The sequence below is a fragment of the Streptomyces sp. XH2 genome (assembly GCF_049725035.1).
Classification (GTDB): Bacteria; Actinomycetota; Actinomycetes; order Streptomycetales; family Streptomycetaceae; genus Streptomyces; species Streptomyces roseoverticillatus.
This window is the reverse complement of record NZ_JBMMMZ010000004.1, coordinates 179,567-294,909: the sequence shown is the minus strand read 5'-3', so window position 1 is coordinate 294,909 and position 115,343 is coordinate 179,567. Positions and strand designations below refer to the sequence as shown.

Here is a 115,343-nt window from a genome sequence, read left to right as displayed (position 1 = left end):
GGCGCCGACGGCCGCCTCGGGGTGGGCTGGCCCGCCGAGTACGGCGGCAGCGGCCGGACCCCGATGGAGCAGTTCATCTTCTTCGACGAGGCCGCCCAGGCCGGCGTGCCGCTGCCCCTGATGGCGCTCAACACCGTCGGCCCCACCCTCATGCAGTTCGGCACCGCCGAGCAGAAGGCGTACTTCCTGCCGCGGATCCTCTCCGGCGAGCTGGACTTCGCCATCGGCTACAGCGAGCCCGACGCCGGCACCGACCTCGCCTCCCTCAGGACGCGCGCCGTGCGCGACGGCGACGACTACGTCGTCAACGGGCAGAAGATCTGGACCACCAACGGCGACAGCGCCGACTGGATCTGGCTCGCCGTCCGCACCACCCCCATCACGGACGACACTCCACCGCACAAGGGCATCACGCTCCTCCTCGTACCGACCAGCTCCCCCGGCTACTCCTGCACCATCATCAACACCCTCGCCTCCCACAGCACCACCGCCGGCTACTACGAGGACGTGCGCGTCCCCGTCCGCAACCGCGTCGGCGAGGAGAACCAGGGCTGGCGGATGATCACCACCCAGCTCAACCACGAGCGCGTCACCCTCGCCGCCCACGGCGCGACCGCGATCCGCGCCCTGCGCGACGTCCGGCGCTGGGCCGCCGCCACCGAGCTCGCCGACGGCCGCCGCGTCATCGACCTCGGCTGGGTCCGCACCCGGCTCGCCCGCACCCACCTGCGCCTGGAGGCCATGAAGCTCCTCAACTGGCAGATGGTCGACGCCCTGCAGCGCTCCGCCCTCACCCCCCAGGACGCCTCCGCCGCCAAGGTCTACGGCTCCGAGACCCGCCGCGACGCCTGCGCCTGGCTCATGGAGGTCCTCGCCGCCGCGGGCCCCCTCAAGGAGGGCTCCGCCGGCGCCGCCCTCCACGGAGAACTGGAACGCGCCTACCGCGCCGCCGTCGTCTTCACCTTCGGCGGCGGCAACAACGAGATCCAGCGGGAGATCATCTCCTGGATCGGCCTGGGGATGCCGCGCGTGCGCCGCTAACCTGACGACGACGGGAGGTGCCCCATGCCGCAAGCCGACCCCGGGCTCTTCGGGCCCGCCTCGGTCACCTGGCAGCTGCACGGCGACCCCATGATGTGGATCGCCGGGGTGCGCGCCCTGTGGCTGCAGGCGCTGCACCCCCGCGCGGTCCGCGGCGTGATGCAGAACTCGGACTTCCGCGAGGACGCCTGGGGCCGCCTGCTGCGCACCGCGAACTTCGTGGGCACCACCACGTACGGCACCACCGAGGCCGCCGAGCGCGCGGGCGCCGCCGTCCGCGGCATCCACCGCCGGCTGTCCGCCACCGACCCCGGCACCGGCGAGCGCTACCCCGTGGACGACCCCGGCCTGCTGCTGTGGGTGCACTGCGCCGAAATCGACTCCTACCTCCACGTCGTCCGCCGCTCCGGCATCCGCCTCAGCGACGCCCAGGCCGACGCCTACTGCGCCGAACACCGGCAGTCCGCCCGCCTCGTGGGCCTCGATCCCGCCGGCGTGCCCGGCACGAGCGGACAGCTGGCCGCCTACTTCGAGAAGGTGCGCCCCCACCTCGCCCTCACCCCGGAGGCCCGCGGGGTCGACGCCTTCCTGCGGCGCCCGCCCGTGCCGCTCCCGGCGGTCCCGGCCCGCGCCCTGGTCTGGGGCCGGGCGGCCTCCCTCGCCTACGCCGCGCTGCCCCCCTGGGCCCACCAGCTGTACGGCCGGCCGGCCCCGCCCCCGGCCGTCGTCACCCGCCGGCTGCGCGCCGCGGGCGCAGCGCTGCGCCTGATCCCCGCCGGCGTCCGCTGGCAGCTGCCGCCCAAGCACATCCTCCGCGCGGTCGCCAGACTCGGGCCCGGTACCCGTCCTTCCGTCTACAACCTGCACAGACGGGCCGCCATACTGGACGGACCGGGGGAGGCGCGGGGCATCGACGGGGGCGGCGGCGGGGGATGGCGGACACCAGGCTGATCCAAGGGCGGTACCGCCTGCTCGAACGCATCGGGCGGGGCGGCATGGGCGAGGTGTGGCGGGCGCTCGACGAGTCGCTCGGCCGGCAGGTCGCCGTCAAGTGCCTCAAGCCCATGGGGCCGCGGCACGAGCCGTCCTACCTCCGGGTGCTGCGCGAGCGCTTCCGGCGCGAGGCGCGCGTCGCGGCCGCCCTGCAGCACCGCGGCATCACCGTCATCCACGACTTCGGCGAGTCCGACGGCGTGCTCTACCTGGTCATGGAGCTCCTCGACGGCCGCAACCTCAGCGAGCTCCTGGAGGACACCGGCGGGCACCCGCTGGCCGTGCCCGACATCCTGGAGATCGCCGAGCAGGTCGCCGCCGCCCTCGCCTACACCCACGGCCAGGGCGTCGTCCACCGGGACCTCAAGCCCGCCAACGTCATGCGGCTGACCGACGGCAGCGTGAAGATCTGCGACTTCGGCATCGCCCGGCTCGGCGACTCCATCGGCTACTCCTCGGTCTCCTCCCGCCTCACCGGCACCGGCATCGCCATGGGCACGCCCCACTACATGTCGCCCGAGCAGATCGGCGGCGGCCCCGTCGACCACCGCAGCGACCTGTACTCCCTGGGCTGCGTGCTGTACGAGCTCGCCACCGGTGCCCCGCCGTTCGACATGGACGACGCCTGGGCCGTGCTCGTCGGCCACCGGGACACCGCGCCCGTGCCGCCGCGCACCCACCGGCCGGAGCTGCCGGAGGCCTTCGAACGCATCGTCCTCGACCTGCTCGCCAAGGATCCCGACGACCGCCCTCCCGACGCCGCGGAGCTGCACGGCCGTCTGTTCGTGCTGGAACCCCACGGCAGGCTCACCCGCCCGGCGACCGTCCACCGGACGCCGCCCGAGCGCCGCCCGTACCCCGTGCGGTCCGCCGTCCGGCTGCCCGAGCCGCGCCTGCCCGGCTGGGCCAGGAACATGACCACCGGCTCCAAGGCGACCGGCCCCGGACCGCGGACGGCGCTCCCGCCGGACCCCGCGGCGGCGCTCACGGGCGCCTGGACCGCGGGGCCGGCGGGACCGGCGGGGCTCGCCGTGCCCGCACCGCGCACCGCGTCCGTCCCGGCCGTGCCCGCCGGCCTGCCCGCCGTCCGCGAGCCGTCCGTCCCGCCCGCGCCGGAAGCCGTCGCCGCGCTCGTGGCCCGCCACCAGGAGGGCCTGCGCCTGGGCCGGCTGGGCCGCTGGGAGGAGGCCGGCCGGGCGCACGCCGCCGTCGCCGCCGACCGCGAGCGGCTCCTCGGCCCCGACCACCCGGACACGCTCACCAGCCGCTACGAGGCCGCCTTCGCCCTCAGCGTGCTGGGCCGCCCGGGCGAGGCGCTGCGCGAGTACGCCCGCGCCGCGGCCGGGCGCGAGCGCGCCCTCGGGCCGGACCACCCCGCCACGCTCGCCGCGCGCCAGGAGACGGCGTACGTCCTCGGGCAGCTTGGCCGGCACTTCGAGGCGCACGACGTGTACGCCGCCGTGCTCGCCGCGCGCGAGCGGACCGCGGGCCCCGACCACCCGGACACCCTGCGCTGCCGCCACAACCTGGCCTTCAACCTCGGCCGCCTGGGCCGGCTGGAGGAGTCGTACCGCATGGCCTGCGAGGTGGCGGTCACCCGCTCCCGGGTCCTGGGCCCGGCCCACCCGGACACCCTCGTCAGCCGCTACGAGGTGGGTTACGCCCTCGGGCAGCTGGGCCGCTGGACCGAGGCGCTGCAGACCTACCGCGAGGTGGCCGTCGCGCGGCAGCGGGTGCTCGGCGCCGGCCACCCCGACACGCTCGCCGCCCGCTACGAGACCGGCATCTGCCTCGGCCGCCTCCAGCGCAGCGCGGAGGCCCTGCGGCTGTTCCGCGAGCTCGCGGACGAGCGCACCCGCGCCCAGGGGCCCGAGGACCCGGACACCCTGCGCGCCCGGCACTGCCTCGGCGTCAACCTCGGCCGCCTCGGGCGCTGGGAGGAGGCCCTGGCGGAGGCGCGCGAGGTGTGCGCGCTGCGCGAGCGGGTGCTGGGTGCCGACCATCCCGAGACGCTGGTCAGCCGGCGCGAGATCGCGGTCGCCTTCGGCTGGCTCGGCCGCTGGACCGAGGCCCTCGCCGTCTACCGCGAGGTCGCGCAGGCCCGGCAGCGGGTGCTGGGCGCCGACCACCCGGACGCCCTCACCAGCCGCAACGACGAGGCGCACTGCCTCGAACAGCTGGGCCGCTCCACGGAGGCCGTGGAGCTCTACCGGCAGGTCGAGGCGGTCCGCCGGGTCGGGGCCGCGCGGGGGCGGCCGCTGCACCGCTGAGCGTCCGGCCGGCCAACTTGGCTGACGTTGCGTCAGAAAAGCTCTTCCCTCGCCCGGCCCCCTGCGGCATCCTGCCGCCCATGCAGACCGAGTTGAGCCGGCGGCTGGGCATCGAGCACGCCGTCTTCGGCTTCACGCCCTTCCCCGCGGTCGCCGCGGCGATCTCCCGCGCCGGAGGGCTCGGCGTCCTCGGCGCCGTCCGCTACACCGACCCCGGCGACCTCGCCCGGGACCTCGACTGGATGGACGCCCGCACCGGCGGCGGACCGTACGGGCTCGACGTCGTCATGCCCGCCAAGAAGGTGGAGGGCGTCACCGAGGCGGACGTCGAGGCGATGATCCCCGAAGGACACCGCCGGTTCGTCCGCGAGACCCTCGCCCGGCACGGCGTTCCCGAACTCGCCGCCGGGGACCGGCAGGGCTGGCGCATCACCGGCTGGATGGAGGACGTCGCCCGCGCCCAGCTCGACACCGCCTTCGACCACCCGCTCGCCCTCCTCGCCAACGCCCTCGGCCCGCCGCCCGCCGACGTCGTCCGGCGCGCCCACGCCCACGGCGTCCTCGTCGCCGCGCTCGCCGGCAGCGCCCGGCACGCCGCCCGGCACGCCGACGCCGGCATCGACGTCGTCGTCGCCCAGGGCTACGAGGCCGGTGGCCACACCGGCGAGATCGCCACCATGGTCCTCACCCCCGAGATCGTCCGCGCCGTCGGACCGCTGCCCGTCCTCGCGGCCGGCGGCATCGGCTCCGGCGAGCAGATCGCCGCCGCGCTCGCCCTCGGCGCCCAGGGCGTCTGGCTCGGCTCCCTCTGGCTCACCACCGAGGAGGCCGACCTGGGCTCGCCCGCCCTGACGGCCAAACTCCTCGCCGCGGGCTCCGGCGACACCGTGCGCTCGCGCGCCCTCACCGGCAAGCCCGCCCGCCAGCTGCGCACGGCCTGGACCGAGGCCTGGGACGACCCCGCCGGCCCCGGCACCCTCCCCATGCCCCTGCAGGGCCTCCTCGTCGCCGAGGCGCTGACCCGCATCCAGAAGTACGAGGCCGAGCCGCTGCTGGGCACGCCGGTCGGCCAGATCGTCGGCAGCATGACCACCCGCCGCGGCGTCCAGGCCGTCTTCGACGACCTGACGAGAGGCTTCGAACGGGCCGTCGCACGCCTGGACCGCATCGCGTCGGGGGCGGAAGCCCCTGCGGGGCGGGCAGGACCGGCCGCGGACGCGCCGGACGCGCAGCGAGCGCCTGCGGTCCGTGGTCATGGGGCTCTCCCGGCGACCGGCACCGCGGGCGGCAGCGGCCGGCCCGGTGCAGGCCCCGATACACCGTCCGGCCGTCCGGCCCGCCGCGGCGCCGCGGACCCGCTCGGTCCGGCACCGGACTGACTGCCCGGACGGCGTACGCGGTCCCCGCCCGTAGCGCCCGTCCCGGCCGCGTACGCCGCACGCCGTGCACCCCGCCCGCGCCGTCCACCTCCTCTCCCGAAGGAGGCCCCATGCCACCCCAACCGCCCAACGGCTTCTGGGCACAGGCCGCCGCCGACCCCGGCCGCGTCGTCCTCGTCGACCCGGCCGGCGGCACCTGGACCGCCGGGCGCCTGCACGGCGCCGCCAACCGGCTCGTCCACGGGCTGCGCGCCGCGGGGCTGCGGGCCGGGGACGCGTTCGCCGTCGTGCTCCCCAACAGCGCCGAACTGCTCACCGCCCACCTCGCCGCGACGCAGGCGGGCCTGTACCTGGTTCCGGTCAACCACCACCTCGTGGGGTTGGAGATCGCCTGGATCGTCGCCGACTGCGAGGCCAAGGCGCTCATCGCCCACGAGCGGTTCGCCGCCGCGGCGACGGCCGCCGCGGACGAGGCCGCCCTGCCCGCCGCCGCGCGCTACGCGGTCGGGGACATCGAGGGCTTCCGCCCGTACGCCGCGCTCCTCGACGGCCGCCCGGACACCCCGCCCGCCGACCGCACCGCCGGCTGGGTCATGAACTACACCTCCGGCACCACCGGCCGGCCCCGCGGCATCCGCCGCCCGCTCACCGGCAGGCCGCCCGAGGAAGGCCACCTGGGCGGATTCCTCGGCATCTTCGGCATCCGGCCGTTCGACGGCAACACCCACCTGGTGTGCTCCCCGCTCTACCACACGGCCGTGCTGCAGTTCGCGGCCGCGTCCCTGCACATCGGCCACCCGCTGGTGGTCATGGACAAGTGGGCGCCCGAGGAGATGCTGCGCCTGATCGAGACCCACCGGTGCACGCACACGCACATGGTCCCCACCCAGTTCCAGCGGCTGCTGGCCCTGCCGGAGCACGTCCGGGCCCGCTACGACGTGTCGTCCATGCGCCACGCCGTGCACGGCGCCGCGCCCTGCCCCGACCACGTGAAGCGGGCGATGATCGACTGGTGGGGCGGCTGCATCGAGGAGTACTACGCGGCCAGTGAGGGCGGCGGCGCCTTCGCCACCGCCGAGGACTGGCTGAAGAAGCCCGGCACGGTCGGCAAGGCGTGGCCCATCAGCGAGCTCGCCGTCTTCGACGACGACGGCAACCGCCTCCCGGCGGGCCGGCTCGGCACCGTCTACATGAAGATGACCACCGGCGGCTTCGCGTACCACAAGGACGCCGGCAAGACCCGGGCCGGCCGCATCGGCGACTTCTTCACCGTCGGCGACCTCGGCCACCTCGACGAGGACGGCTACCTCTTCCTCCGCGACCGCAAGATCGACCTGATCATCTCCGGGGGCGTCAACATCTACCCCGCGGAGATCGAGGCCGTGCTGCTCGGGCACCCGGCCGTCGCCGACGCCGCCGTCTTCGGCGTGCCGCACGACGACTGGGGCGAGGAGGTCCGCGCGGTCGTCGAGCCGGCCGAGGGCCACGCGCCGGGCGCCCCGCTGGCCGCGGACATCCTCGCGCACTGCGCCGGGGCCCTGGCCGGCTACAAGCGGCCCCGGGCCGTCGAGTTCATCGCCGCCATGCCCCGCGACCCCAACGGCAAGCTCTACAAGCGCCGTCTGCGCGAGCCCTACTGGAAGGGCCGGGCCCGCCCGGTGTGAGCGGCGCCCGGCCCCGGTGCGCAGGAGCTGCTCAGCGTTCGCTCACGCGCACCACCCGCAACTGCGGCGAGGACATGATGTCCTTCTCGCAGAACCTGCCCCGGACCATGCGCCCGTCCGAGAACAGCCGGGTCTGGTCCGCGGAGTGCGGCGACGCGGGGTCCGAGGACTGCCCGTACGTCAGGAGCGTGCGGGCCACCGGGCAGGAGCCGCCGTCGAAGCCGACGGCCTGGATGTAGCTGGAGCCGTGCCGCACCTCCGACCAGCCGCCGCGGGCGGAGTCCCACGGCGCAGACTCGATCATGTTCCAGATGCCCAGCGCGTCGGCGCCGCCGGAGACGGGGATCCGCCGGCCGTCCCGCACGACGAACTGGTGCTCGCCCAGGGGCGCGTCCAGGGCGATGCCCGCCGACCGCAGCTCGGCGACCGTGTCGGCGAGGGCGCGGCCGAACGCCGGCGAGGCCGTGTCGAGGGTGTTCGGCGTGGTCACGGGAGCGGCGGCGGAGAACGGGACGCGCCACAGCTTCGCCTGCGGGACGGAGCGGACGAGCCTGTCCCAGAAGCGGGCGAAGAGGACCGCTCCCTTGCTGCCGGTGCGCACCGTACGGTCCCAGCGGCCCAGCACCCCGCAGGCCTCCGTGACCTCGACGGCCTTGCCGTCACTGCCCGTCGCCTCCCCGCCCGGCAGCGCGGCACACGCCTTCGCCGCGTCCGCCGCGGCCAGGTCGCCCGCGGGGGCACGGTTCGCGAACTGCTGCCGCTCCAGGTCCGCCACGGTCAGCCCGCCGCGCCGCGCCATGGCGGAGACGTCCTCGATCGCGCCGCGGGTGCGCACCGAGCGGGGCGTGGCGACGTCGCCGAAGATCCGCGGGTAGCCGGTGAGCGGCCGGTCCGCATTGGCCAGCCAGGGGCTGTTGTTGGAGTTCTCCGCGTACGGGGCGTCGACCAGTGACGGCATCGCGGACGGCCCGAAGACGCCGGGCTGGACGGCATCGGCGTCCCGCCCGAGCGCGCAGTCACGGCGCGAGCCGTCCAGGACCGCGAGGCCGGCGGCCGGGAAGGTCTGCTTCCCGAGCGCGGTGGAGCAGCGGCCGGCCAGCTCGTCGGTGACGCGCGGCAGGACCTGGGACTGGGTGTAGAGGCTGTGACCGCCGGAGTCGGCGGCGATCGTGTTCACCCACGGCAGGCCCTGGGTGCGGCGCAGGGCGTCCTGGATCCCGCGCACGCTGCGGGACTTGCCCAGCGCGAGGGAGCTGTCGGTGAAGCGCAGGCTCTCCGCATTGGGGTCCACCAGGGCGTACGCCTTGCCGTCCGCCCAGGGCAGCGGGAGCTCGTCGAGCGAGGTCACCACCGGCCCGTACCGCGTCCACCACTGGCTGCGGGTGACCTCGGACGCCCGGCCGTCCTCGCCCCGCACGGGCACGGTGACCTTGCGTTCGGTCATCTTCTCCCGTCTGCCGTCCACGAGGTAGGCGTGCGGATCGCCGGGCGCGGTCCTCAGCTCGTACAGGCTCGTCGGCACGCCGGTCGCGACCGTGTGGCTCCAGGCGACGTGCTCGTTGTGGCCGATCTCCACGACGGGGACGCCGAGCAGCGAGCCGCCGGAGACGTTCAGCTCGCCGGGGATGGTCTGCTGCGACTGCCAGAAGCGGCGGCCGCCCTGCCACGGGTAGTGGGGGTTGCCGAGGAGCAGGCCGCGGCCGTTCGCGGTGGTGGAGCCCGCGAAGGCGACCGCGTTCGAGCCCAGGCCGGCGGCCCTGCGCTGCTGGTCGAAGACCTTGCGGGCCGTATCGGCCGGGTCCGCCGCAGCCTTGGCCGTACGGGCCGCCGCGCCGGGCTGCGCGGCACCGGCGATTCCGTCGGCGGCCATGCCCTCGCCGCCGAGGACGGTGATGGCGTAGCCGCGCCGCGCCACGTCGAGCGTGGTGACCGGGGTGACCCAGCCGGCGCCGCGGCAGGCCGGGTCACTGATGCGGTGCTGTGCCAGCCAGGCGTTGTAGCCGGCGGCCCAGCCGCGCATCAGCTCCTTGGCCTGCCGGCTGGGACCGGCCGGCGCGGGTCGTTCGAGGAGCTTGTCGACGGTCTTCGCGTCGTTGAGCCCGCGGAAGAAGAGGTCGCTGGAGAGGTTGGTGGAGGCGGACGAGAGGGACCCGTCCGGCCGTGCGCCGGGGCCGAAGCGGGCCGAGCGCTCGCCGCGCAGGGTGACGAACCCGTCGGCGAGGGTGCACACCTGGTCGGCGGCCTGGGCCCAGCCGGTGCCGAAGCCGAGGTTCGCGTAGTCCTCGGCGACGATGTGCGGGACGCCGTACTCGGTGTAGCGGATGACGGCGGACAGGCCGCCGCCCGAGGCGCGTTCGGAGGCGGTCGCGGCGGCGGTCGCGGCCTCGCCGGGCAACGTGGCGGCGCAGGTCAGCACGGCCAGGCCGAGGCCCACCAGGGCGCGGATGCGATGTCTTGAGGGCAACGTGGCTCCCATGGGTACAGAGGGACGAGGAGTCGCCTGCGAGGAGGAGGACGCCCGCGCGGCGCGGGGAGTTGACCGTGGGCGCGATGCGGCCGCCCCTTGACCTTCCGCGCACGACGGCCCCAGGATCCGGGGCATGACGGGAGCCCACGACAGCACGGTGGACGGCGTCCTGCGGCGCACGGCCCGGCGCGTGCCGGACCGGACGGCCCTGCGATACGAGGAGCGCGTCTGGACCTACCGCGAGCTGGACGAGGCCGTGACGGGCGCCGCCCTGGCCCTGCTCGGCAGCGGGCTGCGCGGCGGCGAACGCGTCGCCGCCTACGGCCACAACTCCGACGCCTATCTGATCGGCTTCCTGGCCTGCGCCCGCGCCGGCCTGGTGCACGTGCCCGTCAACCACCAGCTCACGGGCGGCGAACTGGGCTACATCCTGGAGCAGTCGGGCAGCGCGCTGGTGCTCGCCGACCCGGCCCTGGCCCACCGGCTGCCCGGCTCCGTGCGCACCCTGCCGCTGCGCGACGCCACGGGCTCCCTGCTGGAGCGGTCGGTGCAGCGGCGCGCGGGCAGCCCGACCCTCTTCGCCGGCGGCCCGGACCAGGGCGACCTCGCGCAGCTGCTCTACACCTCCGGCACCACCGCGCAGCCCAAGGGCGCGATGATGACGCACGGCGCGCTCGTACACGCCTACATGAGCGCGGTCACCGCCCTGGACCTCCGGGAGACGGACCGGCCGCTGCACGCCCTGCCGCTGTACCACTCGGCGCAGATGCACGTGTTCCTGCTGCCCTTCCTGGCGGTGGGAGCGGAGAACACGCTCATCGACGCGCCGGACCCGGACCGCGTCCTCGAACTGGTGGAGGCGGGGCGGGCCGACAGCTTCTTCGCCCCGCCGACCGTGTGGATCGCGCTGGCCGGCCACCCCGGCTTCGCCGCCCGTGACCTGTCGGCGCTGCGCAAGGCGTACTACGGGGCGTCCGTCATGCCCGTGCCGGTCCTGGAGCGGCTCCGGGCCCGTCTGCCCCGCCTCGCGTTCTACAACTGCTTCGGGCAGAGCGAGATCGGGCCGCTGGCCACCGTGCTGCGGCCCGAGGAGCACGAGGGGCGGATGGACTCGTGCGGCCGCCCGGTGATGTTCGTCGAGGCGCGCGTGGTGGACGACAAGGGCGCGGAGGTGCCCGACGGCACCCCGGGCGAGGTCGTCTACCGCTCCCCGCAGCTGTGCCGGGGCTACTGGGGCAAGCCCGAGGAGACCGAGGAGGCCTTCCGGGACGGCTGGTTCCACTCCGGCGACCTGGCGGTCCGGGACGCCGAGGGCTACTTCACGGTCGTGGACCGGCTCAAGGACGTCATCAACTCCGGTGGCGTGCTGGTCGCCTCCCGCGAGGTCGAGGACGTGCTCTACGGTCATCCGGCGGTCGCGGAGGCGGCGGTCGTCGGTCTCCCCGACGCACGCTGGATCGAGGCGGTCACGGCCGTGGTCGTCGCGCGCGGCACCGTGACCGAGGAGGAGCTGGTGGCGTACGCGCGGGAGCGGCTGGCCCCCTTCAAGGTGCCCAAGCGCGTGCTGTTCGCGGACGCCCTCCCACGGAACGCCTCCGGCAAGGTGCTGAAGAGAGAGCTGAGGTTTGCCCTCTCGGGCGGGCGGACGACGACCGCATTCAGGCTGCGGTGATCTCGGAGTCCGCCGGACCAGCGCCGCGGTGGTGTCTCGCCGTTGCGGCGGGCATTTTTGTCGGCGCCGTCGGGCACCCCGGTGGGGCCGGATCGCCGCGGCGGCGGTTTTTGGGTCGGCCCGCAGCCGGGAATGTGCAGGAGGGCCGGGGGCGCAGGGGCAGGGTCCCTGGACGCTGACGTGTATGTGTGGCGCCAAGTGCGGGGCAAGGACACGCAGAGGGGAAGGGCGCCGTAAATATACGGTCCAGGGACCCTGCCCCGGAGCCCCCGGCCCGGCCCCGCAACGCACCGGCCCCGTCACCCCTTCCCCCGCTCGTCGACGATCCGCTTCAGCTTGCCCACCGACCGCTCCAGCGTCCCGCCGTCGACCACCTCGACGGCCACCGTCACACCGACCCCGTCCTTCACCCCCCGCGCCACCTCCCCGGCGGCAGCCACCCGCCGCTCCGGCGTCGCCTCCGCCCGCGCCTCCACCCGTACGGTGAGGTGGTCCATGCGGCCCTCGCGGGTGAGCCGGAGCTGGAAGTGCGGGGCCAGGCCGGGCGTCCGCAGCACGATCTCCTCGATCTGGCCGGGGAAGAGATTGACCCCCCGCAGGATGATCAGGTCGTCGCTGCGCCCGGTGATCCGTTCCATCCGCCGGAAGGCGGGGCGGGCGGTGCCGGGCAGGAGCCGGGTCAGGTCGCGGGTGCGGAAGCGGACGACCGGCATGGCCTCCTTGGTGAGGGAGGTGAGGACCAGCTCGCCGTGGCTGCCGTCGGGCAGCACCTCTCCCGTGACCGGGTCGACCATCTCCGGGTAGAAGTGGTCCTCCCAGACGTGCAGGCCGTCCTTCGTCTCGGCGCACTCCTGGGCGACGCCGGGCCCGATGACCTCCGAGAGGCCGTATATGTCGACGGCGTCGATCGCGAAGCGCTCCTCGATCTCGCGGCGCATCTCCTCCGTCCAGGGCTCGGCCCCGAAGATGCCGGTGGTCAGGGAGGTGCTTCGGGGATCGATGCCCTGGCGCTCGAACTCGTCGAGCAGGGTGAGCATGTAGGTGGGCGTCACCATGATGATGCGGGGCCGCAGGTCCTGGATCAGCCGGACCTGGCGCGCGGTCATGCCGCCGGAGGCGGGGATCACCGTGCAGCCGAGGCGCTCGGCGCCGTAGTGCGCGCCCAGGCCGCCGGTGAACAGGCCGTAGCCGTAGGCCACGTGGATCCTGTCGCCGGGCCGCCCGCCGGCGGCGCGGATCGAGCGGGCGACGACCTCGGCCCAGACGTCCAGGTCCCGGTCGGTGTAGCCGACGACGGTGGGGGTGCCCGTGGTGCCGCTGGAGGCGTGGATGCGCCGGATCTCGCTGCCGGGAACGGCGAACATGCCGAAGGGGTAGTGCTCCCGGAGATCCGCCTTGGTGGTGAACGGGAGGCGGGCGAGGTCGGCGAGGCCGCGGCAGTCCTCGGGACGTATGCCGGCCTCCGCGAAGGCCTGCCGGTAGAAGGGCACGTGCTCGTACGCGCGCCGGAGCGTGGTCCGCAGCCGCTCCAGCTGGAGCGCGGCCAGTTCGTCGCGGGACATCCGCTCGGCCGGGTCCTGCGGGGCGGCGGGAACGGCCCCGGGAACCAACCGATCGTTCGGTCGTTGCATAGGATCAAGTATCCAGGGGCGGCGGCGGGCGTCAAGAGGGCGCTAACTCCCCGTTCGCGCGCCCTCCTCCGCGACCGCACGCGCCCACCGGTAGTCCGCCTTCCCGCTCGGCGACCGCCGCACCCGCTCTGTGAAGACCACGCAGCGCGGCACCTTGTAGCCCGCCAGCCGCGCACGGCAGTGCGCCTGCAGCACGCCGGGAGGCAGCGGACCCGCCCCCTCGCGCAACTGGACGACGGCGGCCACCCGCTGGCCCCACCGCTCGTCCGGAACCCCCGCGACCAGCACGTCGTACACGTCCGGATGTGCCTTGAGCGCCTGCTCGACCTCCTCCGGATACACCTTCTCGCCGCCGGTGTTGATGCACTGCGAGCCCCGCCCGAGCAGCGTGATCTCGCCGTCCGCCCCGGCCCGCGCCATGTCGCCGAGCAACACCCACCGCTCGCCGCCCGCCAGGAAGAACGTCGCCGCGGTCCGCTCCGGGTCGTTGTAGTAGCCGAGCGGCACGTGGCCGCGCTGCGCGACGCGCCCTTCCCCGCCGGGCGCCACGCGCTCGTGCGTGACCGGGTCGACGACGGCCGTGCGGTCGTTGACCCGCAGCCGGAGACCGCCGCCCTCCTGCGCCCCCGTCCCGTCCTCGGCGGTGCCGTTGAAGCCCGACTCCGAGGAGCCGAAGTTGTTCAGCAGCGCCACGTGCGGCAGCAGTGCCGCGAACTGCTCCCGTACGGTGCGCGACAGGATCGCCCCCGAGCTGCTCACGCTGAACAGCGACGAGCAGTCGGTGCCCCGCAGCGGCCCGGCCAGCGCGTCCACCAGGGGCCGCAGCATCGCGTCGCCGACCAGGGAGACGCAGGTGACCTTCTCGCGCGCGACCGTGCGCAGCACCTCCTCGGGGGCGAACCTGCTGTGCAGCACGACCTTCTGGCCGTAGTCGAAGGCGATGAGCGCGGTGAGCGTGGACGTGCCGTGCATCAGCGGCGCGGTGGGGAAGAAGACCAGCCCCTCGCCGCCTTCGGCGACGCGCTCGGCCAGCTCCCGCGGGTGCTTGACCGGCTCGCCCGTGGGCGCGCCGCCGCCGAGCCCGGAGAAGAACAGGTCCTCCTGGCGCCACATCACGCCCTTGGGCAGGCCGGTCGTGCCGCCGGTGTAGATGACGACCTGGTCGTCCGCCGAGCGCGGGCCGAAGCCCCGCAGAGGCGAGCCCGACGCCTCGGCCTCGGCGAAGGACACGGGCGCGAGGGCGGGCTCGGGAGCCCCCTCCGGAGGCGTCCCGGCGCGCACGAGGTGGCGCAGCACGTCCGTACGGGGGAGCGCCGCGGCCACGCGGGCGGTGAACGCGGCGTCGAAGACCAGCGCCACGAGGTCGGCGTCCCGGTAGAGGTAGGCCAGTTCGTCCTCGACGTAGCGGTAGTTGACGTTGACGGGCACCGCCCGGATCTTCAGGCAGGCCCAGAAGGACTGCAGGTACTCGACGCCGTTGTACAGGTGCAGCCCGACGTGGTCGCCGGGCCGGATCCCCTGGTCGTGCAGGTGGTGCGCGAGCCGGTTGGCGGCCGCGTCGAGCTGCGCGTACGTCAGCCGGCGCTCGGCGCCGCCGCCCGGGAGGTCCGCGTGGACCAGGGCCTCCCGGGCGGGCACGGCGTCCACGACCGACTCGAAGAGGTCCGCGAGGTTGTAGTCCACGTCTCCTCCTGCCCGGGGGAACGGCGGCCGGCGCCCATTAGAGCGCCGCGGGCCGCAGGGAGGAAGGGCCGGGGGCCGGGAAGGCCAAGAAATCTGACGGAAAGTCAGAAAACTCTTGAACCCCGGCCACGCCTCCTGCACCCTGTTCCCGTCGCCGGGACGGGAGGCAAGCCATGAGCGGGACCGAACACCTCACGGTCGAACGCGTCGGCGCCACACTGGTGCTCACCCTCAACCGGCCGGAAGCGAAGAACGCCCTGTCGCTGCCGATGCTGGCCGGGCTCCACGACGGCTGGCTGGAGGCCGACGAGGACGACGCGATCCGCTCCGTCGTGCTCACCGGCGCCGGCGGGGCCTTCTGCTCCGGCATGGACCTCAAGGCGCTGCACGGGCCCGGCCCGGCGGCGGACGACGCCTGCCGCGCACGCTTCAAGGCCGACCCCGACCTGCACTGGAAGGCCATGCTCCGCCACCACCGGCCGCGCAAACCGGTCATCGCCGCCGTCGAGGGCCCCTGCGTCGCCGGCGGCACCGAGATCCTCCAGGGCACCGACATCCGCATCGCCGGCGAGAGCGCCGTCTTCGGCCTCTTCGAAGTGCGCCGGGGCCTCTTCCCCGTCGGCGGCTCCACCGTCCGCCTCGCCCGCCAGATCCCGCGCACCCACGCGCTGGAGATGCTGCTCACCGGCCGCCCCTACACCGCCGCCGAAGCCGCGCGCATCGGCCTGATCGGCCACGTCGTCCCCGACGGCACCGCCCTGGAACGCGCCTTGGAGACCGCCGGGCTCGTCAACGCCAACGGGCCGCTGGCCGTCGAGGCCGTCAAGGCATGCGTCCACGACACCGCCGGCCTGGACGAGGCCGCGGGCCTCGCCCTCGAACTCGAACGGGGCCTGCCCGTCCTCGGCAGCGCCGACGCGAAGGAGGGCACCCGGGCCTTCGCCGAGAAGCGCCCCGCCGTCTACCGGCGCGCCTGAAGGGAGCCCCGCCGTGCCGGAGATCCTCACCGCACCCCTGACCGTCTCCTTCCCCTTCACCCGCTCCCTCGGCCCCGTCCAGAGCGCGTTCCTCACCGGCCTCCGGGAGCGCACCGTCCTCGGCGTGCGCACCACCGGCGGCCGGATCCTCGTACCGCCCGTCGAGTACGACCCCGTCACCGCCGAGGAGCTCCGCGACCTCGCCGAGGTCGCCCCCACCGGGACCGTCACCACCTGGGCCTGGAACCCCGCGCCCCGGGACAACCAGCCCCTGCGCACCCCCTTCGCCTGGGTCCTCGTCCGCCTCGACGGCGCCGACACCGCCCTGCTGCACGCCCTCGACGCCCCCGGCCCGCACGCCGTACGGACCGGCATGCGCGTCCGCATCCGCTGGGCCCCCGAACGCACCGGCGCCATCACCGACATCGGCTGCTTCGAACCGTACGAGGGGGAGGAGCGCGGGGGCCCGGCCGTACCGCACGACGGCGCCTTCGACGACCCCGTCACCGGCATCGTCGCCCCCGCCCGCCTCGACTACACCTACACCCCCGGCCGCGCCCTGAGCCGCCACCTCGCCGCCCTCGCCGAGCACAGGATCACCGGCGAACGCTGCCCCTCCTGCCGCAAGGTCCACGTCCCGCCCCGTGGCGTCTGCCCCACCTGCGGCGTCCCCACGACCGAGCAGACGGAGGTCGGGCCGCACGGCACCGTCACCACCTTCTGCATCGTCAACATCAAGGCCAGGGGCGCCGACATCGACGTCCCGTACGTCTACGCCCACATCGCCCTGGACGGGGCCGACCTCGCCCTCCACGCGCGCATCGGCGGCATCCCCTACGACGAGGTGCGCATGGGCATGCGCGTCGCACCCGTATGGACCGGCGACGCCCGCCACCCGGACCACTACCGTCCCACCGGCGAGCCCGACGCCGACTACGACGCCTACAAGGAGCTGCTGTGACGCCCCGCGACGTGGCCGTCGTCGCCTTCGCCCGCAGCGAGCACCACGGAGGGTCCGACGGCGCGTTCGACGGTGCGTCCGAGCCCGAACTGCTGCTGCCCGTCCTGCACGACGCGCTGAGCCGGGCAGGACTGGCCCCCGGCGAGGCCGACTTCACCTGCTCCGGGTCGAGCGACTACCTCGCCGGCCGCCCCTTCTCCTTCACGCTCACCCTCGACAGCGTGGGCGCCTGGCCGCCCATCGCGGAGTCCCACGTGGAGGCGGACGGGGCCTGGGCCCTCTACGAGGCCTGGGTGAAGATCCTCACCGGCCGCGCCGACACGGCCCTCGTCTACGCCCACGGCAAACCCACCGCCGGGGACCTGACGGACGTCCTCACCCGCCAGCTCGACCCCTATTACCTCGCCCCCCTGTGGCCCGACCCGCGCGCCCTGGCCGCCCTCCAGGCCCGCGCCCTCATCGACGCCGGCCACCTCGACGAGCCGCCCGCCGCGGAGGCCCACGCCGTGGTGCCCCTGCGCACCACCGACTTCCCGGCCCCCACCGACGGCGCGGCCGCCGTCGTCCTCGCCGCCGGCGACGCCGCCCGCCGCATGTGCGAGCGGCCCGCCTGGATCCGCGGCATCGACCACCGCATCGAACCCCAGGCCCCGGGCCTGCGCGACCTCACCGACTCGCCCTCCACCCGTCTGGCCGCCGAACGCGCCGGAGCCTTCCGCGCCGCCGTCGACACGGCCGAACTCCACGCCCCCTGCACCGCACAGGAGGTCGTCCTGCGGCGGGCACTGCGCCTCGACGGAACCGTCACCGTCAACCCCTCCGGCGGAGCGCTCGCCGCCGACCCCGTCATGACCACCGGCCTCGTCCGGCTCGGCGAAGCGGCCGCCCGCATCCAGCGGGGCGACTCCGACCGGGCCCTGGCCCACGCCACCTCCGGCCCCTGCCTGCAGCACAACCTCGTCGCCGTGCTGGAAGGGGAGAACCGGTGAGCGGACGGACCAGCAGGGAACCCGTCGCCGTCGTCGGCATCGGCCAGACCAAGCACGCCGCGGCCCGCCGCGACGTCTCCCTCGCCGGGCTCGTCCGCGAAGCCGCCCGGCGGGCCCTGGACGACGCGCAGCTGTCCTGGGCGGACCTGGACGCCGTCGTCCTCGGCAAGGCCCCCGACTTCTTCGAGGGCGTCATGATGCCCGAGCTGTACCTCGCCGACGCCCTCGGCGCCGCCGGCAAACCCGTCCTGCGGGTGCACACGGCCGGATCCGTCGGCGGCTCCACGGCCCTCGTCGCCACCGACCTCGTCGCGGCACGCGTCCAGCGCACCGTCCTCGCCGTCGCCTTCGAGAAGCAGTCCGAGTCCAACGCCATGTGGGGCCTGTCCCTGCCCGTGCCCTTCCAGCAGCCCCTGCTGGCCGGCGCCGGAGGGTTCTTCGCCCCGCACGTACGGGCCTACATCCGCCGCAGCGGCGCGCCCGGCGACGTGGGCGTGCTCGTCGCCTGCAAGGACCGCCGCAACGCCCTGCGGAACCCCTGGGCCCACCTGCACGAGCACGGCGTCACCCTGGAGCGGGTGCGCTCCTCGCCCATGCTGTGGGACCCGGTCCGCTACTCCGAGACCTGCCCCTCCTCCGACGGCGCCTGCGCCGTCGTCCTCACCGACCGCGCCGGAGCCGCCCGCGCCCCGCACCCGCCCGCCTGGGTGCACGGCGGCGCCATGCGCAGCGAACCCACCCTCTTCGCCGGCAAGGACTTCGTCTCGCCGCGCGCGGGCCGCGACTGCGCCGCCGAGGTCTACCGGCAGGCCGGCATCACCGACCCGCGCCGCGAGCTCGACGTCGCCGAACTCTACGTGCCCTTCAGCTGGTACGAACCGATGTGGCTGGAGAACCTCGGCTTCGCCGCCGAGGGCGAGGGCTGGAAGCTCACCGCCTCCGGCGCCACCGAACTCGGCGGCGACCTGCCCGTCAACCCCTCGGGCGGCGTCCTGTCCACCAACCCCATCGGCGCCTCCGGCCTCATCCGCTTCGCCGAAGCGGCCCTCCAGGTGCGGGGGAGGGCGGGGGAGCACCAGGTCGACGGCGCCCGCAAGGCGCTCGGCCACGCCTACGGAGGGGGCGCACAGTTCTTCTCCATGTGGGTGGTGGGCGACAGGCCTCCCACCACCTGAAGGAGCGCACGGCGGAGCGTTCGCCGCCGTGCGGCCTGTGCGGCGCACGCCGCGCTCGCTAGGGTGGGCGCGGGACGACGACCGGGAGGAGTTTCAGCAGTGGCAGAGAGCACGACTGAACGACCGGCGGGCGCCATCGTGCCCGAGCTCGACCTCGGCAACGCCGCCTGGCTGCCGGGCAGTCAGGGGACCGGCGACGTCGAGATCGCCTTCGTGGAAGGCTTTATCGCCATGCGCAACGGACGTGATCCGGGTCCCGCAGTGGTCTTCTCGCCCGCGGAGTGGCGCGCTTTCGTGCGCGGCGCCCGCGAGGGCGAGTTCGACCTCACCTGACGGACTGTCAGCCCACGGGCGTGCCCTCGGTCACCAGGTCCGCGTGGTGGCGGCGGGCCACCTGGGGGTGCGCGCGCAGCCAGCCCTTGATCTCGTTGCGGCCGTACTCCGCGAACAGCGGGTTGCCGGCGTCCTGCGTGACGCCCGGCGCCCGGTCCGCGTACGCGAACGGCACGGGCTCGATGCGCGCGTCCAGGCGCGGGTTGTAGAAGAACGGGACCGAGAACCGCTCACGGGTGCCGGCCGGGCTGACCACGCGGTGGTTGGTGGCCTTCAGGTAGCCGTTCGTGGCCACCTCCAGCAGCTCGCCCAGGTTGATCACGAACGCTCCCGGCACCGGCGGCACGTCGATGAAGGACCCGTCCGCCGCCTCCACCTGCAGACCGCCCACCTCGTCCTGCAGGAGCAGGGTCAGGAAGCCGTAGTCCTTGTGCGCGCCCACGCCCTGGCCCGCGCCGTCGGGGGCGCTGCCGGGGTAGCGGACCAGCTTCAGGTGCAGGTGGGGGCGGTCGGCGAAGGCCTCGTCGTAGAAGTCCTCGGGGGCACCGATCGAGGCCAGCAGCTCGTGCAGCAGCCGCTCGGCGACCGCGCTCAGCCGGTCGATCCAGCGCAGGGCGGCGGTCCGCAGCTCGGGGAGGGCCGCCGGCCACTGGTTCGGGCCCTCCAGCCACCAGTAGCCGGGCTCGTCCGCACCCGGCGCGCGCGCCTCCCGCTCGGCGCCTATGTCGAGCTGGTCGCGCCAGTCCCGGCTGCCGCCGGTCCGCTCGTCGCCTATGCGGGTGTAGCCGCGGAAGTGGGGCGAGTTGAGGTTGCTGACCGCCAGCCGGTCCGCCTCGGGGAGCGCGAAGAACGCCCGCATGGTGCGCCACAGCTCGGCGGTCTCGGCCTCGGTGACGCCGTGGCCGGTCAGGTGGAAGAAGCCCACGTCGCGCGCGGCCGAGTGCAGCTCCTCGCGGAAGCGGGCACGGGCCTCGGGGCCGGCGGAGGCGGCGGAGAGGTCGAGAACGGGAAGCTTGTTGCTCATGAGGGTTGTCCACACGTGAGGGCCCGGAATCGCGTACGGCGGTGCGCCGGACGCCCGCGGCGCCGCCGCGGGGTGCGCGGGCAGGGCGGAGCGGGACCGGGGAACGGCAGGAAAAGGAGATAAAGAAAGAAAAGCGGCCACGGCCTGGGAAAAGGGGCCGGGCAGGAAGAAGATCAGCCGTAACGGCGACAGGACATGCTCGTGACGCGGAGGAGGTCCACGTGGCGGCGTTTGACGAGCATAGTCACGGGCCCATCGTATACGACCCGCCGGGAAACCGGCGCCGAGGGCTCTGACCTGCGGTTTCCGGGCAAGGGAATCCCCCTGCCCCGGGGCCCGTGCACCCGAGACAGGGGGAGATCCGGCCGGCCGTGGGGCCGGTCGCGGCGTCGGTCAGTGGCCGTGGTTGAAGCCGGGACCGCCGAAGCCGGGGTGGCCGCCGCCCTTGTTGCCCGAGCCGTTGCCCGAGATGATCGGGATCTCGTCGAGGATGTGCGACAGCGGGTCGTCGCCGTCGCTGATCGTCGAGTTGTCGGTGCACTGCTGCTGCTGCTGGGAAGTGAGGATCGGCACGTCCTGGACGCCGATGTTGAGCAGTGCGAGCAGCGACTGGACACCGATCTTGCCGATACCGAGGCACGGCTTGTTGAGGGTGCCCTGGATGAGACTCATCTGCGGGCTTTCCTTGCCGCCGGTCTTCGTGTTGCCGTAACCGGTGTGCGAAGCGTTGCCGTTGGCGACGTCCTGGTCGTTGCCGATCGCCATCGCCGGGCCGGCGATGGTGCCGACAGTGGTAACCGTCACGGCGGCCGTCGTGAGTACCTTCTTGAGCACGGTCTGTGCCTTTCGATCGATTAGCTGCCTCTCACAGACAGGGAAGCGACCTGAGTAACTCGGGCCCATAACGGAAGTTTCGGGAATTCACTCATTTGCTCCAGGGAGGTGGTTTCCGTAGGGAGAAGTCCCGCTTTTGCCTGGTAACGTGCCGCCCGCGGCGGTGTTCTTCGGCCGTCGGTCCGCCCGGACAGCGCCCCCACAAGTTGCGTCCGGGCGGACCCTGACCCGGCCGCGGGCCCCCGGACGAGCCGCCGCCCGAAGCTCTCCCCGGCGCCACGCCAGGGGCCCGGGCACGTACGATGTGGGCATGTCCTTCCTCCGCCGCCGCAGCGCCACGCCCACCGGGCCGGACTTCGACGTCCTGGCCATGGACCCGGGGGACTGGCCGGGCGATCTCGGGGCCGGGCTGCTGCCCGCGCCCGACGGCAGCTGCCAGGGTGTCTTCCTCCGCTACGACCTCTTCGGCGGGCGCGGCCCGGCGATGATCATCGGCAATCTGCCCGAGGGCTCCCCGGCGCGCGAGCTCGAAGAGGGCCAGGTGCCCTTCGAGGTCACTCAGCTCCTGGCCGCCCTCGGCAACGAGGAGCCGGTGCAGGTGCTGGAGACCGAGGACATCCCGGTCATGCACGAGGACAACCTCCTGATCGTCCGGCGCATCAAGTGCTCCGAGGGCCGCATCTCCTGCACCCAGTTCGACCGCAGCGACGGCGTCCTCGTCACCATCGCCAGCTGGGACCGGCCCATCACCGACGAGCTCTACCAGCTCCTCAAGCCGCTGCCCGCCGAGATGTTCCAGACGGCCTGACGAAGGCCCCCGCACACGACGCACCGGAGCCCGGTACGGCCGACGCCGCACCGGGCTCCTCGCGTCCTCCCGGGCGCTACCGGTTCGAGGGCCGCACGGTCACGTCAGCGGCCTTCACGAAGGCCACCCGGTGGCCGAACTGGATCTCGTAGTACGCGTCCTTGCCCCGGATCACCTTGTGGCCCGCGGGATCGAAGGTCTTCGCCCACAGGTACTCGCTCCGCAGCCGCTGCCCCATGACGTACGCCTGCCCGGCGGGCAGCTTGTACGGCAGCGGGGCCAGCGCCTGCACCGGCACCCCCGCGGGATACGCCTCCTTCTCCGGATACGCGCGCCCGAACACCGGGACCTCCGCCAGCCCCTCCTTCGGCGTGACCACCGAGCCGTAGGCGTTGACCGCGGTCGGCTGCGACAACGGGTTCTTGAACCACGCCACCTGCCCCAGGTACCAGATCGCCGTCCACGAGCCCTTGTGCCCCGCCACCGCGAACTGCTGGCCCGTCGAGGCACGCGCCCCCGTGTCGTTGACGTCGATCGTGGACGCGCTGCCGTCCGGCCGCAGCCCGGCGTCCTTCACCAGCGGCGCCTTCTCGCTCGGCTGCGTGTACAGCCGCACCGCGCCCGAACCGTGCGGGGCGCAGGGCTTGGCCGGCCCCGTGCAGCCGGTGTAGGCGGGCTTGTGGGCGTCGTAGTCGGGCAGGACGGTGACCATGCCCGCGTACGCGCCACCCGTCGGACGGAACGGCTTGCCCATCAGATCGAAGTAGTGCGCCCAGTCCCAGTAGGGACCGGGATCGGTGTGCATGCCCTTGATCGTCGCCGGGGTCGTGCCCGGGACGTTGTCGTGGCCCAGGACGTGCTGCCGGTCCAACGGGATCCTCAGCTGCTGCGCCAGATACCGCACCAGGCGGGCCGAGGTGCGGTACATCTCCTCCGTGTACCAGGCGTCGGGCTGGGCGAGGAAGCCCTCGTGCTCGATGCCGACCGACTTGGCGTTCACGTACCAGTTGCCCGCGTGCCAGGCCACGTCCTTCGTCGGCACGTGCTGGGCGATGTGGCCGTCCGCGGAGCGCACCGTGTAGTTCCACGAGACGTACGCGGGGTCCTTGATCAGCTTGATCGTCGTCTCCCAGGACCCCTCTGTGTCGTGGATGACGATGAACTCCGTCTTCTGCGAGTCCGGCCGGTCCGCCAGGTCGTGGTTGCCGTAGTTGTCGCCCTGCAGCTTCTCGTACGGGGCGGGAATCGCCTCGCAGGCCACCGCCGCGGGGCACTCGGTCTCCTCCTCGTCCGGAGGATCCGACAGGCCCAGCCGCCCCACCAGCTCCGGACGGTCGGGCAGGCGCGGGGCGGCCGGCAGGGCGACCCGCTGGCCGACGTCGGTCGTGCGCCGCTGACCCGAACGGAGCACGTCGAAGACGTCACGGGCGAAGGCCGCGGCCGTCGCCGTGTCGGAGGCGCCCGGATAGCCCGCCACGGCGCCGAACCAGTCCGCCGGATCCTCGCTCAGGGGCAGCCCCAGCCGCTTCTGGGCGGCGGCGAGCAGAGCCGCGCCACCCCGCACGTTCGCGGCGGGATCCCTGCGGAGGGCCTCCCGCGACAGGCCGGACACCCGGGCGGCCTGCTCCAGGGTGCGCAACCGCGCCGGGAGCTCCCCGGCCGGCAGCAGGGACGGCCGGACTGCCCGGGGACCGGCGGCCGGGCGGGAGCCGTCGCCGCGCGGATCCTCGCGGCCGTCGCTGTGGTGCGGAACGGCGGCCACGGCGTGCGCCGCATCGGTCAGGTGCATGGGGCCGTAGCCGCCGGTGACGCTCGGGGCGCCGCTGTGGGTGTCCCACCGCGACTCCAGATAGGAGACACCGAGCAGCACACTCTGCGGAACGCGGTACTCCTGGGACGCCGCGGCGAACGCGCGCTGCAGCGCGCCGGAGGGCGCCCGGCGGTCCGTGGCCGTGGCCGACGCCGCACCGGGCGCCAGGGGCAGCAACAGGGCGGCCGAAGCCAGGACTCCGGCCGCCCGGAACGCCCCCCTGCTTCTTCGGAGGGCTCTCAGGGGAGCGGTCCACGATTCGGGAACGGATCCTCGCAATGCAGCCTCCTCGGGGCGTGCCGTGCCACGCGCGGGAAATGGTCGGGGCGCGAGCGGGCGTGCGGGACCGGACGTAACCAGAGGTAGTCCCTGGCAGACGATCCGTCAATCATGCTGCTGCGAAGCATGTTGCCCGTACGGACACTGCGCCTCCGACGCCGAGGCTGCACCCTTTCCGGCCCCGCACACGGCGACACGCCGCGCACAGGGCGCGGCGTGTCGCGGAGGGGCCGGTGACAGTGCCGTCGGCCGGGCGGTCAGCGGGTGCCCACCGCCGCCCGGACGGCGCGCCGGGCCAGCGCGCAGTCGTCGTGCAGGCGGCGCAGCAGCAGCCGCTGCTCCTCGCCCGAGTCGGCCGCGCCGGGCGCCGCCGGGGCGGGGTCCTGCATGGCGCGCTGCACGGCCGTCTCGCACATGCGGAGCTCGCGGGTCAGCACGAGCATGAGATTCACCAGAAAGGCGTCACGCTGCACCGTGCCGGCCTGCCGGGCCACCTGGCTGATGTGCCGGCGCGCCACCGGGGCGTCGCCGAGGGCCATCCAGAGCGTGGCGAGGTCGTACCCCGGGAGGTACCAGCCCGCCTGATCCCAGTCGACCAGCACCGGGCCGGTGGGGGCCAGGAGGATGTTGGAGAGCTGGGCGTCGCCGTGGCAGAACTGGCCCTGGACATGGGCCAGCCCGTACAGCAGCTTCTGCAGGTCGCCCATGTCGCGGTCGGTCAGCAGGCCCAGCTCGTGATAGCGCGCGATGCGCTTGCCGTAGTCCAGCGGCATGTCGAACATGCCGGCCGGGGGGCGCCACAGGTTGACCCTGCAGATCGCACCGAGCGCGGCCCGGACGTCCGCCCGCGGCGGGGTGTCCGTGGGGTGGCGCTGTGCGGCCGCGGGCCGCCCGGGCATGCGCTCGATCACCAGCGTGCAGTTGTCGGGGTCCGCGGCGATGAGCCGCGGCACCCGCACCGGCGGACGGTGGCGGACGAACGCACGGTATGTCGCTATTTCCTGCCGGAACCGCTCGGTCCAGGCTGGCGACGGGTCCAGTAAACACTTGGCCACCGCTGTGGTGCGGCCGGTGGAGCCGACCAGCAGGACCGAGTGCCCGCTCTGGCGCAGGACCTGGACGGCGTTGAACTCCGGGCAGATGCGCTGCACCGCGGCGATCACCGTACGCAACTGTGCCCCCTGGGGGCCGGACAGGTCGATTCTCCCGTTGAGCGGCTGGCCTCCCAGCCCCGGGGACCGCCGGGCCCGTCCGCCCCCGAAGGCAGCCCCCGCGGCGTGGGAGGGGTCGAGGTACGGCCCGCCGCCGGCGTGCTGGGGACGGAGCCGGGGCGGGGCGGACACGGAGGACGAGGCTGCATACATGAGCGGAACGGATCCCTTCGTGTGCCGACGAGTTGCCGCGCTGCCCCGGTACCCGGGCCGGCCGTGCACCCTGGGGAATGCACGGGGGTCAGCCCCTTGACGGATCTCCGGCGGACTTCCGGCGGATCTCCGGCGGACCCTCCCCGCTTACGCGGAGAACAGCGGATCCGGACCGGCTGCCGGGTGACCGGGGTGGCGCGTTCCTACATCACACCCGCCCGCGGGTGGCACACCATGTGGCGGACCCTGGCGAACCCTGGCGAATACTCGCCTGGTCCATGACGGGCCGCTACCTTCAAGTCAGCCGAGAACCTGGGGGCTTGACGTGACAAGGGAACCCAACACCCGCCTCGCGGATCTGTTCGGCCTGGCCGGATGGTCCAAGGGCGAACTGGCGAGGCTCGTGAACCGGCAGGCGGCCGTCATGGGCCACCCGCAGCTGGCGACCGACACCTCGCGAGTGCGGCGTTGGATCGACATGGGGGAGTCCCCGCGCGATCCCGTGCCCAAGGTGCTGGCAGCCCTCTTCACCGAGCGACTCGGCCGTGTCGTGACCATCGAGGACCTCGGGTTCGGCCGTCGAGGGCGCGCGGGTAGGGGGCAGTCCGCGGACGGCCTCCCCTGGCCGCCCGAGCGGACCGCCGCGGTCCTCACCGAATTCACGGGAATGGACCTCATGCTCAACCGACGCGGCTTGGTGGGCGCGGGCGCCGCGCTCGCCGCAGGCTCAGCACTCAGCAGCGCCATGCACGACTGGCTGCACTCCGATCCGGTCCTCGCCTCCGACTCCCCCCGCTTCGACGATCCGCTGCGCAGGGACGGCATGCACGCCGAAACCGCCGGGCTCGACCGCTACGAGGCCGCGCCGGTGGGCTCCACCGAGATCGACGCCCTGGAGCGCTCGGTCGAGGTGTTCCGCGCGTGGGACGCGGCCCGCGGCGGCGGGCTGCAGCGCAAGGCCGTGGTGGGCCAGCTCAACGAGGTGGGCGGGATGCTCTCCTACCACCACCCCGAGCACCTCCAGCGCAGGCTGTGGGGCGTCGCGGCGAACCTCGCGGTGCTCGCCGGCTGGATGTCCCACGACGTGGGCCTCGAACCGACCGCCCAGAAGTACTTCGTCATCGCCGCGCACGCGGCCCGCGAGGGCGGCGACCGCCCCCGCGCCGGCGAGGCGCTCTCCCGGGCGGCCCGCCAGATGGTGCACCTCGGCCGGCCCGACGACGCCCTCGACCTGATGAAGCTCGCCAAGTCCGGATCCGGCGGCGAGACCCTGCCCCGCACCCGCGCCATGCTCTACACCATCGAGGCCTGGGCACAGGCGTCGATGGGCCGGGGCCAGGCCATGCGGCGCACGCTCGGCGAGGCGGAGGAGCTCTTCGTCTCCGACAAGCGGGACGTGCCGCCCCCCAGCTGGATGCAGCACTTCGACGAGGCCGACCTCCACGGCATGCAGGCCCTGGCCTACCGCACCCTCGCCGAGCACGACGCGGGGGCCGCGGCCATCGCCCAGCAGCACGCCAGGGAGGCGCTGGCCCTGCGCAAGAGCGGCCACCAGCGTTCGATGATCTTCGACTACATCTCCATGGCCTCCGCCTGCTTCATCAGCAACGACCCCGAACAGGCGGACACCTACGCCAGACTGGCACTGGTGTCCATCGGCGAGACCTCCTCGCACCGCACCTGGGACCGGCTCCGCGAGATGTACCGCCTCACGGGGAAGTACGCCGGTTACGCCCGGATCGAGGACCTCCGGCAGGAGATCAAACGGGCCCTGCCGAAGGCCCCCAAGGCACAGCCCAAGAAGGGCGGAGGGAGCGGAGGGAAGGGCCTGGCGGTCTAGCCGTTGATGCGGCCGATCAGCAGGCAGGCATCGTCCTCGCGCTCCTTGCCGCCGAACTCCTCCAGCACGGCCCGTACGCACTCCCGTGCGCATCTCGCCGCGGTGAACCGTGGGGCGAGGTCCAGCAGGCGGTCGGTGACCGTCCCGGCGACCGGCCCCGTGCTGTGGGGCAGGAGGCCGTCGGTGTGCAGGAGAAGGACGTCGCCGGGCTCCAGGAGCTCCTCGGCCTGCCCGTAGGCGGCATCCGCGACGGCCCCGAGCAGCATGCCCTCCGGCGGCTGCAGCGCACGGCCCCTCCCCCCGCGGAAGAGCAGCGGTGCGGGGTGGCCCGCCTGGGACCAGGCCAGGGTGCGGCTCGCGGGGTCGTAGCGGCAGCAGACGGCGCTGCCCAGGGCGGGCTGCGCGGAGGCGTCGAGGAGGCGGTTGAGCCAGCCCATGAGGGGGCCGGGCTCGGCGCCCGTCACGGCCATGCCGCGCAGCGCGCCGAGCAGCATGGCCATGCCGGAGGTGGCGGCCACGCCGTGCCCGGTCAGACCGCCCACGCTGAGGAGGGTCTGCCCGCCGGGCAGACCCAGGGCGTCGAACCAGTCACCGCCGATGAGGGCGCTGCTGGCGGAAGGGAGGTAGTGGGCGGCGAGGTCGAGGGTGCCGGAGGTGCCGTCGGACTGCGGGGCACCGCCCTGGGGGAAGCGCAGCGAGCCGCGCCACGGTGGCAGCACGGCTTCCTGCAGCTCGACCGCGATCCGGTGTTCGGCGCGGGCGATGTGCTCGCGGCGCTGCAGGGAGTCGGAGGTCTCGTCGACGGCGCGGCGGCTGCGGCGCAGCTCGCTGATGTCGCGTAAGACGGCCCACATGGAGGTCGCGGTGCCGTCGCCGTCCAGGACGGGCTCGCCCATCATGTGCACCACGCGGGTCGAGCCGTCGGCGCGCACGATGCGGAACTCGCCGTCGATGGGCTTGCCGTCCACCAGGCAGCCGGTGACCATCGCGGTCAGCAGGCCGCGGTCCTCCTCGGGCAGCCAGGAGGGCAGCTCGTCCAGGGTCAGGGGGCCGTCCTCGGGGCGGCGGCCGAAGAGCTGGAAGAGCTCGTCGGACCAGGTGGCCTCGTCGGTGAGGAGGTTCCACTCCGCGCTGCCGACCCGGCCCGGCGCGGTGCCGGGCCGCGGCGCGGGCGGCGCGGCCGGGGCCTGCACCGCGCACGCGGGGACGGTGCCGCCGGGCGGCGGAGGGCCCTCGCGGAGCTGGCCCAGGTGCTCCCCGAGATCGTCGAGGTGGTGGGCCGCCAGGTCGCACAGGGCGCGGTGCCAGCGCCGGCGGGCGTCGTCCGGCTCCTCCTCGGCGGCCGCCGCGCGCCGCACGGCGTCGAGGCCGCCGCGCAGCCGCCGCGTCTGCGAGATGAGGGCGTCGACCGTACCGTGCTCGGGCGGCTGAGCTGCGGAGGAGTCCGCGTGGAGGGGGGACGGCATGTCGTACTCCGATGGGGGGAGCGGCACAGCCGGCTCCGTAGGGTCCGCGGGGTGGGCCGTAACGACTCTGGCACAGGCGGAGAGGGCCTGTAAGGGCTTTGGCAACACCCGATCCGGTGGTGTCCAAGGCATGTGCCGGAGGCAAGCCGATGTGAGGCGGGAGGTTCCCCTTGGGCCGGGTCAAGCATGTGCCGGGGCCGGCCCGGCCGGAAAGGGGCCGGAATCGGGCAGGGAAGGGGTCGGGAAGCGGCCGGGAAGGGGGTGAAAAGGAGGCGAATCGGATGGGGCTCGGCGGAATCCCACACTCCAGGTAGGCTGCGGGGCGCTCGACCGACCTCGAGTTCCCCCTGTTCACCACGCATAGCACCGGTGGACACCGGCAAGAATGCCGGACGACGGAAATCCCGTTGCCAGCCGACTCCCCGCACCGGATGCTGACCCCATGTTCGATCCAGACATAGCGCCCAGCGGCACCCTGCTCGGCCTCCTCCAGCGAGGCCGCGGCGACGGGACCCTGCATGCCCTCGCGGCGCCGCGGGCGGAGGCGCTCGCGGCGCTCCACCACTGCCTCCTCAGCGACCCCAGGCGCGACTGGCAGGTGGAGAACCGCTCCCTCTACTACGCGCGCCTGTGTCTGGACCTCGACGCCGGGCTCGGCGAGCTCGAACGGCACCTCTTCTGCGCCGACGACCTCCTCGACGGCGCGGAGGAGCGCACCGGCCTCGCCCTCGCCGTCCTCGGCCACCTCGCCTCGTACGGCCGCGAGGACGCCCTGCTGCTCCTGCGGCGGTACGCGATCTCCGGTGCGAACTGGGCCTGGGCCCTCGACGAGCTCGCCCTGCGCGACGACGACGCCGGGCTGCTCGCCCTCGGTGAGAGCGTCCTCGCCCGCTTCCCCGCGGGGCCCGAGGGCGACCGGGACCTCGCCGCGGCCGTGCGCGACGCCTTCGAGCCCCGCCCCTGGCGGCTGTGGGCCGACGAGACGCAGTCGCCCGCGACCGCCCCCCGGGTGCGCGCCGCGCAGGAGCAGGGCTCCTTCGACCGCTGGCAGCGCCAGCTGCGCCCGTCGGGCCCGCGGCCCGGCTGGAGCGTGCGCGAAGTGCTCGACTGGGCCCAGGAGGGCCTCGGCCTGCACCCCGTCCAGCTCCGCCACGTCCCCGCGACCCGCTGCCTGAACGCCGTCGCGGGGCCCGAGGACCGGCTGGAGATCATCGAGGCCGCCGCGTTCGGCCCCGAGGCCGCCCGCGCCACCGCCCTGCGCTACCTGGCCGAGCACGACGACCCGCAGGCGCTCGACCTCATCGAGGCCGCCGCGGCCGATCCCGGCGCGCTCGTGGCCGAGGCCGCCGTCACCGCCTTCGAACGCATGCGCGGCACGGCCGCCCTGGAGCGCGCCCGCGCCTGGATCCACCGCACCGACGCCCTCGGCGGCGCCGCCGCCGGCATGCTCGCCTCGCGCGGCGCCCCCTACGACGCGCCACTGGTCCTCGGCGCCCTGCGCCGCCTGGTCCGGGCCGAGGGGCCCGACGCGCCGGTCCTGTGGGACCTCGTGCCGGGCGCCGGCCGCCTGGGGATCACCTGCGCCGCGCCCGTGCTGCGGCACATCTACCGGGAGACGTCCTCCTCGCACCTGCGCGGCCGCACGGCGCGGGCGCTGGCGGCGACGGACCCGTCCTTCGCGACCGGCTTCGCGGTGGAGTGCCTGTGGGACTGCGAGGAGACGACCCGCGAGCTCGCCGCGCACCACGCCACCACCGCCGACGCCCGCGTCGTCGAGCAGCTGCGCAGGCTCGCGGCGGACCCGGCCGAGGAGGACGACGTGCAGACCGCCGTCCGCAGCCGCTTCGGGCCGGAGACCGCGGTGTGACGGGCGTACGAGCAGAATGATCGCGTGAATGCGATAACACATGTGAAGATATGCGCGGTCGCCCTCCTTGTAGGGGCGCAGTTCGCGGCCGCGACGGCCGCGGAGGCGGCTCCGGCGCCCGCACCGGCCGCCGTCGGCGTCGCCGTGAAGACCCCGGGCGGTTCCCACAGCAAGGCGGCCGCCGTCAGGATCACGGAGGGGCAGGTCGGCGAGGCCGCCCCGGGCGGCACCCTCCTCTACCCGAGCGTCACCAGCTGCCTGACCGTGACCGTCCGGCTGCGCGACGGCGGTCTCGTGGGTGCCCATGCCAGCCTCTTCCAGGTGCCGGGCGAGTTCCGTTCCGACCGGATCCTGGCCGCCCTGAAGCAGCGGGTGGGCGGCCGTGCGGTGCGCGCGGTCGAGGTCAGGGGCGCGGTCGGCGCCTGGGACCCGGGCTACTTCACCAAGGCCATCGAGAGCTACGGGGACGGCGAGGCCGTGCCCTTCCCGGAGGCGCCCGATCCCGGTGGCATCGCCGAGGCCGTCGCCGCGGGCCTCGGGCAGCCGCGCGCCGCCGTGACCGTCCAGGACGTGCCCGACGGTGACCAGACCGTCAGCTGACGACCGAAGGGGGTACGAGGGCAACGCCCCGTACCCCCTTCCGTCCGGCGGTTCCTCAGGCGCGGCGGCGCTTGAAGGCCTTCCGGATGAAGTAGATCGCCAGCACGATCAGCGCGATGATGAAGAGCACCACCAGGATCAGCACGATGATCAGGAAGATGCCGAGCTTCGCGAAGAAGCCCTTCTTCTTTTTCTTCTCCTTCTTCGGCTTCTTCGCCGCCGTCGTCACGTGGTCCTTCGCGGACCGGTGGTGGCCGTGCGAGGCCTGGAGCGCGTTCGCGGCACCCGACTGCGCGGTGCCCGCCGCCGTGGTCACCTCGGCCTGACGCTCGGCCACGGCCGTCACGGCGGCCGGGCGGGCCTGCTCCGTGCCCTGGGCGGAGGCCGGGGAGACCAGCAGGGAGGCGCCCAGCGCGAGTGCCGCGACGACGGCCGCCCGGCGGGCCCGCTGCCACCGCCGCCGTACGACGGGCGCCGCCGCGCCCGCCTGCTGCTCGTCGTCCATCAGCTCAGCGTTCATTGACGCCCCCATCGGTGTTCCGGGTGTTCTTGCCATGCGGTGCGCTCCGGCGGGTGACGGGCCGCGGGGCCCGGCCTCCGTAACGCGGCCCCCATTATCTGCACACCGACAAGTCGCTGAGCAGGGCGCACGGAAGCTCTGGGACGGAACTGGAACGTTCATGCCCCAAAGCCGGTGTGACCAGTGGGGCAAGAGCGCCGATTGCGACATGCGTCGTGCGGATCCGGACACTTGGGATCCACTTCCGTCAAGGAGGCGCATTGTTCGTCAAGAAGTGAGCGCATGTTCACCCAGAGTTTCCTATCGTCGGTGTCCCTGCCGACACACAGAGAGTGAGCAATGGACTCCCTTCGACACCTCGCCGCCCACCTCGGGCTCGACCTCCTGGCCGTGTGCCTGCTGACGTTCGCGATCTACTACCCGCGACACCGGCGCCGCGACCTCGTGCCCGCCTACCTGGCCCTGAACGTCGCCCTGTTCACGGTCGTCGCGGCACTCGCCGAGCTGGGCGGCAGCGGAGGCATGGCCCTCGGGTTCGGGATGTTCGGTGTGCTGTCGATCATCCGGCTGCGGTCGGACTCCGTGCAGCACGAGGAAGTCGCGTACTACTTCACGACGCTGGTCCTCGGTCTCATCACCGGCCTGCCGCACCTCGCGTTCGGGCTCGCCGCCGCGCTCAGCGCCGTCCTGCTCCTCGTTGTCTACGCCGCCGACCACCCGCGCCTGCTCGCCCGCTCGCGCCGCACCGTCGTCACCCTCGACACCGTGCACGGCGACCCCGCCGCGCTCCGGGCCGACCTCGCCCGGCGGCTCGGCGCGCCCCTGCACTGGACGGTCATGGAGGTCGACTACGTGCGCGACCTGACGGTCGTCGACGTCCGCTACCGCGAGCCCGAGCCGGGGAGCAGGCCGGTCCGCACCGTCGTCTCCGAAGGCGGGTCCGCCCGCGCCGGCGCGCCCGCGTGGGAGTCGGTGTGACCGCCCCCGCCGCGCCGCGGCCGGCGCCGCCCGAGGCCACCCCGTCGGTGCGGGCCGTCCACGACGCGGCGCACGCCACCGCTCCGATCTCCCTGGCGGAGGTCAACCGGCGCGCCGAGCTCATGGCCCGCTTCGACCGGAGCTACCTCGTCCCCGCAGAAACGTTCCTCTATATAGCGGAGCAGCTCACCGACCCGGGCCGGCCCGGCGGGCCCTTCCGCGCCCTCACCATCGACGGCCGCCGCGCCTTCCGGTACCACTCCGTCTACTACGACACCCCGGGCCTGCGGTCCTTCCACGACCACCGGCAGGGCCGCCGGCTCCGCTTCAAGGTGCGCGAGCGGGTCTACGAGGACACGGGGGAGCGGCAGTTCGAGATCAAGCTCAAGGGCGGGCGAGGCGACACCGTCAAGCACCGCAGGCCGCTCGCGGGCACGGACACCCCGCTCGACCCCGGCTACCGGGCCTTCCTCGCCGAGACCCTGCACCGCGCCTACGGCATCGGCTCGCCCGCCGGCCTGCGCTCCTCGCTCAGCACGGACTACCTGCGCGCGACGTTCGTCGCCGACGGGGAGCGCATCACCTGTGACGCCGGGCTCGTCTGCGACGACCTGCGCGCCGGGCGGCGGGTCACGTGCGGCGCGGACCTCGTCCTCGTCGAGACGAAGACCGCCGGGCACCTGACGGACGCCGACCGGCTCCTGCACGCCTGCGGGGTGCGCCCGGCGGTCTTCACGAAGTACTGCGGGGCGCTGGTCGCCCTCCACCCGGCCCTGCCTGCCAATCGCTGGCGGCGTGCCGCACGGTGGGCCTTCGGCGGGGCGGCGGAGCCGGTGCCCGTCGCGGACGGCGGCGCTACTGACCGCCGTTGCGGTCCGCCGGCTCCTTGAGCTCCTTGTCCAGCCACCTGAGCACCACCGGGTACTCCTCGCGCCACGTCTGGAAGTTGTGGCCGCCCTCGTCCCGGACCAGCTTGTCGACCTTGAGCGGGGGCTTGGCCTTCTGCGCGAACTTCAGGCTGGGCCCGTAGTTGTCCTCGTTCTTGCTGGTGGCCAGGAGCAGCGACGCCGGCGGCGGGGGCATGTGCTCCAGCCGCCACGTCAGGTCGTTCTCGTTCTTGTACGCCTTGCTGCCGGCGTACAGGTCGCCCGTCTTGCCGTCCTGCCGGGCGAAGTAGTCGGCGGACAGGCCGGCGGCCGCGCCGTAGCGCGCGGGGTTGGTCATCGCGAGCTTCAGCGCGCAGTAGCCGCCGGTGGAGTTGCCGACGGCGCCCCAGCTGCCCGGGGCGCCGGAGGCGCGGTAGACGTCGGTCACGGCCAGCGGCAGGTCCTGGTTGAAGAAGGCGAGCGCCTGCGGACCGCCGGGCACGTCCGTGCAGTTGGTGTCGCGGTCGGCGACCACCGAGGGCCGGACCAGCACGTAGATCGTCGGCCGGATCTCCTTCTTCATGACGGCGGAGGAGACGGCCTGGGGGACCTTGAGCTGGGTGATGAGGTTCTTGGAGACGCCCGGCTGGCCGGTGATCGCCACCACGACCGGGAACTTCTCCTTCTCGTGCTCCTTCTGGAAGTACTCCGGCGGCAGGTAGGCGTAGCCGTCCATGCCGAGCCCCGTCACCGGGCCGTGGATCTCGATGCGGTCCACCTGCCCGGCCTTCTCGCGGGCGCCCTTGAGGCCGACGGACTCCTGTCCCTTCACGACGAGCGCGGGCGGCCGCTTGCCGCCGTCCGCGCCCGGCTGCATGGCCTGTCTGCTCGACGCGCGGCCCAGGAGTTCGTTCCAGGTGGAGTAGAAGCCGAACTCCTTGTTCGCGGCGACGAGCAGGACCGCCAGGATGCTCACCTGCGTCAGGACGAGCAGGCCGACGCGCCCGGCCAGCGCGAGCGGCCCCTTCCGCGCGGCGCGCGGCCACAGCCACAGGACGAGCACGCACACCGCGACGGCGATGAGGGCGAGGACGAGCTGGAACGTCGGGGACGTCAGGCCCACGGCAGTCACTCCTCTTGGAGGGCGGTCTCCAGGAGAGAGGGGGGTTGGAGCGGTCGGGGTTGAGCCGGGTCACGCTTATTTCGGTTTTTCACTTTATATTGACATTGGTGTCCGTGCTCGCAGAGCGTCCGAGCAGCTCCGCCTCGCGCTCCGGGTCCAGCCCGAGCGGCGGCCTGTCCGGCCGCTGCGGCGCGCGGCCGCCGATGCGCTGCAGCCACGCCCAGGTGTCCGCCACGGTCCCGGCCGCGGGCCGGCAGCGCAGTCCCGCCGCGACGGCCTTGGTGGAGTCCCCCATGTGCAGTACGTCGTGGAGCTCGCCGGGCGGCACCCACACCGGCAGGTCGGTCCACGGCTCGACACCCGCGGCCAGGATCCGCTCGGGGGCGGTCCAGCACAGCTCGGCGCCGGAGCCGGTCACCCGGACGCACGCCTCCAGCAGCTCGCCCATGGTGGTGTGACCGGGCGGGCTCACCAGGTTGTACGGCCCGCCCAGCCTCGCTCCGAGCGCGTCCAGGGTCCAGTCGGCGAGGTCGCGCACGTCGATGAACTGCAGTCCGAGGTCGCGGGGGCCGGGGGCCAGGACGGGGCCGCCACGGGCGATCCGGCCCAGCCACCACGGCAGCCGGCCCAGGTTCTCGCCGGGACCGAGGATCAGTCCGGCCCGGACCAGCAGCGCCCGGTCGCCGAAGGACGCGAGGGCGGCCAGCTCGCCGCCCCGCTTGGCCTCCGCGTACTCCACCTCCCCGGCATCGGGTGAGCCGTCCACCACGGGCCAGTCCTCGTCGTGCCCCGCGGGGGAGGGGTAGCGGTACACCGAGCCGCTGGAGACGTAGGCGTACCGCCCGGTGCGCCCGGCGAGCAGCCGCGCCGCGTCCCGCACGGCCGACGGCGCCCACGACCAGGTGTCGACGACGGCGTCCCACTCGCCGCGGCCGAGCGCGCGCAGGCCGTCCGGGGCGGTGCGGTCGCCGTGCAGGGCCTCCGCCCCCTCCGGCGGGGCGTGCCGTCCCCGGTGGAAGACCGTCACCTGCCAGCCGCGGGCCAGCGCGGCCTCGGCGACGGCCCGGCCTGCGAATTCCGTACCACCCAGTATCAAGAGCCTCATGCCTCCACCCTGCCTCTTGCACCCCGGCCCGGGGAAGAAGGGGCGGCGGCCGGGAGGAGGAAAACGGAGGAGAGATCGCCAAGCGGAAGGAGCGCAACCTTACTTAGAGGGCGAGGAGTTGCTTCCGGTTGCCTCCGGGCCCTGCGGGCCCTCCTGCGCCATGAGATCGGCAGCGGCGGCAGCCGGGTGGATGTAGCCGCTGATCGGGCGACAAAGGCGAAAAGTCGGACGGCCTTCATCAGGCCGATCTCGGAACGGTCCGACGCTCCCGGGACCCCTGGGGCGCCGGGGAGCGCGCGCCGGGGAGCCCGCGGCGCGCGACCATGTTGCCACAGGTCACCGCCGCACGGCCGACCGCGCACGAGCGGACCGCCCGTCCCGCGCGGGATGATCGCGGGTCGGCCAATTCCGGCCACCGGACGAAGAGTTCACCTCGGCTCCTGGCCAGTGAGCCAGCGAGACCCCCGGGCATGGCGCACTATATGCCTGGGCGGTCGAGAGACTGTTGAGAGAGCAAGCGCCTCTCGATGCCGTGGCACCCGTGTGCCCGGCGCCCGCGCTACGCCGTGCGGTCCGGCTCCGGCCGTGCGGCTCGGTCACGGGCATCGGTGTCCGGGGCCGTGGGGGGATCCGGCAGGCGGTCGGGTGGGGAGGCGCGACCGCCGGGGGCCGTGCCATGGGGGATCAAGTGGGGATCGATTCGATGTGCGGGCCGCGCCGTCGGCGCTGCGCGCACGTGTCTTTGGACCGGAGGGCCGCGCCGTGCGCGCCGCCGTCCTGGGGGGAGAATCCTATGGGTCGTCCGACCCGTCTTGCCGCGGTGCTGTCCGCGGCCGCTCTGCTCGCCGTCGCCGCTCCGGCCGGCGCTGCCCGTGCGGCCGACCCGGCGCCGAGGATCGACCTGCGGGTCCTCGTCGTGGACGACGGCGGGCCCGCCACGGAGGCGCTGCGCGCCGAACTGGACGGCGCCGGCACGCCGTACACCAAGGTGGACCTGACCAGCAGCAACCGGCAGCGCATCGACGAGGCGTTCCTCAGCGACACCGTCGACGGCAGACCCCGCGCCAGATTCCAGGGCGTCGTGCTGCCGAACGAGAACCCCTTCGGCGCGGACTCGCCGGAGATGGCCGCCCTCGCCACGTACGAGAAGCGCTTCGGCATACGCCAGGTCGACGCCTACACGTACGCGAGCCCCAAGGTCGGTCTCAACAGCCCCCAGGACGGGGGAGGGTACAGCGGCCCCATGGACGGCAAGACCGCGCAGGTGACCGCGGACGGCGCCACGGGCCCCTTCGGCTACCTCAGGAAAAACGTTCCCTTCGAGGACAACGACACCTCCGTCAACGAGAGCTACGGCTACCTCGCCGCGCCCCTCGCGCAACAGGAGCAGGGCGCCACCTACACCAGCTACCTCGACGCGCCCGTTCCCGGCAGCACCGCGCGCGGCTCGCTGATCGGCCAGTACACCCACGACGGCCGCAGCGAACTGGTCGTCACCTTCATCGCCAACCAGTACCAGAGCCAGTTCCGGCTGGTCTCCCGCGGCATCGTGGAGTGGCTGACCCAGGGCGTCCACCTGGGCGCCTCCCGCAACTACTTCGGCGTGCACGTCGACGACGTCTTCGCCTCCGACGACCGCTGGGACACCAAGCGCAAGTGCACCCCCGGCGACGTCGACTGCCCCGGCAACCCCAGCCCCGACAGCCCGCCGATCCGGATGACGGCCGCCGACGCCCAGTACGCCAAGCAGTGGTCGCAGAGCCACAACCTCCCGCTCGACCTGGCCTACAACGGGGTGGGCAGCGAGGAGTTCAAGGCGGAGCACGGCGGGACGTACGACCCGCTGCTCGACCAGCTGCGCACCGACCAGAAGTCCTTCCGCTGGATCAACCACACCTACACCCACGCCTTCCTGGGCTGCGTGCAGAACACCACCGTCGTCCCCTGGAAGTGCGCCACCGACCTCCTCGGCAACGTGCGCTGGGTCAGCCGCGCGACCATCGGCGGCGAGATCGGCAACAACCTGAACTGGGCGGCGCGCCAGGGCCTGAGCCTCGACAGGGACGAGCTGGTGACCGGCGAGCACTCCGGTCTGAGGACCACGCCCCAGCAGCCCAAGGACAACCCCGAACTCGCCCCGTCCCTCACCCAGTACGGCGTCGGCTGGATCGCCAGCGACGACTCGCGCGAGCCCCAGCAGCGCCAGGCCGGCCCCGCGCTCACCGTGCCGCGCTACCCGATGAACGTCTACTACAACGTCGGCAAGGCCACCGAGCAGACCGACGAGTACAACTGGCTGTACACGAAGAAGGCCGACGGCGGCAGCGGCATCTGCGAGAACTCCTCCACGACCACCTGCCTGAAGGCACCGCTGGACGTCAAGACCGGATTCCCGTCGTACATCGTGCCCCTGGAAGCCCGCATCGCCATGGGCCACGTCCTGGCCAACGACCCGCGGCCGCACTTCATGCACCAGTCCAACCTCGCCGAGGAGCGCATCGGCTACAAGGTCCTGGAGAAGGTCCTCGGCGACTACTCCGGCCTCTACGCCGACAGCACCCCGCTGGTCAACCTCCGCATGCGCGACATCGGCGCCGAAATGAGCAAGCGGGCCGCCTGGAGCGCCGCGCTCGCCGCCGGCAACGTCACCGCCTACCGCATCGGCAGCGCCGTCACCGTCACCGCACCCGCCGGCGCGCAGATCACCGCCACCCTGCCCGGCGGCACCGTCCGCAACGACACCGGCGCCGTCTTCGGCGACGCCTACGCCGGCCTGCGCTCCGGCTGGGCCGCCCCCGCCGCCGGCCAGACCCGGCTGGACCTCACCCTGCCCGCGGGCGCCACCCCGGCCGCAGGCGCGCCGGCCTCCGCCACCGCGCGCGTACAGCCCCCGGCCCGCACCGCACTCCCGGTGCCCGAGGGCGTCACCGGCCGCGTTCCGTACGGCCCCGGGGACGCCACCCGGCGCTGACCCGGCCCGCCATCACTCCGTGCCGCACCACCCCATGCACCGCCGACACTGGAGAGAGAACCGAGTTCTATGCACGGACCGCCTGCCGAAACGGCATCCGACACTCCCTCGGTGACGCTGCTCACCGAGGGAACGTACCCGCACAGCCATGGCGGAGTGAGCGTGTGGTGCGACCAGCTCGTCCAGGGCATGCCCGACGTCGACTTCCGGGTGATAGCGGTGACCGGCACCGGCCGCGAACCGCTCGCCTGGGAACTGCCGCGCCACGTCCGGGGGGTGGAGAGCCACCCCCTGTGGGGACCGCCGCCCCCCGGGCGCGCACCGCGCGGCCGGGAGCTGCGCTCCTTCCTCACTGCTTACGAACAGTTCCTGCTGTCCCTCCTGGACCCGGGCCAGGAACAGCACTTCGCCCGCACCTTCTACCGTCTGGCCGACCACGCCGCCTCCGGCGCCCTCTCGGCCGCCCTGCGCGGCGAGGCCGCGGCCCGCACCCTCGTCCGCGTCTGGAACCGCCCGCACCTGCACACGGCCGCGGCCCGTCCCACCCTGCACGACGCGCTGCTCGCCACCGACCTGCTGGAGCACGCGCTGCGCCCGCTCGCGGCGACCCCGCCCGCCGAAGGCGTCACCCACGCCGTCAGCGGAGGGCTGGCCACGCTGCCCGGCCTGCTCGCCCACCACCGGCACGGCACCCCCTTCCTCCTCACCGAGCACGGCATCTACCTCCGCGAGCGCTACCTGAGCTTCCGCGCCGAGCCCTACCGGTGGCCCGTCAAGGCCCTCATGCTGGGCCTGTTCCGGCTGCTCGCCGCCGAGAGCTACCGGCGCGCCTCCCTGGTCACCCCCGGCAACCGCTACAACCGGCGCTGGGAGGAGCACGGCGGCACCCCGCCGGACCGCATCCGCACCGTCTACAACGGCGTCGACCCGGCGGCGTTCCCGCCCGCCGGGCCCGAGCCGGAGCAGCCGACGCTCAGCTGGGCCGGGCGCGTCGACCCCATCAAGGGCCTGGAGACGCTGATCCGCGCCTTCGCGCTCGTCCGCGAGGAGATACCCGGCGCCCGCCTGCGGCTCTTCGGCGGCACCCCGCGCGGCGGCGAGGGCTACCGCACCGCCTGCGAGAAGCTCGCCGCCGAGCTCGGCGTCGGCGAGGCCGTCGTCTTCGAGGGGCGCGTCGACGACATCCGCGACGCCTACGCCGCCGGCAACGTGGTGATGCTCTCCAGCATCAGCGAAGGATTCCCCTTCACCCTCATCGAGGCCATGTCCTGCGGGCGGGCCACCGTCTCCACGGACGTCGGCGGCGTCAGCGAAGCCGTCGGCGACACCGGGCTCGTCGTACCGCCCCGCGACCCCGAGGCCATGGCCCGCGCGGCCCTGAAACTCCTGCACGACCCCGCGCTGCGCGCCGGCATGGGGGAGCGGGCCCGCCTCCGGGTGATCGAGCAGTTCACCCTCCGGCAGACCATCGACGCCTTCCGCGACATCTACCACGACCTCGCCGGCACCCGCCGGCCCGAACCCTTCGAGCGTCCCCGGCGCACCCCGGCCCGCCCCGCGTGGGCCGCCGCGGACGGCGAGAGACCCGTCATGGCCATGGCCGCGGGCGGTGCGGGATGAGCGGCTTACTGCGCCTCGTGCCCGACGAGCCCGAGCCCGCCCACGACCTGGCGGCCGCACCCGCACCGGTGCGGTCCCGGCCGCGGCCCCGCTGGGCGGCCGACCCCGTCGACGCGCTCGCCGAGGAACTGGCGGAGACCTGCGCCGCGGCCGTCCACCCCGACGAGATCGCGGCCGTCCTGGAGGCCGACGGCCTCACGGGCGAGCAGATCACCGAACGCTACGGCCGCGCCGACGCCTTCGAGCTCGCCGCGGAGCTGTACGCGCGCGTCCCCCGCAGCCACCCCGAGCCCGGGCCCCGCCCGGACCCCTGGAAGGCGAGCCCGGGCCGGTTCGTCCTGCGGGCCCTGGTCTTCACCCTGCCCGGCTTCGGCTACTCGCTGGCCGCACCCCTCATGGCCGGCGGCCGCGACGGCTACGGCCTGCCGCGGGGCACCACCGGCCTCGTCGTCTCCGCCCTCGTGGCCTGGGCGTGGAACCAGGCCCTCGCCCACCGCGCCTACCTGCGGCTGGCGACGGGGGGCCGCACCGCGGCGGCCCGCTGCCTGCAATGGGGCGCCCCGCTCGGCGCCCTCCTGGCCGCGGCGACGGCCATGGCCCTGCCCGGCCCGGCCGGGGTCACCGCCTTCGCGGCGGGCCAGGCGCTCTACCTCGCCGCGGCCACGGTGCTGCTGGTCCTCGGCAGGGAGAAGCTGCTCCTGCTCACCCTGGCACCCACCGCCGCCGGGGGAGCGGCGCTCCTCGTCGTCCAGCCGCCCGATGCCGTCCGCACCGGCCTGCTCCTGGCCACCGCGGGCGGCGTGCTCGGCACGGCCGCGTACGAGATCCTGCGCGCCCGCCGGGAAGGGAATCCACCCGAACAGCCCGCCCTGTCACCGCTCGCCTCCGTCCCGTACGGCCTGTTCGGCCTGGGCTGCGGCGTGCTGACGACCCTCGCCGCCCTCGGCGACGTCCTGCGCCGCACCCCCGGCGCGACCACCGCCGGAGCCGCCGTCATCTCGCTCACCCTCAGCATGGGCGTCGCGGAATGGCTGCTCTACCGCTGCCGCGGCACCGCCCTGGCGGCCCTCGCCCGCTCCACCACCATCGCCGGGATGAAACTCGGCGCGGCCCGCATCCTGGCCCTCTGCGTCGCCGCCTACCTCGCGGCGCTCGCGGCGCTCGACCTGGCCACCGGCGCCCTGTGGCCCGGCGGCCCGCCGGTCACCGCCGCGCGCACGGCCGCCCTGCTCGCCCTCGGCGCCGTCCTGTGGACCGGACTGCTCCTCCAGGCCTTCGGCGTCGCCTGGACCCCGGCTCTGCTGTGCCTCGGCGCGGCCGGCGCCGAAGCGGCCGCGCTCGCCCTGCTGCCGGCCGCACCCGTCGCCACCCAGCTCGCCGTCTGTACGGCGGCGGCAGCGGGCCTGCTCGCCGCCGCCACCGCCCTGCTCAGCCGGATCACCACGCACCGCTGACGCACCGTCCGCTCCGACCGCTGCCCTCCGGCACGTCCCCGCTCCGCCGCGGCACCCGCCGCGTTCCGCTCACGCAAAGGGAGACACCGTCATGTCCGCACCCGCACCCGTCGCCGTCACCGGCGCGGAAGGATTCATCGGCTCGCACCTGGTGGAAGCGCTCGTCGCCGCCGGACACCGGGTCCGCGCGATGGTGCAGTACAACTCCTTCTCCTCCTACGGGTGGCTGGAGACCGTCCCCGACGAGGTGATGGACAACGTGGACGTCGTCCTCGGCGACGTGCGCGACCCCGGCTCCGTCCAGGGTCTCGTCGCCGGCACGGAGGCCGTCTACCACCTGGCCGCCCTCATCGCGATCCCCTACTCGTACCGCGCGCCGCACAGCTACGTGGAGACCAACATCACCGGCACCCTCAACGTGCTCGAAGCCGTGCGCCACCTCGGCATCCCGCGCCTGGTCCACACCTCCACCAGCGAGACCTACGGCACGGCGCGGACCGTGCCCATCAGCGAGGACCACCCCATCAACACCCAGTCGCCGTACGCCGCCTCCAAGGCCGGCGGCGACCGCCTCGCCGACAGCTACCACGCCAGCTTCGAGCTCCCCGTCGTCACCCTGCGCCCCTTCAACACCTTCGGGCCGCGCCAGTCCATGCGGGCCGTCATCCCCACCGTCATCGGCCAGGTCGCCGCCGGGGAGCGCACCATCACCCTCGGGGACCTGCGCCCCACCCGCGACTTCAGCTACGTGAAGGACACCGTCGCCGCCTTCCTCGCGGTCGGCACCGCGCCCGCCGCCGACGTCGTCGGACGCACCTTCAACGCCGGCACCGGCGAGGAGATCTCGGTCGGCAACCTCGTCACCCTCATCGGCAAGATCATGGACACCGAGCTGGAGGTCCGCGCCGACGAGGAGCGCATCCGGCCCGCGGCCTCCGAGGTCATGCGCCTGGTCTGCGACGCGACCCGGCTGCGCGCCGCCACCGGCTGGGCCCCCGCGCACACCCTGGAGGAAGGTCTCGCCCGCACGGTCGACTTCTTCCGCGACCCGCTGAACCTCGCACGGTACAAGGCCGGCATCTACAACGTCTGACGCGGCGGCACCGCTCGCCGCCCGTCCCGGCGTCACCCACGCAGAGAGGAACAGCACCCATGCATGTCGTCATTCTTGCCGGAGGCAAAGGCGTCCGGCTCCGGCCCTACACCACCGCCCTGCCCAAACCGCTGGTCCCCATCGGCGAGGAGCACGCGATCCTGGAGATCGTGATGCGCCAGCTCGTCAACGCGGGCTTCACCAGCTGCACCCTCGCCATCGGCCACCTCGGCCACATCATCCGCGCCTACGTCGGCGACGGCTCCCAGTGGGGCATACGCGTCGACTACGCCACCGAGGAGAGCCCCCTGGGCACCATGGGCCCCCTCCTCACCATGCTCGACCGGCTGCCCGAGCACTTCCTCGCCATGAACGGCGACATCCTCACCGACCTGGACTTCGGCGATGTGTACCGTACGCACGTGGCATCCGGAGCCCCGCTGACCATCGCGACCTACGCCCGCCAGGTGAGCATCGACTTCGGCGTGCTGACCACCGACTCCGACAGGGTCGTCGGCTTCGCGGAGAAACCCAGAATGGACTACCGGGTCTCCATGGGCGTCTACGGCGTCTCGCGCGCCGCCCTCGCCCGCTACACCCCCGGCCTCCCGCTGGGCTTCGACGAACTGGTGCTGGACATGCTGCAGGCACAGACCCCTCCCCGCGCGTACGAGTTCGACGGCTACTGGCTCGACATCGGCCGGCCCGACGACTACGACCGCGCCAACCGGGAGTTCTCCCTGCACCGCGACATGCTGATCAAGGGAGCGTGAACGGCAGGCATGCGCATCCTCGTCCTGGGCGGCACCGGCTTCCTGGGCCGGCACGCCGCCGAGCGCCTGCGCGCCCTCCCGGGCGCGCAGGTGCTCCACGCCGGGCGGTCCCCCCGCGCGGACCTCCCCCTCGACCTGGCCCACGGGGACACCGTGCGGCTCGCCTCCGCGCTGCGCAAGGCCGCGCCCCACGCCGTCGTCAACTGCGCGGGCGCCGTGGGCGGCAGCGCCGTGGACCTCACCGGCGTCAACGCCCTGGGCCCCGCGGCCCTGTGCGCGGCGCTCGCCGAGGCCGCACCGAAGGCCCGCCTCGTCCACCTGGGCTCCGCCGCCGAGTACGGGCCGGCCGACCGTCCCCTGACGGAGACCGCCGCCGCCCGCCCCGCCGGCCTCTACGGCGCCGCCAAACTGGCCGGCACCCTCGCCGTCACCGGCTCCGGCCTGGACGCCGCCGTCCTGCGGGTGTTCAACCCCGTGGGCCCCGGTGCGCCCGCCGCCTCGCTGCCCGGCCGCCTCGCCGGGCTGCTCCGCGAGGCCGGGCGGGACGGCCGGGTCCGCGTCGGCGACCTCTCCGCCCACCGCGACTTCGTCGACGCCCGCGACGTGGCCGACGCCGTCGCGCTCGCCGTCACCGCGCCCGGCCCCCTGCCGCCCGTCCTCAACATCGCGGGCGGCACGGCCCGCCCCGTCCGGGCCGTGGCCGAGGCCCTGATCGCCGCGGCGGGCTTCCGGGGCCGGCTCGACGAGGACGGCGCCGGCTCCTCGCGCTCCGCCGCCGTGCCCTGGCAGGAGGCCGACGTCTCCCTGGCCCGCAAGGCCCTGAACTGGTCGCCGCGCCGCTCCCTCGCCACCTCCCTCGCCGACCTCTGGGCCGAGGTCGCCGACCGTCCCGAGGAGTGCGCACGATGATCCCGCCGGGGCCGCCGCCGGGCGGGCGGCTGCTCGTCCCGCTATACGTCCACCCCGCGGCCGACCCCGCGGCCTGGGCCGCCCTGGCCGAGGCCGCGCCCCGGCTCCGCGGCGTCGTCCTCAACACCGCCGACGGGCCCGGGCAGCGGCCCGACCCCGCCTTCTGCGCCGTCGCGGAGCGCCTGCGCGGCGCGGGCGTCCCGCTGCTCGGCTACGTGGACACCGGCTACGGCCGCCGCGCGCCGCGCGCCGTCGTCGGCGACATCCGCCGCCACCGCCGCTGGTACGGCGTCGACGGCGTCTTCCTCGACCAGGTCCCGGCGCACGCCGCGCCGCTGCCCCACTACCGCCGGCTCGTCCTGCTCGCCAAGGCGCTCGGCGCCGGAACGGCCGTCCTCAACCCCGGCACCCACCCCGACCCCGGCTACGCCCGCATCGCCGACCTCCTCGTCACCTTCGAGGGCACCCGGGAGGCCTACCGGCAGGCCGCCGTCCCGACGTGGACCGCGGACCATCCGCCGTCCCGCTTCTGCCACCTCGTCTACGCCGTCCCGCCCGGCGGCGCGGCCGAAGTGGCCCGCACCGCCGAGGGCCGCGGCGCGGGCGTCCACTGCGCGGTCCCGGGCGAGGGCACGAACCCGTGGCGCGAGGCGCCGTGGCTGGACGGCTCCCCGCCCGGGGCGGCCGCATCCGGGCTGCGCGTCGGCGGGCCCTCGCTGCAGGGGAGGACGCAGTGAACCGGCGGCAGCGGCCGTACGCCGTCCTGGCCGCGCTGCTCCTGCTGGCCGCTGCGGCCGGCTGCTCGGCCACGGAGGCCGAAGACGGGCCCGACGACGACGCCGGCGGCACGCCCGCGCCCACCGCCTCCGGCGAGGCCCGCCGCCAAGGCGGGCCGCACTGGCAGCCGCGCCCCGGGCTGCGCTGGCAGTGGCAGCTCGACGGCAAGGTCGACACGTCCGTCGGCGTGCCCGTCTACGACATCGACGGCTTCGAGAACTCCGCCCGTACGGTCAAGGAGCTGCACGACCGCGGCGCCAAGGTGATCTGCTACGTCAACGCCGGTGCGTGGGAGGACTTCCGCACCGATCAGAAGGCGTTCCCCGAGCGGCTGCTGGGGGAGCGGAACAAGGGCTGGAAGGGCGAGAGGTGGCTGGACATCCGCCGCCTGGACGAGCTCCGGCCGATCATGGCGGCCCGCTTCGACATGTGCCGGGAGAAGGGGTTCGACGCCGTCGAACCGGACCTGACGGAGGGATACCGCAACAAGACCGGCTTCCCGCTGTCCGGGGAGGACCAGCTCGCGTTCAACCGGATGCTGGCCCGGCTCGCCCACGACCGCGGGATGGCCGTGGGCCTGAAGAACGACCTCGACCAGATCCCCGCCCTCGTGGGCGACTTCGACTTCGCGGTGAACGAGCAGTGCGCCGAGTTCGAGGAGTGCGAGAAGCTGACGCCGTTCGTCAAGGGCGGCAAGGCGGTCTTCCACGTGGAGTACGCGCTGGAGCCGAAGGAGTTCTGCACGACGGCGCAGAAGCTCGGTCTCAGCTCCATGCGCAAGAAGCTCGAACTGGACGCGTGGCGGGAGCCGTGCCGCTGAGCGGCTCAGACCTCGGCCACGTACACCCACCGGCCGTCCTCACGGACGAAGCGGCTGTTCTCGTGCTGGGAGTCCGCGTGGCCGTGGGCCGTGTAGTGGGCGCGGAACTCGACCGTGCCCTCCTGGTGGAAGGGCGTGCCGTCGGTCGTGCCGAGGATCTCCAGCCCGGTCCACCGCATGCCGGGGTCGAACTCCAGGCTGCCGGGCCGGGTGGTGGAGTGCCAGGTGCGCAGCAGGTAGGCGGCGTCCTGGACGGCGAAGGCGCTGTAGCGCGAGCGCATCAGCCGTTCGGCGGTCGAGGCGGTCCGCCTGCCGTCGTGCAGGGCGCCGCAGCAGTCGCCGTAGGCGGCGTCGAGCCCGCAGGGGCAGGGGGAGTCGGCGGTGACGGCCGGCCGGGGTGCGTGGTGTCTGGTTTTTCCGCTCACCCCACGATTGTGCCCGTTCCCGGCCGGGCCCCGGCCGCCACCCCTGCGGGCGGCCGGGACCGGCGGCCCGCAGGGCGGTGGTTCAGCCGGCCGCGGGGATGTAGGCGAGCCCGTGCGCTCCCGCCTCACCCTCCCGGGCGACCTCCAGGGTGGTGACCACGGCCATCCGCTCCAGGTCCACGACGGTCACCGTGCTGGACATGACGTTGGCGACGTAGCCCGTCCGCCCGTCCGGCGAGGAGGTGATGGTCAGCGGGAACCGGCCGACGGGCACCTGTCCCACGACCTCGTGGGAGCCGGGCGCGAAGACGGTGAGCACCCCGTCCGCCTGGGCGCCCAGCGAGCCGCCCTCGCCCTGCTCCATGCGGAGCTCGCCGGCGAGGACGAGGCCGGAGGCCGTGGTGTGCACGGGGAAGACGACGCCCTCGGTGGGCAGTACGCGCACCACGTCGCCGGTCGCGGCCTCGATCACCCGGATGCCGGGCTGGGCGGAAGGGGCGGTGCGGAAGTCGCCCTTGGGGCCGGCGACGTAGACGTGCGCTCCGTCGGGCGAGACGTCCAGGCCTTCGCTGCCGGGCACCGGAATGCGTTCCACGAACTCGTCCCGCTCCAGGTCCAGGGCGGAGACGAACGCCGCTTCCTTGTTGGTGGACCAGCCGCGGCGGCCGTCCGGGGAGATCGCGAACCAGTGCGGGCCGTCGGCCATCACCGGGATCCGCCCGATGCGCCGGAGGGTGTCCGCGTCGAGGATCACGACGCCGCCCGTGGTGTCGTCGGTGGACTCGACGCTCACGTACAGCCGGCGGCGCTCCCGGTCGAGGGCGAGGCCGTGGGGCCCGTGGTCGGGGCCGAGGTCGACGGTGTCGACGACCTTCCGGGTGTCGGCGTCGATGACGGCGAGCTGCCGGGCGCGGCCCTGGTGGTCGTGGTAGTAGCCGGAGACGTAGGTGGTCGCGCAGTACAGCAGTCTCCGGTCCGGGTCGAAGCACAACTCGTGGGGCTGTGAGGGCACTTCGAGCACGTCGAGCTGCTCGTACGTGGTGGCGTCGAAGAAGGTGACGGTCGGGCCGGTCTGGCTGACGACGGCCAGCAGGCCGCCGCGGGAATCCGTGGTGGTGTTCATGGACCGCATCCTCGGCCGCCCCTTTGGGGGCGTTCCAATGCCGTACGGGCAAGGATGCCTTGTCCTGCGCGCATTCGTGCTGCTCGTGGGCGCCGCGGGCGGTTGACGGAGTGTCGGGGGTCACACGCTTCCGGCCCGGGTGTTCCCGCTGTGTGACTCCGTAGGCGGCGCACTGCTGGCGGTGGCGCGCGGGCGCCGGAATCATCTGAACCCCGAGCCGCGCCCCAAGGGAGGAGTCCCCCGTGCCCCACACGTCCTCCGTGCTCCACACCCTCCGCGTGCGGCCGCCCCTCGTCGCGGCCCTCGCCTCACTGCTCCTGACGCTGTGCCCGCTGCCCGCCTCGGCGGCCGCCCCGCGCCCCGCCCCCGCGGCCCCCCGCGACTACGACCGGACGAGATGCGGCAACGACTCCGGTCGGGTGCTGCTCACGTTCGACGACTGGTCCTACGACCGGGTCGAGCGGGCCGCGGAGGCGGGCGCGTACCTGCGGGGGAGAGGGATCCGCGCGGCGTTCTTCCTCATCAACGAGCAGGCCTCGCAGCACCCGGAGGTCGCCAGGACCCTGCGCCGCCAGGGGCACTGGGTCGGCAACCACACCTGGTCCCACCCGCACCTGACGGGCCTGTCCGAGGAGGCCGCCCGCAAGGAGATCGGCGAGGGCGTCAAGAGCTCGCTGTTCCGGCCTCCGTACGGGGACTACGGTCCCCGGGAGGAGCGGATCGCCGCGTCGCTGGGCGCCCGCGTGTGCACCTGGACGGTCGACACCCTCGACTGGGAGGGCGGGGACGGCCGTTTCCCCGACGTGGCCACGCTCCGCGCGAGGGTCCGCAACGCCCCCGCGGCGGACAAGCGCGGCGGCGTGATCCTCGGACACCTGTTCAGCAGCTTCCCGGACGCCGTGCCGGGCATCGTCGACGACCTGCGGGCCCAGGGCTACTCCCTGTGCCGCAACACCGGCCGCACCACGCCGGTGATCAGGGACCCGCTGCGGTGCTGACCGGTCCGCCGCGCGCCGGGGTGTCGCCTTGAAGCTGACGGGACTTCACTTAATGTGAGGAAACACTATGATCAGCGCAATTGGCACGAAGGTGCCCCGGTGGGCGCGGGCGTGAGCACGCCCGTCCGCAGGCTCCTGCGGCATGAGGGCGTGCCGCAGGCGGCCCGCCGCGCCCTGTGGGTGGTGGCGGCCGGCTGCCCGGGCTTCTACCTCTTCCAGTACGTCACTGCCGACTCCGTCATGGCCCTGTACGCGATGTTCGGGGCGCTGCCCCTGGCCATGTTCTGCCGCGTGCCCGGTCCCGCGCCGCAGCGGACCCGCACCCTGCTCGCCGCCCTGCCCGCCGGCTGGGTCCTCGTCACCGCGGGCACCCTGCTCGCCGTCAGCCCCTGGGCCGCGGCCGCCGGCATGTTCGCCGTCGGCTTCGTCATCTCCTTCTGCGGGGTCGGCGGCCCGCGCCTGACCGGCCTCGCCATGGCCTTCCAGCTCTTCTACGTGCTGCCCTGCTTCCCGCCGTACGAGCCCGGCACCCTCGGCTCCCGGCTCGCCGGCCTGACCACCGGCATCCTCCTGACGGTCCTGGCCGAGCGGTACCTGCTGCCCGAGCCCGACCCCGTCCCCTACCGGGCCGTCCTCGCCCGGGCGGCCGCGGCCGTCGCCGACTACACCAGCGCCACCGCCTACCACCTGGAGGCGGGCGGCGGCGCCCTGGCCGAGCGGGAGGCGGCCGACCGCGCGCTCGCCGCCGCCCGCCTCTCCCGCGTGCCCGTCACCGAGCGCCCCGCCTCGCCCTCCGTGCACGACCGGGCCCTCAACCACACCCGCGCGGCCGTCCGCCACGTGCGCGACCAGCTCGACCGCCTCGCCGACTGCCCCGGCCCCCTCCCCGCCGACCCCGCCGCCGTCACCCTGCTCCGGCACACCGAGCTCTCCCTGCGGTCCGTCGCCGGCGCGCTGCGCTCCGGCACCGCGGACGCCCACCCCGGCCCGCTGCCCGCCGCCCTCGCCGTCTTCGACGACGCCCGCGCCGCCGGGCTGCGGGGCACGGCCACCGAGCGGCTCCGTCAGGACGCCGTCGCCCGGGGGGCGGCCGAAGGCGCCCGGCTGGCCGGCGAGGCCGCCGGCATCGCCCTCGGCAACGGGCCGCCCGCCGGCCACGGCCCGCCGGCCGGGGAGGCGACCCGGCCCCCGCGGCCCGGTACGGACGTCTTCGCGTACGCCACCACGCCCCCGTACCGGCTGTGGTGGCGTCGCCTGCGCGTGCACCTGACGCCCCACTCGGTCCACCTGCAGAACGCCCTGCGCCTGGCCGCCGCGCTGGCCTGCGCCCGGCTGGTCGTCGGCGCCCTCGACCTCTCCCACGGCTTCTGGGTGCTGCTCGCCACCCTCAGCCTCATGCGCACCTCGGCGGCCGACACCCGGGCGGCCCTGCGCCCCGCCCTGACCGGCACGGTCGCCGGGGCGGCCGTCGCGGCCCTCATGCTGTACGCCGTCGGAGACCGGCCCCTCGTCTACGCCGTCGCGCTGCCCTTCGTCATGCTCATCGGCTTCACGGCGGGGCCTCCGCTCGGGCCCGGCTGGATGCAGGCCGCCTTCACGCTCGTCGTGGTCTTCGTCTTCAGCCAGCTCTCCACCGCCGACTGGCGGCTGTCCGAGGCGCGGATCCTCGACGTCCTCGTCGGCAGCGCCATCGGCGTCGTCGCCGGCCTGCTGGCCTGGCCGCGCGGCGGCCGGGGTGAACTGGGGCGCGACATGGCCGACTTCCTCGCCGAGTGCGCCGTGGCCTGCCGCGCCGTGACCGCGCTGCTGGGCGACGACCGGTTCCAGCGCGAGCGCTCCCAGGGCGACCCGCTGCGGCCCGCGCGCCGCGCCATGCACCTCGCCGAGGCCTCCTTCGCCCAGTACTTGACGGAGCGCATGCACCGCGCCCGGCCGGAGCAGCACTGGGAGGCCGCCCTGGCCACCGGGCGCGCCGTCGTGCACGGCGCCGAGTTCCTGCTGATGACCCACCAGGACGGCCTGCGCGAGCCCCTCCCGCCGGGCCCTGCCGCCGCGCTGACCGGCCTCGCGGGGCAGGTGGCGCAGGAGGTGCTGCGGGCGGCCGACTCCGTGCGCGGCGGCGGGCCGCGCGAGCCCCGTACGACCGTCTCCCGCTATCCGGCGGAGGAGTCCGGTCCGCTGCGGCGCGCCACCGAGGGGCAGCCGGGCGTCAGCGACGCCCACGTGCTGCTCATCGTCGACACCGAGGCGTGGCTCACCGGCGTGGCCCACGACGCGGTGCGGACGCGGGCGGCTCCGGCCCGGAGGGACGTGCCGGCCACACGTCGAGCAGACCCGCCGGAATCGTGGCCGGGGGCCGCGGACGGCGCGTGGCACCGTCCTCCTCCGGTGCCTCCCCGGTACGGGGGTGGACGACCAGGACCGGGCACCGGGCGTGCCTGAGGCAGTGGCGGCTGACCGAGCCGTGCACCAGCCGGTGCACCGGGCCGTGGCTGCCCGCGCCCATCACCAGCATGTCGGTGTCCCGCCTCGCGCACGCCACCAGCGCCGGCCCGGCGTCCGCGCGCACCACGCGGGGGCGCACCGGCAGGCGCCGGGCGTCCTCGCCCAGAGCCCTGCGGCAGGCCCGTGACAGCTTGTCCCGGGCCGCTCGCTCCCAGTGGGCGCAGACGTCGGGCGGCGCCGGCTGCACGGCGTCGGCGGCCTCGCCGCCCGGAGGCTGCCAGGCGAGCACGGGGCAGAGCACGGCGCCGTGGTGCGCCGCTTCCTGAGCGGCCTGCCTGAGGGCGGCCAGACTGCCCGCGGAGCCGTCCACTCCGACGACGACGCGCGTCACGTTCTCCGGCATGGGCCCGGTCCTTTCCCTTCGAGGTCCTTTCGCTCCTCGGCCCACGCTAGGAAAGACGGCCTCCGGACGACATCGGCCGTATGGCCGAAATGCCCGAAAAGGTGGAATCGGGGACCGGCTCCGTCAGCCGGTCCGCGACCTGCCCGGCCTGGCGGACCACGTTCCGCAGGTGATTGGCGAAGGGGATGCGGACGTGCGTGCCGACCCCCACCACCCACACGCGCTGCGCCGCCGCCCCCGGCTCCCTCCGTACCCGCAGGTCCGCCTCCAGCCGGCCGACGGCCGTGCCTCCGGCGGGCGCGCCGTCCAGGTGCAGGGCGGTCCCCTCCCGGTCCCAGTGCAGGACCGGCCGCTCGAAACCCGTGGCGTTGACGACGTAGTCGTACGTCTCCGGCGCGGCCCCCGAGCGCTCCACGTGCCACAGACCGCCCTCGAAGGAGACGGCCCGCGGATACGGGCGGGCCAGGCGCAGCATCCCCGAGTCGAAGTGCGCGAGCAGCCGCCGGGCGTTCACGCGGGCCAGCGCCGTCGCGTACCGGTCGGTCAGCCCGGCGAACTTCGCCGACAGCTCCTCCAGCCGGCCCGCGGGCAGCTCCGGGGCGAGCTCGATGACCCGCTCGATCAGGGGAACGATCACGTCCGGCCAGGCACAGGCGCCCGCCTCGGCCAGGGCGGTCTCCTCGCGCAGCCGCTGCACGGGGTCGCAGGCGCGGGAGACCTGCCGGCGCAGCGGGCGCCGGTCGTGCAGCCGCACCGCCTCCACGACGCACCGCACCAGGCGGTCCTCCAGGTACGGGTCCGCCGGGTCGAGGCGGGAGATGCGCTCCAGCGGCGGGTATGCGCGCAGCGGTGCGGCGAGGGACTCGCGCACGGCGGGCAGCTTCCCCGACGGCGAGGAGAGGGTGGCGCGGTGCCCGTCGCGGCACAGCAGGAGCGCCGCGTCGGTCGCCGACTGGTGGCTGCCGAGGACAAGCACCCGGGAGCGCGGGCGCAGGCCCTGCCGGATCCGGCTCGCCGGGTAGGGGCTGTCGAGGTAGCGCGGGTGGTGCCGGAACTCCGCGAAGCCGCGCGGGACGCGGGGGCGCTGCACGCCGGTGCAGACGACCACGTCGTCGGCGTACAGCTCCTGGCCCGTGCTCAGCCGCACCCGGTGGCCGCCGCCGTCCGCCTCCGTGCCGATGGTCTCCGCCGAGGCCCGTACGTGCTCCACGGTGATGCCGGACCGCCCGGCCTGCTCCCGCGCCCAGGCCGCGCGGTCCGCGCAGTACTCGGCCATGCGGGCGCGGGGGACGCAGTCCTTCGCGGAGCCCGGCCGGCCCTGCGCGCGCAGGTGGTCGACGAAGTCGCCGGGCCGGTCCGCGAGGAGCGAGTTGAGCTCGGCGGCGGAGTTGCACAGCAGCAGCGGGTCCTCGTCCCCGAACGCCAGCCCCCAGCCGGCCGGGCGGGGATCCACGACGCGGACGGACCGCACGGGGTGCGGCGGGCGGCGGCCGGCGAGCGTGCGGACCAGCTGCAGCAGCAGGCTGGTCCCGGCGACCCCGCCGCCGATGACGACGACCTCCCGGCCGGTGTCACCCTTCACATCCACCGCCCTCCTCCCGGCTCTCCCTCCCGGGTCCGTAGAGGGCACACTGCCCAGCCGGCCGGTCCGCGGAACCCGCCCGGCCCTCCGGATGCGGGCCGCCCACCCGGCGGATACGTTCCGGCTGTGGACCGTATCTCCCCCGAAGGCCCCTCTGAGCAGGCGCAAGCCGATCCCGCGCGCTGGGCGATGCTCGCCGTCCTGTGCGCGAGCCTGCTGCTCGTGGCCATGGACGCCACCATCTTGAACGTGGCCCTGCCCTCGCTCATCAAGGAGATGCGGCCCGACGCCCTCGAACAGCTGTGGATCATCGACATCTACGGGCTGGTCCTCGGCGGCCTGCTCGTCACCGCGGGCGCGGTCGGCGACCGCTTCGGCCGCAAACTGCTGTTCACCACCGGATTCACGGTCTTCGGCGCGGCCTCGGTGCTCGCCGCCACGGCCGGCCTCACCGACAGCGTCCTGCAGCTGATCGCCGGACGCGTCCTGCTCGCCGTCGGCGGGGCCATGGTGATGCCGTCCACCCTGTCCCTGATCCGCACGATCTTCCCCGACCCCCACGAGCGCACCCTCGCCATCGGGATCTGGGCCGCCGTCGCCGGGGCGGGCGCCGCGATCGGCCCCCTGGCCGGCGGCCTGCTGGTGAACGCCTTCTCCTGGTCGGCGGCGTTCTGGGTCAACGTGCCCGTCGTCCTGGTCACCGTCGTGGCGGCCGTCCTCCTGCTGCCCGAGTACCGCAGCCCCTCCCACCACGGCCTCGACCTCGTCGCCGCCCTGCTCTCCGTCGCCGGAGTGGTCCTCACCGCCTGGGGCATCAAGCACCTCGCCGGCGGCTTCCGGCCGGTCGACCTCGCCGCCCTGCTCGTCGGCTTCGCGGCCCTGACCTGGTTCGTCCGTCGCCAGCTGCAGTCCGCCGACCCGCTGCTGGACGTCCGCCTCTTCGCGAGCCGCCCCTTCCTGGCCGCTGCCCTCGCCACCCTCATCGCCATGATGGGCATCGGCGCCGCCCTCTACCTCATCTCCCTGTGGCTGCAGTACGCCCGCGGCCACGACGCCCTCGCCGCCGGCGTGCGCACCCTGCCGGTGGCCCTCGCCCTGCTCGCCTCCTCGCTGCTGACGCCGTGGATGCTGCGCCGCACGGGCGTCCGCACCGTCCTGACGGTGGGTCTGGCCGCCCTGCTGTGCGGCTTCGCCCTCCTCGCCGGCGCGCCCCAGCCGCTGGGCTACGGCGTCGTCGCCGTCGCCCTCGTCACCTTCGGCATCGGCGACGGCATGGCGATCACCGCCGCCGCGGCCGTCATGGTCGCCGCCGTCCGCCCCGAACGCGCCGGCCAGGCCGGTGCCGTCTCCGAAAGCGCCTACGAACTGGGCATCGGCTTTGGCGTCGCCCTCCTCGGCAGCATCCACGCCGCCCTCTTCCGCTCCGGCATGCCCACCGGCCTCCCGCCGGCCGCACGGGAGTCGGTGGGCGGCGCCGACCAGGCCTCCCGCGCCCTCGGCCCCGCCACGAGGGAGGGCCGCGCCCTGCTCGCCGCGGCGAGAGCGGCCTTCGACGACGCCCTGCGGACCACGTCGCTGGTGTCGGCGGTCATCGTGGCGGCGGCCGTGGTCCTGGCGGCGTTCCTCGTCCCGAAGGGCTTCCGCGTGGACTCGGCGCACTAGGAGTTTTTCCTCACTCGCCGTTTGTGATGCAGCGCGCAGGCGCTGACGGTTCTTATACGGCGGTGATCGGCCGTTGATCCGGTATCCAGGGTGTAGGGAGCATGATTCGCGGTCCTCTGTTTTTTCGTCCTGCGACCTTTCGTGGTCTGAATTCCGTGACCGTGCAGGCCCTCGACAGCGCGGGCGGCACGAACGGTCGGCCGAATGGGGGGCGCCTGCCGGCGCTGCGGGCTGTCCGCGGCGGGCCGCCGGTTCCTGCTGATAGATCGGCAGGGTCAGGTGTGACGCGGAAGGAGCGAGCCGTCGATGGGTGAGTCCGCGGCAGCGGAGACGGTGCCGCCGTCCGTTGGTGCGAGCGTGGCGCGGATCGCCGTGGCCTGTGCCGGGGCCGTGCCCGCGGTCGTGGTGCGGCTGAGCGGTGCCGAGCTGCCGCCGGGCGCGGCCGTGGCCGTGTTCGGGCTGGGGGTGCTCTGTTCGGCGCTGCTGTTGATGTGGGCCGCGGAGACGGCCCGCGCGGACATGGCCGGAGCGCTCGCGCTCGCCCTGCTGGCCTTCATCGCGGTGCTGCCCGAGTACGCCGTCGACCTCTACTTCGCCTACGCGGCCGGATCCGATCCCGCCTACGCCGCGTACGCGGCGGCCAACATGACCGGCGCCAACCGGCTGCTGGTGGGCGTCGGCTGGCCGCTCGTCGCGCTGGCCGCCGCACTGGCGCTGCGCCGCAGGGGCGCCGCCCCGGGGCCGGTCGTCCTGGAGCCGCACCGCCGGATCGACGTCGCCTTCCTGGCCGTGGCCGCCGTCGTCGCCTTCGTCATGCCGCTCACCCGCGAGATCGGCTGGTACGTACCGGTGGTGCTCATCCCCTGGTACGGCTACTACCTCTACCGGATCGCGAAGTGCTCCACGGGGGAGATGGAGGAGCTCGTGGGCGTCCCGGCGCGGCTGGCCGTACTGCCGCGGTCCGGGCGGCGCACTGTGACGGCCGTGCTCTTCGCGGGTGCCGCGGCCGTCGTCTTCGCGTGCGCCGAGCCGTTCGCGCACGGGCTGGTGGAGGCGGGCGCCTCACTCGGCATCGACCGCTTCGTGCTGGTCCAGTGGCTGGCCCCGCTCGCGTCCGAGGCCCCGGAGCTGATCGTCGCCGTGGTCTTCGCCTGGCGCATGCGGGCCGGTGACGGCCTCGGCGCGCTGCTGTCCAGCAAGGTCAACCAGTGGACGCTGCTGGTCGGCTGCCTGCCCCTCGCCCACGCGCTCGGCGGGGGAGGGGCGGCCCTGCCGCTGGTCACCCGTCAGGTGGACGAGGTCGCCCTGACGGCCGCGCAGACCGTCCTGGCGGTCGTCGTCCTGCTGGACCTGCACTTCGTCCGGTGGGAGGCCGCAGTCCTCTTCGTCCTCTTCGCGGTGCAGTTCGCGCTTCCGGGAGAGTACGCCCGGGAGGTGCTGACCTACGTCTACCTGAGCCTGGCGGCCCTGCTGCTGACGAGGCGATGGCGCCACCTCCCGGACACCGGGCGGGCCCTGGGCGGGCGGGTCGCGGGGGACCCGCACTTCTGACCTGCCTACGGCTCAGAGATCAGCTCCGTCACCGCCTTCAGCCCGTCCGTCGCCAGCGCCCGGCGCTGCCGGTCCGCCCCGGTGCCCCGCCGCAGCAGGCGGCTGACCAGCGAGCTCACCTGCCGGGTGTCGCCCGACTCCTCCAGCGACTGCCCTATGTGGGCGAGGAGGCCGCGGACGACGTCGTGCGCGCCGTGGCGCCGGCCCGTGGGGTCCACGAGCACCCCGTCGAGCCCGTGCCGGGCGGCGTGCCAGTTCGCGGCGGCGAGCAGCTCCGGCAGGCAGGGCACCGGGGGCCGCCCGGTCTTCTCGTCGCGGATGGCGGTGGCGACCAGCCCGCGGACGACGCCGGCGAACATGACGGAGTCGTCGGCCCGCAACTGCACGTCCAGGCAGCGCACTTCGATCGTGGGATAGCGCTCCGAGAGCCGTGCCGTCCAGTACAGCTGGCCCCGGTCCGCGATCGCCCCGGCCGTCTGCAGCGCCTCGATGCGCTCCTCGTAGTCCGCGAGGCCGTGGAAGTACGGGGGCGGGCCGCTGACCGGCCAGCGGCTGTAGACCACGGTCCGCCAGCTGGAGAAGCCGGTGTCCTGGCCGTTCCACAGCGGGGAGTTGCCCGCCATGGCGACGAGGACGGGCAGCCAGGGCCGCACCCGGTTGAGGACCGCGACACCCGTCTCGCGGTCGGGGATGGCGACGTGGACGTGCATCCCGTGGACGAACTGCTCGTCCACGAGCTGGGCGGCACGCGTCCGCATCGCCAGATAGCGCGGGTTACCGGTGACCGGGATGGGCTCGGGGCCCGAGCACGGCGCCGTACCGCAGGCGGCGATCCGGCAGCCGGACCGCTTGGCGGCGGAGCTCAACGCGTGGCGCAGCCGCAGCAGGTGCCGGCTCGCCTCGGCGAGATCGGAGCAGACCGGAGTGGCAACTTCCACCTGGGCCTGCAACAGCTCCGCCTGAATCTCCCGCTCGTTCACGACCGGATCCAGGTCGACCGCCGCCCGGACCTCGTCGGCCAGGGGAACCGGCAGTGCGGTGGCCGGGTCGAGCAGAAGATACTCCTCCTCGATCCCTAGGGTGAGCATGCCGTAGGGCTACCCTCGGGCCCTCGCGGCGAACCGCACGGACCCCGCCGCCGCTGCTTTCTGACGCAAAGACGCCCTGCCGCGACCCCGCTCACCTCGCCTTCCGGGCCTTGCCGAGGTGACTCGAATCAGTTCTTCAACTGCCTTTTGATAAACGGGATTTCCCGCCACTCGTGATGCCGGGTAACACCCCGGTTCCACGGGGCGACGCGAAGTGAAGAAGTTCACAGAAGCACCTTTCGGCTCCGAATTCCGGCGGTCCGTGATGCAGGATCGTGCATCGAACAACAAGATCCCGTCACCGAGGCGGGCGACCCGGGCGGACGCCGAGTCCTGCCGCCGTACCGGGTGCGGAGCAGAAGCGAATGGATCGGCAGGAGCGGGAGACCCGAGCACGGCGGACCACGATGGCGGTGGTCCTTGGGGTGAAGCCATTTCAGGTGGCCGGGCAACTTCGACAGCCCGAACCCGACAGGTCATCTTTCGCAGGCGGATGACGAAGGGTTTTGGCATGTCTGCGTTCCCTGGCATATCCACGCTCATGTCCCGCGCCGGTGCCGCCTCCGTGGTCACCGCCGCCACCGTGACCGCGTCCATGCTGCTCCCCGGCATGTCGGCCGAGGCGAGTGCGGCCACCCCGGGCGCCGCCGCCCTGAAGGTCGCGGCCTCCAAGCAGGGCTCCCCCTACCAGTACGGCGCCGCCGGCCCCAACCGGTTCGACTGCTCGGGTCTCACGCTCTACTCGTTCAAGAAGGTCGGCAAGAACCTGCCGCGCACCGCGGCCGACCAGTACAACAAGACCCGGCACATCTCCTCCGGCTCCCGCCAGGCGGGCGACCTGGTCTTCTTCCACTCGGGCAGCAACGTCTACCACGTCGGTATCTACGCGGGTAACAACAAGATCTGGCACTCGCCCAAGCCCGGCACCTCGGTGCGCCTGGAGAAGATCTGGTCCGGCAGCGTCTGGTACGGCCGGGTTAACTGACCCCGGCCGGACGCGGCCGAACCGGGCCGGGGCGACCCCACCCCGGCCCGGCGACCTCCAAAGAGCCCTGTGCGGGCGTCCCCGGAGGAGTGCGTCAGGGCAGCTGCGCCCCGTACGCCTGCAGGGCCTCCGGTACGGGCTGGAAGAACGTCTCGCCGCCGGAGGAGCAGTCGCCGCTGCCGCCCGAGGTGAGGCCGAGGGCGGTGTCGCCGGCGAAGAGCGCGCCGCCGCTGTCGCCCGGCTCGGCGCAGACCGAGGTGCCGATCATGCCCTCGACCGCGCCCTCCTGGTAGTTGACGGTGACGCCGAGGGCGGTGACCTGGCCGTCGTGGACGCCGGTCGTGCTGCCGCTGCGCTGCACCGTCTCGCCGACGGTCGCTTCCCCGGCCTTGGCGATGTTCTGCGTGCCGCCGTCGTAGAGGTCCACCGCGCTGGGGTGGGCGATGGACGAGGTGTAGCGCACGAGCGCGTAGTCGTGGCCGGGGAAGGTCGAGCTCTCGGTCACCCCGATCTGGGCGCCGCCCTGCGTGGCGGACCAGGTTTGCGAGGCGTTGCCGCAGTGCCCGGCCGTGAGGAAGTACGGCTTGCCGCCCTTGGTGACGTTGAAGCCCAGGGAGCAGCGCACGCCGCTGCCCCAGATCGCGTCGCCGCCCGCGATGAAGGGGCGGAACGTCCCGGCCGTCGTCCGCACGGCCACCTTGTCGCCGAGGCTCGCGACGACCTTGTCGAGGCGGTCCTTGCGGGCGCCGGTGACGGTGCTGTCGGCGGTGACGACCACCTTGTTGAGGCGCGGGTCCACTGCCCAGGCCGTGCCCGGAATGGACGCATCCGACTTCAGCGTCCGCCGGGCCGAGGCGAGCTCGGCCGCGGAGTGGCGCACGATTCTCGGGTCGGCGCCGGCGGCCCGCACCCGAGCGGCCGCCCCCTCGTCGAGGACGCCGACGACGAGCCGGCCGCTCCCGGCGTCGTAGTACGTGCCGGCCGAGTCCGCACCCAGGTCGGCGGAGATCTTCCGGGCGAGCTCCGAGGCCTGCGGCGACGAGAGCTGACGGGGCGCCGGTGAGCTCGCGTGCGCGCTGGGGAGCGTGAGCGCCGCGGCCGTCAGGGCGACCATCGCCGCCCCGGCGGCGGCCGTACGGCGCGTGGAGATGCAGGAACGTTTCACTCGTGGCCTCCTGTGGGGGAGTGCCCGGCGGCGCGACGGACGCCCGGGCGTGATGGAGGAGGTGCGTACGTGCGTGCGTTGTGCGTGTGAGTGCTGGATGCATGTCGTGCGCGTGCGTACTGCGTGTGCGTCGTGCGCGTGCGTGCTGCGCGTACGTCGTGCGCCCGCCTGACGCGCACAGGCCGGACATGGTGCGCGACAGGCCGATGAGATCGTCGCGTCCATGTCAAGAACGGTATACGGGCGAGTATCCCGAGGCGGCGAGCGGAAGTTCAAGAGCGACATTCGGTCGTGCGAACGGTCCCGGCGGGAGACCTCCGGCGGCTCACGCGTACCGGAAGCCTTGCTTCTGAACGGGGGTGACGCGTACGGACGGCGGCCGGGCGGTGAGCGGACGACGAGGGGGGCGCCTGTCCGGTATTCGCTCTCCGCAGGCCCTGGATACCGGGGCCCGGGGGCGTCCTTTGCACAGTTTTAACGGCCGGGGACGGCAGAACGCCTGCACAAACAAGGCCGGGGCCCGCCGTTCGCACGGCGGGCCCCGGCCCCGTCACGCGTGGCTACTGGGCGCCCGACGTGTGGGTCGGACGGATCGGGCCGCTGCCCCCCTGCCCCTGCGCCCCGGCACCCTCCACGTGCTCGACCGGCTGGTCCAGCTCGGTCGAAATGGCCTGCTCGGACGGCGTGGCAGCCGGCCCGGACGGCGCGGCGGCCTGCTCGGCGGGGGCCCCGGCCTGCTCCGTGTGCTTGGGGTCCTCAGCGGTCATATCGAACTCCTGTGTAGAAGGCGCGCCGTGACGCGCCGTGAAACAACGGTGCCAGCAGTATGTATCGGCCCCATCAACGGACGATCAACGCCCCCTTGCCGGCCCGGGCCCGCCCCCGCCCGCCCACCGGGCCGCCCGCGCGTCCGACGCCTGCTCTTGTAAGGGACACTGAGGTACTGTCACCGCTGTCGCCGGACGGATCCGGCACGGCACGCTCGGGGGAGACATGCGGGATACAACGGAGCCTTCCGCTCCCCTGCTCCATTTCCAGCTGCTCGGCCCGGTCCGCGCACTGGCGGGCGACCGCCCCGTGGACCTGGGCGCGCGCCAGCAGCGCGCCATGCTCGCCGTCCTCCTGCTCCGCGGCGGCGCCACGGTCTCCAGCGACGAGCTGATCGACGCCCTGTGGGGCGAGAACGCACCGCCCCAGGCCCTCGGCACCATCCGCACCTACGCCTCCCGCCTGCGCGCCCTCCTCGAACCAGGCCGCGCCGCCCGCACCCCCGCGACCGTCCTCGTCTCCGTGGCCGGCGGCTACGCCCTGCGCGTGGCGCCCGAGCGCGTCGACGCCCACGTCTTCGAACGCCTCCTGGCCGAGGCGGCCGCCGCCCGGAGCGCGGGCGACACGGCCACGGCCCACGACGCGTACGCCGCCGCACTGGAGCTCTGGAACGGCACCCCCCTGGCCGGGCTCCCGGGCCCGTACTGCGAGCGCCAGCAGGACCGGCTCTCCGAAGCGCGCCTCGCCGCCCAGGAGGGCCGCTCCGACTGCGCCCTCGCCCTCGGCCGGCACGCCGAACTCGTCCCCGAGCTCACCTCGCTCGCCGCCGAACACCCGCTGCGGGAGAGGCTGCGCGCCCAGCTGATCCTCGCCCTCTACCGCTGCGGCCGCCAGGTCGACGCCCTCGCCGCCTACGCCGACGCACGGCGGCTGCTCGTCGAGGAACTCGGCGTCGAACCCGGCCCGGAGCTGACCCGCCTGCACGCCCAGGTCCTGGCCGGCGACCCCGCGCTCGCCCTGCCCGCCCCCGCGGCGACCACGGCCCCCGCGCCCGCCGAAGGCCGGCACCCGGCCGGCGCCCCCTTCCAGCTGCCCGCCGGCATACCCGACTTCACCGGCCGCGAGGACCTGCTGAGCGAGGTGCGCGGCGCGCTCACCGCGGCCGCCGGCCCCGCCGTGCCGATCGCCGTGCTCACCGGCATCGGCGGCGTCGGCAAGACCACCCTCGCCGTCCACGCCGCCCACCTCGCCCGCCCCGACTTCCCCGACGGCCAGCTCTACGTCGACCTGCGCGGCACGAGCGCCGACGCCGCGGACAGCGGCAGCGTCCTCGCCCACTTCCTCCAGGCCCTCGACGTCCCCGAGCCCGACATCCCCGACGACCTGGAACAGCGGGCCGCCCTCTACCGCTCCGTGCTCGCCGACCGGCGCGTCCTGCTCCTCCTCGACAACGCCCGCGACGCCGCCCAGCTCCGCCCCCTGCTCCCCGGCACCGCCGGCTGCGCCGTGCTCGTGACGACCCGCTCCCGGGCGGTCACCCTCGGCGGCGCACGGCAGTTCCACGTCGGCGTGGCGAGCGAGGCCGAGGCCCTCTCCCTGCTGGCCGCCATCGCCGGCGAGGAGCGCGTCAGCGCCGAGCCGCGCGCCGCGAAGGACCTGGCCGCCGCGTGCGGCCACCTGCCGCTCGCCGTCCGCATCGTGGCCTCCCGCCTCGCCTCCCGGCCCGGCTGGACCGTCGCCTCCCTCGTCGCCCGCCTCGACGACGAACGCCGCCGCCTCGACGAACTGCAGGCCGGCGACCTCACCGTGGAGTCCACGTTCCGCCTCGGCTACACCCACCTCCCGGCCGACCAGGCCCGGGCCTTCCGCCTGCTGGCCCTCGCCGACGCCCCCGATCTCCCCCTGGCCGCCGCGGCGGCCCTTCTCGACCGCGACGACTTCACCGCCGAGGACCTCGCCGAGGGCCTCGCCGACGCCGGCCTGCTCGAGTCGTACGCCCCCGGCCGCTACCGCTTCCACGACCTCCTCCGGCTCTACGCGCGTCGCCGCGCCGAACGCACGGAGACCCCCGAAGACCGCCGCGCCGCCGTCGCCCGCCTCCTCGACCACCTGCTCGCCACCGTCGCCAACGCCTCCCGCATCCTCGAACCCGACCACGCCCTGCACCGCCACCTCCACCCCGTCACCACCCCCGGCACCGGTTTCACCGGCGCCGACGAGGCCCGCCAGTGGCTGCGCCGCGAGCACGTCACGCTCGCCGCCGGCCTCGCCCAGGCCGTCCGCGAACTGCCCGGGGCGCTGCGCCCCGCCGGTGACCTGCTGCTCACCTGGTCGGGCCTGATCGAGGGCCCCGCGCACCGCGACGAACTGCGCCGCCTGTCCGAGCTGACCGCCGTCGCCGCACACACGGCGGGCGACCCGCGCGTCGAGGCCCGGGCCCTCTACGCCCTCGGCAACCTGCACTACTACACCGACGTGTACGAGGCCGCCGAGCGCGAGCTCTCCGAGGCCCTGCGCCTCGCGGACGCCGCCGGCGACCCCATGTGCCGCCACCTCGCCGCCAACGCCCTCGGCATCCTGTGCTTCGCCACCGACCGCCCCGCCCGCGCCCTGCCCCTCCTGGAGCAGGCCCGCCGGCTGTGCGACGCCTTGGACGACAAGGGCAGCGAGGCCAGGGTCCTCGCCAACACCGCCCGCGTCCGCCTCGCCCTCGACCGGCCCCGCGAAGCCGAACGCGACGCCGCCGAGGCCGTCCGCATCGCTGGCGCCACCGGCAACGGCCCGACCATCGCGCTGACCCTCTACCAGCACGGCTGCGTCCTCCACAAGACCGGCCGACCGGACCTCGCGGCCCGTCAGCTCCAGGACGCCCTCGGCTCCTTCATCGAGCAGCAGCAGCGCGGCTGGGAGGGCCTGGCCTGGGCCCGCCTCGCCGAGTGCCGCCTGGCCGAGTGGCGCGACGAGGACGCGGTCTCGTGCGCCGAGCAGTCCCTGACCATCGCCCGAGACCTGGGCAAGACCTACTGCGAGGGCCTGGCCCTCGCCGTCCTCGGCCGCGCCCGCACCCGCCTGGGCGACCCGGCCCGCGGCCACGACCACCTCCGCGAAGCCCTCACCCTCTTCGAACGACTGGGGGTGCCTGAGGCGGCTTCGGTGCGGGAGCTGCTGGCCGGGGCGCCCGTACGGACACGGTGACCGGCGGAAGGAACTCCGAGCCGACCGTCAGCGCGCGGCGCGGCTGCCCGTGCCTCCGTTGACCGGCTGGACGGCCGGCCCGGGGTCCGGGAGGTTCTTGAAGAACTCGGAGGACTCCCGGCGGCGGATCTTGAACACCGCGTCCAGCAGGGCGTTCGCCGAGCGGGGCGAGCCGTCGGTGCCGTCCGGGCCGAGGCCTCCCGCGCACCACTGGAGATAGACGCGGGTGAGCTCGATCTCCGTCTCCCGCAGCAGTATCCAGGAGACGTCCCAGCGGTAGAGGCTCTTCATGGCGGTGGTGACCGCCACCAGGAACCCCGCGCCCGAGATCGCGGCGCCCTTGCCGGGGAACTCGAGCGCGGTCAGGACCGGCAGGGCCGCGCCGGCCAGGATCACCAGGGCACCGCTCAGGCGGTAGAAGCGCCGGTGCCAGGTGGCGCGGATGTCGTAGAAATCTATGACCTCCCGGACGTAGCGCTCGGTCGCGGCGGTGAACCCCTTGTCGGAGTTCCGCCAGCGGGGCGCGGAGAATCTCAGACCCAGTTTCCTCAGCACACTCTTCCTCGCACTCACTCGCACTTGCTCGTTCACAGGCCCGGCCTCGTTCACAGGCCCGGCCTCATTCACGGATCCGACGGCTGCGGCGCATACGCCGACGGCAGGTATCCGGAGAAGAAGACGTTCGTCACCGACTCGCGCGCGGCCCGCTCCTGCTCCGGCGAATGGACGGTCCACCCGATGACGGGCAGCCCCCGCCGCTGCCAGAAGCGCAGGGCCCGCGACGGCAGGGCGTCCAGTTCGAAGCTGAGGAAGCCGGGACGGGAGACGGCGTTGGTGGCCATGGACCGGCCGACCGTGCGCAGGACGGGCGGCGCGGACCGGAGGGCCCCCGCGATCTGCCCCACCGGTACGCCGGGGAGCGCGCGTCGCAGCCGGTACACCGTGCGCGGGTCGAAGGACTGCACGGCGACCGGGCCGTCGTAACGGCGGACCGCCGTTACGACGGCACGCTCCAGGCCGGCCGCCCCCGCCACCCCCCAGCGGCGGACGTCCACCATGACGGGCACGCGCCCGGCCACCACCGCGAACACCTCGGGCAGCGTGACCGGTACGGCGGCGCCCGGCACCGACGAGGCCACCGCGCGCAGTTCGCCCAGGGTCAGGGACGTGACGGCCCGTTCGCTCCCGGACGGCAGGCGGACCGCCGCGTCGTGCACGACGGCGAGCGCACCGTCCCTGGTCAGCTGCACGTCGAGCTCGAAGGGGACGCCGTGCGCGGCGGCGCGCCGGAACGCCGCCATCGAGTTCTCCGGCGGGCCGCCGGGCCCGCCGTGCAGGCCCCGGTGCGCGATCGGCCGGCTCAGGTGCCAGGGGAGATCCCGCACGATGGCCTCCAGGACGGACGTCACGACGGAGCCGCGGGCCGGGGCGCGTCGCACAGCCGCTGGAACGTCGCGAGCATGCGCGTCTCGGCCTGCGAGAGGGAGTTGTGCACACCGAGCAGATGGCGGAGCTCCTCGAAGCGTACCCAGGCGTCGCGGTACCCGAGCCTGCGCAGCGCCTGGACCCGGTCCGGGGAGAACGACAGCAGGCCGGTGAGCGGGCCCAGCGGGCCGGGCGGGACGATGGGGACGCTGGGCCGGATGTCGATCCGGGTGACGGGGCCCGCGGGGTGCGAGCTGACGACGGCGTCCGGGTGCAGGTGGACGACCACCACGACCTCGCAGTGCTCCTGCTCGGCGAAGGCGCGCACCGGGGTGCGGTCGCCGGGCCCGCCCAGCCCGCCGTCGAGGTAGGCGCAGCCGTCGACCACGCGGGACGGGAAGATCAGCGGCAGCGCGGCGCTCGCGAGGACGGCCTCCCGGATCTGGTGCTCCGGGAGACCGTTGAGGCGCAGGATGGCGCCCTTCGCGCCGCCCAGCCACCGCAGGACCTCCACGAGGTGGCGCATCCGCACCGGGAGGGCGGGCGTGCGGATGAGCGGGTAGGCGGCCACCCACAGGGGGCGGCCGGCCCGGATCGCCGCCGCGTCCACCGCCTCGCCGACGAGCTCCTCCAGCAGGCCGACCCGGCGGCGCAGGCCCAGCAGCCTGGGCGCGAGCAGCCGGGCCTGCCGGGCGGTGCCCTCCGCCGCCGCGCCGGCCGCGTCCAGCGGGAGGCCTTCCTCGGCGAAGGGCGTCACGCCCGACCGGGTGGAGAAGCGCTCCCAGAAGCCGGCCAGGCGCCGGGTGCCGGTCCGCAGGTCGGGGGCGCCGACCAGCACGGCGCCGTTGAGGGCGCCGATGCTGGTCCCGGCGATGGCCGCGATCTCCAGGCCCATCTCCGCGAGGTAGTCGCAGACGCCCAGCTCGTAGGCCCCCTTGGCGCCTCCTCCGGCCAGCACGAGCCCGATGCGCAGCGATCCGGGCGACGGGAACGCCGGCCGGCCCGCCGGCACCGCACGCGGCTCCTCGGGGGCCGGGCGTGTCCGGGGGACGGGGGCGGCGTGCCCGGCGGCCACGCTGTCGGCGCGGGCCGCCCAGCCGGCGAAGGTGCGCGCGATCTCCTGCGCGTTGCTCAGGTGCGGGTCGCCGGTGCCCGGCGCCTCGCCCGTGCCCCGCGGTTCACCGGGGCCGGAAGCTTCCCCCATATCCTGCGCGTCACTCACCGTGCATCACACCCCGCACCGTCCTGTCCGCCGCCGTCATCGGTACCCGCGTGCTTGCGGAGCCGGATCCGCCGCTGCCGCGCCTCCGCGAACTGCTCGGCCACGATGCGCCGCACGAGCTGTTCGACGCTCAGGCTGGACGGGAGGAAGAGGTCGCCGCTGCCGCTGCTGTCCCGCAGGGCGGCCCGCGCGGCGTCGTCGGGGTCGGCACCGGCCACGGCCAGCTCCGTCGCCCGCGCGAGGGCCGAGGTCAGCGGGCCGGCCGCGTCCGACAGCTCGTCGGCGACGCCGAGGCCGAGGAGCTCGGCCACCATCAGCCGGTGGTTCTCGCTGGGCAGGTCGCGCACGACGGCGGTGAGCATGGCCGGCACCGACTTCACGCCCTCGAACCAGGGCACCGGCGGATCCTGCAGCATGCGTTCGACCAACTGCCGCTGCATGAGCGTCTCGCCGCCCGTGAAGGCGTACGTGCCGGCCGGCCCGGAGGCCACCTCGCGGGCCAGCAGCACCGCTCCCACGAGCCAGGGCAGGCCGGGGTCGGGCCGTGGATGGCGCCAGCGCCGGGCCGCGCGGTCCAGCGCCAGCTGGGCCTCCAGCGCCGCGAGCCGGCGCTCGTGGTCGGACAGGAAGCGGCCGGTGTCGCTGGCCAGCCTGCCGAGGATCGCCCCGAGTTCGCCGATCGCGGCGGCCGACCACCGGCCGGCCGCCTCGACGCGCTCGATGCGCTTCTTCGCGTCGTGCACCTCTTCGGAGACCTCGGCCACCACGAGGTCGGTCACCGTCATCCGCTCGCTCAGGTGCGTCAGCCAGCGCAGTGTGAGCTGCTGGGAGCTCAGCATCCGGTCCCGGACGGTCCGTTCGCGGATCCGGTCGCGGCCGGTCGCCCGGCCGAGCAGGCGGGCGAAGAAGCCCTCGCGGGCCGCGGCGCGGGTGAGGTCGTTCGCGGTGTGGAGGTCGTTGGTCAGTTCGAGGAGCAGCCGGTCGTCGACGAGCGGCACGCCCCGGGCCACGATCTCCAGGCTGAGCGAGTCGTCCCGGGGGGTCACGGGGCCTCGCCCGGGGCCAGGAAGACGAACGCCTTCAGATGGTTCTCCGGGGCCTCGCCCTGGACGGCGTAGGCCGGTGCGACGAGGAAGCCGGGAACTCCGGTGTCCTGCCGGTTGTAGGCCTGGTACTCGTCCTCGGCGAGGGCGGTGACGTCGACGTCGAACAGCAGGGACGCGGGCAGTTCGACGGCGGCCATGTCCCGGACGATGCCGTTGACCCCGTCCACGGCCTTGCGGAGCCGGGGGTCGATGCCCTCCGTCGCGTAGCCGCGGTGCGCCAGCGCGGACTGCATGCCCTCGGTCGTGGCCGGCGCGCCCTGCTGGGCCGCCGTGAACAGCATGTGCACGGTCTCGCTGACGGCCCGGGCCCGCGCGGCCGGCATGCCACCGGGTATCTGGTCCCACTGCCGGGCGTCGGCGGGGCACAGCTCGCGGGCGAGGTTGCGCAGGTCCTGGTCGACGAGGCGCTGGTAGCGCTCCTTGATCTGGGAGTGCCGGCGGTGCATGTCGCTGGGGGCCTCGCCGGTGGCGATGGCGTCCCGGACGCCCGCGGAGCGCAGCCGGTCGAGCAGGACCTCCGCCTGCCGCAGCCTCGCCTCCAGGTGGTCCACCCGGTGGGTCATGGCCGTCACGCCGTCCGACACCCGGACGACCGTCTCCCGCAGGCGGGTGAGGTCGCTCTGCGTGGAGCCGCCGCTCCTTCTCGCCTTCGCGGCCTGCTGCTCCGCCCTCGCGTCCACGGCGTGCTGCCAGGACTCCACCGCCCCCAGCCGCTGCTGGAGGTCCTGCAACTGGCCGAGCCACCAGTCCTGCGAGTACTGGCCGCTGGTCGCCGCCCGCATGGAAGGGGCGGCGGGGTGCGGTTCCTTCGGTGCCTCGTGATCGTTCCACCCGTAGTCGTACATGGTCCTGGGTCACCTTCCCTGCGGGGTGTCGGGCCGGTCGGTGCTGCCGCGGCCGTACAGGTCGTCGAAGGCGACCTCGGCGCGGCGGGCGGCCCCCGACCGGCGGTCGCAGACCTCCACTTCGATCTCGGTGGTCCCGAACGAGAAGGCGACGTCCAGGGAGCGCTCGCTCGTGGGGAGTCCCACCGACCCCGAGATGTCGGGGATGACCTTTCCGATGGCCTCGCAGCCTTCCTCGTCCGTGTAGTCGGGGTCGTGCGCGTACGTGGCGTGGATCGCCACCTGGACCGCCGTCCATTTCGGGAACACCGCGACGGTGCTCACCGCTTTGTGGTCCGTCGGCACGAGGTCGCCGCGCCGGGCCATGATGACGAAGCGGTCGTTGCACTTCTCGTTGCCGTCGTCGTCGATGAAGAATTTCTCCTGCGGGTCGATGCCGTGCCGGAACGGCATGCTGCACCCGAATCCGTAGGTGTATTTGGAGCGGCGGCCCCAGATGATGGACGGGTCGTAGGCGAAGTGCACGGCGCCGCCGAGCACGGCGACCGCCGGGTCCATCGGCGTGATCACGCGGACGGCGTTGCCGAAGCGCTGGGCGATGCGGTCCCGCAGGTACGTCGAGCGCGCGAATCCGCCCACCAGCAGCATTTGTTCCCGCCCGACGGCCGGGCCGTCGCCGGCCGCGGCGGCCCGCTGCCGCTCGATGGTGGAGAGGATCGGGCGCACCACGGATTCGAAGAGCGTGGTGACCTCGTGCGCGGTGATCTCGATGTAGTGGGTCTCGCCGGAGGCGAGCACCGTGAGCCGGGTCCGGGTTCCCGCGTCGAGGGCGTCCCAGATCTTGCCGGGAATGCTGATGAGCACCGTGTCCGTGATCACGGGGGTGCCGTCGGCGGCGGTCTCGGAGACGAGCCGGACCTTCTCGGTCTCCCATTCCGTCTCCAGCTGCCCGACTTCCTTGGGGAATGCCGCGATCAGCTGTTTGAGCTGCTGCTCGCCGAAGCGGTCGGCGAGGATGTCCGTCACGAAGGCGTGGTTGACGTAGGCGGAGCCGAGGCGGTCGCCGTCGGCGACGCGGGTCTCCTTGAGCTGGCCGGGGCCGACGCCCTCGGCGCGGATCTGGTAGCTGGTGATGTCGACGGTGCCGCCTCCGCCGTCCACCACCATGAAGCGGCTGCCCGGGGTGTCGACCTCCAACTGCCCTTCCGGGCGGTCCGGGCCGAGCACGGTGCCCGCGTTGAGCGCGCAGTAGACGGCCGCGGCCTCGGGCTCCTGCACCAGCAGCAGCCGCTCGGCGTCCCCCGGCAGCCCGGCGGCGACGGCCGCCGTCCGCATGAACTGGCGGTCCGCCTCGGTCCACATGGCGGGAATGGTGAGGCACCAGCGGATTTCGTCGGCGGTATAGGCGGCGCCGCCGACGGCAAAACGGCCGATCTGGTCCAGCGCGGCCCGCCGCACATGCGTGAGCATGGCGGTGACGAGGACTTTCACCGTGTCGCGCCGGGCGCCGGCCAGGCTGCCCAGGAATTCCGGGATGTCGGACCTTCCCTCGCGCCCGTGAATTGCCATCTTGAACTTGCTGGCATAGCCGAATCCCTGAGGGTTTCCGCGGGCGAGTTCACGGTCCCAGGCATTGCGCGCCTTTTCCCCGAACTTCACCGGGTCACCGGCCCGGTTCACGAGGACGGCGCTGAGGTCCTTCGGGTAGGTGTGGCCTCCCGACTGCGTGAACGGCTGGTACACCACGACCCGGTGCCTCGCCGCGTCCTGCAGGGCAGAAACGGTCGCCCAGGCAAAGCCGGTGCCGTGCGTCCCGAAATCGATCGCGACGATCACTTTGGGTTTGAAAGTCGCACCACGTGTTGACGGCGTCATGGGTCCCCCGAGCTCCGCACAGTTGCCGACAGGTGCATGAGGGTACACGTCACCGTGGGTTGCGGGGAGACCATTCGCGGAATGACTCCCCCCGCGGTCCGGCGCGGAACCCGGAACGAATTTCCTTGGTGGCAGCACCTATTGACGGAGGCTCAAGAAAAGCTCAGGAGGAGCTGTGAAGAGCCCGGGGAAACCCATAGATATATCCGTACGATCTTCGGTGGTGCGTCGTGCGCGCAAGGCCCCGGGCGGGCGTTATCCCGGCAGCCCTCCGTTGATCTCGACGACCTGCCCGGTGATGTAGGCGGCGCGGTCGGACACGAGGTACGCGACCAGGTCGGCCACCTCCTCGGGGGTCCCCGCCCGGCCGAGCGGGATCTGCTCCAGGTGCCGCTTCGCCACCGCCTCCGGCAGGGCCGCCGTCATGTCGGTCGTGATCAGGCCCGGGGCGACGACGTTGGCGCGGACGCCGTACTTCCCGCCCTCCCTGGCGAGCGAGCGGGTGAAGCCGATGATGCCGGCCTTCGAGGCGGCGTAGTTGGTCTGCGCCGCGCTGCCGTGGACGCCGGCGACGGAGGACAGCGTGACGATCGCCCCCTTGCGGCGCTTCATCAGCGGGAAGACGGCCGCGCGGCAGACGTGGTACGTGCCGTGCAGGTTGGTGTCGATGACCTCCCGCCACTCCTCGTCGGTCATCAGCGCCAGCGGCCGGTCGCGGGTGATGCCCGCGCACGTGACCACCGCGTCGGGCGGCCCCAGCTCGCGGACGGCCTCGGTGACGAACTCCCGGGCGGCGCCGGCGTCCGCCACGTCCACCTGCCGGGCCAGCACCCGGGCGCCCGCCGCCCGGGCCGCCTTCGCGGTGGTCTCCGCGGCGTCCGCGTCGGACCGGTAGCAGAAGGCAATGTCGTGGCCGTCCTCGGCCAGCCGCACCACCACCGCCCGGCCGATGCCGCGCGAGCCGCCGGTGACCAGGGCCACCGGCCGCCGCGCGGCGCCGTCCGCCGCCTCGCCGCGCACGGCGCGGGCCGCCGCGCTCATGCTGCGGACCGGCCCGCGACCCGGTCCGCCACCAGCTCGCTGATCAGCCGGAAGGACCCCAGGTCCGCGAGGTCGGAGTCGTCGATGCGGATGCCGTACTGCTCCTCGATGCGCACCGCGATCTCCAGGGAGATCAGCGAGTCCACGTCGAGGTCCTCCTTGAAACGGGCGTCGTCGGTGACCTCCTCGACGGGCAGTTCGAGGGCGTCGGCGACCACGGCGCGGAGCTCTTCGACGTCGAGGGTGTTGATCGTGGGCTGAGCGGTCATGGCGGTGCCTCCGGTTCGGGGATGTCAGGGCTGGTTCGTACGAGGTGCAGGAGAGAGGGAGCAGGGAGGGGGCGGAGAGGAAACGGGGAGGAAGCGCGGGAGAGGGAGCAGGGAGGGGGTGGAGAGGAAACGGGGAGGAAGTGCGGGTGAGGGAGCGGAAGTTCAGGGAGCGGTGAGCAGGAGCGCCGCGGCGGCGTCGTCCGCCGGGCCCCCGGCCGAGGCCAGGACGGCGGCGTCCTGGTCCGCGTGACGGTCGAAGTGCGCGACGGCCGCCGCGCACTGGAGCACGCCCAGGGCGCCGGAGCACCGGCCGAGCCGCGCCGTGAGGTCGAAGGCGGGCCCGCCGGAGGGAGCGCCGCACGCGTCCTCGCCGGGCAGCCACAGGTCCACGGCGCCGGGGGAGCGGCCGCCGAGGGCCGCGGCCACCGCGGCCGACGGGTCGGCGCCGCGCGCGTACGCTCCCGCGCCGATGACCGCCCGGGGCCGGGCGCCGCGGTCCCGGGCCTCCAGGACGAGGGCGGCGGCGCCGTCGAACACGGGCTCGCCCAGCAGCTTGGTGACGGCGTCGCCGGACGGCTCGACACCGATGACGAGGGCGGTCTCCGCGCGGCCCGACGCGATGAGCCCGCGCGCCCAGTACACGGCGTCGAGCCCGCTGGTGGGCCCGTTGCACAGGGTGATGCTGGGGCCGCGCAGGCCGTGGCGCATGGCCACGGACCCGGCGATGACGTTGCTGGACGTCTGCGGCAGGCCGAGGGGGCTCAGGCCCGTCACGGTGTCGCGGGCGATGACGTCGGCGAACGCGCAGACGCTGTCGAGGATGCCGAAGTTGGAGCTGACGACCACCGCGGTGGTGTCGCCGTCGCCGGTGAAGGCCTTGCCGTCGTGCAGGCCCGCGTCGCGCAGGGCCGGTTCGGCGGCGCGCAGGGCCAGGCGCGAGGCGCGGTCCTTGTGCCGCATCTCGCGGCCCGTGAGGCCCGTGTGCGGGTCGAAGCCGCCCTCGCGGACGGCGCCGAGGAGTTCGTCGGGGAAGGTGAGGCCGGGGACGGCGAGGCCCACGCCGGAGACGACGGCCTCGGGCTGCCCGGACGTACTGGACGCACTGCTCATCGGACTGCCTCCACTATCGCCGCGGCGTTGATCCCGCCGAAGCCGAACGCGTCGATCTGGGCGAGGCCGAGGTCGGCCGTGGCCGCCGTGCCCTGGACGAGCCGCAGCCCGGCGGCCTCCTCGACCGGGTCGGTGAGCCCGAGCACCGGGGGCACGGTGCCCTGCCGGAGGGCGAGCGCGGCGACCACGAGGCTCAGCAGCCCCGAGCCGCCCAGCGTGTGCCCGGTCATCGACTTGACGGCCGTCATCAGCGGCCCGCTCCCGTCACCGCCCCCGGAACCGGCCGCGAAGACCTGCGCGAGCACGCCGGCCTCGGTCGTGTCGTTCTTGGGGGTGCCGCTGCCGTGCAGCATGACCAGGTCGATGTCCCCGGGGGCGACCCCGGCGCGCCGGTGGGCGTCGCGCACCACGCGGGTGATGCCCTCGGGGTCGGGGGCCGTGGGGTGGTGGGCGTCGCAGTTGATGCCGACGGCCCGCACGCGCGCGTGCACGCGCCGCCCGGGTGCGGGGGCGGCCGGGGCGCGCTGCACGACCACCGCCACCGCGCCTTCGCCCATCAGCATGCCCTTGTGGGAGCGGTCGAAGGGGCGCAGCGCGTCGGGGATGTCGTTCTGCACCCGGTCCAGCGTCCCGAAGGCGCTCTCGCCGATCGCGTCCGTGCCGGCCACCACGACGGTGTCCGCGGCCCCCGCCTCGATGAGATCGGTGGCCATGGCCAGCGCGTAGAGGGAGGCGGCGCAGGCGTTGGCGAAGGTGTACGTGCGGGTGGCGCCGAAGGCCTCCCGCAGGGCGGTGCCGAAGTGCAGGTCCGAGGGCGCCAGCCGGCTGCCTTCGCGCCACCACAGTTCGGCGCTGCGCTGCTCCTGGAGGGTGGTGCCGACCAGGACGGGGACGTCCGCGAGGTCGTGGGGGAGGCCCGCGTCGGTGAGGGCCTGGGCGACGGCCTGCCGCAGCCAGCGGGTGGCGCGGCCCGGCTCGTCGGCGCCCGGGCGGGCGCGGTCGTCGATCTCGTAGGCCTGCCGGGCCCGGTACCTGGAGGTGTCGAAGGCGCGCAGCCCGGCGAGCCCGCTGCGGCCCGCGCAGAGCGCGGCGAAGATCTCCCGCGGGGTGCCGCCGACGCTCGCGACCGCCCCCATGCCGGTGATGTCCCAGGTCATGACTGTCCCATCCGCTCGCGCAGCCGGTAGGCGGCGAGCTTGCCGGTGGCCGTCGCCGGCAGGACGTCCACGAACTCGAAGCGGCTGGGCCGCTTGTACGGGGCGAGGCGGGTGCGCACGCCGGCGCGGATGGCGCGCCGGACCGTGTCCCGGTCGGTGCCCTCCGCGGTCACGGTGAACGCCACCGAGCGCTGCAGGCCGTCGGGGTCCGGGGCGCCGACCACGACGCAGTCGGTGACGCCGTCGATCGAGCGGACCACGTCCTCGATCTCGCGGGGCACGACCTTGTAGCCGCCGAGGTTGAGGATGTCGTCGGCGCGGCACAGGTACGCGATGCTGCCGTCGGGGTTCCGGCGGACGATGTCGCCGGTGTACGCGCCGCCCGCGCCGAACGTGACCGCGTCCGCGTCCGGGCGGTCGACGTAGCCGAGGGAGACGGTCGGCCCGGCGATGTGCAGCCGGCCGTCGGTGCCGTCGGGCACCGGCCGGCCCAGGTCGTCGCGGACGGTCACGGTCACGCCGGGGACGGGCAGGCCGGCCAGCCCGTGCAGCGGGCGGTCCGCGGGCGTCGCGACGGCGACGTGCATGACCTCGGTGGCCCCCAGGCAGTTCATGACGCGTGCACCGAAGGCGGCTTCGATGCGCCGGCTCAGGGCGGCCGGGCAGTGCTCGCCGGCGGTCAGGCACAGGCGCAGGGACGACGGGGCGCCGGTGTCCGGGCGGCCGGCGGAGTCGAGGAGGCCCGCGTACAGGCGCGGCACCGAGCACAGCACGGTCGGCCGGTGGCGGCGCAGGGCGGCGCTCACCGACAGCGGGTCCACGGCCCCGCGCAGGACGACGGCGCTCGCCCCGGCCGCCAGCGTGCACAGCACCGAGCTGCCGAAGCCGTAGCCGAAGGACATCCGGGCGGTGGACAGCACGACGTCGTCGGGCCGCAGCCCGAGCACGGCGCCGTACCCGTCCAGCATGGCGTGGATCCCGGCGGCGGAGTGGCGGACGCCCTTGGGCCGGCCGGTGGAGCCGGAGGTGTACTGGACGAGCGACTCGGCGCCCGCGGGGCGGTGCGCGACCGGGACGGGCGGGCCGGGGAAGGGGGTGCCCGCCAGCTCCGCGCGTACCTGATCGCCTGTCAGCACGGGGAGGTGGGCGAAGGCCTCCTGCAGAGAGGCCTGCTGGGCGGGTGCGGTGTCGAGGTGGACGACGGCCGCGCCGCAGTCGGCGGCGACGAACCGGATGTCGTCGTCGCCGAGCATCGGGCTCACCGGCACCGGCACGCACCCGTGCCACCACAGCCCGAGGACGGCCGCGACCGTGGCCACGGAGTCCTCGGCGACGATCAGTCCGCGGCTGCCGGCCGGCACGCCCCGGCCGGCCAGGGCCCGGGCGTAGCCCTGCGCCGCCTCGTGGAGGCGCGCGTAGGAGACGGTGCCGGCGTCGGGGTCCGTGTACGCGGTCCGCTCGCCGTGCCCGGCGCCGATGTGGGCGCCGAGCAGGCGGTCCACCAGGGCGGCGTCCACCGGGGCGGCGTCCTCCGGGGCGGCGTCCTCCGGGGCCGGGGGCGCCGCGCCCGCTGAGGCGTCGCCGCCCGCGGAGACCTCGGAGCTCTGGCAGCTCTTCGCGGCCAGCAGCTCCAGTGCGTCCCGGACGCTGTCCACGGCCGCCGTCTCGTCGTCGCCGAGCGCGATCCCGAAGGTCTGCTCGATGCGCGCCGCGATCTCCACCTTCTCCAGGGAGTCGACCTTGAGCTCCTGGTGGAACGAGGCGTCGGTCCGTACGTCCTCCACGTCGACGTCGAGGACGAACGCCACTATTTCGCGAAGCCGGTCGCCGGCATCGGATTTCCGGACAGGTGGCACTGTGTACTCCTTCTCGGGAACGTACGGCTACCGGTCACTGCGGATCCCGGAGCACGCCGGAGGACTTTCCCGAACATAGCCACGCGCCTGTGACGTCCGAACCGGCCGCGGGGGAGTCCGTCAAGTGGAACCGGCCGCCCTTTCGGATCGCCCGTTCGCCCTGGATTCCCGCCCCCGCGCGGTGACTTGACGGTCTATCGCGTGACGGTTGGCGGGCCCCCGGACGGCGCGCCTAGCGTCGCCTACCGGCGGGCCCCCTCAGCGGACTGCCATGTTCCGGCGCACGGCCTGCACTCCCGAGCCACCCGTACGCCGATCCGTCCCGAACCCCGAGGCCAGGTGAATGATGCCGCTCACTCCGCACACGCTGCTCCCCCCGGAGGCCCGTCTGCGCCTCGTGGACCACCCCGGCCTCGGCGGCGGCAACGCCTGGCGCGTCGCCGCCGCGGCCAACCCCGCCGCCGACCTGCCGCTCATCGCCGCCGACGTGCCGCTGCTCAACACGGACGGCTGGCAGCAGTCCGAGTTCAGCCTCCGCCAGCTCGACGACCTCGCCGAGGCGTGGGCGGCCTGGTACCACGACCGGGGCGTACGGCCCCGCGACCGCGTCGCCGTCTACATCGAGGACTCCTTCGAGGACCACCTCCACCTCGCCGCCCTCGCCCGCATCGGGGCGATCGCCGTCCTCATCAACGGCCGGATGAAACCCGAGCTCGCCCTCGGCCTCATCCGCCGCACCGCCCCCGTCGGCATCTACACCGACGCCCCCCGGCTGGCCCTCTTCGCCGGCCGCGAGCGCGAACTGCCCGTCGTCCGCTGGACCTGCACCCGCCAGGACGTGGGCATCCTCGGCAACCGCACCCTGCCCGCCGGGGCCGAGTACCACCACGGCGCCGACGACCCCGTCGTCATCTGCCACTCCTCGGGCACCACCGGCAACCCCAAGCCCGTCGTGTGGACCCACGCGCAGAGCGTCGCCGGCGCCCGCTACCGGCTCGTGAACCCGCCCGGCCCCGAGGACTCCGTCGTCCTGGCCGCCTACCCCCAGTCCCACTCCAGCGCCATCGCCTTCACCCTCCTCTCCGTCCTCGGCGGCCTGCCCACCGTCGCCTGGTCCGACCCCACCGGGCCCGGCCTCGCCCGCGGCTGCGCCACCTACCGGCCCGGCGTCGTCCTGGCCTTCAACGAGGCCCTCGCCCACCTGGCCACCCACCACCACCCCGACCCGGCGGACTTCACCTCCGTACAGGTGTGGGTCAACCTCGGCGACTGCGGCCACGACGCCCACATGCGGCGCCTGATGGAGCTGGGCCACACCGTCACCGCCGACGGCCGCACCGTCCCCGGTTCGGTCATCGACGACGGACTCGGCTCCTCCGAGCTCGGCTGGGCGGCCCTGCGCCGCGAGATCACCCCGGACAGCCCGCCCCGCGCCCGCCACCTCGGCCGCCGCGTCCCGCTCTCCGAGGTCGCCGTCCTGCGCGAGGACGGCAGCCACGCGGACCCCGGCGAGGTCGGCCTGCTCGGCGTCCGCGGCGACTCCATCGCCCGCGGCTACTGGAACGACTCCGACACCACCTACCGCTCCACCCTCGCCGGCTACTGGCTCTCCGGCGACCTCGTCCACCGCACCGAGGACGGCGAGTACTTCCACGTCGACCGCGCCGTCGACCGCATCCGCACGGACGCCGGCGACGGCTACTCGGCCCTGATGGAGGAGGAGATCCTGCTGAGCCTGGAGGAGGTCGCCGACTGCGCGGTCGTCGCCGGGCACGACCAGGACCGCACCGTGCCCGTCGCCCTCGTCCGGCTGTTCGGCGGCGGCGGGGACGCCGCGGACCTCCTGCGCCGGGCCAACGCCGTCCTCGACCGGATCGGCCAGCCCCGGCTCGCCCTCCTGGAGATCGCCGCGTCCCCCGGCGACATCCCCCTCGGCCCCACCGGAAAGGTCCTCAAGCGGCAGCTGCGCGAGAAGTACCTGGCCCTGCACACCTACCGGCCCGCGGACCCCGCGGCCGTCGCCACGGCGCCCGCCACGGTGCCCGCCGCAACGCCTGCTGTGACGCAGGCCCCGGAGGCGGTGACGACCCGATGACCACGGCCGCTCCCCGGACCCCTGGCATCCTCGACGCACCCCCCGAGGATCCCGTCGCCTGGATCAACACGGCGGGGGAGAACACCCTCGCCGACCGGATGGGCATCACCTTCCAAGAAGCCACCCCCCAGCGGCTCGTCGCCACCATGCCCGTCGCCGGGAACACCCAGCTGTACCGCATGCTCCACGGCGGCGCCTCGGCCGTCCTCGCCGAGTCGCTGGGCTCGATCGGCGCCGTGCTGCACGCCGGCGAGGGCCACATCGCCGTCGGCGTCGACCTCAACGCCACCCACCACCGGGCCGTCCGCACCGGCACGGTCACCGGCGTCGCCACCGCGCTCCACCTCGGCCGTACGACGGCGACCTACGAGGTCGTCATCTCGGACGAGGCGGGACGGCGGGTGTGCACCGCCCGCATCACCTGCGCCGTCCACGGCCGGCGCAGGGACCGCTGACACCCCCCGGTAGACCCACCCGTAGACACCCCCCCCGTACACGCAGGGATCCGTCCCTTCCATCGATCCCGTCCCTTCCATCCACCCCCGCCCCGTTCCGTCCACCCCGTCCCGACCACAGGTCCGCGAACCGCGCCGGCGCCGTCCGCGCCCGCGCCGAGGAGCCCCATGACCGACCAGCTCGCCCCGCCCTCCGTGGCGGAGGCCTCGACCAAACCGACCGTACGCACCGGACCTATCCTCCTCGTCCTGCTGTCCGCCATGTTCTTCGCCCAGTTCGACTTCTTCGTGGTGAACGTCGCCGCGCCGTCACTGGAGGAGAGCATCCACGCGGGGCCCGCCGCCCTCGAACTCGTCGTCGGCGGCTACGCCTTCGCCTACGCGGCCGGCATGATCACGGGAGGCCGGCTGGGCGACAAGTACGGCTACCGCCGCCTGTTCGTCATCGGCACGATCGCCTTCGGCATCACCTCGCTGCTGTGCGGCATCGCCGCCAACCCCGAGCAGCTCGTCGCCGCCCGCCTGGCCCAGGGCCTGTCCGGCGCGATCATGGTCCCGCAGGTGCTCGCCGTGATCACGGCGGACTTCCCCGACGAGCGCAAGCCCAAGGCCATGGCCTGGTACGGCGCCGCCGCCGGCCTCGGCTCCATCGCCGGACAGGTCCTCGGCGGCGCCCTGATCGCCGCCGACTTCGCAGGCCTCGGCTGGCGCACCATCTTCCTCATCAACGTTCCGTTCTGCGTCGTCATCGCCGCCGCCGCACTGCGCGTCCTGCCCGCGCAGACGCGGCGCCGCAGCGTCGGCCTGGACCCCGTCGGGGCGTTCGGCGTCTCCCTCGCCCTCGCCCTGCTGCTCGTACCGCTGACCATGGGCCACAGCGCCGACTGGCCGGCGTGGACCTGGGTCTGCATGGCCCTGGCGATCCCCGTCGCGGCCGTCACCCTGCGCTGGGAACAGACCCTCCGGCGCCGCGGCGGCGACCCGGTGCTCGTCTTCCCGCTGTTCCGCAGCCCGTCCTTCCGCGGCGGCGTGATCGCGAGCGTCGCGTTCATGGTCTACTTCGGCAGCTTCATGTTCACCCTCACCCTGCTGCTGCAGTCGGGCCTGGGGCTCGGGCCGTTCCAGGCGGGCCTCGTGTTCTCCCCGATGGGCATCCTCTTCACCGCCACCTCGATGATCGGCGGCAGGCTCACCAACCGCTGGGGCATGAGCGCCCTCGTCGTCAGCAGCGCGGTGATCGCCCTGGGGCTGGTGGCCCTGGCCGTACGGCTGTACGCGGCCGGGCCCGCCACCGGCCTGCCGTGGATCGTGGCGTGCCTGTGCCTGATCGGCGCCGGCAACGGCGTCGTGCTGCCCGCCCTGTTCGGCGCCGCGCTGATGCGGGTCCGGCCCCAGGACGCCGGCATCGCCTCGGGCATCCTCACCACCACCCAGCAGTTCGCCAGCGCCGCCGGCGTCGCCGTCATCGGCGCGGTGTTCTTCGCCGTCGCCGGCAAGCACGCCACCGACGCGAGCTGGGCCGACGCCATGGCCTGGGCCACCGCGATCAGCGTGCTGATGGTCCTCGTCGTGATGTGGATGACCTGGACGTTCCGCCGCTTCACCGGCGGCGAGCGGCCCGCCGAGGTGCCCGCCGCGCACGTCTGACCACCACCACGGCACCCCCCCTCTCACCCCCAAGAGGCACACCGACAGGAGACAGCAGTCCATGTGCGGAATAGCAGGATGGGTCTCGTACGACCCCGGACACCCCGTCACCGCCGCCACCGCCGACGCGATGACGCACACCATGGCGTGCCGCGGCCCGGACGCGCACGGCCTCTGGCTGGACGACGAGGCCGCCCTCGGCCACCGCCGCCTCGCCGTCATCGACCCCGACGGCGGCAGACAGCCCATGACCTACGACCACGCCGGCCGGACGGTCGTCGCCCTCACCTACAGCGGCGAGGTGTTCAACTTCCGCGAGCTGCGCGCCGAACTCGAAGGCCACGGCCACGCGTTCCGCACGCAGAGCGACACCGAGGTCGTCCTCCACGCCTACCTCCAGTGGGGCGAGGACTTCACCGAGCGCCTCAACGGCATGTACGCCTTCGCCCTGTGGGACGCCCGGACCCGGGAACTGCTGCTGGTCCGCGACCGCATGGGCATCAAACCGCTGTACTACTTCCCCCTCCCCGGCGGCATGCTCTTCGGCTCCGAGCCGAAGGCGGTCCTCGCCCACCCGGCCGTCCGCCCCGCCGTCGACGCCGAAGGCCTCGCCGAACTCGTCGCCTTCACCAAGACCCCCGGCCACGCCGTCTACAAGGGCATGTACGAACTCCCGCCCGGGCACACCCTCCGCGTCCGGCGCGGCGACACCCGTCTGCGCCGCTACTGGGCGCTCGAAGCCCGCGAGCACACCGACGACCTCGACACCACCGTCGCCCGCATCCGCGAGCTCCTCGAAGACATCATCGCCCGGCAGATGGTCGCCGACGTCCCCCTCGGCACCCTCCTCTCCGGCGGCCTGGACTCCAGCGTCATCACGGCGCTCGGCGCCCGGCAGCGCAGCGCCGAAGGCGGCGCCCCCGTCAAGTCGTTCGCCCTCGACTTCGCCCGCCACGCCGAGAACTTCACCGCCGACGACTGGCGCGGCACCCGCGACTCGCCCTACGCCGACCTCCTCGCCCGGCACGCCGGCGCAGACCACCGGGTCGTCACCCTCCCGCCGTCCGCGCTGCTCGACCCCGCGGCCCGCGAGGCCGTCATGCGCGCCCGCGACCTGCCCTTCGACCTCGGCGACGGCGACACCTCCCTCTACCTGCTGTTCAAGGCCGTCCGGGAGCAGTGCACCGTGGCCCTGTCCGGCGAGTCCGCCGACGAGGTCTTCGGCGGCTACCGCTGGTTCCACCACCCCGACTCCGTCGCCGCCGACACGTTCCCCTGGCTCGCCCCGCCCTTCGGCACCGGCATCTCCGGCCCCGGCAGCGGCCCCGGCGAGGCCCTGCTGGACCGCGGCCTGCTGGAGAAGATCGACCTGCAGGGGTACCGGGCCCAGCGCTACCGCGACGCGCTCGCCGAAGTGCCCCACGTGGCCGGCGCCTCCCCGGTGGAACGCCGCATGCGCGAGATCGGCTACCTGCACCTGACCCGCTTCGTCCAGTGGATGCTCGACCGCAAGGACCGCGCCAGCATGGCCGTCGGCCTGGAGGTCCGCGTCCCCTTCTGCGACCACCGCCTCGTCGAATACGTCTTCAACACCCCCTGGGCCATGAAGACCTTCGACGGCCGCGAGAAGTCCCTCCTGCGCGCCGCCACCCGCGACCTCCTCCCGCCCGAGATCGCCGACCGCGTCAAGGCCCCCTACCCGACCACGAGAGACCCGTACTACCTCGACGGCCTGCGCGCCGCGCTCAGACGCGTCACCGAGGGCCCGGACTCCCCGGTCCGCCCGCTCCTCGACGGCCCCTCGCTGGCCGCGGCCACCGCCGACGACCCGCAGCCGGGCTACCGCACCGGCACCGAACTCGTCCTCGCCCTGGACTTCTGGCTGCGCACGCACGACGTGTCACTGGAGTTCTGACCGGAGTTCTGACCGGAGTTCTGACCGGAGTTCTGACCGGAGTCCTCCTCCGAGCCCCCGGCCCAAGTCGGCCAGTTGTCGACTGCCCGGCAGCACGCCGTGCCAGGACACTGCCGGATGAACCCCATGACAAGTACCGCGCACGTCGAGCGAGGGGGACGACTGGTGATCCGGCTGACCGAGACCCTGGCCCTGCAGAGCGTCGAGGACTTCCTGACGGCGGCGGAGCGGGAGCACCTGATCAAGATCATGGACAGCGAGCTCGCGGCGATCGGATGGCGGCCCCGGCACCAGGCCGAAGTCCTCCGGGCGCCCGCGCCCGCCCAGGAGATCCTGCGCGCCGCCACGGCCCGCTCGCTGCACGTCCTGCAGCGGGCCCTGCCCTCGGTGGCCGCCGACGCCCGCTGGGACTACACGGAACTGACGGCGGGCCAGTGCATCCCGACGCACATCGACGGCATCCCCGACCCGGCCACCGCGCCCCGGCGCATCGGGCGGATCGGGGTGGTCGTCCAATCGGCCGAGGAAGGAGGCGAGTTCTACATCGAGACCACCGCCAGCCCGGCCGTCTGGAGCGGGGAGCTCGTCGGCGAGCCCGAGGGCTACGCCCCCGGCACGCCCCTGACGCACCGCCTGCCGCACGTGCACGACCACGCCGCCGTCCCCACGTGGCTGGAGGAAGTCCCCAGCACCCGCTGGATCACCCCCGCCGGCCCCGGCACCGGCCTCGCCTACGGCGCCCAGGTCCTCCACGGAGTCCAGCCGGTACGCACCGGCCGGCTACGGAAGTTCGTCACGGACCTGCTGGACACGGCGGCGGTGCGGCGGTAGCCGGGAGCTGCGGGGCCCGGTGCCTGCGGTGGTAGGAGACCGTGACGGCCGCGAGCAGCGGGCCCCAGGCGATCAGCGGCAGGTAGCAGGCCCTCATGAGCCAGAGCCGGCCTCCGTGGAGGTCGCGCTCGGTGTGCACGAAGAGGATCTGCAAGACCGGCAGCAGGGTGAACAGGAGGCTGAGCAGCACGGCACCGGTCGCGGCCGCGGTCACCGCCGCCCACGGGACGACACGACGCCCGCCCAGAACCGGTATCCAGCACGGCATCACCTCGCCCCACGGGCGCACGAGGCCCAGCGTGAGGAAGGCCAGCGCCTCGGAGAGCAGACTGAGGCCGAGCATGTAGGCCGTGCCCCAGCCGGGCGAGTGGAACTCCTCGCGCAGCACCCCCGCGCTGAACCCCAGGGGCACACCCAGTGCCAGGGCCACCCGCCACAGGCTGGACGGCAGCACACAGGCGACTGCGAGTCGCGCGGCCCGTACGGCCCACTGGTCCGGCGGCGGCACGGCACGGGCGGCGGGTGCCGGGGCCGGTGCCGGGGCGGTTGCGGTCATGTCATCAATGCTCACCGCACCATCGTGGCCGGGAGGACGACGGCCCGGACTCGTCCCGGAGGACGATCCCGGTAGCCGCACGGGGGAGCGGTCACCGCCCTCGTGGTCGTAAATGGGTTGGCCGGACACGGCCGTCCGCCGAGACTGACCCCATGCACGACACGCAAGACACGGAAGACGCGCAGGGCACGCAAGACGCGCAGGAACCCCACCGCCGTATCCGGGCGGCGTACACCGACACCACCATCACCGTCTACCAGGCGTACGCGCCCCGCCTCGGCCATCCGGCGGCCGGGGACGGCCGCTTCCCGCCCGCGTGGAAGCGCGACCGGATGACGTGGATCAAGCGGTGTTCATAGGCTTTTTGCATGACGGCAGACGAGAAGGGCGAGCGGGCCGACGCGCGGTTACGTAGGGCCCTGCGAGCAAGTCAGACAGCCGGTGCGCAACGGGCCAGGAAGACCGGTGGTCGCGCCAACTGGCAGGGAGAATCCGCGGCGATCTACTGCCGGATCTCCCACGTGAACGACGACGATCAGACCGGTGTGGATCGCCAGGAGCGGATCTGCCGGGAAGTCGCTGAGCGGCTTGGCCTGACTGTGGCCGAGGACCAAGTGTTCGTGGACAACAACAGGTCTGCGTGGCAGCGCAAGCGGCAGCGCCCGGGGTGGGACGCCCTGCTGGCCGAGGCGAGCAAGGGGCGCGTACGCCATGTACTGACCTATCACCCCGACCGCCTGATGCGGCAGCCTCGCGATCTGGAAGAACTGCTGCAGATCGCTGATGACCATGACATCACTCTGCACGGGCAGGCGAACCGGCGTGATCTCTCGGATCCCGACGACCGGTTCTTCCTCCGTATTGAGGTGGCGCATGCCTGTCGTTCCAGTGACGACACCTCACGCCGGCTGATCGATGCCATGGTGGACCGGGCGAAGGACGGAAGGCCGCACACGGGCAGGCGCCGGTACGGGTACGACAAGACCGGCATGGAGATCATCCCCGAGGAAGCCGCCATCGTCCGGGAGGTTTTCACCCGCTACTTGGACGGGGAGAGCCCGGTCCAACTGGCGAAGGACTTGTACGCCCGTGGCGAGAAGACCGCGGAAGGGCGCTACTGGAACGCACCCAGGGTGCGTGATCTCCTCGACAACCGTCATGTTGCAGGCATGCGTGTCTTCCGGGGTGAGGAGATCGGCGATGGCGAATGGCCCGCGATCATTGACCGGGGAATGTGGTTGGAGGTCAGGGAGCGTCGCGCGTGCCGGGCCGCGGCGCGGAAGACCAGCGATCAAGCGGGCAGGTTCTATCTCCTGCGTGGCATCGTCATCTGCACGGGCTGCAGCAAGCCCATGGGCGGAGCCGGAGGAAAGTATATCTGTCATGGCCACACCCACCGGCTTGACGTCCCGCGGTGCAACCGGGCCGTGTCCGCACCCATCCTGGAGGACTTCGTGACCGAGGCCGCGATCTATCTCCTGGAACGCCTCGATCTCACCAACGCCCCCACGCCGTCAACGTTGTCGGAAGAGGACCAGGCCGCCATTGATGCCGACCGTCAAGAGCTCGAAGACCTCAAGGACATGTGGGAGAGCCAGGAGCTGAGGACGAGGGAGTACCGCGAGATGCGCAAGAAGGTCGAGGGGCGCATCGCTGAGGTCGAACGCAAGATGATCGTCCGCCCTGCCGCAGATGTCTTGAAAGGGCTCGTCGGTCCCGACGCCCGTGAGATCTGGGAAGCGCTGGAGAAGGCGGGGAACCACCAGCGCATGAATGCCGTCATGCGGTTCCTGTTCGAAGCCGTGAAGATCAAGGAAGCCGCGAAGAAGGGCCGCCAGTTCGACTACGGCAGGATCGACATCGACCAGAGCCCGATCTGGCTCTGACCAAGGTGCTGCGAAGGAGGGGCCATGGCCTAGGCCCCTCCGTATGCCGTTCAGAGGTTGGGTTCGGGCCTGGTCAGGAGCGTGATGTCACTGCTGGTGGCGACCGCCAGGGTACGTCCGGACGGAGAGAATCCCGCGGCACGCAGTTCGGACCACGATGCGTGGAAGATGTGCCACCACTTCTCCCCGGCGGGCCCGCGGAAGAGACCGCCATCGACTGAGAGCAGTACCCGGTGATGAGGCCAGTCGGGGCTGAAGACCTGAACAGTCCAGCCGTCGTCTGTGGTGGTGTGCAAGCCCCCGCCGAACAAGCCGGCAATGCGGACCTGTGTGCCCGTGAGAGGGCCGATCCCCGGGCAGGACAGATCGGGCCCGGTGGGCGTGCACGTCTCCGGGTCGGGATCGTAGTCCCGCGCGAGTTTCTCCCCCGTGGACGCGTCGAAGAGGCCGTGGCCGCTGGTGGAGACGACCATCAGCAGGTCTTTCCCAGTGACCGGGTCAGGCGCGAACCCGACCCCGAGGAGGCCGCCGACGGGAATCAGTCGTGAGGCCGGACGCCAGGGTTCCGGTGCAGGCACGACGGGGGCGGAGAGGAAGCGGTCCCTCAGTTCCTGCTGGTACTCGGTGAGCATCGTGTCCTCGTACTGGAAGTCCTGTTTGGCGGCCCGTGCAGCCTAACCAAGCCGAGCGCTGTCTCATTCGATGCGCCCGCCGGGCTGGCGATCCAGGAGCCGGGCCAGACGTCTTGCAGCCTCCGGGCTGATCTTCGTGGAGAACTTCCTGCAGACGCGATCCAAGTGCCGGGCCATCTCGGCCTCTCGGTCATGCTTGGTCACCGGGCGGCTCCCGCTGTGGGGGCGGCGCGGTGATGGGCGGCGACGTTAGTCGCGGTGGTGGGGGTGACTATTCGGGAGAAGGGTGTGCCAAGTTCGGCAAGCAATGGGTGGGCCTCCGAGGGCATCGCGGGAGTGGTGGGGCGCGGCAGTTCATAAGCTGCTCCATCTCTACGGCTGACTTTCGTCAGCGGGTGATGCACCTGGCGCAGGCGCTGTTGTCACTCGTTATTACATGCTCTCAGGCGGTGCGGCGGCCTACCAACGAATTACTTTGCTGCCCCAGTTGGTCAGCGCGACCTGAGCGCCAGCGTGAACGCCGCGTCTCAGAGGGAGACGGTGACTACTCGCACCGAGCGGTGCCGGGGAACCGGCAATCGGTCGAAATCTTCTTCACTTCCTCAAGGGCGCGCCTGCGGCGCGCCGGGCGGCCGGGGGCGCCCCGGCGGGCTGCGGCCTGGCGGCCGGTCCCGCCGGACGCCCCACCGCCCACGCACACCACGGGCCCGCCACGGCGTGAAGACGCCACGAGTACCCCGGGGCCGACGGCACGACGCCAGGCACTTCGACATCCCGACGGTTACCAGCCGCGGTCAGCAAGAGCGGACCGGGAGCCGGCCGATCGCAGGCCGCGGACCGGCGGGGGCTGACGGTCGGTGGCTTGGCTCGCTTCGCGTGGCACCACCGTCGTTGTCTGCGGGAGGGGGACAGCAGCATCGCCGCGGAGTCTCGGGCGGTACCGGCCGTGACGTGAGAAAAAGACATCGGTAGCTTGGCTGAGACCGGAACATGGCACAGGTGCACACGTGACGGGTGATCGTCCGGCCGCCCCGCCATCGTGGCTGACTGTCGGTGGTGCAGGCCGACAAGGGCGACAGCTCTAGCGGGCAACGCTCCGAACCCATCAGGAAGGCCCGTCGGCCGACAGCCGGGCGCCTGTTTCACAGCCAGGCTCCTCCTGGTATCGGCGGACACCCGCAAGGCCCATAGGCCTTCGAGGGGCGTCACCCTCTGCCAAGCCTTACCCAAGTCGGGTGGTTGCGGGCAGCCGCGGAGAACCACCCGCACCCACATCCGTTGATCGGCTTGCATGACGATCTGAATCCACCGGAACCATCACAGGAGCTGCCATGCTTATCAACAAGCGGCGCTGGGTTTGCACTGCCACACTCGCCGTAGCCGCCTCGGTCAGCGGAACACAAGCCGCTGTAGCCAGCCCCGGCCACTCCGGCGAGCTCCGCCCAGCTCGGATGGTCGTTCACCAGGGCTCGGCGAACCTGCTGCCTCCTTTCATGGGTGGCCAGGCATTCCTCTACGACGCATTGGACAACAAGCCGCTGGCGGGCAAGCACGTGATGTTGTTGAACGGCAGCGGCCGCGAAATCTGCCGGGCTGTGACAGATTCCCACGGAGAAGCCGCCTGCACCGGGGCGATCAGCCTGGGCCCGGCATCAGTGGACACGATCGCCAACGGGTACAACGCCGTATTCGAGGGCGACGAACACTACATGCCCGCCAGGGGCCACGGTGCGATCAACCTTGTCGTCGACCACGACGGCAGCTGCAGCGCCGGCTAGCGGCGGTACACATGGCGGGTGATATGCCGACTGTTGGCATCGTCGTTGCGCGCGTTAAGGAGGCTGGCAGCGGGGGGAGAGGTGGGGGGCGCGGCTTCGGTGGTCGAGCTGTGCGGCCGGTGGGAGGTCGGGCGCCGTACTCGCGCCGTCGCGGATGCGGGCGTGTGAGGAGACCGCGCCCTTCGTCCGTAGCTGATGGGGAGCGGGCAGCTGCCGCGATGTGGCTGAGCCCGGCATGGGCGCATCTGCTCAGTCGATCACCATCGTGGCCGAGCGTCCGCCTGACCCTGGTCTGTGGCTGAGGCTCAAGCCGCCAGCGGTTCCGGACCGTCCCCGCGCACGAGCTCCGCAACGGCCCGCACGGTCTCCGCCGACCACACCAGCCGCACCACCCCCGACCCGTCCGCCCCCGACCGCGCCGTAGCCCGCGCACCGTCCAGCGGCACCCCGGCCGCGGTCAGCACCGCCACTAAGTCCGCCGCCGCATCCGTCGCCTCACGCCAGCCGGCCACGTAGTCCACCCCGCGCACCCACAGCACGTCATCCGGGTCGAACTCCTCGACGTCGAACCCCATCTGCCCCATATCCCTTCGTTACGAACTGGACTGGCACCACGGTGGGGTTCACCGCACTGACACACGGCGACCACCCCGGTACCATCGGCACCGGGGATCTTGACGGTCTCCTGCCGGACCACCTCTCTTGCTTCCAGGCTCAGGGGTGGTCCGGTTTTCTATTTGGTCGTCGTGCACGGCCCTGCCCCGGTTGATCGCTGACAGTGGAGCAGGGCCGCGGGCGGTGAGGCGACCAGCACCGCCTCCCCTCGGGGTGGGGGGGGGGAGCCGCAGCGCCCACAGCAGACCGGCGAAATCACCGTGCGCGCCGTCCCCGAGGGAACCAGAGGGCGAAGGCTGCCGGACCCTCCCGAAGTGAGGCAGCCCCCGCCCCGTCTATGGGGGCACCTGTCCTTCCCGCTCGCCCCGGCCCTTCACAGAGCATCCCGGTACATGGCATCAGCCAGACCAGGATCAACTTCAAACTTGATCAAGGCCCATTGATAGAACCAGTACCAGCTCTCATCCACCCGTCGAAGGACACGCAGTGCGACCCTTCGAGCCGCCGACGTCAGTGTCATCACTGCCTTCTCCGTATGTAGCCCGTCGCGTGCGGCCCGGCCCCTGGCTCCGTACGTCGCTCAAGGCCGGACCGCCGGCAGCGGCTGAAGCAGACAACCGCCGCCGGATGCCCCCGAGTCGAGGCAGTCCTCGCCCCGTCTACGGGGGCGCTTGCCCGTCCCGTTGTCGCCGAGCTACGCGATCAAGGATCCGCCGCAACGCAGCTTCGCTCTCCTCCCGCGTCACCGGAGGCAGGCGGAGACGAAGGCCTTTCAGCGTCTCGTCCAGCCCCTGCTCCAAGAGACGCCGGCGAGCCGCCGTCATCGCCTCAGCTGACGCCAGTACAGCGACGTCTGGACCTCGTCCGTCGGATGTAGGCGCAAAGGGGATCCGGTCTTGAAGACCAGCACCAACTCCGTACCGCGCGACGTCTCCATATCGCGGATGTCCTTGATCTCGCGGATGTCGCCCCTGAGGCTCACCATGTCACCGCGCTGCAGCTGCGACGCACTGATGCGTGCCACTGTGATCTCCCTTCACGGCCGGTACTGCCGGCACCGCCCACACTGATTTGCCGACGCCCACCCGGTTGCTCACACCCCAGGAGGTCGACAGCGCGGCCACCAGAGGAAGTCCGCGGCCTCCCTCGTCGCTCTGGGGACCTACGGAAGGCCACCTCTTGCAGGCGTCATCGACCCTGATCCGGAGAGCGCCCGCCTCCAGCCGGAACCGGGTCTCGATCTCCCGGCCCGGCGAGACCCGCCCATGCACCACGGCATTGGTCAGCAGCTCGGAGAGGACCAGGAGCGCCTCGTCCTCGATCGACGTCAGCCCCCACGTCTCCAGTGCCATGCGTAGTTCCGCGCGCGCCAGGCCGACGCAGCGCGGGTGTCGGGGCCAACGCCGCTTCACCTCTTCGCCGTTCGCGTCTTCCTGTCGTCTCTCCATGCCAAGCAGCATCACGGGTGACAGTTCGAGAAACGAGCCCGGCATGGTTACCCATGGTGGGTAACATCGCCGGTAACCCGACCCGCATGGCCTCCACCGCGGTTTCCGTCCCTCCCCGGAGCCCCGCTCATGCCCAAGTCCGAGCCGCACCAAGGCGTCCCGGCACGCTTGCTGCGAGAGGAAGCGATGATCGAGGCGTGTCGCGTCCGCGACTTCTCCGCGATCTTCCAGTTGGCGAGGCGGGCAGGCCTCTACCCTTCGCGCCTCGCGCGGTGCGTTGAGATGACGCCGAGTGCTGTCGGAGAGATCATCAAGGGGAAGCGCGAGATCACCAACATCAGCGTCGTTGAGCGCGTTGCTGATGGCCTGCGGATCCCGGGCAGCATGTTGGGCCTCGCCCGCCGTGACTGGGAGGCAGACGATGCCCCGGTGGCCGTGCCGGTGGCCTCCTCCGACGTGGACCCGTTCGGTTGCCCGGCCGAGACTGGGCCGGACGATGACCTTGCCGACCCGGAGTTCGTTGCCACGCTCATCGAGAGCCAACTGCCCCAGCACTACAAGAGCTCGAACTTTTTCGGGGCCCGTCACACCATCCCTGCCGTCGTCCAGCACGCCCAGACCATCACGAGGCTGCTGGAGAGCGGCAGCACTGGGGCGCCGCGGGAAGCGCTTCTGCAGATCGGCGGACGAGTCGCCGAGTTCATCGGGTGGCTGTACCAGGACCTGGGCGACTTCCGACGCGCGGCGCTCTGGTCCGATCGCGCGATGGAGTGGGCGCAAGAGGCAGCAGACGATCACATGCAGTCGTACATCCTCTTCCGCAAGAGCAACCAGGCGACTGCCCGCGCCAGTGCAGACAGGGCTGTCGGGCTGGCCAAGGCGGCGCAGCGCCTGCCCGGACTCTCGCCTCAGATCGCGGCGCTTGCCGCCCAGCAGGAGGCCCAGGGGTACGCACTGATGCGGAATCCGAAGGCGGCCCTGGCGCGGTTCGATGAAGCGCGCGCCCTCGTTGCCGAACCAGCCGAGGCCGGGCCGGCCACCGAGCTCGACACCTCGTACTGCACGCCGACGTACATCGAGATGCAGCGTGCGAACTGCTGGATCGATCTCGGCAAGCCTCAACAGGCCATCGAGCTGTTCGAAGGACACTTGGCAGAGTTGCCGCAGGTCTACCGCAATGACCGTGGCGTCTACCTCGCACGGCTCGCCCGCGCGTACGTCCGCGCCGGTGAGCTGGAGCGCGGAGCCGAGGCGGCAACGAGGTCTCTCGGGATCGTCAGGCACACCGGGTCGGCCCGTACCTTCGGCGAGCTTTCGGCGGTGGTGGACTCCCTGACGGGAGAGCGGCAACTACCCGCTGTATCGGCCTTTCTTGAACGCTACGCGATCGTTCGTGACCAGTTCGCGGCATGACTAGCCTGGAAGTGATGAGAGATGCTGGAATCATGGACGAACTGATCACGCAAGCCACCACCGGCGACGAGCGCCGCCGAGGTCCCGCCGTCGCCGTCCTGCCCATCGGGAGCTTCGAGCAACACGGCGACCACTTGCCCCTGATCACCGACACCGTCATTGCCTGCCTGATCGCTCGTCGGTTGGCCGATGACCATGGCCTCTTCCTGCTGCCACCGATCACTATGGCTTGTTCTCATGAGCACGCCCCGATGGCCGGCACGGTCAGCATCAGTGCCGGGACGCTGTACGCCATGGTCAACGACATCTGGCGATCTCTTGAAGCCTCGGGGCATCCCGGGCTGATCATCGTCAATGGTCACGGCGGCAACTACGTCCTGTCGAACGTCGTCCAGGAACTGAACGTCACCGGTCCCCGAGTCGCCCTCTTCCCCGTCAGTGATGACCGAGCCCGGGCCCGCGCCGATGCCGAGTTGGAGAGCAGCAGCGCCGAGGACATGCACGGAGGGGAGTTCGAGGTCTCCCTGCTCCTCCACGGCGCGCCGCATCTCGTGCACGAGGGCATCGAGCGAGACGACCACTCGGCCCCCAGACGCCCTCATCTGCTCACCCTGGGCATGGCGGGCTACACCACCAACGGGATCATCGGTCAGCCGTCGCTGGCCACTGCTGCCAAGGGGAAGGCGCTCCTGGACAGCTTCTCCCGTTCGGCACGCGCTCACCTGGATGCGATAGCTGTGCGGTGACCTGCGCGAATGCGACCAAGCCCAAAAGGACTACGAACACCGCTTGACTTGGATCAAGCCGTCCTTCCTCTGGATGATGTATCGCTGCGGGTGGGCCACCAAGGCCGACCAGGAGTGCGTCCTTGCGATCGAGATCGATCGCGCGGGCTTCGACTGGGCCCTGGCCAATGCCTGTCTGTCCCACTACGACCGGGACGTCCACGCCGATCAGGCCGCCTGGCGGCGCGAGCTGAAGGCGTCGCCGGCCCGCGTGCAGTGGGACCCCGAACGCGACCTGCGCCTCTGGGCTCTGCCCCACCGCTCCCTCCAGCTAGGGCTGGCGGGTGAGGCGGCGCGTCGTTACGCCGACGAGTGGACGGTTTCCATCACGGACGTGACGCCACTGGCCCGCGAGATCCACGGCCTGGTCACCGCGGGCGACCTGGACGAGGCCCGCAGCAGGCTGCCGCAGGAGCGCCCGTACGAGCCGGCCGGCGGCGTCCGCCCGTAGCGGGTTCATGGCCGGAAGACGTCCGTCGCCCTGCCGTGAACCCGCCGTTGTTCGCGCGTGTGCCCGGCGGTCAGATGTCCGCCAGGAGCTCCGCGAGGGGGTGGGCCGCTGCGTCCTGCGCGGGGCGGGAGACGTACAGCGTCGTGTGGAAGTAGCCCTCGGTCTCCTTGCCCCGGGGGTCCTCGCCCGCGGCCTCGACGGCCGCGACCGCGTAGCCCTGCTCCTCCGGGCCGCTGAAGTGGCGCTGGGGGAACGTGCGGGCCGTGTACTTCTCGGTGTGCAGGCCGTGTGCGGCCAGGGCGTCGGCGATCGGGGCGTACGAGGCGGTGCGGAGGACGAACGAGGCCACCCAGGCCGGTTCGTCGGTGTCCGCCGTGAGCGCCTTGAGGGTTCTGGCCGACAGGAACGTGGTGCCGCCGGTGATGGTGATGAGCCGGGCCCGCCGCGTCTGCCGCAGCAGCTCGGGGCTGGGCTCGGCGGTCTCCAGGTTCTCGGCGGAGCCCTCGTCGAGCAGCCCGACGGCCCGGGCGTAGGAGACGGCCTGCGAGGCCACGTCGATGCCGACGACCCGGGCGGCCCCGGGCCGCCGCCGTGCCGCGAAGTACGCCCGGTCGTCCTCGATGAGCTCGGCGGTGGTGAGCGGCGCGACCTGCGGGGAGGTGTAGCGCGTGTAGAGCTCGTCCAGTGTGACGTCGTGGTTGAGGAGTGCCGCGTTGATGCCGTAGGAGCAGCAGATGTCGACGACCGTCAGCGGCTCGGTCGCGGCCGTGGCCCTGCGGGTCTCGGCCATGCGCCGGAAGACGGCCTGGGCATGATGTGGTGTCTGGTACTCCAGAGGTCCCAGCACTGTGAAGTACGCCCGGGGGTCGGGCTGGTCGTAGATCTTGTCGAACGAGGTCATCCCGGAGGTCATCGTACAAATCCTCTCGCCCCTGGGGCCGGCCGGAGACCGCCCCGATACAGGTAGAGCCTCCGGGGCCGAAAAGGGAACAGGGCAGGGGTCAAATCCGGCCATTTTCGGCGACGTCATGCGCCGTGGCTCCCGGGGCTCGGGGTGCCCGAAAGATCTGGCGTGAACACGTCTACAGTTGCCGCTCCGAACAGGTGAGTGCGAGATAAAGCGAGAGCGTGCGTGTCAGTCGAGAGGCCTGCGTCCGGGAGACGCAGCAAGAACGTTTCCCCCCAGGAGCCCGAAGGCTGGCGCACCGGCCCCGCCTGGCAGGAGATGAACGGGCGGGCGGCCCGTAGCCGGCGGATCCTCGGTGCGATCGGCGTCGTGGCCGCCGCCGCGGCCACCCTGGTCGTGCTCCGGCCCGCGCTGATCCTCTCCCGGATACCGGTCGAGTGGGGCACCGGGAAGAGCGACGCGAAGACGGCCTCCCACGGCACCCCGGCGCCCATGGCCCCCGAGACCACGCGCCCCAGCGCTGCCCCCGGCAGCACGGAGGGTGTCGCCACCCCCGACCGGCCCTTCGCCGGATCGCCGGCCGAGCGGTACGCCGACGGCGCGGCGGGCATCGTCCTGCCCGAGGCGCAGGCGGCGGGGACGATGTCGCAGGAGCAGGTCGCCGCGGGCCTGAAGCTGGCCAAGGACTTCCTCGTCGCCGCCAACCTGGACCCGGCGGTCATCCGGGGCGAGCGCCCGGCGGCGGCCCTCGCCTTGCTCGACCCGTACCAGGACGACCTCGTCACCCGCACCGACACCGCCCTCGGCAAGCCGGACCGGGACCACGACCCGGTCACCCTCTTCAGCCGCTTCGACGGCAAGGAGGTGCGCATGGTGGGGGAGACCGTGAAGACCCGCGGCCGGATCACCTTCGCGGAGCACAAGGACGGCTCCGTGGGCATCCACGCCGACGTCACCTTCGTCTACCCGCTCACCAAGCAGGTGCAGGGCTCCCGGGCGGTCGAGCGCACCATCGTGCGGCGCGTCCTGGACACCGACCTCCTCGACCCCGAGCGGTTCCGGGTGACGCCGGGCAGGCTGACCGTCCGCTCCTACGACGTGGACATCGCCAACTCCGCCTGCGGTGTCCACGACGGGTTCCTGCACCCCGTCTTCGACGAGGGACGGCCCGCCGGCCAGGCCCCCTCCGGCCCCGCCGTCGACCCCTACGACCGCAGCCGGGACCTGGACACCGGCAGGGCCGAGGGGTGCGGGACGGTCACGCGGACGTGAAGGACGGGCGGCGGCCCGCGCGCGGACGCGCTGCCGCCGCCCACCCCGTCGTGCGCCGCTTCCCATCCGGGAGCCCGGAAGCCCGGAAGCCCGCGAGCCCGGGAAGCGGCGCACGACAGCCCGTCAGACCACCGCGCCCGAGCCCCGCCCGGCCTTCGCCCCGCCGCGGGGCGCCGGCGATGCCGCCGCGGCTGCGGGACGACGTCCTTCGAGGACCACCGCGAGCGGTGCCGCCGTCAGGACGGTCGAGGCGATGCCGAACAGCACCCCGGCGAGGAGTGCCAGGGAGAAGTCGGCGAGCGAGTCGCCGCCCAGGACCGCGAGCGCGGTGAGCACGAACAGCACCCCCATACCGGTGTTGAGCGTGCGCGGCACCGTCTGCAGGATCGCGCTGTCGACGGCCGACGCGAGCGAGGCCCGTCCGGCACCCGCCCGGCGGTGCGTCTCCCGGATACGGTGCGTCTCCCGGATCCGGTGTGTCTCCCGGATGCGGTCGAAGACGACCACCGTGTCGTTGACGGAGTAGCCGACCACCGTGAGCAGCGCGGCCAGGAAGACGCTGTCGGCCGGCCTGCCCAGCCACGCGAACAGCCCCGTCACCAGCAGCACGTCCTGGACCATCGCCGCCACCGCCGCGGTCGCGAAGGTCCAGCGGAACCGCACGCTCAGGTACAGGAGCTGGGCGGCCACGGCGGCGCCCAGGGCGAGCAGCGCCTTGTCGCGCAGCTCGCTGCCCAGGCTCGGCCCGATCCGCTCGTCGCGCTCGACGGTGACGGTCCCGCCGTGCGCCTCCAGGGCCGTCCTGATGCGCTGCTGGTCGCGGTCCGAGAGGTCGCCGGAGCGGACGACGACGTCCCCGTTGTCCGCCTTCTGGACGACGGCGCGGGGGAACCCGGCGTCACCGACCGCGGCCCGTGCCCGCTCCGCGTCCACGGGGCGGCTCGTGCCGTACTCCACCAGGCGGCCGCCGGTGAACTCGACGCCCAGCTGCAGTCCGCGCACCCCGATCCCGGTGACGGCGAGCGCGAGCAGCGCGCCGCTGACGGCCAGCCAGGTGCGCCGGCGGCGCATCAGGCGCGGCCCGCGGCGGGCGAGGAAGGCCCGGACGCGGCCGGACGACGCGACGCCCGCGAGCCGCGGCCGGCGCCGGACGCCGCGCAGCCGCAGGGCCCGTTCGGCGAGCACCCGTGTGATGACGAGGGCGGAGACCATGGAGGCCACGACGCCCACGGACAGGGTGACGCCGAAGCCCTTCACCGGGCCGGTGGCGAAGAAGAACAGCAGCCCGGCGGCCAGCAGCGTGGTGACGTTCGAGTCGACGACGGCGCTCCACGCCTTGCCGAAGCCCTTGTGCAGCGGGCCGCGGAGGCCGGACGGGGCGGCCGGGTCCGCCGGGCGGCGCGCGTACTCCTCGCGGGTCCGCTCGAAGACCAGGACGTTCGCGTCCACGGCCATGCCGATCGCGAGCACGAAACCGGCCAGCCCCGGGAGGGTGAGCGTGGCCCCGAGCGCGACCAGCGCGGCGTACGAGATGAGTCCGTAGAGCGCGAGCGCCACCGTGGCCAGGACGCCCAGCAGCCGGTAAACGGCGATGACGAACACCGCCGTGCACACGAGGCCGATGACGGCCGCGGCCGCGCTCGCCCGGATCGCCTCGGCGCCCAGCGTCGGCCCGACGGTGCGCTGTTCGACGACCTCGACCGGCACGGGCAGGGCGCCGCCCTTGACGAGCGCCGCCAGGTCGCGGGCCTCGGCGTCGCCGAAGCCGCCGGTGATCTGCGCGCTGCCGCCCTGTATGCCGGTGCGGCACGGCACGCTCTGCTGCATCGCCGGTGCCGACACGACGCGGTCGTCGAGGACGATGGCGACGCGCCGGGCGGCGTCCCCGGGGGCGGCGCAGGCGGCCTCGCCCGTGACGCGCGCCCAGCTCTTCTCCCCGCCGCCCCGGAACGAAAGGGCGACCGTCCAGCCGCCGCCGCTCTGCGTGTCGAGGACGGCCCGGGCGTCCTCGACGTCCTTGCCGGTCAGGGCCGGCGGCCTGAGGCGCAGCTGATGCCCCGGCGCGTCGGGGTCGGGCAGTGTGCGCGCCGCGCCGCCGCCCGGTGCGGAGGTGGCGAGGACCGGGTGGAAGGTGAGCTGGGCAGTGCGCCCGATGACCTCGGCGGCCTTGCGGGGGTCCTGGACGCCGGGCAGTTCGACGACGATGCGGCGTTCGCCGGAGCGGGCCAGCGACGGCTCGGCCACGCCGAGCGCGTCGACCCGCTGCCGCAGCACCTCCAGGGCCCGGTCGGTGGCGGCCGCATCGGCGCGGGCGGCGGGCCCGCTGCGGGTCTCCAGCACGATCTGTGTGCCGCCGCGCAGGTCCAGGCCGAGCCGGGGCGGGGTGGTCAGGGCGAAGTACAGCGAGGCGGCGACGGCGGCCAGGGCGAACAGCGCGCGCCACAGCGGGGCGCGGCGCGGCCGGGGTGTCCGGCTCTTGCGGGATGACATGGGTTCTCCACTTCACGGCATACGAGGCGGAGCGCCGGCCGCCGTCCGCCCGCTCCGGCCGGGGGCCGGGAGGGCGGAGGGGCCGCGCTCGTGGCGTCAGTTGCTCCGTGGGGAGGGAGGACCGCGCGTGCTGCGGGGAGAGGGGGCTGTGGCGGGCGGCGCGCGCTCCTGGCGCGGGCCGGCGAGCTCGCCGGGCGGCAGGGGGACGGCGAGCGGGCCCGTCACCGGGCCGGGCACCGTTCCGGGGAGCCCGGGCAGCCGCGTGTGCTGGACCGCCGCGGCCGCGTGGAGGCCGTGGGCGGCGAGGGCGTGGTCCGCCGCCGCGGGGTGCGTGCCGGGCGCGTGGACGGCGGGACGGACCTGTCCGGCGGAACCGGTGGCGGAGGCGGCGGGAGGAAGGGCGGTGCTGTTGCCCGCACTGCCGGCGGCCGTGCCGCAGACCGCGCCGAGCAGGAGGACGAGCAGGGCCCACAGGGCGACCGGTGCAGGCGTACGCCGCGCGTGACGGCTCACGGCGCCTCCGTTCGCTCCCGATGTCACGACCCGATGTTCCGATGCCACGATTTGATCACTCAATTGTCACAGGAGCCCCGTCGACCCCTCGATTGGCCGGAACCCGCCCGGTGGCGAGGTAAGAATGTGCACGTCAAGCACGGAAGTGTGCACGTCAAACCATGCAACGCATCCATTACGGGGGATCCATCATGCGTCGTCAGCTCCTCACCGCCGCGGCCGTCATCGTGCTCGCGACCACCGCCACCGCCTGCAACGGCGACGGCACCGACCCCGCGGCCGATGCCAGCGCCTCGGCGGACCAGAGCCCCGCGGCCCAGGGCAACGGCGGCCAGGGCGGAGGCCAGGACAAGGGCCAGGACAAGGACAAGGGTCAGGGCCAGGACAAGGGTCAGGGCCAGGGCGGCGACGCCCACGCCGTCGGCGGCAAGCTCACCCTCAAGGGAAAGAAGGCGGGCGAGCAGCTCGACGTCACCCTGAAGGGCTTCGCCGACCCGGCCCACACCGACAACAAGTACAACAAGCCGTCCGCCGGCAAGCGCTTCGTCGCCGCCCAGTTCGAGCTCGTCAACACCGGCACGGTCGCCTACTCGGACAGCCCCTCCAGCGGGGCCAAGGTCATCGACGAGCAGGGCCAGGCCTTCACCCAGACCATGGGCGGCGTCACCGAGGGCCCGAAGTTCCCGGTCACCGTGAACCTCGCCCAGGGCGCCAAGGCCCTCGGCTGGGTCGTCTTCTCCGTCCCCGAGAACTCCAAGACGGCCAAGGTGCAGTTCACGATGGACGGCGGCTTCGCCAACGAGACGGGCGAGTGGACCCTGAAGAAGTCCTGAAGTCCTGAAGTCCCGAAGTCCGGAAGTCCCGAAGTCCCGAAGTCCGGAAGAATCCCTGAGGAAGCCCAGAGGAAGTCCTGAGGCCGTGACGCCCGTCAGTTCGTCGACAGCGAGCCCGCGACTTCCGTGAGCGCGTCGAGGACCGGCCGGAACAGCGGGTGGTCCTCGGCGCCCCGGCGCACCGCGGCGAACACGCGGCGCGTCGCGGCCAGGCCCCCGACGGGGCGGACGACGGTGTCCCTCAGCTCCATGCCGCGCAGCGCCGAGCGCGGCACGAGCGCCACCCCGGCCCCGGCGCCGGCCAGGGCCACCACGGCGCGGAAGTCGTCGGAGGAGTGCACGAGCCGGGGCTGGAAGCCCGCCAGCTCGCAGGCCAGGACCACCACGTCGTGGCACGGGTTGCCCGGGTAGGGGCCGATCCAGTCGCAGTCGGCCAGCTGGTCCAGGCCCACGCGGGGGCTCTGCGCCAGCGGGTGGGACGCGTGCAGGACGGCGTCGAACGGCTCGGCGTAGAGCGGTACGCGCACCAGCCGCCGGTCGTCCTCGCGCGGCGCGCCCCGGTACTCGACGGCGAGGGCCACGTCGGCCTCCCCGTCCAGCACCATCGGCAGGCTCGCGTCGCCCTCCGCGTCGCGCACCCGCAGCCGGATGCCCGGGTGGCGGCCGGCGAGGAGCGCGATGACGGGGGCCAGCACCTCGGCGATGCCCGTCGCGAACGCCGCGACGGTGAGCTCCCCGGCCGTGCCGCCCGCGTACGCGGCGAGCTCGGCCTCGGCCCGCTCCAGCTGCGCGAGGACCTCGTGGGCGTGGGTCAGCAGGATCTCGCCCGCCGCGGTCAGGCGCACCCCCCGCCCGCTGCGGGTCAGCAGGGTGTGGCCGGTCTCCTGCTCCAGCGCGGCGAGCTGCTGGGAGACGGCCGAGGGGGTCAGGTACAGCGCGGCGGCCGCGGCGGTCACCGTACGGTGGTCCGCCACGGCCCGCAGGACGCGCAGCCGCCGGGGGTCGATCACCCGGCCATTTTGCCAGGAACGCGCGGTAACCCCGGTGGGGGCCCGGCCCGGGCCCCCACCGGGGTCACCGGGGGATCAGCCCCGCAGCGCCTCGCGCGCGTCGGCGAAGGCGGCGACGGCCCGCTCGACGTCCTCGGTCGAGTGCGCCGCGGACAGCTGGACGCGGATGCGGGCCGCGCCCATGGGCACCACCGGGTACGAGAAGCCGATGACGTACACGCCGCGCTCCAGCAGCAGCTCGGCCATCCGGCCGGCCTCCGCCGCGTCGCCGATCATGACGGGGGCGATGGCGTGGTCGCCGGGCAGGATCTCGAAGCCCGCCTCGGTCATCTTCGTGCGGAACAGCTCGGTGTTGGCCTTCAGCTTCTCCCGCAGGTCGCCGGCGGACTCCAGCAGGTCGAGGACCTTCAGGGAGGCGGCGGCGATGACCGGCGCGAGGGAGTTGGAGAAGAGGTACGGGCGCGAGCGCTGGCGCAGCAGGGCGACGATCTCGGCGCGGGCGGCGACGTAGCCGCCGGAGGCGCCGCCGAGCGCCTTGCCGAGGGTGCCCGTGATGATGTCGACGCGGTCCATGACGCCGTGCAGCTCGGGCGTGCCGCGGCCGCCCGCGCCGACGAAGCCGACGGCGTGCGAGTCGTCGACCATCACCATCGCGTCGTAGCGGTCGGCCAGGTCGCAGATCTCGCGGAGCGGCGCGACGTAGCCGTCCATGGAGAAGACGCCGTCGGTGACGATCAGCTTGCGGCGGGCGCCGCCCTCGTTCGCCGCCTGCAGCTGCTTCTCCAGGTCCGCCAGGTCGCGGTTGGCGTAGCGGAAGCGGCGGGCCTTGGACAGGCGGATGCCGTCGATGATGCTCGCGTGGTTGAGGGCGTCGGAGATCACCGCGTCCTCGGCGCCGAGCAGGGTCTCGAAGACGCCGCCGTTCGCGTCGAAGCAGGAGGAGTAGAGGATCGTGTCCTCCTGGCCGAGGAACGCCGACAGCCGCGCCTCCAGCTCCTTGTGGACGTCCTGCGTGCCGCAGATGAAGCGCACCGACGCCATGCCGTAGCCCCAGCGGTCGAGGGCGTCCTTGGCGGCGGCGACGACCTCGGGGTGGTCGGCGAGGCCCAGGTAGTTGTTCGCGCAGAAGTTCAGGACGTCGCCGGGGGCGCCGCCGGCGGTGACGTTGACGGAGGCGCTCTGCGGGGTGCCGATCACGCGCTCGGGCTTGAAGAGACCGGCCTCGCGGATCTCGTCGAGGGTGGCGCGGAGGTCGTCGCGGACGGACGCGTACATGCGGGGACTCCTTACGGAAGAAAAGAAGGGGGGACGGCCGGCCGGGGTCAGGCGGTCCAGTCGAGGATGATCTTGCCGCTGCGGGCGTCGGCGGCCTCGTCGAAGGCCGCGTCGAAGTCCTTGTACGAGTACTTGCCGGTGATCACCGGGCTGAGGTCGAGGCCGCCCTCCAGCAGCACCGTCATCGCGTACCAGGTCTCGTACATCTCCCGGCCGTAGATCCCCTTGACGGTGATCATCGAGGTGACGATCTTCGCCCAGTCGACGGGGAACTCCTGGGCCGGCAGGCCCAGCATGGCGATCCGGCCGCCGTGCGTCATGTTCGCGATCATGTCGCGCATGGCCTCGGGCCGGCCCGACATCTCCAGGCCGACGTCGAAGCCCTCGCGCAGGCCCAGCGTGCGCTGCGCGTCCGCGATGGAGGCGCCGGAGACGTTGAGGGCCAGGGTCGCGCCGGCCTTGCGGGCGATCTCCAGGCGCGGCTCGCTGACGTCGGTGATGACGACGTTGCGGGCGCCGGCGTGCTTGGCGACGGCCGCGGCCATGATGCCGATCGGGCCCGCACCCGTGATCAGCACGTCCTCGCCGACGAGCGGGAAGGACAGCGCGGTGTGCACGGCGTTGCCGAACGGGTCGAAGATCGCGGCGACGTCGAGGTCGACCTTCGTGCGGTGCACCCACACGTTGGAGGCGGGCAGCACGACGTACTCGGCGAACGCGCCGTCACGGCCCACGCCGAGGCCGACCGTGCTGCGGCACAGGTGGCGGCGGCCCGCCAGGCAGTTGCGGCACTTGCCGCAGACCAGGTGTCCCTCGCCGCTGACCAGGTCGCCGGCCGTGATGTCGCGGACGGCCGCGCCGACGGCCGCGACCTCGCCCACGAACTCGTGGCCGAGCACCAGCGGGGTGCGCACCGCGCCCTGGGCCCAGCCGTCCCAGGAGCGGATGTGCAGGTCGGTGCCGCAGATGCCGGTGCGCAGCACCTTGATCATGACGTCGTCGGGGCCGTACTCCGGCTCCGGGACGTCCATGAGCCACAGCCCGGGCTCGGCCTTGTGCTTGACGAGTGCCTTCATGGCTGCGGCTCCAGGCGTGGTGAGGCGATCTTTTGCGTGCGCGCACCAATGTGCCCAGTGATGACCGTGAAGTCCATCGAGGTTTTCTTAAGCGGGCCAACAGCAGAACTTCACACGGTGCGCGCGTGCCTCACCCGAGGCGGGTCAGCCTGGCCCCCGCGCCCGGCGCCGTCAGGTCCCGCTGGAGCGCGACCGGCACCTGCGCCCGGCCCGGGCCCGTTCCGACGGTGAGCGACCCGATCTCCGTACCGGCCTTCGCCTCGTGCGGGACGAGCTTGCCGCCGCCGGTGAGCTCCAGCTTCGCCTTCAGGCCGCCCCAGCCCACGGCCTGCAGGTCCTTGGTCGCGACGACCGGGGTCCGGCCGCCGAGCCCGTCGTCCACGTGCCCGACGACATCACCCTTACGGACGACGGTCGCAGGGACCAGTGCGTCCTGCACCGCCTTGATCATCTTGTAGCTGCGCTCCTTGACGACCTTCAAATGGGCGTTCGCGTCGTTGCTGCCCGCCTGCCGCTGGGCCATGGTGGCGCCGACGATCAGACGCTCCTTGCCGTTGATCGTCCGCTTCGCCGCCCACATCAGCGCACCGCCCGCCGGGCCGCTCGACCCCGTCTTGATGCCGAGCCCGCCCGGGTTGCTGACGAGCAGGTCGTCGTTGTTGTTGTAGATCCGCCCGGGGAGGCCGGGGACGTCGGCGTTGGGCATCTTGACGATCTTCCGCAGGACGTCGTTCTTCATGACCTCCCGGGCCAGCTCGACCTGGTCCACGGCGGTGCTCACGGTCGACGCGTCCAGGCCGCTCGGGTCGGTGTACGTCGTGTCGTCCATGCCGAGCTCCTTCGCCGCCTCGTTCATCTTCTTCACGAAGGCGTCCTCGGACCCCGCGTCCCAGCGGGCGAGCTGCCGGGCGATGTTGTTGCCGGAGGGGATCAGCAGCATCTGCAGCATCTGGAACAGGGTGTAGTCCTGCCCCTCCGACACGTCCACCCGCGACTCCTCCTCGGCGCCCGCCTCCTTGGCCGCCGTGGCGTCGATCGTGATCCGGCCGCCCTCCTCGCCGGCCTTGAGCGGGTGGTTCTTGAGGATCACGTACGCCGTCATGACCTTGGCGACGCTCGCGGTCGGCACGGGCTTCTGCTCGCCGTACGTGCCCAGGCTTCCGACGCCCACGACCTCGGCCGCGGCCTGCCCCTCGCCCGGCCAGGGCATCGCGAACGCGTCACCCGTGAACGTGTACGAGCCCCCGGCCACCACGAACTTCGGGTCCGGCAGGGGCCGGAGCAGCTGGACGGTGCCGAGGAGGACGACGAGCAGCAAAACGAGCGGCGACCAGATCTTCAGCCGCCGCGCCACGGTGCGGGCCGCGGTGGGCGGGGGCGCGGGGCGGTTCGTCAGCTGTGCCAGCAGGGCGAGGGGCGGGGTGTCCGCCGACGGCGGGGCAGCCTCCGGCCGGGGGTCTGCCGGGGCGTCCGGTCGCGGTTTCGGCTGCGCCGCGCCCTGGGCCGGCTGCGGGCGATCCTCGGCCGGCGGCGCCGGAGCGCCCGCAGGCGGCTGGCCGGCAGCCGCCTGCGGCTGTGCCGGTATGTCGGCGGGCCGCACGGGAGCGTCGGCTCGCCGCGTCAGAGCTTCCCCCGGCTGGGCCGGGGCCTGTGCCGGTTGCCGGGAGGGCTCTGCTGACGGCCTCGGCGCCGCCTGCGGCTGCGCCGGCTGCCGGGAAGTCCTCGCCGACGGCTTTGGGGCCTCCACCGGCTGCCCGGCGGCCGCCTGCGGCTGTGGCGAGGCGCTGGAGGGTAGCTGGGGAGCTTCGGCTCGCTGCGCCGGAGCTTCCGCCGACCGGCCGGGAGCCGACGGCGGCTGTGCCGGGGCGTCGGTGGCCCTCTCGGCAGCCCCTGCCGGCTGCTTCCGGGGCTCCAGTGCCCACTCCGGAGCGTTCGCCGACGGTTCCGGAGTTTCCGCCGACCGGCCCGGAAGTCCTCCCGGACGCTCCGGGGTCCCGGCGGTCTCCGGAGCTTCCGGCGACCGCCGCGCGCGCTCCGCCGGCCCCTTCTGCCGCTCCGCCATGCCGGGGGACTCGCCTGCCACCGGTGCCTCCTCCAGATCGTCACCACTCGTCTTCGAACCGACGTGCTAGACGAGGGCGACATACCTGCTGGTTCCGTTACCAATCAACGGATCCGATGAGTGGGTGTTCGTCACGGAAGCATCCCGTTGGTACCGGCTCGGTCAACGGCCCCCCGCGGCCGTCCCGGCGGCAGTACGGTCCCCGTGCGCGCCGAAGCCTTGGGGGGATCCATGCGCAAGAACCTGCTCGCCGCCGCTGCCGTCGTCACCGCCGTCGGCTGCCTCGCCCTCACCGCCTGCAACGACGACGACGCGAAGGGCGGCGGGACCCGCCCGTCGCAGGTCACCACCGGCAAACCGGCCACCTCACCGGCCACCGCACAGCCCACCGCCGCCACCGTCCCCACCGCCTCCGGCGGCCCCAAGGGCGCCGCCCTCGCCTTCGGCGAGCCCTCGCGGACCGTCGGGGCGGGCACGGTCGGCATCCTGGAGATCACCCCGACGACCGTCGTCTACGCCAAGGAGGGCGGCCGGACGGCCCCGCAGCACGGCACGTTCGCCGTGGTGACGCTGCTGGAGAAGTCGCTGAGCGCCAACCCCGCCGACGAGGAGGCGCCCGCCAAGGGCGGCGGCTGGCGCTGGGTCGCCGCCGACGGGCAGTCCGTCCCGGCGGGCAACGGCAACGCCGCCAAGGTGGTCCTGGAGAAGTACCGGCACTCCGGCGGCATCGCACCGGGGGCGTCGCAGGTGCGCGCGAAGGTCTTCGACCTCACTCCCGCCCAGGCCAGGGGCGGCACGATCGTCTACACGGACGGCACGAAGAGCGACGACCGCTGGAAGGTCCCGGCCGTGGACACGGGGCCGCAGGTCGCGGAGGTGAAGCAGCAGCTCAAGCCCTGACGGCCGGCCGTCAGCCCGGGCCCGGACCGCGGGCTCACGCGTCCCGGAAGCCGTCGAGGACCTTCCCCTCCGTGCTGAGCCAGCCCCGTTCGTAGTCGAAGCGCGGAGCGTCGGCGAAGGTGAGGTAGAGCCACTTGAAGTTCTCGGCGAACACGTACGCCGGGCAGTGGTCGCCCTTGGCCATCGGCCGCCGGGTGACGTCGGTGAGCACGGTGTAGCCGCCCGGCACGCGGTGGTGCCGCTTGAGGTTCTGGAAGTAGCGCCACGCCGTCGTCCGGTAGTACGGGTCCCCGGTCTGCCAGTACATCTGGAAGGCGCAGTTGGCGTATTCGGGGCGCAGGTCGTTCCGCGGGCTGAGGATCTTCAGCCCGCGGCCGTAGTCGATCTCCTCGGGGACGACCTCGTACTTGTCGAGGACGGCCGTCCAGGAGCGGTAGTGGCCGGCGGCCAGCTCGTTGTCCCCGCCGACCGGCAGCACGGCGACGGACAGCGCGGACGCCCGGCGGCTGATGAGCTCCCCGGTGGCGAAGTCGACGTGCTTGAACCAGAGCAGCCCGTCCACGTGTTCGGCCTGGTGCCGGCGCATGGCGGCCGCGAACATGCGGAACCAGTCCCGGCACTCCTCGTCGCCGAACATCACCCACGCGCCCCACAGGTACTCGTAGAACGAGTCCGCAGGCGGGTTCACGGCGACGCTCTCCCGGTCGGTCCAGCGGCCGGTCTCCACGTTCATCCGGGTGGCGAGCAGGTCGAGCGACGACCGCCGTTCGACGACGGCGCGCAGGGCCCCCTGGGCCGCCCGCCGGTACCGGGAGTCGCCGGTGAGCCGGGACAGCGCCCCGAACTCCAGCACGTTGGTGCCGATCTCGGCCAGCGGCAGCGTGGCGCCCCGGACCTTCCCCGTCCGCAGGTTGACGTACCGGTAGGGCATGCCGGTGGGCGACGCGGTGAAGGCGGGCAGCAGCCGGTCCGCGAGGTCCGTGCAGCGGCCGAGCAGCTCCTTCTCGCCGGTGGCGAGGTAGCCCGAGAGGAGGCCTCCCACCAGCCGGATGGTGGACTCGAACACCTGGAAGTCGGCGTTCACGTCGAAGTCCAGCCGGTCCTTGATCCAGCCGACGCAGCGGTCGACCTCGTCGTCGAGCTCCATCAGGTGCAGCGTGTCGACCGCCTCGACGATCGACAGGCCCACCGGGTGGTTCTTCGCGAAGAACTCCCGGTGCCGGCCCGACACCGGGAGCACCTCGTCGTGCCCCCAGGCGAACCGCTTGTACCCCTCCCACGCGTGGCCGAACTCCGCGCGGATCTCCTGCGCCTTCGCCCGGTCCGGCCGCGCCGCCCGCCGCCGCGCGCCGGGCGGCGCGGCCCGGGGCAGCGAACGGGACGTGCCGCCGGGCAGCGGCGCCACGGCGCGCCGTCCGCCGCCGGGCCCGGCGAGGAGACCGGGCCCGGCGCTCGCCGCGAGCCCGCCCGTGGCGGCGAGCGCGCAGAGCAGGCTGCGGCGGGTCGTGGGCCCGCGCCGGGCCGTCCGGCCGCCGGGCGATGCGTACGTCATGACGGGCAGGTCCTCCTGGTCACCGGTTCCCCACCCGGACACTTGATCGCAGTATGCGTCGGCTCCGCCGCTGCGGGCGGCAGGCGCGGCGGAGCTCCTCGCGGAGCCTGCGGGTGCCTGTGTCCCGGATCACTCCACCGGCCTGTCCGGCCGCCATTGACCTCGATCGGCCGCCTTGGCCAGGATGATCGAAAACCAGGCCTTTGGGGGAAGGGCGTGAGTTCCGACATGGCGCATCGTGTTCCGGACGCGGGGAGGCCTCCGGCGGGTACGGCGTCATCTGTGCGGGCGCCGTCGGCTTCATCGCCGCCGTGGGCGTCCCGGCGGCATGCGCCGCAGCCGGCCGGGACGCCGCCGGGGCGCGGTCAACTTCCGTGCGGGCACGCCCCGTCGGCCTCGCCGGTCGCCGCCGCTACGGATTCGCTGCCCGGATCTCCGGGTCCGCTGCCCGTCGCCGGCCCGCAGCGCCGCCCCCGACGACCGTCACCCGCCCGGCGCGCCATCGGGCCCCGGCGGCGCGCCGGGCAGCGGGCGGGCGCGGCACCGCCCGGGCCCCGGCCCCTGCTCGCGACACGGCAGGCCCGGAGACCCGGGCGTGCCCGGCTCGGCGCCCCGCCCGCAGCCGGATGATCCGGACGTCCACAGGCCGCCCGCATCCCCGCGAACCCGACCGGCACGAGGTGGATGCCCGGTCGCGAAGACCTGCCCGGCACCGACGTGACAGGGCCGCCCGGCCGCGCAGCTCCGGCCGGCACTCGACATGACGGGGCCGCCCGGCTGTGACCACCCGACCGACACCTGATGCGAACAAGGCCCCGACCGGTACCCGACATGGCCAACCCCCCGGCCGGCACCCGGCATGACAGGCCCGCCCGGCCGCGAAGCCCCGGCCGGCGCTCGATACGACCGGACCGTCCGGCTGCAAAGTCCCGCCGCACCGACATGTGACCGCCATCCACACCCCGAGGGAAAGTGCTGACATGAAACTCCGCTGCGCCGTGCTCGACGACTTCCAGTCCGTCGCCGCCACCGCCGCCGACTGGTCGCCCGTCGCCGATGACGTCGACGTCGTCTCCTTCCCCGGTCACTTCGGCACCGAGGACGCCCTCGCCGCGGCCCTCGCCGACTTCGACATCGCCGTCACCCTCCGCGAGCGCGTCGCCTTCCCGGCGTCGCTGTTCGCCCGGCTGCCCCGCCTGAAGCTGCTCGTGGCCTCCGGCATGCGCAACTCCGTCATCGACTACGCCGCCGCCGAGCGGCACGGCGTCACCGTGTGCGGCACGGCCGGCTCCTCCACCCCACCCGCCGAGCTGACGTGGGCGCTGCTCCTCGGCCTCGCCCGCGGCATCGTGCCCGAGGCAACCGCCCTGCGCCTGGGCGGACCCTGGCAGTCCACCGTCGGCGTCGACCTGCACGGCCGCCGCCTCGGTCTGCTCGGCCTCGGGAAGATCGGCGGCCGGGTCGCACGGGTCGGCCTCGCGTTCGGCATGGACGTGGTGGCCTGGAGCCGGAACCTCACTCAGGAGCGGGCCGACGAGGTGGGCGTCGGCCTCGCGGCGTCGAAGGAGGAGCTCCTGGAGACCAGCGACTTCGTGTCCGTCCACCTCGCGCTGAGCGACCGGACCCACGGTCTTCTCGGTGCCGCGGAGCTCGGCCTGATGAAGCCCACCAGCTATCTCGTCAACACCTCGCGGGCCGCGATCGTCGACCAGGACGCGCTCGTGGAGGCCCTGCACACCGGGGCCATCGCGGGCGCGGGCATCGACGTGTTCGACATCGAGCCGCTGCCCGTGGACCACCCGATGCGCACCTCGCCGCGCCTCCTCGCGACCCCGCACCTCGGCTACGTCTCCCGCGCCAACTACGCGACGTACTACGGCCAGGCGGTCGAGGACATCCGGGCGTACCTCGCGGGATCGCCGGTCCGGGTGCTCGGCGGGCACCCGGGGCCGGCCCGCACGGACCTCGCCCGGACCGGGGCCGGGCAGTGACCGTCGACGCGGCCACCCTGCGCTCGGTGCTCCGTGCCCACGCGTCGGGCGTGGCCGTCCTCACGGCGCCCACCCCGGCCGGGCCCGCCGGGGTGACCATCACCTCCTTCACCTCGCTCAGCGCCGAACCCGCCCTGGTCTCCTTCGCACTCGCCGACTCCTCGTCCACCTGGGCGCGGATCAAGGACGCGCGCTGGTTCGGCCTCCACGTCCTGGGCGCCGGTCAGACCGATCTGGCGGAACGATTCGCCGCCCGCGGGACCGACCGGTTCGCGCCGCCCACCCGCTGGACCGGAGGCCCCCACCACGTACCGCTCCTGGAGGGCTGCCGGGCACGGCTCGTCTGCTCGCGCCGCGACGTGATCCGCGCAGGCGACCACCACCTGGTCGTGGCCGCCGTCGAGCACGCGGAGCCGGGCGAGCCCGGCGGCGGCCTGGTCCACCTGCAGGGCGCCCTGCGCCCCGTCGGCCCCACCGTGCCCGCACGGCTCTGACACCGCGTCACGGCGGGCGCCACCGGCCGGCCCGGGGGCGCCCGCCGTCCTCTCCTCGTACGCACGACCGCCGCGCGGTGCTCCGTTCACTCCCGAGCGCCGCTGACGAAGGGGCCCCGCACGGCGATACCTTCGCACCGGGACGCGACAGCGGAGGGGACCGCCCCATGCCGACCCTTGATCTCGCGACCACGCCTCTGGACCTGCCCTCGATAAGGGACCGGGTCGACGTCGTGCTGTCCGCATTCCTGGAGAAGAAGGCCCGCGCGGCCGCCGCGGCCGGCCACCCGGTCGTGGTCACCGCCTTCCTCCGGGACTTCCTCTTCTCCGGCGGCAAACGCCTGCGGCCCCTGCTGTGCGTCATCGGCTGGCACGCGGCGGGCGGCCACGGCATCCCCGCCACCACCCTGCGGGTGGCGGCCTCGCTGGAGATGTTCCACGCCTTCGCCCTCATCCACGACGACCTCATGGACGACTCGGCCACCCGCCGCGGGCGGCCCACCGTCCACCGGGCCCTCGCCGACCGCCACCGCACCGGGCGCGGCGGCGCCTCCGCCGCCCGGCTCGGCCGGAGCGCCGCACTCCTGATCGGCGACGCCGCCCTGGTCTGGTCCGACGAGCTCCTCCACACCGCCGGGCTGCGCCCCGGCCGCCTCGCGCACGTCCTCCCGCTGATCGACGCGATGCGCACCGAAGTGATGTACGGCCAGTGCCTCGACCTGCTGTCCACCGGCCGGCCCACCGCGAGCATCGCCCGCGCGCTCGCGATCGGCCGCTGCAAGACCGCCACGTACACGGTGGAAGGCCCCCTGCACATCGGCGCCGCCCTCGCCGGCGCCGGCCCGGCCTTCCGCGCCCTGCTCAGCGACTACGCCCTGCCCCTCGGCGACGCCTTCCAGCTCCGCGACGACCTCCTGGGCGTCTACGGCGACCCGGCCGTGACCGGAAAGTCCCGGCTGGACGACCTCAGGGACGGCAAGCACACCACCCTCGTCGCCCTGGCCCTCGAACGCGCCGACCGGGCCCAGCGGCGGACCCTGCGCACCCTGCTCGGCAACCCCGGGCTGGACGAGAGGGGCGCCGACCGCATCCGCCGCCTGCTCGCCGAGACCGGCGCCCACGCGACCGTGGAGGAGCTCATCCGGTCGCGCTGCGCCCAGGCCGAACAGGCCTTGGAGCACGACGAGTTCCGGCCGGCCGCGCGCACGGCCCTGCGCGGCCTCGCCCGGGAGGCCGCCGTACGGACCGCGTGAGCGGGGGAGGGGAACGCGCTGCCCCGCCCTCAGCACCTGCCCGGGCCGACCCCGGCCATCCGGCCCCCGAAGTCCCGGAAGACCGACGCTCCCGGGCGCGCCGGGGGCGCGGCGGCACACCCGTAAGGGGCACACGCGTGTCCGCCGCCTCCGGGGCACCCGCGTCAGCCCTGTGGTGCCGAGGTGACCTTCTTGCCCTGGTCGTTCACCGCGAACCACAGCCCCTGTTTGCCCTGCCCCGCGGTGTCCCCGGGCTTCTTGTCGCCCGTGAACCAGTACACAGGCCAGCAGTCCACCGCCAGCTGCTTCGTGCCGTCCGGCCGCGTGACCGTGCTGATCAGCTTGTCGGGCACCCCGCGCACGGCGCTCTTCTCGACGGGCTCCGCCGGCTTCCACGTGTCCAGGCACGTGCCGGTGCAGGCGAACTTCATGGGCCAGGCGCTGTCCTTGTTGAACCGGTACAGCGTACGGCCCTTCCCGTCGACGACGATCTTGCCGAGGGCGGGGTTGTCCGTGACAGAGACACCCGCGGGGGCCTGCGCGTCCGGCTTCCCGCCCTGCGACTCGTCCTGCTTGCCGCCGCCGGCCTTCTTGCCGTCGGGAGCGAACGCGCTCCACGTGCCGCCGACGCCCTGCCCCTTGGTGTCGCCGGGCGCGGTGTCCTTGGCGTAGCGGTAGACGGGCCACCCCGCGAGGGTGAGCTGCTTGGTGCCGTCGGAGCGCTGGACCTCCCCGACCGCCGCCCCGATCCCGGACGCGGCCGTCGCGTCGCCGGCGGGCACGGGAGGCCAGGCCTTCGCGCAGTCGCCGTCGCACGTGGAGGCGGGCGGCTGCGCCGTGTCCTTGTCGAAGCGGTAGAGGGTCATGCCGGCGCTGTCCGCGACGACGGAGCCGATCCCCGGGGCCTCGCGCACCGTCATCTCCTTGGCCGGGGCGTTCTTGGCCTGCGTTTGCGAGGAGCCGCCGGAGCCGTAGGAGCCGGCCGAGCCGGCCCCGTAGCCCTCGCCGATCTTCGAGGTGCTCCCGGCCGGAGCCTTGCCGTAGTCGTCCTTCGCGGACGAGCCGCTGCCGCCGCAGGCCGCCGTGAGCACCATGACCGTGATCGCCGTTCCCGCGAGGGAGGCGTGACGCAGCTTGTTCATGAACCGTCCTTTGCTCGTGTGCCGGCGGTGGTCCGCCGTTGCAGGGGAGATACGGGGCCGGCCCGCCGTACGCTCAGCGGGGCCGGAAACTTGTCATCCGGTGACAGAAAACGACAGGAGGCGTTCAGCCGGCGGCCGCGATGCGCAGGGCGAGGGCGGGGCAGCGCCGCACCGCTCGCAGGGCCCGTCCGCGCATCCGTGCGGGCAGGGGCATCACGGCCCGTTCGGGATAGCCGTCCGCGCCGAGCCGCAGCAGCCCGGGGAGCAGGTCCGCGCACAGGCCGTGCCCCCGGCACAGCGTCCAGTCCACCAGCAGCTGCTGGGCCGGGGCCTGCGCGGAGGAGTCCGAACGGGCCCCGGACACGGCGGTGTGCAGCAGGTCCCCCTCGGGCAGCGGCAGGGCGCCGAGCACCGGGCGGGCGCAGCCGTGCCCGAGGGCGTGCGCCGCGAACTCGTCGGCGAAGACCGCGAGGGCGGACGCCACGAACCGGGCGCTGCCGTCGGGGTGCCCGCACGCGCCGCGCTGCTCCACCGCCGCCATCCGGGCGCGCGCGGTGTCCAGGGCGCGCTGCCCGCCGCCGTCCGCCGCCTCGGCGAGCGCGTCCGCGAGGGAGGGCAGGCCGAGGGCGCACGGGCCGCACTGCCCGGCCGACTGCGCGGCCAGCCACCGGGCCATCCGCACGACCTCGCCCACGGGACACGTCGTCTCGGGCAGCGGCAGCACCGCGCCGGCCCCGAGGACGCCGCCGGCCGCGGCGAGCGAGTCGCGGGAGACCGTGGCCGCGCGGGCCGCGTCGGGCGGCAGCCAGCTGCCGTGGTAGCCGCCGACCAGCACGCCCTGGCCCGGTGCGGTCCCGCACAGGTCGAGGATGTACGTCAGGGGCACGCCGGTCGGCGTCTCCACGACGTGGGTGCCGGCCACGGTCAGCATGACGGTGCCGGGTTCGGTGGGCAGTCCGCACGCGCCGTAGCCCGTGGCCCCGAGCCGCGCCGCGGCGGCGAGCTGGGCGAACGTCTCGGTGTTGGAGAGCAGGGTGGGGGCGCCGCCGAGCCCGCTCTCGCTCGTGCGGACCCTGCGCCCGGACGGCAGGGCCGGGCCGCCGTCGATGCCGCGGACGAGCGCGGAGCTCTCGCCGGTGACGAAGCGCTCGGGCAGCAGGGTCACGTCGGCCTGCGGCCCGGGCTCCGGACCGCGCTCGGCGAGCGCGCGGCGCACCGACCGCTCGACGTCGGGCCGGGTCACGCCGACGGCCACGCGGTCGGCGCCGAGGGCCCGCGCCGCCATGAGCGCGCCGTCGAGGACCAGGTGGGGCGCGTAGAGCAGCAGGGCCGTGTCCTTGAGGCAGCCGGGCTCGCCCTCGCTGCCGTTGACGACGACGGACGCGGAGGAGCCCTTGCGGCGCTGCGCCGCGGCGACGGCGCGCAGCTTGCGGGCGAACAGGAAGCCCGCGCCGCCCCGGCCGCGCAGCCCGATGTCCTCGGCGAGCGCGGCGAGTTCGTCCACGCCGGGGCCGGGTGGGGGGCCGTGCACGGCCAGGTGGGCCTCGCGGTCCATCCACGCCGTCTCGTCCAGCCCCGCCAGCAGCCGCGGCGGTCCGACGGTGGCCAGGGAGGGCACGGGCGCGGGTGCGGTCCGGTTCATGCCTGCCCCCCGGGGCCGGTGCGTTCCGCGCGTTCCTCGCGCAGCCGTGCGCGCAGGCGCAGGGTCAGGGCGGCGGCCACTCCCGCCAGGCACAGCGCGTACGCCGCCGTGGCCCAGCCGGCCGCCGGCCGGCCCGCGTGCAGGCCGTGCACCAGGGCTGCGCCCCAGGCCGGGTAGGCGGCCATGTGCAGGGCCCGCCACCGGCGCGAGCCGCCGACGCTGCTGAACGCGCTGCGGAAGGCGCCGCTGACGGCGACCGCGACGAAGAGGTAACCCGCCATCGTGCCCAGGCCGATCAGGAACGGTTGGCCGTTGTCGGCGAACGGAACGGCCGCGGCCGCCGGGCTGGTACGGTCCTCGGCAACCTTGACCCAGATGTGCAGGGCGAGAAAGCCGAGCCCGGCCACGGCCAGTCCGCGGTGCACGCCCTGGGCGAGGAGGCGGTGGGCCGGGCCCAGCAGCCGCCGGCCGGTTGCGGCCAGACCCCACAGCACCGTGGAGGTGAGCGAGACGAGCGCGAGCACTCCCGCGCCGAAGTCGAGGAACTCCTGCGTCCGTTCGGCCACGCCGGCCTGTGCGGCGACGGCGAGGAGCAGCAGGATCGCCGCGGGCAGGGCCGGGCGGGCCGAGGGCCGCAGCTGCGGCCGGCCCCGCGCCCTGGTGGCCCGGCTCCCGGCGGCGGGGCGGGAGCGGCCGCGGGCCCCGCTGCGGGGCCGGGCCCGTGGGCGCGGCCGTGGCCGCGGACGGGGCGGCGGCGAGATGGTTTGCATTCGCGACATGTGCATGCGGGTCTCCGACAGGTGGCCGCCGGTGCTTCCGGCAACCGCCCGTGTTCCTGAGAAATCCGGAAATCCCTCGCATCGGCGTCGTCCGCCGGGAGGGCCCTTGTTGAATTCACGCGGTGTGACCGGCCGGCCACCGGAGGCCCGGCGGCCGAATGTGCAGAAGCATCGTCCATCTCCGCAGGATCTTCATAAGGTTTATCGCGCTGTGACAAATTCCCGTACGGCTGTCCCCCCGGCGGCCGCCGACTGCTGATGATGCCCACTCAGGCGAGAGGGCCCGGACCGCAATTCACGGTTTCCCGTCCCTCGCGCCCGGTACGGAAGTCCGGAGGTAGACGATGTGCGAAATCCTTAACCGCATCTGGTCACGACCACGCGGCGAGTGGACCCGGGTGGTGAGAAGGGAACTCCCCGCGGTCGCCGCCCAGCTGGCCGAGGAACTGCAGCGCAGCACACCGGCGTTCGCGGCGGCCTCCCGGCGCATCGGCACGGAAGCGACGCGGACCGCCGTCGAGCAGGCGCTGCTGCTGACCCTCGGGCTGCGGCCCGCGCCGGGCCCGGAACAACCCCGCATACCGCAGCAGCGGCGAAAACCGGCCCGCGTCGTCACCCCCATGCCCGGCACCCGGGCGCGCCAGGCCCTCTTCGCCGCCCTCGCCGACGACCGGTGCATCCCCGCCGACGTCCTCGCCGAACTCGCCGCCCAGGCGGCCTGGCCGCTGCCGCGCCGCGTCCGGGCCGTCGTCCTCGCCGGCGCGGGCACCGGAGACGCGCCGGTGCCCGCGCCCCACCTCGTGCCCCCGCCCTCCCCGCAGCTCACCTCCCAGCTGGCGGCGGCGCTCGGCCAGGGCCTGCCCGGCACGGTCGAGGCCGACCTGTGCCTGCTGATCCCCGACCCCGGGCCGCGGGCCCGCCCCGCTCTGGAGGCGGCCCTGGACGCGGCGCTCGGCGGCCGCCCGGCCGCCGTCGGCCACTCCGTGCCCGTCGCGGAGGCCGCCGCGTCGCTGCGCTGGGCGCGCCGGCTGCTGGGGCTCGCGGGGGCGGTCTCCGGCCCTGCCGAACGCATCACCTTCGTCGACGACCACCTGTCCGACCTGCTGGTGCTGCAGGACGAATCCCTGGCACGGGCCCTGTCGGCGCGGTGGCTGCGCCCCTTGGACGACCTCACGCCGCGGCAGAGCGAACGCCTGGAAGTGACGCTCCTGGCCTGGCTGGAGAGCGGCGGCGCCCCGGAGGCGGCCCGCACGCTGAACGTGCACCCGCAGACCGTGCGCTACCGCCTCCGCCAGATCGAGAAGCTCTTCGGGCCCGCGATGCGCGAGCCGCACAGCCGCTTCGAGCTGGAGCTCGCCCTGCGCAGCCGGCGGCTGATGGCCAGGGCCCGGCTGCTGCGCTCACGCGCCCACGGCTCCGCCCGGGCCCTCGGCGCCGCGGTCCATCCCCTGGGAGCGGCGGGCAGGGCGGCCCGGGTCAACGGCTTGTGAGCCGTGGCGCGGCGCCGTGGAACGGGCACGTGCGGACGTGCCCCGCGCCGGCCGGCGCCGCCGTCGCGGCAAAAAGTCCCGCCGCGACGGCGAGAAGCCGCAGCGGCGAGAGTCCGGCGGAAGGCCGGCCGGCCGCAACCGGAGACACCACTGATCCGCCGGAACGGCATACGGCGGCCCCGAATCCGGCAGTTCGGGGCCGCCGCCTTCCCGGCGCGGGTGGCAGTGGGGGGTGAGCGCACCCGCGCCGGGGGCTGGGGGTGTCAGCAGGTCCGGCCGGAGTTGATGCAGGACACCGCCTTCGCCATCAGGGCGTCGGGCATCACGTTGATGAAGTCCCCGTGGTCGGTGACCGGCTTGTGCAGCTGCTCGGGGAAGCTGTCCACGGCGAACGGGACGCCCGCGGGCACGTCGTAGGTGATGCGCTGCACCAGCTGCGGGACGGCCCGGAAGCCGCGCGGGCAGGAGCCGTCCGCGCGGGCGAAGGCCACGTGGGTGCGGTGGTTGGCGCTGTCGGTGCCGCGCCCGTCCCAGCAGTTCTGGAAGGCGAAGGTGCGGACCACGTCCGAGCCGTCCGGGCAGACCGGGTATTTGTCCTTCAGCTGCCGGTTCTCGAAGCCGGTGCAACTCCACGAGGCATTCGCGTTGGCGAGTCCGTTCGTGAGCGCTTTGGCATCGCCGGTGATGATGCGGAGGAATCGCGGCATCGCGGTCACCTTCGTC

Annotated in this window: 92 protein-coding genes, 4 pseudogenes and 1 riboswitch (2 of these 97 running past the window's edge); of the genes and pseudogenes, 49 read left to right on the top strand and 47 right to left on the bottom strand. The window is 73.6% G+C overall.

Annotated elements, in window-relative coordinates; genetic code table 11:
* The 5 genes and pseudogenes from ACOTKD_RS10740 to ACOTKD_RS10720 form a co-directional block, all read left to right on the top strand.
* A protein-coding gene (locus ACOTKD_RS10740) for an acyl-CoA dehydrogenase family protein (protein ID WP_424888656.1) crosses the window boundary here: on the top strand, positions 1–1,041 show its 3' portion. 147 nt of this gene lie to the left of the window's left edge; 1,041 of the gene's 1,188 nt are visible here — the last part of the coding sequence; the start codon falls outside the window, past its left edge; it ends in the stop codon at positions 1,039–1,041.
* Positions 1,042–1,065: 24 nt separating this feature from the next.
* Positions 1,066–1,992, top strand: coding sequence for an oxygenase MpaB family protein (locus tag ACOTKD_RS10735; RefSeq protein WP_424888655.1), 927 nt, complete (start codon positions 1,066–1,068; stop codon positions 1,990–1,992).
* Entirely contained in the window at positions 1,974–4,304 is a 2,331-nt protein-coding gene (locus ACOTKD_RS10730; protein ID WP_424888654.1) for a tetratricopeptide repeat protein, read from the top strand. The genes ACOTKD_RS10735 and ACOTKD_RS10730 overlap by 19 nt, the downstream gene beginning before the upstream one ends.
* Positions 4,305–4,384: 80 nt before the next feature.
* Positions 4,385–5,476 (top strand): annotated as a pseudogene (locus ACOTKD_RS10725) (NAD(P)H-dependent flavin oxidoreductase); the annotation flags it as partial.
* 317 nt (positions 5,477–5,793) lie between these two features.
* Positions 5,794–7,347 carry an acyl-CoA synthetase gene (locus tag ACOTKD_RS10720; RefSeq protein ID WP_424888653.1) on the top strand — a complete coding sequence of 518 codons (1,554 nt, stop codon included), beginning with the start codon at positions 5,794–5,796 and terminating at the stop codon, positions 7,345–7,347.
* A gap of 31 nt (positions 7,348–7,378) precedes the next feature.
* Here ACOTKD_RS10720 and ACOTKD_RS10715 read toward each other — a convergent pair whose 3' ends face one another.
* Entirely contained in the window at positions 7,379–9,811 is a 2,433-nt protein-coding gene (locus ACOTKD_RS10715) for a penicillin acylase family protein (protein ID WP_424888652.1), read from the bottom strand.
* A gap of 136 nt (positions 9,812–9,947) precedes the next feature.
* Here ACOTKD_RS10715 and ACOTKD_RS10710 point away from each other — a divergent pair, with 136 nt between their 5' ends.
* Complete coding sequence (locus ACOTKD_RS10710; protein ID WP_424888651.1) at positions 9,948–11,486, top strand: fatty acyl-CoA synthetase; 1,539 nt, start codon at positions 9,948–9,950, stop codon at positions 11,484–11,486.
* Positions 11,487–11,785: 299 nt separating this feature from the next.
* Here the strand turns inward: ACOTKD_RS10710 and paaK are convergent, their stop codons facing one another.
* Together paaK and ACOTKD_RS10700 are read right to left on the bottom strand one after the other, a co-directional pair.
* The gene (paaK, locus tag ACOTKD_RS10705; protein ID WP_424888804.1) at positions 11,786–13,048 is read right to left on the bottom strand and encodes a phenylacetate--CoA ligase PaaK; all 1,263 of its coding nucleotides are present in this window, start codon (positions 13,046–13,048) and stop codon (positions 11,786–11,788) included.
* 111 nt (positions 13,049–13,159) lie between these two features.
* Positions 13,160–14,800 carry an acyl-CoA synthetase gene (locus tag ACOTKD_RS10700; RefSeq protein WP_424888650.1) on the bottom strand — a complete coding sequence of 547 codons (1,641 nt, stop codon included), beginning with the start codon at positions 14,798–14,800 and terminating at the stop codon, positions 13,160–13,162.
* Between the two features lie 173 nt (positions 14,801–14,973).
* On the opposite strand from ACOTKD_RS10700, the gene ACOTKD_RS10695 reads away from it, so the two are divergent.
* The 5 genes from ACOTKD_RS10695 (at position 14,974) to ACOTKD_RS10675 (ending at position 19,235) form a co-directional block, all read left to right on the top strand.
* A complete protein-coding gene (locus ACOTKD_RS10695) occupies positions 14,974–15,777 on the top strand; it encodes a crotonase/enoyl-CoA hydratase family protein (protein WP_424888649.1) in 804 nt (267 codons plus the stop codon).
* Positions 15,778–15,790: 13 nt separating this feature from the next.
* A complete protein-coding gene (locus tag ACOTKD_RS10690) occupies positions 15,791–16,738 on the top strand; it encodes a Zn-ribbon domain-containing OB-fold protein (protein WP_424888648.1) in 948 nt (315 codons plus the stop codon).
* On the top strand, positions 16,735–17,727 hold the full coding sequence (locus ACOTKD_RS10685; RefSeq protein ID WP_424888647.1) for a lipid-transfer protein: 993 nt from the start codon (positions 16,735–16,737) through the stop codon (positions 17,725–17,727). The genes ACOTKD_RS10690 and ACOTKD_RS10685 overlap by 4 nt, the downstream gene beginning before the upstream one ends.
* The gene (locus ACOTKD_RS10680; RefSeq protein ID WP_424888646.1) at positions 17,724–18,902 is read left to right on the top strand and encodes a thiolase domain-containing protein; all 1,179 of its coding nucleotides are present in this window, start codon (positions 17,724–17,726) and stop codon (positions 18,900–18,902) included. The genes ACOTKD_RS10685 and ACOTKD_RS10680 overlap by 4 nt, the downstream gene beginning before the upstream one ends.
* A gap of 99 nt (positions 18,903–19,001) precedes the next feature.
* On the top strand, positions 19,002–19,235 hold the full coding sequence (locus ACOTKD_RS10675) for a DUF397 domain-containing protein (protein ID WP_424888645.1): 234 nt from the start codon (positions 19,002–19,004) through the stop codon (positions 19,233–19,235).
* A 7-nt stretch (positions 19,236–19,242) separates the two neighbouring features.
* Here the strand turns inward: ACOTKD_RS10675 and ACOTKD_RS10670 are convergent, their stop codons facing one another.
* From ACOTKD_RS10670 to ACOTKD_RS10660, 3 genes are all read right to left on the bottom strand, one after another.
* The gene (locus tag ACOTKD_RS10670; protein ID WP_424888644.1) at positions 19,243–20,259 is read right to left on the bottom strand and encodes an isopenicillin N synthase family dioxygenase; all 1,017 of its coding nucleotides are present in this window, start codon (positions 20,257–20,259) and stop codon (positions 19,243–19,245) included.
* Positions 20,260–20,432: 173 nt separating this feature from the next.
* Positions 20,433–20,507 carry a putative leader peptide gene (locus ACOTKD_RS10665; protein ID WP_353620260.1) on the bottom strand — a complete coding sequence of 25 codons (75 nt, stop codon included), beginning with the start codon at positions 20,505–20,507 and terminating at the stop codon, positions 20,433–20,435.
* 145 nt (positions 20,508–20,652) lie between these two features.
* Entirely contained in the window at positions 20,653–21,093 is a 441-nt protein-coding gene (locus tag ACOTKD_RS10660; RefSeq protein WP_424888643.1) for a rodlin, read from the bottom strand.
* 310 nt (positions 21,094–21,403) lie between these two features.
* Between ACOTKD_RS10660 and ACOTKD_RS10655 the strand changes: the two genes are divergently transcribed.
* On the top strand, positions 21,404–21,901 hold the full coding sequence (locus tag ACOTKD_RS10655) for a hypothetical protein (protein ID WP_030364275.1): 498 nt from the start codon (positions 21,404–21,406) through the stop codon (positions 21,899–21,901).
* Positions 21,902–21,977: 76 nt separating this feature from the next.
* Here the strand turns inward: ACOTKD_RS10655 and ACOTKD_RS10650 are convergent, their stop codons facing one another.
* Complete coding sequence (locus ACOTKD_RS10650) at positions 21,978–23,990, bottom strand: N-acetylmuramoyl-L-alanine amidase (RefSeq protein WP_424888642.1); 2,013 nt, start codon at positions 23,988–23,990, stop codon at positions 21,978–21,980.
* Positions 23,991–24,247: 257 nt separating this feature from the next.
* A complete protein-coding gene (locus ACOTKD_RS10645) occupies positions 24,248–25,354 on the bottom strand; it encodes an aminoglycoside phosphotransferase family protein (RefSeq protein ID WP_424888641.1) in 1,107 nt (368 codons plus the stop codon).
* Between the two features lie 325 nt (positions 25,355–25,679).
* Between ACOTKD_RS10645 and ACOTKD_RS10640 the strand changes: the two genes are divergently transcribed.
* Positions 25,680–27,194: a hypothetical protein gene (locus ACOTKD_RS10640; protein ID WP_424888640.1), complete on the top strand. Its 1,515-nt coding sequence runs from the start codon at positions 25,680–25,682 to the stop codon at positions 27,192–27,194.
* Here ACOTKD_RS10640 and ACOTKD_RS10635 read toward each other — a convergent pair.
* Positions 27,191–28,660, bottom strand: coding sequence for a PP2C family protein-serine/threonine phosphatase (locus ACOTKD_RS10635; protein ID WP_424888639.1), 1,470 nt, complete (start codon positions 28,658–28,660; stop codon positions 27,191–27,193). The genes ACOTKD_RS10640 and ACOTKD_RS10635 overlap by 4 nt on opposite strands.
* Positions 28,661–29,102: 442 nt before the next feature.
* Here ACOTKD_RS10635 and ACOTKD_RS10630 point away from each other — a divergent pair, with 442 nt between their 5' ends.
* On the top strand, positions 29,103–30,527 hold the full coding sequence (locus ACOTKD_RS10630; protein WP_424888638.1) for a HEAT repeat domain-containing protein: 1,425 nt from the start codon (positions 29,103–29,105) through the stop codon (positions 30,525–30,527).
* Between the two features lie 42 nt (positions 30,528–30,569).
* Positions 30,570–31,127, top strand: a complete 558-nt coding sequence (locus ACOTKD_RS10625; RefSeq protein ID WP_424888637.1) for a hypothetical protein — start codon at positions 30,570–30,572, stop codon at positions 31,125–31,127.
* Positions 31,128–31,182: 55 nt separating this feature from the next.
* Here ACOTKD_RS10625 and ACOTKD_RS10620 read toward each other — a convergent pair whose 3' ends face one another.
* Positions 31,183–31,647 carry a hypothetical protein gene (locus ACOTKD_RS10620; RefSeq protein WP_424888636.1) on the bottom strand — a complete coding sequence of 155 codons (465 nt, stop codon included), beginning with the start codon at positions 31,645–31,647 and terminating at the stop codon, positions 31,183–31,185.
* Positions 31,648–31,986: 339 nt separating this feature from the next.
* On the opposite strand from ACOTKD_RS10620, the gene ACOTKD_RS10615 reads away from it, so the two are divergent.
* Positions 31,987–32,625: a DUF4956 domain-containing protein gene (locus tag ACOTKD_RS10615; protein WP_424888635.1), complete on the top strand. Its 639-nt coding sequence runs from the start codon at positions 31,987–31,989 to the stop codon at positions 32,623–32,625.
* Positions 32,622–33,515 carry a polyphosphate polymerase domain-containing protein gene (locus tag ACOTKD_RS10610; protein ID WP_424888634.1) on the top strand — a complete coding sequence of 298 codons (894 nt, stop codon included), beginning with the start codon at positions 32,622–32,624 and terminating at the stop codon, positions 33,513–33,515. Before ACOTKD_RS10615 ends, ACOTKD_RS10610 begins: the two co-directional genes overlap by 4 nt.
* On the opposite strand, the gene ACOTKD_RS10605 is transcribed toward ACOTKD_RS10610, so the two are convergent.
* Both ACOTKD_RS10605 and ACOTKD_RS10600 read right to left on the bottom strand, forming a co-directional pair.
* Positions 33,481–34,614, bottom strand: coding sequence for an alpha/beta hydrolase (locus ACOTKD_RS10605; protein WP_424888633.1), 1,134 nt, complete (start codon positions 34,612–34,614; stop codon positions 33,481–33,483). The two genes, ACOTKD_RS10610 and ACOTKD_RS10605, sit on opposite strands and share 35 nt — an antisense overlap.
* A gap of 88 nt (positions 34,615–34,702) precedes the next feature.
* Positions 34,703–35,719 (bottom strand): NAD-dependent epimerase/dehydratase family protein, encoded by a 1,017-nt coding sequence (locus ACOTKD_RS10600; RefSeq protein ID WP_424888631.1) that lies wholly within the window; start codon positions 35,717–35,719, stop codon positions 34,703–34,705.
* 793 nt (positions 35,720–36,512) lie between these two features.
* Here ACOTKD_RS10600 and ACOTKD_RS10595 point away from each other — a divergent pair.
* From ACOTKD_RS10595 to ACOTKD_RS10560, 8 genes are all read left to right on the top strand, one after another.
* On the top strand, positions 36,513–38,690 hold the full coding sequence (locus ACOTKD_RS10595; RefSeq protein WP_424888630.1) for a hypothetical protein: 2,178 nt from the start codon (positions 36,513–36,515) through the stop codon (positions 38,688–38,690).
* A gap of 69 nt (positions 38,691–38,759) precedes the next feature.
* Entirely contained in the window at positions 38,760–40,310 is a 1,551-nt protein-coding gene (gene pelF, locus ACOTKD_RS10590; protein ID WP_424888629.1) for a GT4 family glycosyltransferase PelF, read from the top strand.
* Positions 40,307–41,764, top strand: a complete 1,458-nt coding sequence (locus ACOTKD_RS10585) for a hypothetical protein (RefSeq protein WP_424888628.1) — start codon at positions 40,307–40,309, stop codon at positions 41,762–41,764. The genes pelF and ACOTKD_RS10585 overlap by 4 nt, the downstream gene beginning before the upstream one ends.
* A 91-nt stretch (positions 41,765–41,855) precedes the next feature.
* The gene (locus ACOTKD_RS10580) at positions 41,856–42,857 is read left to right on the top strand and encodes an SDR family NAD(P)-dependent oxidoreductase (protein ID WP_424888627.1); all 1,002 of its coding nucleotides are present in this window, start codon (positions 41,856–41,858) and stop codon (positions 42,855–42,857) included.
* A 59-nt stretch (positions 42,858–42,916) separates the two neighbouring features.
* Positions 42,917–43,630 carry a nucleotidyltransferase family protein gene (locus ACOTKD_RS10575; protein ID WP_424888626.1) on the top strand — a complete coding sequence of 238 codons (714 nt, stop codon included), beginning with the start codon at positions 42,917–42,919 and terminating at the stop codon, positions 43,628–43,630.
* A gap of 9 nt (positions 43,631–43,639) precedes the next feature.
* Positions 43,640–44,539, top strand: coding sequence for an NAD-dependent epimerase/dehydratase family protein (locus tag ACOTKD_RS10570; RefSeq protein ID WP_424888625.1), 900 nt, complete (start codon positions 43,640–43,642; stop codon positions 44,537–44,539).
* A complete protein-coding gene (locus ACOTKD_RS10565; RefSeq protein WP_424888624.1) occupies positions 44,536–45,276 on the top strand; it encodes a spherulation-specific family 4 protein in 741 nt (246 codons plus the stop codon). Before ACOTKD_RS10570 ends, ACOTKD_RS10565 begins: the two co-directional genes overlap by 4 nt.
* On the top strand, positions 45,273–46,136 hold the full coding sequence (locus ACOTKD_RS10560; RefSeq protein ID WP_424888623.1) for an endo alpha-1,4 polygalactosaminidase: 864 nt from the start codon (positions 45,273–45,275) through the stop codon (positions 46,134–46,136). Before ACOTKD_RS10565 ends, ACOTKD_RS10560 begins: the two co-directional genes overlap by 4 nt.
* Before the next feature lie 5 nt (positions 46,137–46,141).
* Here the strand turns inward: ACOTKD_RS10560 and ACOTKD_RS10555 are convergent, their stop codons facing one another.
* Positions 46,142–46,561, bottom strand: coding sequence for a YchJ family protein (locus tag ACOTKD_RS10555; RefSeq protein ID WP_424888622.1), 420 nt, complete (start codon positions 46,559–46,561; stop codon positions 46,142–46,144).
* An 82-nt stretch (positions 46,562–46,643) separates the two neighbouring features.
* A complete protein-coding gene (locus tag ACOTKD_RS10550; protein ID WP_424888621.1) occupies positions 46,644–47,684 on the bottom strand; it encodes a YncE family protein in 1,041 nt (346 codons plus the stop codon).
* 242 nt (positions 47,685–47,926) lie between these two features.
* Between ACOTKD_RS10550 and ACOTKD_RS10545 the strand changes: the two genes are divergently transcribed.
* Positions 47,927–48,682 carry a polysaccharide deacetylase family protein gene (locus ACOTKD_RS10545; RefSeq protein WP_424888620.1) on the top strand — a complete coding sequence of 252 codons (756 nt, stop codon included), beginning with the start codon at positions 47,927–47,929 and terminating at the stop codon, positions 48,680–48,682.
* 111 nt (positions 48,683–48,793) lie between these two features.
* Complete coding sequence (locus ACOTKD_RS10540) at positions 48,794–51,124, top strand: FUSC family protein (RefSeq protein ID WP_424888619.1); 2,331 nt, start codon at positions 48,794–48,796, stop codon at positions 51,122–51,124.
* Between the two features lie 25 nt (positions 51,125–51,149).
* Here ACOTKD_RS10540 and ACOTKD_RS10535 read toward each other — a convergent pair.
* Together ACOTKD_RS10535 and ACOTKD_RS10530 are read right to left on the bottom strand one after the other, a co-directional pair.
* A pseudogene (locus ACOTKD_RS10535) lies at positions 51,150–51,530 on the bottom strand (universal stress protein); the annotation flags it as partial.
* A gap of 46 nt (positions 51,531–51,576) precedes the next feature.
* The gene (locus ACOTKD_RS10530; RefSeq protein WP_424888618.1) at positions 51,577–53,112 is read right to left on the bottom strand and encodes an FAD/NAD(P)-binding protein; all 1,536 of its coding nucleotides are present in this window, start codon (positions 53,110–53,112) and stop codon (positions 51,577–51,579) included.
* Between the two features lie 126 nt (positions 53,113–53,238).
* Between ACOTKD_RS10530 and ACOTKD_RS10525 the strand changes: the two genes are divergently transcribed.
* Positions 53,239–54,774, top strand: a complete 1,536-nt coding sequence (locus ACOTKD_RS10525; protein WP_424888617.1) for an MFS transporter — start codon at positions 53,239–53,241, stop codon at positions 54,772–54,774.
* A gap of 306 nt (positions 54,775–55,080) precedes the next feature.
* The gene (locus ACOTKD_RS10520; RefSeq protein ID WP_424888616.1) at positions 55,081–56,325 is read left to right on the top strand and encodes a hypothetical protein; all 1,245 of its coding nucleotides are present in this window, start codon (positions 55,081–55,083) and stop codon (positions 56,323–56,325) included.
* Positions 56,326–56,330: 5 nt separating this feature from the next.
* On the opposite strand, the gene ACOTKD_RS10515 is transcribed toward ACOTKD_RS10520, so the two are convergent.
* The gene (locus ACOTKD_RS10515; RefSeq protein WP_424888615.1) at positions 56,331–57,413 is read right to left on the bottom strand and encodes a carboxylate-amine ligase; all 1,083 of its coding nucleotides are present in this window, start codon (positions 57,411–57,413) and stop codon (positions 56,331–56,333) included.
* 344 nt (positions 57,414–57,757) lie between these two features.
* A riboswitch (cyclic di-AMP (ydaO/yuaA leader) is annotated at positions 57,758–57,920 on the top strand.
* A gap of 4 nt (positions 57,921–57,924) precedes the next feature.
* Between ACOTKD_RS10515 and ACOTKD_RS10510 the strand changes: the two genes are divergently transcribed.
* Positions 57,925–58,398, top strand: a complete 474-nt coding sequence (locus ACOTKD_RS10510; RefSeq protein ID WP_106680982.1) for a C40 family peptidase — start codon at positions 57,925–57,927, stop codon at positions 58,396–58,398.
* Between the two features lie 94 nt (positions 58,399–58,492).
* On the opposite strand, the gene ACOTKD_RS10505 is transcribed toward ACOTKD_RS10510, so the two are convergent.
* Positions 58,493–59,563: a S1 family peptidase gene (locus ACOTKD_RS10505; RefSeq protein ID WP_424888614.1), complete on the bottom strand. Its 1,071-nt coding sequence runs from the start codon at positions 59,561–59,563 to the stop codon at positions 58,493–58,495.
* A gap of 560 nt (positions 59,564–60,123) precedes the next feature.
* Positions 60,124–60,330, bottom strand: a complete 207-nt coding sequence (locus tag ACOTKD_RS10500) for a hypothetical protein (RefSeq protein WP_424888613.1) — start codon at positions 60,328–60,330, stop codon at positions 60,124–60,126.
* Positions 60,331–60,556: 226 nt separating this feature from the next.
* On the opposite strand from ACOTKD_RS10500, the gene ACOTKD_RS10495 reads away from it, so the two are divergent.
* Positions 60,557–63,526: an AfsR/SARP family transcriptional regulator gene (locus ACOTKD_RS10495; RefSeq protein ID WP_424888612.1), complete on the top strand. Its 2,970-nt coding sequence runs from the start codon at positions 60,557–60,559 to the stop codon at positions 63,524–63,526.
* 27 nt (positions 63,527–63,553) lie between these two features.
* On the opposite strand, the gene ACOTKD_RS10490 is transcribed toward ACOTKD_RS10495, so the two are convergent.
* From ACOTKD_RS10490 to ACOTKD_RS10440, 11 genes are all read right to left on the bottom strand, one after another.
* On the bottom strand, positions 63,554–64,081 hold the full coding sequence (locus ACOTKD_RS10490) for a DUF4231 domain-containing protein (RefSeq protein WP_424888611.1): 528 nt from the start codon (positions 64,079–64,081) through the stop codon (positions 63,554–63,556).
* Between the two features lie 68 nt (positions 64,082–64,149).
* Positions 64,150–64,965: a glycerophosphodiester phosphodiesterase family protein gene (locus ACOTKD_RS10485; RefSeq protein WP_424888610.1), complete on the bottom strand. Its 816-nt coding sequence runs from the start codon at positions 64,963–64,965 to the stop codon at positions 64,150–64,152.
* A complete protein-coding gene (locus ACOTKD_RS10480; RefSeq protein ID WP_424888609.1) occupies positions 64,932–66,155 on the bottom strand; it encodes a patatin-like phospholipase family protein in 1,224 nt (407 codons plus the stop codon). Before ACOTKD_RS10480 ends, ACOTKD_RS10485 begins: the two co-directional genes overlap by 34 nt.
* Before the next feature lie 14 nt (positions 66,156–66,169).
* A complete protein-coding gene (locus ACOTKD_RS10475) occupies positions 66,170–67,219 on the bottom strand; it encodes a hypothetical protein (RefSeq protein ID WP_424888608.1) in 1,050 nt (349 codons plus the stop codon).
* Positions 67,216–68,124 (bottom strand): hypothetical protein, encoded by a 909-nt coding sequence (locus tag ACOTKD_RS10470; protein ID WP_424888607.1) that lies wholly within the window; start codon positions 68,122–68,124, stop codon positions 67,216–67,218. Before ACOTKD_RS10470 ends, ACOTKD_RS10475 begins: the two co-directional genes overlap by 4 nt.
* Before the next feature lie 9 nt (positions 68,125–68,133).
* Positions 68,134–69,960: an Hsp70 family protein gene (locus tag ACOTKD_RS10465; protein ID WP_424888606.1), complete on the bottom strand. Its 1,827-nt coding sequence runs from the start codon at positions 69,958–69,960 to the stop codon at positions 68,134–68,136.
* A 294-nt stretch (positions 69,961–70,254) separates the two neighbouring features.
* A complete protein-coding gene (fabG, locus tag ACOTKD_RS10460; protein ID WP_424888605.1) occupies positions 70,255–71,040 on the bottom strand; it encodes a 3-oxoacyl-[acyl-carrier-protein] reductase in 786 nt (261 codons plus the stop codon).
* The gene (locus ACOTKD_RS10455) at positions 71,037–71,309 is read right to left on the bottom strand and encodes an acyl carrier protein (RefSeq protein WP_030364236.1); all 273 of its coding nucleotides are present in this window, start codon (positions 71,307–71,309) and stop codon (positions 71,037–71,039) included. The genes fabG and ACOTKD_RS10455 overlap by 4 nt, the downstream gene beginning before the upstream one ends.
* A 162-nt stretch (positions 71,310–71,471) precedes the next feature.
* On the bottom strand, positions 71,472–72,419 hold the full coding sequence (locus ACOTKD_RS10450) for a beta-ketoacyl synthase N-terminal-like domain-containing protein (protein ID WP_424888604.1): 948 nt from the start codon (positions 72,417–72,419) through the stop codon (positions 71,472–71,474).
* Complete coding sequence (locus tag ACOTKD_RS10445; RefSeq protein WP_424888603.1) at positions 72,416–73,576, bottom strand: beta-ketoacyl-[acyl-carrier-protein] synthase family protein; 1,161 nt, start codon at positions 73,574–73,576, stop codon at positions 72,416–72,418. The genes ACOTKD_RS10450 and ACOTKD_RS10445 overlap by 4 nt, the downstream gene beginning before the upstream one ends.
* A complete protein-coding gene (locus ACOTKD_RS10440) occupies positions 73,573–75,432 on the bottom strand; it encodes an AMP-binding protein (RefSeq protein WP_424888602.1) in 1,860 nt (619 codons plus the stop codon). The genes ACOTKD_RS10445 and ACOTKD_RS10440 overlap by 4 nt, the downstream gene beginning before the upstream one ends.
* 346 nt (positions 75,433–75,778) lie before the next feature.
* Between ACOTKD_RS10440 and ACOTKD_RS10435 the strand changes: the two genes are divergently transcribed.
* The 5 genes from ACOTKD_RS10435 to ACOTKD_RS10415 all read left to right on the top strand — a co-directional run bounded on the left by ACOTKD_RS10435 (position 75,779) and on the right by ACOTKD_RS10415 (position 82,375).
* Positions 75,779–77,527 carry an AMP-binding protein gene (locus ACOTKD_RS10435; protein WP_424888601.1) on the top strand — a complete coding sequence of 583 codons (1,749 nt, stop codon included), beginning with the start codon at positions 75,779–75,781 and terminating at the stop codon, positions 77,525–77,527.
* The gene (locus ACOTKD_RS10430) at positions 77,524–77,982 is read left to right on the top strand and encodes a hotdog fold thioesterase (protein ID WP_424888600.1); all 459 of its coding nucleotides are present in this window, start codon (positions 77,524–77,526) and stop codon (positions 77,980–77,982) included. Before ACOTKD_RS10435 ends, ACOTKD_RS10430 begins: the two co-directional genes overlap by 4 nt.
* Before the next feature lie 168 nt (positions 77,983–78,150).
* Complete coding sequence (locus tag ACOTKD_RS10425) at positions 78,151–79,629, top strand: MFS transporter (RefSeq protein WP_424888599.1); 1,479 nt, start codon at positions 78,151–78,153, stop codon at positions 79,627–79,629.
* Between the two features lie 61 nt (positions 79,630–79,690).
* The gene (asnB, locus tag ACOTKD_RS10420; RefSeq protein WP_424888598.1) at positions 79,691–81,544 is read left to right on the top strand and encodes an asparagine synthase (glutamine-hydrolyzing); all 1,854 of its coding nucleotides are present in this window, start codon (positions 79,691–79,693) and stop codon (positions 81,542–81,544) included.
* A gap of 126 nt (positions 81,545–81,670) precedes the next feature.
* The gene (locus ACOTKD_RS10415) at positions 81,671–82,375 is read left to right on the top strand and encodes a hypothetical protein (protein WP_424888597.1); all 705 of its coding nucleotides are present in this window, start codon (positions 81,671–81,673) and stop codon (positions 82,373–82,375) included.
* Here ACOTKD_RS10415 and ACOTKD_RS10410 read toward each other — a convergent pair.
* Positions 82,338–82,931 (bottom strand): hypothetical protein, encoded by a 594-nt coding sequence (locus ACOTKD_RS10410; protein WP_424888596.1) that lies wholly within the window; start codon positions 82,929–82,931, stop codon positions 82,338–82,340. The genes ACOTKD_RS10415 and ACOTKD_RS10410 overlap by 38 nt on opposite strands.
* A gap of 152 nt (positions 82,932–83,083) precedes the next feature.
* Between ACOTKD_RS10410 and ACOTKD_RS10405 the strand changes: the two are divergent.
* Together ACOTKD_RS10405 and ACOTKD_RS10400 are read left to right on the top strand one after the other, a co-directional pair.
* A pseudogene (locus ACOTKD_RS10405) lies at positions 83,084–83,278 on the top strand (DUF4291 family protein); the annotation flags it as partial.
* A 21-nt stretch (positions 83,279–83,299) separates the two neighbouring features.
* A complete protein-coding gene (locus tag ACOTKD_RS10400) occupies positions 83,300–84,817 on the top strand; it encodes a recombinase family protein (protein WP_424888595.1) in 1,518 nt (505 codons plus the stop codon).
* Positions 84,818–84,867: 50 nt separating this feature from the next.
* Here the strand turns inward: ACOTKD_RS10400 and ACOTKD_RS10395 are convergent, their stop codons facing one another.
* Positions 84,868–85,449, bottom strand: coding sequence for a hypothetical protein (locus ACOTKD_RS10395; protein WP_424888594.1), 582 nt, complete (start codon positions 85,447–85,449; stop codon positions 84,868–84,870).
* Between the two features lie 1,331 nt (positions 85,450–86,780).
* Between ACOTKD_RS10395 and ACOTKD_RS10390 the strand changes: the two genes are divergently transcribed.
* On the top strand, positions 86,781–87,227 hold the full coding sequence (locus ACOTKD_RS10390; RefSeq protein ID WP_424888593.1) for a hypothetical protein: 447 nt from the start codon (positions 86,781–86,783) through the stop codon (positions 87,225–87,227).
* Between the two features lie 305 nt (positions 87,228–87,532).
* Here the strand turns inward: ACOTKD_RS10390 and ACOTKD_RS10385 are convergent, their stop codons facing one another.
* The 3 genes from ACOTKD_RS10385 to ACOTKD_RS10375 form a co-directional block, all read right to left on the bottom strand.
* Positions 87,533–87,811, bottom strand: coding sequence for a hypothetical protein (locus ACOTKD_RS10385; protein WP_424888592.1), 279 nt, complete (start codon positions 87,809–87,811; stop codon positions 87,533–87,535).
* A gap of 851 nt (positions 87,812–88,662) precedes the next feature.
* Positions 88,663–88,827, bottom strand: a complete 165-nt coding sequence (locus ACOTKD_RS10380; protein ID WP_424888591.1) for a hypothetical protein — start codon at positions 88,825–88,827, stop codon at positions 88,663–88,665.
* A gap of 1 nt (position 88,828) precedes the next feature.
* On the bottom strand, positions 88,829–89,335 hold the full coding sequence (locus ACOTKD_RS10375) for an ATP-binding protein (RefSeq protein WP_424888590.1): 507 nt from the start codon (positions 89,333–89,335) through the stop codon (positions 88,829–88,831).
* Positions 89,336–89,419: 84 nt separating this feature from the next.
* On the opposite strand from ACOTKD_RS10375, the gene ACOTKD_RS10370 reads away from it, so the two are divergent.
* The 3 genes and pseudogenes from ACOTKD_RS10370 to ACOTKD_RS10360 form a co-directional block, all read left to right on the top strand.
* The gene (locus ACOTKD_RS10370; RefSeq protein WP_424888589.1) at positions 89,420–90,703 is read left to right on the top strand and encodes a hypothetical protein; all 1,284 of its coding nucleotides are present in this window, start codon (positions 89,420–89,422) and stop codon (positions 90,701–90,703) included.
* Positions 90,704–90,735: 32 nt separating this feature from the next.
* Complete coding sequence (locus ACOTKD_RS10365) at positions 90,736–91,449, top strand: creatininase family protein (RefSeq protein ID WP_424888588.1); 714 nt, start codon at positions 90,736–90,738, stop codon at positions 91,447–91,449.
* Between the two features lie 40 nt (positions 91,450–91,489).
* A pseudogene (locus ACOTKD_RS10360) lies at positions 91,490–91,939 on the top strand (DUF4291 domain-containing protein); the annotation flags it as partial.
* 70 nt (positions 91,940–92,009) lie between these two features.
* Here ACOTKD_RS10360 and ACOTKD_RS10355 read toward each other — a convergent pair.
* Positions 92,010–92,852 (bottom strand): hypothetical protein, encoded by an 843-nt coding sequence (locus tag ACOTKD_RS10355; RefSeq protein ID WP_424888587.1) that lies wholly within the window; start codon positions 92,850–92,852, stop codon positions 92,010–92,012.
* 219 nt (positions 92,853–93,071) lie between these two features.
* Here ACOTKD_RS10355 and ACOTKD_RS10350 point away from each other — a divergent pair, with 219 nt between their 5' ends.
* Positions 93,072–94,118 (top strand): hypothetical protein, encoded by a 1,047-nt coding sequence (locus ACOTKD_RS10350; RefSeq protein WP_424888586.1) that lies wholly within the window; start codon positions 93,072–93,074, stop codon positions 94,116–94,118.
* 123 nt (positions 94,119–94,241) lie between these two features.
* Here ACOTKD_RS10350 and secD read toward each other — a convergent pair whose 3' ends face one another.
* Entirely contained in the window at positions 94,242–96,608 is a 2,367-nt protein-coding gene (gene secD / locus ACOTKD_RS10345) for a protein translocase subunit SecD (RefSeq protein ID WP_424888585.1), read from the bottom strand.
* Positions 96,609–96,704: 96 nt separating this feature from the next.
* Positions 96,705–97,121, bottom strand: a complete 417-nt coding sequence (locus ACOTKD_RS10340; protein ID WP_424888584.1) for a hypothetical protein — start codon at positions 97,119–97,121, stop codon at positions 96,705–96,707.
* A 191-nt stretch (positions 97,122–97,312) separates the two neighbouring features.
* Here ACOTKD_RS10340 and ACOTKD_RS10335 point away from each other — a divergent pair, with 191 nt between their 5' ends.
* Complete coding sequence (locus tag ACOTKD_RS10335) at positions 97,313–97,954, top strand: DUF4352 domain-containing protein (RefSeq protein ID WP_424888583.1); 642 nt, start codon at positions 97,313–97,315, stop codon at positions 97,952–97,954.
* A gap of 95 nt (positions 97,955–98,049) precedes the next feature.
* Here the strand turns inward: ACOTKD_RS10335 and ACOTKD_RS10330 are convergent, their stop codons facing one another.
* The 4 genes from ACOTKD_RS10330 to ACOTKD_RS10315 form a co-directional block, all read right to left on the bottom strand.
* Entirely contained in the window at positions 98,050–98,964 is a 915-nt protein-coding gene (locus ACOTKD_RS10330; protein ID WP_424888582.1) for a LysR family transcriptional regulator, read from the bottom strand.
* A 75-nt stretch (positions 98,965–99,039) separates the two neighbouring features.
* Positions 99,040–100,239: a glycine C-acetyltransferase gene (locus tag ACOTKD_RS10325; protein ID WP_424888581.1), complete on the bottom strand. Its 1,200-nt coding sequence runs from the start codon at positions 100,237–100,239 to the stop codon at positions 99,040–99,042.
* A gap of 47 nt (positions 100,240–100,286) precedes the next feature.
* Positions 100,287–101,315 (bottom strand): L-threonine 3-dehydrogenase, encoded by a 1,029-nt coding sequence (tdh, locus tag ACOTKD_RS10320; protein ID WP_424888580.1) that lies wholly within the window; start codon positions 101,313–101,315, stop codon positions 100,287–100,289.
* 130 nt (positions 101,316–101,445) lie between these two features.
* Complete coding sequence (locus ACOTKD_RS10315) at positions 101,446–102,915, bottom strand: hypothetical protein (protein WP_424888579.1); 1,470 nt, start codon at positions 102,913–102,915, stop codon at positions 101,446–101,448.
* A 693-nt stretch (positions 102,916–103,608) separates the two neighbouring features.
* Here ACOTKD_RS10315 and ACOTKD_RS10310 point away from each other — a divergent pair.
* Entirely contained in the window at positions 103,609–104,277 is a 669-nt protein-coding gene (locus ACOTKD_RS10310; protein WP_424888578.1) for a hypothetical protein, read from the top strand.
* Between the two features lie 34 nt (positions 104,278–104,311).
* Here ACOTKD_RS10310 and ACOTKD_RS10305 read toward each other — a convergent pair whose 3' ends face one another.
* Positions 104,312–105,871 carry a glycoside hydrolase family 47 protein gene (locus tag ACOTKD_RS10305; RefSeq protein WP_424888577.1) on the bottom strand — a complete coding sequence of 520 codons (1,560 nt, stop codon included), beginning with the start codon at positions 105,869–105,871 and terminating at the stop codon, positions 104,312–104,314.
* Positions 105,872–106,809: 938 nt separating this feature from the next.
* Between ACOTKD_RS10305 and ACOTKD_RS10300 the strand changes: the two genes are divergently transcribed.
* From ACOTKD_RS10300 to ACOTKD_RS10290, 3 genes are all read left to right on the top strand, one after another.
* On the top strand, positions 106,810–107,820 hold the full coding sequence (locus ACOTKD_RS10300; protein ID WP_424888576.1) for a D-2-hydroxyacid dehydrogenase family protein: 1,011 nt from the start codon (positions 106,810–106,812) through the stop codon (positions 107,818–107,820).
* Positions 107,817–108,314, top strand: coding sequence for a flavin reductase family protein (locus ACOTKD_RS10295; protein ID WP_424888575.1), 498 nt, complete (start codon positions 107,817–107,819; stop codon positions 108,312–108,314). The genes ACOTKD_RS10300 and ACOTKD_RS10295 overlap by 4 nt, the downstream gene beginning before the upstream one ends.
* A gap of 167 nt (positions 108,315–108,481) precedes the next feature.
* Positions 108,482–109,567, top strand: a complete 1,086-nt coding sequence (locus tag ACOTKD_RS10290; protein ID WP_424888574.1) for a polyprenyl synthetase family protein — start codon at positions 108,482–108,484, stop codon at positions 109,565–109,567.
* 164 nt (positions 109,568–109,731) lie between these two features.
* On the opposite strand, the gene ACOTKD_RS10285 is transcribed toward ACOTKD_RS10290, so the two are convergent.
* The 3 genes from ACOTKD_RS10285 to ACOTKD_RS10275 form a co-directional block, all read right to left on the bottom strand.
* Complete coding sequence (locus tag ACOTKD_RS10285; RefSeq protein WP_424888573.1) at positions 109,732–110,709, bottom strand: SCO0930 family lipoprotein; 978 nt, start codon at positions 110,707–110,709, stop codon at positions 109,732–109,734.
* A gap of 124 nt (positions 110,710–110,833) precedes the next feature.
* A complete protein-coding gene (locus ACOTKD_RS10280; RefSeq protein ID WP_424888572.1) occupies positions 110,834–112,351 on the bottom strand; it encodes an NADH-ubiquinone oxidoreductase-F iron-sulfur binding region domain-containing protein in 1,518 nt (505 codons plus the stop codon).
* Positions 112,348–113,130 (bottom strand): hypothetical protein, encoded by a 783-nt coding sequence (locus tag ACOTKD_RS10275; protein WP_424888571.1) that lies wholly within the window; start codon positions 113,128–113,130, stop codon positions 112,348–112,350. Before ACOTKD_RS10275 ends, ACOTKD_RS10280 begins: the two co-directional genes overlap by 4 nt.
* Before the next feature lie 401 nt (positions 113,131–113,531).
* Here ACOTKD_RS10275 and ACOTKD_RS10270 point away from each other — a divergent pair, with 401 nt between their 5' ends.
* The gene (locus tag ACOTKD_RS10270) at positions 113,532–114,620 is read left to right on the top strand and encodes a PucR family transcriptional regulator (protein ID WP_424888570.1); all 1,089 of its coding nucleotides are present in this window, start codon (positions 113,532–113,534) and stop codon (positions 114,618–114,620) included.
* A 263-nt stretch (positions 114,621–114,883) separates the two neighbouring features.
* On the opposite strand, the gene ACOTKD_RS10265 is transcribed toward ACOTKD_RS10270, so the two are convergent.
* Positions 114,884–115,343 carry the end of a DUF1996 domain-containing protein gene (locus tag ACOTKD_RS10265; protein ID WP_424888569.1) on the bottom strand. 1,001 nt of this gene lie beyond the right edge of the window, so 460 of the gene's 1,461 nt are visible here — the last part of the coding sequence; its start codon lies beyond the right edge, outside the window; the stop codon is at positions 114,884–114,886.

Bases quoted from the DNA above. Each gene is read 5' to 3' on its own strand.
- ACOTKD_RS10735 (WP_424888655.1), top strand. From the start codon at position 1,066: ATGCCGCAAGCCGACCCCGGGCTCTTCGGGCCCGCCTCGGTCACCTGG.
- ACOTKD_RS10730 (WP_424888654.1), top strand. From the start codon at position 1,974: ATGGCGGACACCAGGCTGATCCAAGGGCGGTACCGCCTGCTCGAACGC.
- ACOTKD_RS10720 (WP_424888653.1), top strand. From the start codon at position 5,794: ATGCCACCCCAACCGCCCAACGGCTTCTGGGCACAGGCCGCCGCCGAC.
- ACOTKD_RS10710 (WP_424888651.1), top strand. From the start codon at position 9,948: ATGACGGGAGCCCACGACAGCACGGTGGACGGCGTCCTGCGGCGCACG.
- paaK (WP_424888804.1), bottom strand. From the start codon at position 13,048: ATGTCCCGCGACGAACTGGCCGCGCTCCAGCTGGAGCGGCTGCGGACC.
- ACOTKD_RS10695 (WP_424888649.1), top strand. From the start codon at position 14,974: ATGAGCGGGACCGAACACCTCACGGTCGAACGCGTCGGCGCCACACTG.
- ACOTKD_RS10670 (WP_424888644.1), bottom strand. From the start codon at position 20,259: ATGAGCAACAAGCTTCCCGTTCTCGACCTCTCCGCCGCCTCCGCCGGC.
- ACOTKD_RS10655 (WP_030364275.1), top strand. From the start codon at position 21,404: ATGTCCTTCCTCCGCCGCCGCAGCGCCACGCCCACCGGGCCGGACTTC.
- ACOTKD_RS10645 (WP_424888641.1), bottom strand. From the start codon at position 25,354: ATGTATGCAGCCTCGTCCTCCGTGTCCGCCCCGCCCCGGCTCCGTCCC.
- ACOTKD_RS10635 (WP_424888639.1), bottom strand. From the start codon at position 28,660: ATGCCGTCCCCCCTCCACGCGGACTCCTCCGCAGCTCAGCCGCCCGAG.
- ACOTKD_RS10630 (WP_424888638.1), top strand. From the start codon at position 29,103: ATGTTCGATCCAGACATAGCGCCCAGCGGCACCCTGCTCGGCCTCCTC.
- ACOTKD_RS10620 (WP_424888636.1), bottom strand. From the start codon at position 31,647: ATGAACGCTGAGCTGATGGACGACGAGCAGCAGGCGGGCGCGGCGGCG.
- ACOTKD_RS10615 (WP_424888635.1), top strand. From the start codon at position 31,987: ATGGACTCCCTTCGACACCTCGCCGCCCACCTCGGGCTCGACCTCCTG.
- ACOTKD_RS10600 (WP_424888631.1), bottom strand. From the start codon at position 35,719: ATGAGGCTCTTGATACTGGGTGGTACGGAATTCGCAGGCCGGGCCGTC.
- ACOTKD_RS10595 (WP_424888630.1), top strand. From the start codon at position 36,513: ATGGGTCGTCCGACCCGTCTTGCCGCGGTGCTGTCCGCGGCCGCTCTG.
- pelF (WP_424888629.1), top strand. From the start codon at position 38,760: ATGCACGGACCGCCTGCCGAAACGGCATCCGACACTCCCTCGGTGACG.
- ACOTKD_RS10585 (WP_424888628.1), top strand. From the start codon at position 40,307: ATGAGCGGCTTACTGCGCCTCGTGCCCGACGAGCCCGAGCCCGCCCAC.
- ACOTKD_RS10580 (WP_424888627.1), top strand. From the start codon at position 41,856: ATGTCCGCACCCGCACCCGTCGCCGTCACCGGCGCGGAAGGATTCATC.
- ACOTKD_RS10575 (WP_424888626.1), top strand. From the start codon at position 42,917: ATGCATGTCGTCATTCTTGCCGGAGGCAAAGGCGTCCGGCTCCGGCCC.
- ACOTKD_RS10570 (WP_424888625.1), top strand. From the start codon at position 43,640: ATGCGCATCCTCGTCCTGGGCGGCACCGGCTTCCTGGGCCGGCACGCC.
- ACOTKD_RS10565 (WP_424888624.1), top strand. From the start codon at position 44,536: ATGATCCCGCCGGGGCCGCCGCCGGGCGGGCGGCTGCTCGTCCCGCTA.
- ACOTKD_RS10550 (WP_424888621.1), bottom strand. From the start codon at position 47,684: ATGAACACCACCACGGATTCCCGCGGCGGCCTGCTGGCCGTCGTCAGC.
- ACOTKD_RS10520 (WP_424888616.1), top strand. From the start codon at position 55,081: ATGGGTGAGTCCGCGGCAGCGGAGACGGTGCCGCCGTCCGTTGGTGCG.
- ACOTKD_RS10515 (WP_424888615.1), bottom strand. From the start codon at position 57,413: ATGCTCACCCTAGGGATCGAGGAGGAGTATCTTCTGCTCGACCCGGCC.
- ACOTKD_RS10510 (WP_106680982.1), top strand. From the start codon at position 57,925: ATGTCTGCGTTCCCTGGCATATCCACGCTCATGTCCCGCGCCGGTGCC.
- ACOTKD_RS10500 (WP_424888613.1), bottom strand. From the start codon at position 60,330: ATGACCGCTGAGGACCCCAAGCACACGGAGCAGGCCGGGGCCCCCGCC.
- ACOTKD_RS10495 (WP_424888612.1), top strand. From the start codon at position 60,557: ATGCGGGATACAACGGAGCCTTCCGCTCCCCTGCTCCATTTCCAGCTG.
- ACOTKD_RS10480 (WP_424888609.1), bottom strand. From the start codon at position 66,155: ATGGGGGAAGCTTCCGGCCCCGGTGAACCGCGGGGCACGGGCGAGGCG.
- ACOTKD_RS10470 (WP_424888607.1), bottom strand. From the start codon at position 68,124: ATGTACGACTACGGGTGGAACGATCACGAGGCACCGAAGGAACCGCAC.
- fabG (WP_424888605.1), bottom strand. From the start codon at position 71,040: ATGAGCGCGGCGGCCCGCGCCGTGCGCGGCGAGGCGGCGGACGGCGCC.
- ACOTKD_RS10455 (WP_030364236.1), bottom strand. From the start codon at position 71,309: ATGACCGCTCAGCCCACGATCAACACCCTCGACGTCGAAGAGCTCCGC.
- ACOTKD_RS10450 (WP_424888604.1), bottom strand. From the start codon at position 72,419: ATGAGCAGTGCGTCCAGTACGTCCGGGCAGCCCGAGGCCGTCGTCTCC.
- ACOTKD_RS10445 (WP_424888603.1), bottom strand. From the start codon at position 73,576: ATGACCTGGGACATCACCGGCATGGGGGCGGTCGCGAGCGTCGGCGGC.
- ACOTKD_RS10435 (WP_424888601.1), top strand. From the start codon at position 75,779: ATGCCGCTCACTCCGCACACGCTGCTCCCCCCGGAGGCCCGTCTGCGC.
- ACOTKD_RS10430 (WP_424888600.1), top strand. From the start codon at position 77,524: ATGACCACGGCCGCTCCCCGGACCCCTGGCATCCTCGACGCACCCCCC.
- ACOTKD_RS10425 (WP_424888599.1), top strand. From the start codon at position 78,151: ATGACCGACCAGCTCGCCCCGCCCTCCGTGGCGGAGGCCTCGACCAAA.
- asnB (WP_424888598.1), top strand. From the start codon at position 79,691: ATGTGCGGAATAGCAGGATGGGTCTCGTACGACCCCGGACACCCCGTC.
- ACOTKD_RS10415 (WP_424888597.1), top strand. From the start codon at position 81,671: ATGACAAGTACCGCGCACGTCGAGCGAGGGGGACGACTGGTGATCCGG.
- ACOTKD_RS10410 (WP_424888596.1), bottom strand. From the start codon at position 82,931: ATGACCGCAACCGCCCCGGCACCGGCCCCGGCACCCGCCGCCCGTGCC.
- ACOTKD_RS10400 (WP_424888595.1), top strand. From the start codon at position 83,300: ATGACGGCAGACGAGAAGGGCGAGCGGGCCGACGCGCGGTTACGTAGG.
- ACOTKD_RS10395 (WP_424888594.1), bottom strand. From the start codon at position 85,449: ATGCTCACCGAGTACCAGCAGGAACTGAGGGACCGCTTCCTCTCCGCC.
- ACOTKD_RS10390 (WP_424888593.1), top strand. From the start codon at position 86,781: ATGCTTATCAACAAGCGGCGCTGGGTTTGCACTGCCACACTCGCCGTA.
- ACOTKD_RS10385 (WP_424888592.1), bottom strand. From the start codon at position 87,811: ATGGGGCAGATGGGGTTCGACGTCGAGGAGTTCGACCCGGATGACGTG.
- ACOTKD_RS10380 (WP_424888591.1), bottom strand. From the start codon at position 88,827: ATGGTGAGCCTCAGGGGCGACATCCGCGAGATCAAGGACATCCGCGAT.
- ACOTKD_RS10375 (WP_424888590.1), bottom strand. From the start codon at position 89,335: ATGCCGGGCTCGTTTCTCGAACTGTCACCCGTGATGCTGCTTGGCATG.
- ACOTKD_RS10370 (WP_424888589.1), top strand. From the start codon at position 89,420: ATGCCCAAGTCCGAGCCGCACCAAGGCGTCCCGGCACGCTTGCTGCGA.
- ACOTKD_RS10365 (WP_424888588.1), top strand. From the start codon at position 90,736: ATGGACGAACTGATCACGCAAGCCACCACCGGCGACGAGCGCCGCCGA.
- ACOTKD_RS10355 (WP_424888587.1), bottom strand. From the start codon at position 92,852: ATGACCTCCGGGATGACCTCGTTCGACAAGATCTACGACCAGCCCGAC.
- secD (WP_424888585.1), bottom strand. From the start codon at position 96,608: ATGTCATCCCGCAAGAGCCGGACACCCCGGCCGCGCCGCGCCCCGCTG.
- ACOTKD_RS10335 (WP_424888583.1), top strand. From the start codon at position 97,313: ATGCGTCGTCAGCTCCTCACCGCCGCGGCCGTCATCGTGCTCGCGACC.
- ACOTKD_RS10325 (WP_424888581.1), bottom strand. From the start codon at position 100,239: ATGTACGCGTCCGTCCGCGACGACCTCCGCGCCACCCTCGACGAGATC.
- tdh (WP_424888580.1), bottom strand. From the start codon at position 101,315: ATGAAGGCACTCGTCAAGCACAAGGCCGAGCCCGGGCTGTGGCTCATG.
- ACOTKD_RS10310 (WP_424888578.1), top strand. From the start codon at position 103,609: ATGCGCAAGAACCTGCTCGCCGCCGCTGCCGTCGTCACCGCCGTCGGC.
- ACOTKD_RS10300 (WP_424888576.1), top strand. From the start codon at position 106,810: ATGAAACTCCGCTGCGCCGTGCTCGACGACTTCCAGTCCGTCGCCGCC.
- ACOTKD_RS10290 (WP_424888574.1), top strand. From the start codon at position 108,482: ATGCCGACCCTTGATCTCGCGACCACGCCTCTGGACCTGCCCTCGATA.
- ACOTKD_RS10285 (WP_424888573.1), bottom strand. From the start codon at position 110,709: ATGAACAAGCTGCGTCACGCCTCCCTCGCGGGAACGGCGATCACGGTC.
- ACOTKD_RS10280 (WP_424888572.1), bottom strand. From the start codon at position 112,351: ATGAACCGGACCGCACCCGCGCCCGTGCCCTCCCTGGCCACCGTCGGA.
- ACOTKD_RS10275 (WP_424888571.1), bottom strand. From the start codon at position 113,130: ATGTCGCGAATGCAAACCATCTCGCCGCCGCCCCGTCCGCGGCCACGG.